The organism is Bifidobacterium sp. AGR2158 (assembly GCF_000424225.1).
Taxonomy (GTDB): Bacteria; Actinomycetota; Actinomycetes; order Actinomycetales; family Bifidobacteriaceae; genus Bifidobacterium; species Bifidobacterium anseris.
On sequence record NZ_AUJM01000012.1, the window covers coordinates 57,672 to 173,014 of the forward strand.

Annotated in this window: 89 protein-coding genes, 2 tRNA genes, 1 other RNA gene and 2 pseudogenes (1 of these 94 only partly in view); 34 read left to right on the plus strand and 60 right to left on the minus strand. The window is 64.4% G+C overall.

Translation table 11 applies throughout. The annotated features are described in order from the left end of the window. Positions 1-57 precede the first annotated feature (57 nt). The 4 genes and pseudogenes from G606_RS0102950 to cysS all read left to right on the plus strand — a co-directional run bounded on the left by G606_RS0102950 (position 58) and on the right by cysS (position 4,798). On the plus strand, positions 58-786 hold the full coding sequence (locus G606_RS0102950) for a type 1 glutamine amidotransferase (protein WP_026644706.1): 729 nt from the start codon (positions 58-60) through the stop codon (positions 784-786). A 93-nt stretch (positions 787-879) separates the two neighbouring features. Continuing rightward, a pseudogene (locus tag G606_RS0102955) lies at positions 880-2,695 on the plus strand (ABC-F family ATP-binding cassette domain-containing protein); the annotation flags it as partial. A gap of 125 nt (positions 2,696-2,820) precedes the next feature. After that, positions 2,821-3,051, plus strand: a pseudogene (locus G606_RS11515) (ABC transporter C-terminal domain-containing protein); the annotation flags it as partial. A 139-nt stretch (positions 3,052-3,190) separates the two neighbouring features. Continuing rightward, complete coding sequence (cysS, locus tag G606_RS0102960; protein WP_423734421.1) at positions 3,191-4,798, plus strand: cysteine--tRNA ligase; 1,608 nt, start codon at positions 3,191-3,193, stop codon at positions 4,796-4,798. A 56-nt stretch (positions 4,799-4,854) separates the two neighbouring features. On the opposite strand, the gene G606_RS0102965 is transcribed toward cysS, so the two are convergent. The 3 genes from G606_RS0102965 to G606_RS0102975 form a co-directional block, all read right to left on the minus strand. After that, the gene (locus G606_RS0102965) at positions 4,855-6,159 is read right to left on the minus strand and encodes an MFS transporter (RefSeq protein WP_026644709.1); all 1,305 of its coding nucleotides are present in this window, start codon (positions 6,157-6,159) and stop codon (positions 4,855-4,857) included. Further along, a complete protein-coding gene (locus tag G606_RS09685; RefSeq protein WP_051198440.1) occupies positions 6,147-6,791 on the minus strand; it encodes an ArsR/SmtB family transcription factor in 645 nt (214 codons plus the stop codon). The genes G606_RS0102965 and G606_RS09685 overlap by 13 nt, the downstream gene beginning before the upstream one ends. 254 nt (positions 6,792-7,045) lie before the next feature. Continuing rightward, complete coding sequence (locus G606_RS0102975; protein ID WP_026644710.1) at positions 7,046-7,951, minus strand: cation transporter; 906 nt, start codon at positions 7,949-7,951, stop codon at positions 7,046-7,048. Between the two features lie 199 nt (positions 7,952-8,150). Here G606_RS0102975 and ffh point away from each other — a divergent pair, with 199 nt between their 5' ends. Both ffh and G606_RS10665 read left to right on the plus strand, forming a co-directional pair. Continuing rightward, positions 8,151-9,785, plus strand: a complete 1,635-nt coding sequence (ffh, locus tag G606_RS0102980) for a signal recognition particle protein (RefSeq protein ID WP_026644711.1) — start codon at positions 8,151-8,153, stop codon at positions 9,783-9,785. A gap of 131 nt (positions 9,786-9,916) precedes the next feature. After that, entirely contained in the window at positions 9,917-11,344 is a 1,428-nt protein-coding gene (locus tag G606_RS10665; protein WP_051198445.1) for an endonuclease/exonuclease/phosphatase family protein, read from the plus strand. A 6-nt stretch (positions 11,345-11,350) separates the two neighbouring features. Here G606_RS10665 and G606_RS0102990 read toward each other — a convergent pair whose 3' ends face one another. Further along, the gene (locus tag G606_RS0102990) at positions 11,351-14,731 is read right to left on the minus strand and encodes a glycoside hydrolase family 2 TIM barrel-domain containing protein (RefSeq protein ID WP_026644712.1); all 3,381 of its coding nucleotides are present in this window, start codon (positions 14,729-14,731) and stop codon (positions 11,351-11,353) included. 298 nt (positions 14,732-15,029) lie between these two features. Here G606_RS0102990 and rpsP point away from each other — a divergent pair, with 298 nt between their 5' ends. The 4 genes from rpsP to trmD all read left to right on the plus strand — a co-directional run bounded on the left by rpsP (position 15,030) and on the right by trmD (position 17,270). Continuing rightward, positions 15,030-15,509 carry a 30S ribosomal protein S16 gene (gene rpsP, locus G606_RS0102995; RefSeq protein ID WP_026644713.1) on the plus strand — a complete coding sequence of 160 codons (480 nt, stop codon included), beginning with the start codon at positions 15,030-15,032 and terminating at the stop codon, positions 15,507-15,509. A 2-nt stretch (positions 15,510-15,511) separates the two neighbouring features. Then, entirely contained in the window at positions 15,512-15,745 is a 234-nt protein-coding gene (locus G606_RS0103000) for an RNA-binding protein (protein ID WP_026644714.1), read from the plus strand. A gap of 17 nt (positions 15,746-15,762) precedes the next feature. Beyond that, positions 15,763-16,290, plus strand: a complete 528-nt coding sequence (gene rimM, locus G606_RS0103005) for a ribosome maturation factor RimM (RefSeq protein ID WP_034523561.1) — start codon at positions 15,763-15,765, stop codon at positions 16,288-16,290. 149 nt (positions 16,291-16,439) lie between these two features. Then, positions 16,440-17,270: a tRNA (guanosine(37)-N1)-methyltransferase TrmD gene (trmD, locus tag G606_RS0103010; protein ID WP_026644716.1), complete on the plus strand. Its 831-nt coding sequence runs from the start codon at positions 16,440-16,442 to the stop codon at positions 17,268-17,270. Positions 17,271-17,276: 6 nt separating this feature from the next. Here trmD and rsmD read toward each other — a convergent pair whose 3' ends face one another. The 5 genes from rsmD to rpmB form a co-directional block, all read right to left on the minus strand. Next, a complete protein-coding gene (gene rsmD / locus G606_RS09695; protein ID WP_051198447.1) occupies positions 17,277-17,888 on the minus strand; it encodes a 16S rRNA (guanine(966)-N(2))-methyltransferase RsmD in 612 nt (203 codons plus the stop codon). Between the two features lie 18 nt (positions 17,889-17,906). Continuing rightward, complete coding sequence (locus tag G606_RS0103020; protein ID WP_026644717.1) at positions 17,907-20,204, minus strand: Spy0128 family protein; 2,298 nt, start codon at positions 20,202-20,204, stop codon at positions 17,907-17,909. An 83-nt stretch (positions 20,205-20,287) separates the two neighbouring features. Beyond that, the gene (locus tag G606_RS0103025) at positions 20,288-21,196 is read right to left on the minus strand and encodes a VWA domain-containing protein (protein WP_165778730.1); all 909 of its coding nucleotides are present in this window, start codon (positions 21,194-21,196) and stop codon (positions 20,288-20,290) included. A 543-nt stretch (positions 21,197-21,739) separates the two neighbouring features. Continuing rightward, entirely contained in the window at positions 21,740-24,166 is a 2,427-nt protein-coding gene (locus G606_RS0103030) for an ATP-dependent DNA helicase RecG (protein ID WP_026644719.1), read from the minus strand. A gap of 395 nt (positions 24,167-24,561) precedes the next feature. Further along, positions 24,562-24,759 (minus strand): 50S ribosomal protein L28, encoded by a 198-nt coding sequence (gene rpmB / locus G606_RS10900; protein WP_081663964.1) that lies wholly within the window; start codon positions 24,757-24,759, stop codon positions 24,562-24,564. A gap of 443 nt (positions 24,760-25,202) precedes the next feature. Between rpmB and G606_RS0103035 the strand changes: the two genes are divergently transcribed. Continuing rightward, a complete protein-coding gene (locus tag G606_RS0103035) occupies positions 25,203-26,243 on the plus strand; it encodes a PfkB family carbohydrate kinase (RefSeq protein WP_034523562.1) in 1,041 nt (346 codons plus the stop codon). Between the two features lie 135 nt (positions 26,244-26,378). On the opposite strand, the gene G606_RS09700 is transcribed toward G606_RS0103035, so the two are convergent. Further along, a complete protein-coding gene (locus G606_RS09700; RefSeq protein ID WP_051198449.1) occupies positions 26,379-29,006 on the minus strand; it encodes a tetratricopeptide repeat protein in 2,628 nt (875 codons plus the stop codon). Between the two features lie 67 nt (positions 29,007-29,073). Continuing rightward, entirely contained in the window at positions 29,074-31,710 is a 2,637-nt protein-coding gene (locus G606_RS0103045; RefSeq protein WP_026644721.1) for a tetratricopeptide repeat protein, read from the minus strand. 226 nt (positions 31,711-31,936) lie between these two features. Between G606_RS0103045 and G606_RS0103050 the strand changes: the two genes are divergently transcribed. The 5 genes from G606_RS0103050 (at position 31,937) to G606_RS0103070 (ending at position 37,258) form a co-directional block, all read left to right on the plus strand. Next, positions 31,937-32,803, plus strand: a complete 867-nt coding sequence (locus tag G606_RS0103050; protein WP_026644722.1) for a putative ABC transporter permease — start codon at positions 31,937-31,939, stop codon at positions 32,801-32,803. A gap of 81 nt (positions 32,804-32,884) precedes the next feature. Further along, positions 32,885-34,075 carry a pyridoxal phosphate-dependent aminotransferase gene (locus G606_RS0103055; RefSeq protein WP_026644723.1) on the plus strand — a complete coding sequence of 397 codons (1,191 nt, stop codon included), beginning with the start codon at positions 32,885-32,887 and terminating at the stop codon, positions 34,073-34,075. 111 nt (positions 34,076-34,186) lie between these two features. Beyond that, on the plus strand, positions 34,187-35,380 hold the full coding sequence (locus G606_RS0103060) for a DUF2974 domain-containing protein (RefSeq protein ID WP_026644724.1): 1,194 nt from the start codon (positions 34,187-34,189) through the stop codon (positions 35,378-35,380). A gap of 303 nt (positions 35,381-35,683) precedes the next feature. Next, positions 35,684-36,364, plus strand: coding sequence for a TetR/AcrR family transcriptional regulator (locus G606_RS09705; protein ID WP_051198453.1), 681 nt, complete (start codon positions 35,684-35,686; stop codon positions 36,362-36,364). A gap of 93 nt (positions 36,365-36,457) precedes the next feature. Next, the gene (locus G606_RS0103070) at positions 36,458-37,258 is read left to right on the plus strand and encodes a mechanosensitive ion channel family protein (RefSeq protein WP_026644725.1); all 801 of its coding nucleotides are present in this window, start codon (positions 36,458-36,460) and stop codon (positions 37,256-37,258) included. Between the two features lie 10 nt (positions 37,259-37,268). Here G606_RS0103070 and G606_RS0103075 read toward each other — a convergent pair whose 3' ends face one another. The 3 genes from G606_RS0103075 to G606_RS0103085 form a co-directional block, all read right to left on the minus strand. Beyond that, positions 37,269-38,327 carry a CPBP family intramembrane glutamic endopeptidase gene (locus G606_RS0103075; RefSeq protein WP_026644726.1) on the minus strand — a complete coding sequence of 353 codons (1,059 nt, stop codon included), beginning with the start codon at positions 38,325-38,327 and terminating at the stop codon, positions 37,269-37,271. An 8-nt stretch (positions 38,328-38,335) separates the two neighbouring features. Then, the gene (locus G606_RS09710; protein WP_051198454.1) at positions 38,336-38,677 is read right to left on the minus strand and encodes a DUF4190 domain-containing protein; all 342 of its coding nucleotides are present in this window, start codon (positions 38,675-38,677) and stop codon (positions 38,336-38,338) included. Between the two features lie 155 nt (positions 38,678-38,832). Next, positions 38,833-40,200: a DUF4854 domain-containing protein gene (locus tag G606_RS0103085; RefSeq protein WP_155802741.1), complete on the minus strand. Its 1,368-nt coding sequence runs from the start codon at positions 40,198-40,200 to the stop codon at positions 38,833-38,835. A gap of 330 nt (positions 40,201-40,530) precedes the next feature. Here G606_RS0103085 and G606_RS0103090 point away from each other — a divergent pair, with 330 nt between their 5' ends. Beyond that, positions 40,531-41,700: a D-alanine--D-alanine ligase family protein gene (locus G606_RS0103090; RefSeq protein WP_051198457.1), complete on the plus strand. Its 1,170-nt coding sequence runs from the start codon at positions 40,531-40,533 to the stop codon at positions 41,698-41,700. A gap of 106 nt (positions 41,701-41,806) precedes the next feature. Here G606_RS0103090 and G606_RS0103095 read toward each other — a convergent pair whose 3' ends face one another. The 3 genes from G606_RS0103095 to murA form a co-directional block, all read right to left on the minus strand. Then, positions 41,807-42,805, minus strand: a complete 999-nt coding sequence (locus G606_RS0103095) for an NAD(P)H-dependent glycerol-3-phosphate dehydrogenase (protein ID WP_026644729.1) — start codon at positions 42,803-42,805, stop codon at positions 41,807-41,809. A gap of 137 nt (positions 42,806-42,942) precedes the next feature. Next, a complete protein-coding gene (locus G606_RS09715) occupies positions 42,943-43,950 on the minus strand; it encodes a lysophospholipid acyltransferase family protein (protein WP_081663967.1) in 1,008 nt (335 codons plus the stop codon). 146 nt (positions 43,951-44,096) lie between these two features. Further along, entirely contained in the window at positions 44,097-45,422 is a 1,326-nt protein-coding gene (gene murA, locus G606_RS0103105; protein WP_026644730.1) for a UDP-N-acetylglucosamine 1-carboxyvinyltransferase, read from the minus strand. A gap of 367 nt (positions 45,423-45,789) precedes the next feature. Here murA and G606_RS0103110 point away from each other — a divergent pair, with 367 nt between their 5' ends. After that, positions 45,790-47,136 (plus strand): NAD(P)/FAD-dependent oxidoreductase, encoded by a 1,347-nt coding sequence (locus G606_RS0103110; protein ID WP_026644731.1) that lies wholly within the window; start codon positions 45,790-45,792, stop codon positions 47,134-47,136. A 9-nt stretch (positions 47,137-47,145) separates the two neighbouring features. Here the strand turns inward: G606_RS0103110 and G606_RS0103115 are convergent, their stop codons facing one another. The 3 genes from G606_RS0103115 to leuC form a co-directional block, all read right to left on the minus strand. After that, positions 47,146-47,424, minus strand: a complete 279-nt coding sequence (locus G606_RS0103115) for an Lrp/AsnC ligand binding domain-containing protein (protein WP_026644732.1) — start codon at positions 47,422-47,424, stop codon at positions 47,146-47,148. Between the two features lie 106 nt (positions 47,425-47,530). Then, on the minus strand, positions 47,531-48,211 hold the full coding sequence (gene leuD, locus G606_RS0103120) for a 3-isopropylmalate dehydratase small subunit (RefSeq protein WP_026644733.1): 681 nt from the start codon (positions 48,209-48,211) through the stop codon (positions 47,531-47,533). Between the two features lie 26 nt (positions 48,212-48,237). Next, the gene (gene leuC / locus G606_RS0103125) at positions 48,238-49,641 is read right to left on the minus strand and encodes a 3-isopropylmalate dehydratase large subunit (protein WP_026644734.1); all 1,404 of its coding nucleotides are present in this window, start codon (positions 49,639-49,641) and stop codon (positions 48,238-48,240) included. A 435-nt stretch (positions 49,642-50,076) separates the two neighbouring features. On the opposite strand from leuC, the gene G606_RS0103130 reads away from it, so the two are divergent. Next, positions 50,077-50,829, plus strand: a complete 753-nt coding sequence (locus G606_RS0103130; protein ID WP_101671593.1) for an IclR family transcriptional regulator — start codon at positions 50,077-50,079, stop codon at positions 50,827-50,829. A 300-nt stretch (positions 50,830-51,129) separates the two neighbouring features. On the opposite strand, the gene G606_RS0103135 is transcribed toward G606_RS0103130, so the two are convergent. The 5 genes from G606_RS0103135 to G606_RS09720 all read right to left on the minus strand — a co-directional run bounded on the left by G606_RS0103135 (position 51,130) and on the right by G606_RS09720 (position 56,173). Beyond that, positions 51,130-52,467 (minus strand): metallophosphoesterase, encoded by a 1,338-nt coding sequence (locus tag G606_RS0103135; protein ID WP_034523564.1) that lies wholly within the window; start codon positions 52,465-52,467, stop codon positions 51,130-51,132. Positions 52,468-52,588: 121 nt separating this feature from the next. Further along, a tRNA-Gln gene (locus tag G606_RS0103140) sits at positions 52,589-52,663 on the minus strand. A gap of 34 nt (positions 52,664-52,697) precedes the next feature. Next, positions 52,698-52,770: transfer RNA gene (locus G606_RS0103145), tRNA-Glu, on the minus strand. Between the two features lie 215 nt (positions 52,771-52,985). Beyond that, positions 52,986-54,521, minus strand: coding sequence for a glutamate--tRNA ligase (gene gltX / locus G606_RS0103150; RefSeq protein ID WP_026644737.1), 1,536 nt, complete (start codon positions 54,519-54,521; stop codon positions 52,986-52,988). 104 nt (positions 54,522-54,625) lie between these two features. After that, complete coding sequence (locus G606_RS09720; RefSeq protein ID WP_051198460.1) at positions 54,626-56,173, minus strand: MFS transporter; 1,548 nt, start codon at positions 56,171-56,173, stop codon at positions 54,626-54,628. A gap of 286 nt (positions 56,174-56,459) precedes the next feature. Between G606_RS09720 and G606_RS0103160 the strand changes: the two genes are divergently transcribed. The 4 genes from G606_RS0103160 to G606_RS0103175 all read left to right on the plus strand — a co-directional run bounded on the left by G606_RS0103160 (position 56,460) and on the right by G606_RS0103175 (position 59,600). Beyond that, the gene (locus tag G606_RS0103160; protein WP_026644738.1) at positions 56,460-57,119 is read left to right on the plus strand and encodes a histidine phosphatase family protein; all 660 of its coding nucleotides are present in this window, start codon (positions 56,460-56,462) and stop codon (positions 57,117-57,119) included. A gap of 27 nt (positions 57,120-57,146) precedes the next feature. Continuing rightward, the gene (locus tag G606_RS0103165) at positions 57,147-58,091 is read left to right on the plus strand and encodes a hypothetical protein (RefSeq protein ID WP_231371395.1); all 945 of its coding nucleotides are present in this window, start codon (positions 57,147-57,149) and stop codon (positions 58,089-58,091) included. A 425-nt stretch (positions 58,092-58,516) separates the two neighbouring features. Then, positions 58,517-59,074, plus strand: a complete 558-nt coding sequence (locus G606_RS0103170) for a GtrA family protein (RefSeq protein ID WP_026644740.1) — start codon at positions 58,517-58,519, stop codon at positions 59,072-59,074. Between the two features lie 178 nt (positions 59,075-59,252). Then, a complete protein-coding gene (locus tag G606_RS0103175) occupies positions 59,253-59,600 on the plus strand; it encodes a phenylpyruvate tautomerase MIF-related protein (protein WP_026644741.1) in 348 nt (115 codons plus the stop codon). Positions 59,601-59,703: 103 nt separating this feature from the next. Here G606_RS0103175 and G606_RS0103180 read toward each other — a convergent pair whose 3' ends face one another. The 10 genes from G606_RS0103180 to G606_RS0103220 form a co-directional block, all read right to left on the minus strand. Further along, positions 59,704-64,263, minus strand: coding sequence for a SpaA isopeptide-forming pilin-related protein (locus G606_RS0103180; protein WP_155802744.1), 4,560 nt, complete (start codon positions 64,261-64,263; stop codon positions 59,704-59,706). 703 nt (positions 64,264-64,966) lie between these two features. After that, positions 64,967-66,484 (minus strand): formate--tetrahydrofolate ligase, encoded by a 1,518-nt coding sequence (locus tag G606_RS0103185; protein ID WP_026644743.1) that lies wholly within the window; start codon positions 66,482-66,484, stop codon positions 64,967-64,969. A 148-nt stretch (positions 66,485-66,632) separates the two neighbouring features. Beyond that, complete coding sequence (locus tag G606_RS0103190; RefSeq protein WP_026644744.1) at positions 66,633-68,258, minus strand: C69 family dipeptidase; 1,626 nt, start codon at positions 68,256-68,258, stop codon at positions 66,633-66,635. A 161-nt stretch (positions 68,259-68,419) separates the two neighbouring features. After that, positions 68,420-68,974, minus strand: a complete 555-nt coding sequence (locus tag G606_RS0103195) for a YbhB/YbcL family Raf kinase inhibitor-like protein (RefSeq protein ID WP_026644745.1) — start codon at positions 68,972-68,974, stop codon at positions 68,420-68,422. A 91-nt stretch (positions 68,975-69,065) separates the two neighbouring features. Further along, on the minus strand, positions 69,066-70,220 hold the full coding sequence (locus G606_RS0103200) for a DNA polymerase III subunit delta' (protein WP_026644746.1): 1,155 nt from the start codon (positions 70,218-70,220) through the stop codon (positions 69,066-69,068). 6 nt (positions 70,221-70,226) lie between these two features. Then, the gene (gene tmk, locus G606_RS0103205; protein WP_034523648.1) at positions 70,227-70,844 is read right to left on the minus strand and encodes a dTMP kinase; all 618 of its coding nucleotides are present in this window, start codon (positions 70,842-70,844) and stop codon (positions 70,227-70,229) included. Positions 70,845-70,846: 2 nt separating this feature from the next. Continuing rightward, positions 70,847-73,741, minus strand: a complete 2,895-nt coding sequence (topA, locus tag G606_RS0103210) for a type I DNA topoisomerase (RefSeq protein WP_026644748.1) — start codon at positions 73,739-73,741, stop codon at positions 70,847-70,849. Positions 73,742-73,848: 107 nt separating this feature from the next. After that, on the minus strand, positions 73,849-74,946 hold the full coding sequence (locus G606_RS0103215; protein ID WP_026644749.1) for a phosphatase PAP2 family protein: 1,098 nt from the start codon (positions 74,944-74,946) through the stop codon (positions 73,849-73,851). A gap of 53 nt (positions 74,947-74,999) precedes the next feature. Then, an RNA gene (gene ffs, locus G606_RS10905) (signal recognition particle sRNA small type) lies at positions 75,000-75,096 on the minus strand. Between the two features lie 151 nt (positions 75,097-75,247). Continuing rightward, complete coding sequence (locus G606_RS0103220) at positions 75,248-76,390, minus strand: inositol-3-phosphate synthase (protein ID WP_024541652.1); 1,143 nt, start codon at positions 76,388-76,390, stop codon at positions 75,248-75,250. A 201-nt stretch (positions 76,391-76,591) separates the two neighbouring features. Between G606_RS0103220 and G606_RS09725 the strand changes: the two genes are divergently transcribed. Beyond that, on the plus strand, positions 76,592-78,904 hold the full coding sequence (locus G606_RS09725; protein ID WP_081663973.1) for a transglycosylase domain-containing protein: 2,313 nt from the start codon (positions 76,592-76,594) through the stop codon (positions 78,902-78,904). Positions 78,905-79,083: 179 nt separating this feature from the next. Here G606_RS09725 and G606_RS0103230 read toward each other — a convergent pair whose 3' ends face one another. Beyond that, on the minus strand, positions 79,084-80,199 hold the full coding sequence (locus G606_RS0103230) for a hypothetical protein (protein ID WP_026644750.1): 1,116 nt from the start codon (positions 80,197-80,199) through the stop codon (positions 79,084-79,086). Positions 80,200-80,257: 58 nt separating this feature from the next. Further along, complete coding sequence (locus G606_RS0103235) at positions 80,258-80,923, minus strand: helix-turn-helix transcriptional regulator (RefSeq protein ID WP_026644751.1); 666 nt, start codon at positions 80,921-80,923, stop codon at positions 80,258-80,260. Positions 80,924-81,185: 262 nt separating this feature from the next. On the opposite strand from G606_RS0103235, the gene G606_RS11130 reads away from it, so the two are divergent. The 6 genes from G606_RS11130 (at position 81,186) to G606_RS0103265 (ending at position 84,554) form a co-directional block, all read left to right on the plus strand. Then, positions 81,186-81,362, plus strand: coding sequence for a hypothetical protein (locus G606_RS11130; protein ID WP_155802747.1), 177 nt, complete (start codon positions 81,186-81,188; stop codon positions 81,360-81,362). Between the two features lie 52 nt (positions 81,363-81,414). After that, entirely contained in the window at positions 81,415-81,600 is a 186-nt protein-coding gene (locus tag G606_RS11135; RefSeq protein WP_026644752.1) for a hypothetical protein, read from the plus strand. A 92-nt stretch (positions 81,601-81,692) separates the two neighbouring features. Continuing rightward, positions 81,693-82,541, plus strand: coding sequence for a hypothetical protein (locus G606_RS09730; protein WP_133120914.1), 849 nt, complete (start codon positions 81,693-81,695; stop codon positions 82,539-82,541). A gap of 431 nt (positions 82,542-82,972) precedes the next feature. Continuing rightward, entirely contained in the window at positions 82,973-83,242 is a 270-nt protein-coding gene (locus tag G606_RS09735; protein WP_026644753.1) for a hypothetical protein, read from the plus strand. Between the two features lies 1 nt (position 83,243). Continuing rightward, complete coding sequence (locus G606_RS0103260; protein WP_051198463.1) at positions 83,244-83,894, plus strand: hypothetical protein; 651 nt, start codon at positions 83,244-83,246, stop codon at positions 83,892-83,894. A 27-nt stretch (positions 83,895-83,921) separates the two neighbouring features. After that, positions 83,922-84,554 (plus strand): ABC transporter ATP-binding protein, encoded by a 633-nt coding sequence (locus G606_RS0103265; protein WP_026644755.1) that lies wholly within the window; start codon positions 83,922-83,924, stop codon positions 84,552-84,554. 78 nt (positions 84,555-84,632) lie between these two features. Here the strand turns inward: G606_RS0103265 and leuA are convergent, their stop codons facing one another. The 14 genes from leuA to G606_RS0103335 all read right to left on the minus strand — a co-directional run bounded on the left by leuA (position 84,633) and on the right by G606_RS0103335 (position 98,536). Then, positions 84,633-86,546 (minus strand): 2-isopropylmalate synthase, encoded by a 1,914-nt coding sequence (gene leuA, locus G606_RS0103270; RefSeq protein ID WP_026644756.1) that lies wholly within the window; start codon positions 86,544-86,546, stop codon positions 84,633-84,635. Positions 86,547-86,787: 241 nt separating this feature from the next. After that, positions 86,788-87,408 carry a DUF5701 family protein gene (locus G606_RS0103275; protein WP_026644757.1) on the minus strand — a complete coding sequence of 207 codons (621 nt, stop codon included), beginning with the start codon at positions 87,406-87,408 and terminating at the stop codon, positions 86,788-86,790. 325 nt (positions 87,409-87,733) lie between these two features. Further along, a complete protein-coding gene (locus tag G606_RS0103280; protein ID WP_026644758.1) occupies positions 87,734-88,804 on the minus strand; it encodes an aspartate-semialdehyde dehydrogenase in 1,071 nt (356 codons plus the stop codon). A 54-nt stretch (positions 88,805-88,858) separates the two neighbouring features. Then, positions 88,859-89,425 (minus strand): ACT domain-containing protein, encoded by a 567-nt coding sequence (locus G606_RS0103285; protein WP_026644759.1) that lies wholly within the window; start codon positions 89,423-89,425, stop codon positions 88,859-88,861. 60 nt (positions 89,426-89,485) lie between these two features. Beyond that, positions 89,486-90,247, minus strand: coding sequence for an aspartate kinase (locus G606_RS0103290; protein WP_026644760.1), 762 nt, complete (start codon positions 90,245-90,247; stop codon positions 89,486-89,488). Positions 90,248-90,431: 184 nt separating this feature from the next. Next, positions 90,432-91,034, minus strand: a complete 603-nt coding sequence (recR, locus tag G606_RS0103295) for a recombination mediator RecR (protein ID WP_026644761.1) — start codon at positions 91,032-91,034, stop codon at positions 90,432-90,434. A gap of 23 nt (positions 91,035-91,057) precedes the next feature. Next, complete coding sequence (gene dnaX, locus G606_RS0103300; protein WP_026644762.1) at positions 91,058-93,634, minus strand: DNA polymerase III subunit gamma/tau; 2,577 nt, start codon at positions 93,632-93,634, stop codon at positions 91,058-91,060. 173 nt (positions 93,635-93,807) lie between these two features. Then, the gene (locus G606_RS0103305; protein WP_196799995.1) at positions 93,808-94,239 is read right to left on the minus strand and encodes an Rv3654c family TadE-like protein; all 432 of its coding nucleotides are present in this window, start codon (positions 94,237-94,239) and stop codon (positions 93,808-93,810) included. A 149-nt stretch (positions 94,240-94,388) separates the two neighbouring features. Continuing rightward, positions 94,389-94,745: a TadE/TadG family type IV pilus assembly protein gene (locus G606_RS0103310; RefSeq protein ID WP_051198465.1), complete on the minus strand. Its 357-nt coding sequence runs from the start codon at positions 94,743-94,745 to the stop codon at positions 94,389-94,391. Between the two features lie 10 nt (positions 94,746-94,755). After that, positions 94,756-94,992, minus strand: a complete 237-nt coding sequence (locus G606_RS0103315; RefSeq protein ID WP_231371414.1) for a DUF4244 domain-containing protein — start codon at positions 94,990-94,992, stop codon at positions 94,756-94,758. A gap of 224 nt (positions 94,993-95,216) precedes the next feature. Further along, the gene (locus tag G606_RS0103320; RefSeq protein WP_026644766.1) at positions 95,217-95,771 is read right to left on the minus strand and encodes a type II secretion system F family protein; all 555 of its coding nucleotides are present in this window, start codon (positions 95,769-95,771) and stop codon (positions 95,217-95,219) included. Positions 95,772-95,783: 12 nt separating this feature from the next. Further along, positions 95,784-96,527 carry a type II secretion system F family protein gene (locus G606_RS10670; RefSeq protein WP_051198466.1) on the minus strand — a complete coding sequence of 248 codons (744 nt, stop codon included), beginning with the start codon at positions 96,525-96,527 and terminating at the stop codon, positions 95,784-95,786. Then, the gene (locus G606_RS09745) at positions 96,463-97,539 is read right to left on the minus strand and encodes a CpaF family protein (protein ID WP_081663977.1); all 1,077 of its coding nucleotides are present in this window, start codon (positions 97,537-97,539) and stop codon (positions 96,463-96,465) included. The genes G606_RS10670 and G606_RS09745 overlap by 65 nt, the downstream gene beginning before the upstream one ends. A gap of 16 nt (positions 97,540-97,555) precedes the next feature. Beyond that, positions 97,556-98,536 (minus strand): septum formation initiator, encoded by a 981-nt coding sequence (locus tag G606_RS0103335; RefSeq protein ID WP_231371396.1) that lies wholly within the window; start codon positions 98,534-98,536, stop codon positions 97,556-97,558. A gap of 826 nt (positions 98,537-99,362) precedes the next feature. On the opposite strand from G606_RS0103335, the gene G606_RS0103340 reads away from it, so the two are divergent. From G606_RS0103340 to G606_RS0103350, 3 genes are all read left to right on the plus strand, one after another. After that, positions 99,363-101,600: an RNA degradosome polyphosphate kinase gene (locus tag G606_RS0103340; RefSeq protein WP_026644768.1), complete on the plus strand. Its 2,238-nt coding sequence runs from the start codon at positions 99,363-99,365 to the stop codon at positions 101,598-101,600. Positions 101,601-101,742: 142 nt separating this feature from the next. Continuing rightward, positions 101,743-102,798, plus strand: coding sequence for an NUDIX hydrolase (locus tag G606_RS0103345; RefSeq protein ID WP_442852238.1), 1,056 nt, complete (start codon positions 101,743-101,745; stop codon positions 102,796-102,798). Continuing rightward, positions 102,788-103,543 (plus strand): hypothetical protein, encoded by a 756-nt coding sequence (locus G606_RS0103350; protein WP_026644770.1) that lies wholly within the window; start codon positions 102,788-102,790, stop codon positions 103,541-103,543. The genes G606_RS0103345 and G606_RS0103350 overlap by 11 nt, the downstream gene beginning before the upstream one ends. Positions 103,544-103,664: 121 nt before the next feature. On the opposite strand, the gene upp is transcribed toward G606_RS0103350, so the two are convergent. Then, positions 103,665-104,306, minus strand: coding sequence for a uracil phosphoribosyltransferase (gene upp, locus G606_RS0103355; protein ID WP_026644771.1), 642 nt, complete (start codon positions 104,304-104,306; stop codon positions 103,665-103,667). Positions 104,307-104,538: 232 nt separating this feature from the next. On the opposite strand from upp, the gene G606_RS09750 reads away from it, so the two are divergent. After that, the gene (locus G606_RS09750) at positions 104,539-105,477 is read left to right on the plus strand and encodes an NAD-dependent epimerase/dehydratase family protein (protein WP_051198467.1); all 939 of its coding nucleotides are present in this window, start codon (positions 104,539-104,541) and stop codon (positions 105,475-105,477) included. A 418-nt stretch (positions 105,478-105,895) separates the two neighbouring features. On the opposite strand, the gene G606_RS0103365 is transcribed toward G606_RS09750, so the two are convergent. The 8 genes from G606_RS0103365 to G606_RS0103400 form a co-directional block, all read right to left on the minus strand. After that, positions 105,896-106,360 (minus strand): hypothetical protein, encoded by a 465-nt coding sequence (locus G606_RS0103365; RefSeq protein WP_155802750.1) that lies wholly within the window; start codon positions 106,358-106,360, stop codon positions 105,896-105,898. A 68-nt stretch (positions 106,361-106,428) separates the two neighbouring features. Then, positions 106,429-107,496, minus strand: coding sequence for a glycerophosphodiester phosphodiesterase family protein (locus G606_RS0103370; protein ID WP_026644773.1), 1,068 nt, complete (start codon positions 107,494-107,496; stop codon positions 106,429-106,431). Positions 107,497-107,632: 136 nt separating this feature from the next. Then, a complete protein-coding gene (locus G606_RS0103375) occupies positions 107,633-109,627 on the minus strand; it encodes an ABC1 kinase family protein (protein WP_034523568.1) in 1,995 nt (664 codons plus the stop codon). Between the two features lie 94 nt (positions 109,628-109,721). Further along, on the minus strand, positions 109,722-110,087 hold the full coding sequence (locus tag G606_RS10675) for a phasin family protein (protein ID WP_051198469.1): 366 nt from the start codon (positions 110,085-110,087) through the stop codon (positions 109,722-109,724). A 72-nt stretch (positions 110,088-110,159) separates the two neighbouring features. After that, positions 110,160-110,909: a type 1 glutamine amidotransferase gene (locus G606_RS0103385; protein WP_026644775.1), complete on the minus strand. Its 750-nt coding sequence runs from the start codon at positions 110,907-110,909 to the stop codon at positions 110,160-110,162. An 11-nt stretch (positions 110,910-110,920) separates the two neighbouring features. Continuing rightward, the gene (locus tag G606_RS0103390) at positions 110,921-112,369 is read right to left on the minus strand and encodes a Mur ligase family protein (protein WP_026644776.1); all 1,449 of its coding nucleotides are present in this window, start codon (positions 112,367-112,369) and stop codon (positions 110,921-110,923) included. 1 nt (position 112,370) lies between these two features. Then, entirely contained in the window at positions 112,371-113,747 is a 1,377-nt protein-coding gene (gene dnaB / locus G606_RS0103395) for a replicative DNA helicase (protein ID WP_026644777.1), read from the minus strand. A 113-nt stretch (positions 113,748-113,860) separates the two neighbouring features. Then, on the minus strand, positions 113,861-115,343 hold the 3' portion of the coding sequence (locus tag G606_RS0103400; protein WP_026644778.1) for a hypothetical protein. The gene runs 74 nt beyond the window's last position; the window shows 1,483 of its 1,557 coding nt (coding positions 75-1,557); the start codon falls outside the window, past its right edge — the gene reads right to left on this strand; the stop codon is at positions 113,861-113,863.

Sequence of the window (115,343 nt, forward strand, 5' to 3'; positions counted from 1 at the left end):
CCGCGCGGATCGCACATCCCCTCCTCGCAAGTCAGGGCGGATGGCACAATGGGAGGCATGACACAACCGGAAGTCCTTATTCTGCAGCACGCCGCTTGGGAGAAGCCAGGACGCATCCAGACCGAACTCGAAGAAATCAATCTGCCGACGCAGACGCTCAACATCGCGAAGAAAAAGAAGCCGGACATGCCCGACTTCGATGAAGTCGCCGGCGTCGTCGTGCTCGGCGGACCGATGAGCGCAACCGACTATGACAACTACCCCGGGCTGAAAGCGGAAGGCAAACTTGTGCGCGCCGCGATCAGCGTCGGCAAGCCGGTGCTCGGCGTCTGCCTCGGCCACCAAATCATCGCAACCGCGCTCGGCGCGAAACTCAAGACGAACGGCGACCCCGAGATCGGCGTGCTGCCGATCAAACGCGTCGAACGCCACGACTATTTCTCGATGTGGAACAAGGAACTCGACGTGCTGCAATGGCACAACGACTGCGTCACGCTGCCCGACGGCGCCACGCTGCTCGCCCGCTCCGGCGGCGCGAAAGTGCAGGCCTTCCGCTTCGGTTCCGCCTTGGGCATGCAGTTCCATCTTGAGGTGACACCGCAACTGCTCGAAGAATGGCTCGAGGAGTCACTGATGGTCAAGCAGCTCAAAGCGTCCGGCGGCTCGAAATCACAGCTGCGCGAACAGTACGCGGCCTGCAATCCGCAGCTGCAGCCGCTCGCCGAGCAGGTCTTTTCCGGTTTCGCCGCGCGCTGCAACACCTACGCGACCACACTGATGCGCTGATCACGAATCACTGACACGCACTGACACGCCGGTGCGCGGCGACGAGCAATCCGCGCACCATCCTTTTACCGCGTCACCATTACAGTGTTCCCTATGCCGACTTTTGATCTGGGACTGGAACACGTCTCCCTTTCCTTCGCAACGAAAACCATCTTCACCGACGTCACGCAGGGAGTCTTCGAAGGCGACCGCATCGGCATCGTCGGGCGCAACGGCGACGGCAAATCGACGCTGCTGCATCTGCTCGACGGCGAACAGACACCCGATTCGGGACGTGTCAGCCGCCGCAACGGACTGACCTTCGGCGTCCTCGGGCAGCGCGACGAACTCGACGACAACGCGACGCTGCGGCAGGCCGCGCTCGAAGGCCGCGAAGACTACGAATGGGCGGCGCAGACGCAGTCGAGGGAAATCGTCGAAGCGCTGCTCGGCGGCCTCAACCTCGACGCGAAAATCGGCACGCTCTCCGGCGGCCAGCGACGCCGCGCCGACCTCGCGCGGCTGCTGCTCAAGGATTGGGACATCCTCGCACTCGACGAGCCGACGAACCACCTCGACGTCGTGACGATCCACTGGCTCGCCGAACATCTCAAGAACCGCTGGCCAAAAGGCACCGGCGCGCTGCTGCTCGTCACACACGACCGTTGGTTCCTCGACGAGGTCTGCGAATCGATGTGGGAAGTGCACGACGGCGAAATCGAACCCTTTGAAGGCGGCTACAGCGCCTACATGCTGCAGCGCGTCGAACGCGACCGCCAAGCCGACGTACACGAAACGAAACGCCGCAACCTCGCGCGCAAAGAGCTCGCATGGCTGTCGCGCGGCGCACGCGCACGCTCGACGAAGCAGAAGTTCCATGTGAAGGCCGCGCGCGAACTCATCGCCGACGTGCCGCCGATGCGCAACACGCTCGAACTCAAACAGATGGCGACGTCGAGGCTTGGCAAGCAGGTCGTCGACCTCATCGACGTCACGCAGATCTTCGACCGCGAACAAGGCGCGTACGCGGACATCGACCCGGACGCGGCTGCGCTCGCGGCGAACGCGAAATCGGCGTCGATGGTGGACGTCGTCGAGCCGATGGTCAGCGAACCGCAAGCCTTCGGCGAGGTGACGATCGCCGTCGATGACGCCGACGATCCGCGTCTGACATCGGCGTTCGGGTCGCGCGCGGCGCAGGTCGCCGCCGAGCATGGGCTCACGCATCGCGAGCCAGGCGGCGAAATCAACGCGCTGCGCGGCACGCGCGACGAGGCGGGATCGGATGTGACCTCGGCGGCCGTCAAGCTGACAATCAGCGGACGTGAAATCCTCGACGACGTGACGTGGCTCATCGGGCCGGGCGACCGCTTCGGCATCGTTGGCGCGAACGGCGCCGGCAAATCGACGCTGCTCAAGATTCTCGACGGCACGCTGACGCCGACGCAGGGGCACGTCAACATCGGCAAGACGGTCAAGTTCGCCGTGCTTTCGCAGCGGCTCGACGAGCTGGAGAAGCTCGGCAAATACAAGGTCAAGGAAGTGCTCAGCCGGTACAAGCCGAGCTACATCGTCGACGGCAAGGAGGTCACGCCGGGACAGCTGATGGAGCGGCTCGGGTTCGAGTCGGCGCAGCTGATGACGCCGATCCGCGACCTGTCCGGCGGGCAGAAGCGCCGCATGCAGCTGCTGCTGATCCTGCTCGACGAGCCGAACGTGCTGATCATGGACGAGCCGGGCAACGATCTGGATACCGACATGCTCGCCGTCATGGAGGATCTGCTCGACACGTGGCCGGGCACGCTGATCGTCGTGAGCCACGACCGGTATCTGCTCGAACGCGTCACCGACGAGCAGTTCGCGCTCATCGGCGGCAAGATTCGGCATCTGCCGGGAGGCGTGCAGGATTATCTGGACATCGTCGATGCGCTGCGACGCGGCGAGGATCCGCTCGGCATGAACAAGGCCGAAGGCGCGGCCGACCCGACCATCGACGCGGATACGGCCAAGGCCGAAGACGCGGGTGCCGGTTCCCCGGCCGAAGCGCCCGCGCCGAAGCTCAGCGGCAAGGCCTATGCGGATGCGTCGCGGCGCGTTTCGGCAATTGAGCGCAAGCTCGAAAAGCTTGCGACGCAGCAGGAGGAGCTCGAGGCGCAAATGGCGGCGCACGATCCGAGCGATTACACCGGCCTCAACGAGCTCAACGCGAAACTGCAGGCGCTGACGACGGAATCGGACGGGCTCGAAGCCGAATGGCTCGACCTCTCCGAGCAAATGGGCCAGTGACGGACGGTCTGCTGAACCCTGACGGCCGTCGCTTGTCTACAAAACGCAATACGCTCGAACCATGACCGAGCATTCCCACGAAGCAAGCAATACCAACACTTCCAATGCTTCCAACGACAAGCAGTTCTCCGAGACGCTAATGGCCGGCGACGGCGGCGTCGCGAACGCGGCCGTCGACCTCAAGCTCTATGACACGGCGACCCATGAGATCAGCCGTTTCGAGCCAATCGTCCCGGGCAACGTGGGCATCTACGTGTGCGGCGCGACGGTGCAGAGCTCGCCGCACATCGGCCATATCCGCGCCGGCGTCGCCTTCGACGTCATCCGCCGCTGGTTCCTCAAGCTCGGCTATCAGGTCACGTTCATCCGCAACGTCACCGACATCGACGACAAGATCCTCGACAAGGCGGCTGCCGCCGGCCAGCGCTGGTGGGCGCGCGCCTACCATTACGAGCGCGAGTTCACCGACGCGTACGCCGCGCTCGGCGTGCTGCCGCCGACCTACGAGCCGCGCGCGACCGGCCACATCATGGACATGATCCATCTGATCGAACGCATCATCGACAACGGCCATGCCTATGTGATCCGCGACGAGAACGGCGAACTGACCGGCGATGTCTACTTCGACGTCGCATCGTGGCCGCACTACGGCGAGCTGACGCATCAGAAGCAGACCTCCGAGGTCGACGAGGCGGCCGCCATCGCCGACCGCATGGGACCGTCGGTCGACATGACCGGCGAGGACAAGTACAACCCGGCCGATCCAGCTGACCTGTCCGAAGACAAGCGCGACCCGCGCGATTTCGCGCTGTGGAAGCGCCCGAAGCCGACCGATCCGGCCGACGCGCGCTGGAAGACGCCGTTCGGCACCGGCCGCCCCGGCTGGCACATCGAATGCTCGGCGATGAGCTACCGCTATCTCGACGGCATGTTCGACATCCACGGCGGCGGACTCGACCTGCGCTTCCCACACCATGAGAATGAGATGGCACAGACGCGCGCGGCCGGCTATCGCACGGCGAACCGCTGGATGCATTCGGCGTGGGTGACGGCGAAGGGAGAGAAGATGAGCAAGTCACTCGGCAACGGCCTTTCGGTGCCGGTCGTGCTCGCCGAGCATTCCGCATGGGTCGTGCGTTATGCGCTCGGCGCAGTGCAATACCGCTCGATGCTCGAATGGTCCGATCAGACGCTCGCCGAGGCGCAGGCCGCCTACGACCGTGTCATGAACTTCATCGGACACGCCGGCGATGCGCTCGGCGAACAGCCGTCGCGCGACGAGATCACCGCCGTGTCCGCCGATGATCTGCCCATTGATTTCGTCGCCGCGATGAACGACGACATCAATGTTTCACGTGCAACCGCCGTCATCTTCACGCAGCTGCGCGCCGGCAACAGCATTATTGCCACAATTGAGACCAACGGTCGCTGCGGCACTGACGACACTCTCACTCCAGAGAACGCTAAGCCGCGCTTGCGCGCAATACTTGTCAACGTCCGCGCGATGCTCGATACGCTCGGCCTCGACCCGCTTGCCGAACCGTGGATCGACGGCGGCGACGACAAGGGCGGCGAGGACAAGGCCCGCGCAACCCTCGGTGCGCTGATCGATGCGCAGCTCGAAGCGCGCGCGGCCGCCCGCAAGGCGAAGGACTTCGCGACGGCCGACGCGATCCGCGACAACCTCGCCAAGCTCGGCGTAACGATCGAAGACGGCCCGACCGGCTCGACCTGGACTCTCAACTGACCGATTCCGAGCCGGACCAGCCTTGCCCGACGACGAACGAAAACGCCTAAAGGCCGCTACAACCGCGCCGCGTCCCACGCGTCGGCACGCGGAATGCGGCGGATGCGCGCACTGCACAGCACAATCGCCGTCGATACCGCGAGCGCCGCGAGGAGCACGGCGACCGTACCGCGGAAGCCGAGCACGGGCAGCAACGTGCCGGCGGCCGCACTGGAGAATGCGCAGAGCGCCTGCGCGGGCACCGAAAGCGTCACGGCGATTCTGCCTTGCATGGCTGTTGGCGCCTTGGCATACACGAATCCGAGCAGCAGCGCGTCGATGATCGGGAACGGCAGTCCCATCACCGAATTCGCAGCGAACACGAGCGTATAGGAGGCGCCGGTGGATATGCCCGGCCCGTACGCGAACAGCATCGGCGTCACGCATGCGCATAGGAACGCGAATCCCACGCAGATGCAACCGCCGGCCGGCACGCGATCACTCAGCCGCGCGGCGAGCATTGCACCGATGAGCATCGTCGCCGCGATGCCGCTGCCGATGGCGCCGATGAGCGTCGCGTTCGTCCCGAGCTGCATCAGATGCAGTTGAATCGCATATTCGACGCCGTTGACGCCGAAGTTCAGTATCGCCGCCGCGACCATGACCGTCACGAGCAGTGGCCGGCGCAGCGACCATGACCATCCGCCGACGAAATCGGCGAGGAAGCTGCCGCGACCTTTACCGTCCGCAGCGGCTTTCGTGTTGCCGTCGTTGTCGACTGACTGCGGCTCGCGGATGCGCCGCGCGGCGACGCCGGATATCGCGTACAGGCATGTCGTCACGAGGAACGGCAGCCATGGCGCGACGCCGTAGAGGAATCCGCCGATCGGATTGCCGGCGATGTTGATTGTCGCATCGCGCCCGCGGTTGAGGCTCAGCGCCTTCGGGTAGTCGCGCATGCAGATGATCGAGCGGAGCATCGCATCGGTCGCACTGCCGAGGAAACCGCTGACGGCGGAAGCAAGCGCGGCGATTGCGAGCAGCACCGGATAGGTGAGCATATGCGTCGCGAGCAACGCACCCACGCTCCCCCACATGCATACGCCGACCGTCGCGTTCACGATGATGAGCATGCGCCGGTCGTGACGATCGACGAAGGTGCCGCCGAATACGGCCGCCGTCTGTTGTGCGACGAGGGCGACCGTGCCGAGCCAGCCGGCGGCGGCCGTCGATCCGGACACCGCGTATCCGGCGAGACTGACGGCGAGCGCACGCAATGAACCGCCCGCCGCCGACGCCGTGTCCGCGGTGAACCACGCGGTGTAGTTCGGGGCGTGCCAGAACGAGCGGCGCACGCCGGGCGTCGCGGTCACGGCACCCATCGGAACACCTGCTGCACGACGGCGACCGGCTGCACGTCCCCGCTGCCGTTGCCATCACCGTCGGCGCATGTCGCAGCGACTGCAGCCGACACGTTCGTCTCGCTGTTGCGCTCTTCGCTGATCTGTCCCCATTTGCGCATGACTTCGTTGAGTTCGGCGACCATCGCGCGCGTTTCGGCTGGCGTGAGCCTCAGGACATGATCGTTGACGCCGCATGTGTCCACCCATTCGGGTGGCAGCGTCGGCAGCACGTCGAGGAAACGTTCATAGGCCATCTGATAGCTAAGCGCCGCAGTCCTGCTGAATGCGTCGATGACGTCCGCATCGGCGCTGTCCGGACGCACATTCGTCTCGTGATGGCATGCATGCCAATGGCTTTTGCGTTTGTCACCATCCGGCGATTGCGCTTTTTCGACCAGGCCGACCTTGGCGAGCTGCGCAAGATGGTAGCTTACGGCGCCCGGCGCTTCGCCGGTGGCCGCACTGAGTTCGCCGACCGTCTGCACACCGCCGACACGCAGTGCGCCGAGCAGTCGCATCCGCGCCGGATGCGCCATGCATTTGAGCGCCGCCCGCGAAGCGGCGTCCTGCGTGTGGACAGTCTCTTCGGCTGCCGATGTTCGCTGCGTCATCATGACTCCTTCCATGTGGCTATCTTCATTATACAAAAAGTTTGTACAAATAGTTTGTAGACTATGCTGATGTCGCCGACCACCGCCGACTACCCACGTCTCGACAGCAGTCCGTGATTGAGACCAACCACCGACCTCCGTCTGAGCCGCAAAAAACGGCAGTCCGCGGTTGAACTCAACCGCGGACTGCCGCCATCAACTAGCCAACTTACCGGCCAGCCACCCAACCGGCCGCTCAGCCGCCCATACCACCATCACTCAAACACAAAATCGACGTTCACAATGTGCAGACGCTCCTCGAGTGCCTTTTCGATCGTCTGCCGGGCAGCGACGAGCTCCTCCATGCGCACGCTGCCTTGCGTGCTGCCGATGAAGATGTCGACGTCGAAGTTCATGCCGGTCTTGAACACGTGGACCTTCTCCATTTCGATCGCCGCCGGCAGATGCGCCTCCACTTCGCGCGTGACGAACGCGGAGATTTCCTCGTCGTCGTGCGTGCCGCCGACGAGTTCGACGAAGGCGTCGCGCAGCACGATGACCGGTTCCTTGATCGTCAGCGCGACGATGATCGTCGTGATGAAGAAATCGCCGGTGTAGTGCAGGAAGTCGAGCGGCGTCCCGTTCGGCAGGAAGTACAGCAGCACGGCGACGACGCCGATGCCGAGCGAGATCATGCCGTCGATCCACGTGCCGTTCGCCTCCGCTTTGAGCATGAGGCTCGCGTCGCCGATCGAACGATTGCGCACACGGTAGTACCACACGAGCACGAGGCATACGCTGACCGCCGCGATCTGGTAGATGACAACCGGCCCGAAGCTGAGCCGTTCGCCTTCGCCGTATGCGAAGTAGTCGATTGCGACGCGCAGCACGTCGAGGAACGAGAACAGCAGCAGGCAGATCGTGAAGATCGATTTGCAGATCGCGTAGATCGGTTCGAGCGCGAACATGCCGTTCGGGAACCGTTCGCTCACTCGCACCGTTTTCTTCGACAGATATGCGGCGACGCCGCCTGAGATCACTGAGATCACCGTGAACGAGGCGTCGAGGAACATCGATTTGAGTCCGGTGAGGAAGAAGACGAAGAATCCCGCGACGACCATGACGATGTTGACTATGATGCCGACCTTCAATGCGCGCTGTTCTATTTCCTTCTGATGCATGCCGCCTCCTCGACTTCCACGTTTCCTGTGGACTTGCTCGTTTCCTACTGACTTCCACGTTTCCCCGCGCCGTCGTCGCGCGCGGGCTTCGCCCATAGTATTGACGACCTCATCCAGTGTAATGAACGCGCGCGTGGCCGTGAAGTTCCGGTGTGCAAGCTGCACGATTTCCCCTCAACACGGTAGAATCGTACGCATTATGGCAGCATTCAGTTCTCTTACAGACAGGCTCTCGAACGCGTTCAAGCATCTCAAGAGCAAAGGCAAGCTTTCCGAGGCAGACATCGACGGCACGATCCGCGAGATCCGCCGTGCGCTGCTCGACGCCGACGTCTCGCTCGACGTCGTCCGTTCGTTCACGGCACGTGTGCGCGAGCGCGCGCTCGGCGCCGAGGTTTCCGAGGCGCTCAACCCAGCGCAGCAGGTCGTCAAGATCGTCAATGACGAGCTCACCGACATCCTCGGTCAGGGCGTCGATCGTCCGCTGAATTTTGCGAAGACGCCGCCGACGATCATCATGCTCGCGGGCCTGCAGGGCGCCGGCAAGACGACGCTCGCCGGCAAGCTCGGCTATTGGCTCAAGGAGTCGGGGCACACGCCGCTGCTCGTCGCAGCCGATCTGCAGCGTCCGAATGCGGTCACGCAGCTTGAGGTCGTCGGCGAACGCGCCGGCGTGCCGGTGTACGCACCCGAGAAGGGCGTGCAGTCCGCGGGCGGCGAAGCGGTTTCCGCCCCCGGCGAGACGCATGGCGATCCGGTGAAGGTCGCGCGTGATTCGATCGAATATGCGCGTCAGAAGCTGTATGACACCGTCATCATCGATACGGCGGGTCGTCTCGGCGTCGACGAGACGCTGATGAAGCAGGCGCGCGACATCCGCGACGCCGTGCAGCCGAACGAGATTCTTTTCGTCATCGATGCGATGATCGGTCAGGACGCCGTGCGTACGGCGCAGGCCTTCGATGAGGGCGTCGATTTCACCGGCGTCGTGCTTTCGAAGCTTGATGGCGACGCGCGCGGCGGCGCCGCGCTGTCGGTCGCGTCGGTGACCGGCAAGCCGATCCTGTTCGCGTCGAACGGCGAGGGACTGAAGGATTTCGAGGTCTTCCATCCTGATCGTATGGCGTCGCGTATCCTCGACATGGGCGATATTCTGACGCTCATCGAGCAGGCGCAGCGTGAGTTCGACGAGGAGCAGACGCGCAAGGCCGCCGAAAAGATGGCCGAGGGTGATTTCGGCCTTGACGATTTCCTCGCGCAGCTGCAGCAGGTGCGCAAGCTCGGCTCGATGAAGTCGCTGCTCGGCATGATTCCGGGCATGGCGCAGCATCGCAAGGAGCTTGAGCAGTTCGATGAGCGCGAGATCGACCGCACCGAGGCGATCATCCGTTCGATGACGCCCGAGGAGCGCCGCAACCCGAAGATCATCGACGGGTCGCGTCGTGCACGCATCGCCTACGGCTCGGGTGTGACGGTTTCCGCCGTCAACGCGCTGCTACAGCGTTTCGAGCAGGCGTCGAAGATGATGAAGCGCATGAGCAACAAAGCCGGTTTCGGCGCGATGGGCGCGATGGGCGGCTCGGCGCGCAAGAACGCGAAGAAGGGCAAGAAAGGCAAGAAGGGCGCGTCGAAGTCAGGTAATCCGATGAAGCGCGAAGCCGAGGAGCAGGCACTGCGCGCAAGGCTGTCGGGCAAGTCGAACACGTCCGGCTCGGCCTTCGTCAAGAAGCCGAAGACGCCGCAGCTGCCCGATGAATTGCAGGGCATGCTCGGCGGCGCCGACGTCCCGCCGAATCTCGGCGGCGGCCTCGGCGGCCTGTTCGGCGGCAACTGAGTCGACTGATTTCGCCGACCCGCTTCGAGGGCGGCTGCCGGAGCGCAGCCGCCCTCTTGTTTGACGCCTTGTTTGCCGCGTTTGCCGCCCGTTGATTCTTATCCCCCAGAAAGACCAAGAAAGGTTCCTTCATGCTCATCGCGATGTGGATTGTGCTGATCGTGCTGATTGCGTGGCTCGCACTCACCGAGCTGCCCGCCGGCTGGGACGGCCACAAGCCGCTGCCCTATCTGATCGCGTTGACGCCTTTCCTGTGGATCCCCTTCACGGCGCTCGCCGTCGGCGCCGCCTGCCTGCATGACTGGGCGCTCACGATCTGCGCCGTCGTCGCGCTCATCGCGTCGCTGATGCGCAAATCCGCCTATTGGCTCAACGACATCAAGGCGCCGAACACGGCCGCCGCGCTCGCACGTCGTCTCGCCGCCCGCAAGGCGCGCGAAGCCGACGACGCAACGAACAATGCCGCCCGCCCGCGCAAATCACATCCCGAACGCGGCCAGTTCCGCGTGCTGACGCTCAACTGCCGCTACGGGCGCGCCGACGCCGAGCAGATCGTCGATCTCGTCAAAAGCGAGGACGTCGCCGTGCTCGCGCTGCAGGAGCTCAGCGAGGATCTCGTCTCCCGACTCGATGCGGCCGGCCTCGGCGCGCTGCTGCCGTACCGTGAACTCGGTGAACCGCTCGCGACCGACAACGGCGGCTTCAACGGCGTCTGGATGCGCGTCGAACCGTCAGCGAGCACACCGACCGGCGTGCCGATTCCGGCCGCCGACGTGCCGACGATGACGATTCCGTTCTCGTCGACTCGCGACATCACCTTTGCATCCGCCCATCCGAAGTCGCCGATGCGCGGCTGCCGCGCGTGGTCGGAGGGCATCATCGGTCTGCGCGCGCTCATCCGCCATCCGAAGGACGAACCGCTCGAGAAGTACCCGACACTCGCCGCGATCGATGCGGCCAACCGCGCGGCGGCCGCGGCGGCGACGAAGTCGGCCGACCATGACGATGCCTTCACGCAGGTCGCCATCTCCGCGCGCTCGGCGACAGCCGACCAAAGCGCCCACCACAGCCAAACCGACCACGCCGACCACACCGACTACACCGACCACGCCAGCAACGCCGACCACACCACCAACACTGCGCCGACCCTCGCGGCCCATCCTGAACCGGAACGTGAGACGATCAGCGTCGTCATGGGCGATTTCAACTCGAGCATCCCGCATCCGAGCTTCCGCAAACTGCTCGCCGCCGGCTTCCACGACGCGGCGCTCACCGACGCGCGCGGACTGCGCCCGACCTATCCACGCTGGCTCAAGTGGCCGCGCATCGTGCTCGACCATGTGCTGTTCACCGACTATCTGACCGCCTGTGACGTGCGCGCGGTCGAAGTGGCCGGCACCGACCATCTCGCGCTCGCCGCGACGCTGACGATCATCGACCATCCGACGCCGCTCAACGCCGGCGCCGGCGAAACGTGGCCGGATTCGCTGCCGCCGCTCGCCCGCGAGCGCGCACGCGACCGTATCCGCGCCGCACGCGACGACGAGGATGCCGACTGACGCCGCTCAGGCCGTCTGCGGCCGCAATGTGACGACGAAGCGGAAGCGCGCGGCGTCGAGCCGATACTGCGGCAGCAGTTCGGGCCCACAGCTGTTCGAGCCGATGCCCGACTGCATGTAGTCGACGCAGACGACGGTCATGCCGGCGCGCTTGAGTTCGAAGTCGTGCCGTGCGCGCGTCATCTCCTCGGCCGTTACGTCGAGCGCCTGAAAGTCGAAGGCGCGCGCCTCCTCGGCGCCGTCGCCGCGCAGCACGACCAATGCGACGCCGTCACCGCCGACGCTCGCCCAGTCGCAGTCGTGGTGGTTGCCGTTCTCCTGCGGCTTGATTTCGTGTTCGAAGAGCGTGCGTGGCGTCCCTTCGAAGATGCCGTGCCAGCATGAGCGATGCTTGTCGATGTAACTTTCGTTCGGCCCGTAGCCGCAGTAGACGACGTTCCTCATCGACTCGGGCAACATCATGCGGATGCCGAAGCGCGGCAGGAACGGGAACGCCGTGTCGCGCGCGACGTCCATCGTCAGCGTGACCGATCCGTCGGCGTGCACGGTCCAGACGGCGTCGACGTGCGCGATCGGCTGCACGCTTGGCGCGACGACGCCCATCGAGACGCGCAGTTCGACGGCGCTCGGCGCGAGACGCGCGTCGTCGGGGTCGACCTCGTTCGCGATCGCGCAGCCTTCCTCGGGTTGCGCGATACCGCTCGACGCGACGGTGCGCACGACCACGTCGTAGGCGCGCGCGCTTGCGTGGTCGTACTGCGAGCGTTCCCATGCGCGCCGGATGTATTGGTCGTTGTCAGTCGGCGCGCGCCAGACGTCGATCTGCATCGGGCGCGCGAGCAGCGCGTGGTTGCGGTAGCTCATCCGTGAGAACAGGCCCGTGCGCATATCGAGTTCGTAGCGCCAGTCGGCTCCTTCGAGCACGATCGACGTGCCGGCGCGCGTCACGTGGATCGTCGCGCCGCGTTCGTCGCCGGCGCGCATCTCCTCATGCTGGCGCGCGACCCACTGGTTGCGCGTGTCCGCGCCGGGCACGGCGACGTCGATCTCGTCGAAGCCGAGTTCGAACAGCGGCGCCATCCCCCACATCGGCTCCTTCGTCAGATACCGCAGCACGATCGTGGCCTTGCCGTCGACGGCGCGCAGATCGGGCATGCCCGGCAGCGTCAGCGTGCCCTCTTCGCCGGGGGCGATCGCGAGCGCGGCGGCGCACGTCTCGTCGTCGCACAATGCATAGGCCTGCATGACGCCGTCCACATACAGTTCCCACATGAGCTGCACACGATCGCCGAGCGTCGTGAAATCGAGATGATTGTGCAGCGTCACATGCACGGCGGTGCCGTCGACTTCGTCAACATCAACATCGACGACGCGCGCGGGGCGGAACACGTTCTTGAATTCGTCGAGGCCGGAGTGCGGCGTGCGGTCGGGCGAGACCATGCCGTCGACGCAGAAGTTGCCGTCGTTGATGCGGTCGCCGAAGTCGCCGCCGTAGAGGTATTCGCGTTTGCCCTGCGGCGTGCGTCCGGCGTCGACGGCATGGTCGCACCATTCCCAGACGTAGCCGCCGGCGAGTCCCGGATGCCGTTCGATCGCCTCGAAGTAGTCCTCGAGATCGCCCGGGCCGTTGCCCATCGCGTGGCAGAACTCGCACATCAGATACGGTTTGACGGTGCCGTCGGCGCGCGTGCCGTCCTCGCCGTTCGCGCCGTCGCCGCGCGGCCTGTCGGCGGCGAAGTAGCGGTCGATCTCGTCAATCGACGGGTACATGCGGCTGTGCACGTCGATGCCGTCGTAGTCGTGCGCGTCGTGGCCGCCGTGTTCGACGTAGCGCGCGCTTTCGTAATGCGTCAGTCGTGACGTGTCGTAGCGGCGGATCCATGCGGCGGCGCGTTCAAAGCCAATGCCGTACGCGGATTCGTTGCCGAGCGACCAGAAGAGCACGCAGCCGTGGTTCTTGTCGCGTTCGACGCAGCGGCGCACGCGGTCGACGATGGCGGGCGCGAAGTCCTCGTCGTCGGCGACGTACGTGTTCCACGCCTCGAGCGCGGCCGTGTCGTCGACGCCGTCGCCGTCGTGCTCGTGCTGCAGCATGTACGCGCCGTGCGCTTCGATGTCGGCTTCGTCGACGACGAGGAAACCGAGTTCGGCGTACAGGTCGTAACAATACGGCGCGCTCGGATAGTGGCTCGTGCGCACACCGTTGACGTTGTGCTGTTTCATCAGCAGCAGATCCTCGCGGAACCGCTCGGGCGTCACCGCGTAGCCGGTGACCGGGTCGGCGTCGTGCCTGTTCATGCCGTGGATCGTGATCGGACGGCGATTGAGTTCGATCCGTTCGTGCACGCCGTCGTCACCGAGCGCGGCGCGCACTTCGCACACGCTCAGCGGCGCCGTGATCGTCTCGTTGTCAGCGGTGATGACGAGTCGATAGCAGTAGGGTTCCTCCGGATTCCACAGCCGCGCGTCGGCGATCGTCAGGCATGCGCGTGCGCAGGCATGGAAGACGTCGTCGTCGGCCGTTTCGATTTCGTTGTTGTCGATTGGCTGCGCGTCAGCGTCGGTGATCGCCTCGCCGTCGGCGTCGAGAATCGCGACGTTCAGGTGTTCGGGAAGGCCGGCGCGGCCGCCGTCGAAGTCGACGGTCACCGTCGTCGCGCAATCGTCGTCGAAATCGATCGCCGTGTGCACGAAATAGTCGCGCACCATGCGTGTGGGCCGCTTGAGCAGGTAGACGTCACGGAAGATGCCGCTCATGCGCAGCTTATCCTGATCCTCGAGGTAGCTGCCGTCGCACCATTTGAGCACGAGGACGGCGAGCGTGTTCTCGCCTTCCTCGATCAGGTCGGTCACGTCGAATTCGCTCGTCGCGTGCGACACCTGCGAATAGCCGACAAAGGAGCCGTTGAGCCACAGGTAGAAGCAGCTGTCGACACCCTCGAAATTCAGATACGCGCGCGGCGCCGCTTCGTCGGGCGTGTAGTCGAAGGTCGTGCGGTAGACGGCGCAGGGGTCATCCTGCGGCACGAACGGCGGATCGAAGGGGAACGGGTAGCGGATGTTCGTGTACTGGTTGTGGTCGAAGCCGTGCATCTGCCACACCGACGGCACCGGAATCTGCGTGTAGTCGTCGCCCGGGTTGAACGCGACGTCGCTGAAGATCGGGTCATAAGCGACGGTCGCGGCTGCGACCTCGGCGTCGAGGTCGTGGATGCTCGCATAGTAGCGGAACTGCCAGTCGCCGTCCAGCAGCTGGAAACGGTCGGAGCGCACACGCCGGTCGAAGCTCGTGTCCATCGCCGCGCTCGCCGGAATGAAATAGGCGCGGTTCGGCTCGCAGCCCACATGCAATGTAGACGGATCCTCGTAGTAGCGCGGGACGAACATCGCAGGCCTCCTTGTGATCGATCCTCATCGACGTGCGGCGTGCGGCACGACGGACGCAGCGACGCCATTCACACTATATAATCCATCATCCGCCGCCGCTGGCGCGCCGCGTCGCGCCGTTACGCCGACGGCGGCCGGGCAGTACAGCAATGACCACGGGTTGATGTATGCTGACTTGGTTATTTGGCGATGCGGGACCCTCTCATCACCCGTAGGCGCCAAGGAACGCGCGTGCCGGTCGAACCGTGCCCCACACGACGAAGCGCGGCGCGCAACCCTAGTTACAAGGAGAGCCGTTTTGGCAACCAAGATTCGTCTCAAGCGCATGGGCAAAAAGTTCTATGCCGTCTACCGCGTCGTCGTCATGGACTCGCGCAACAAGCGTGACGGCCAGGCCATCGAGGAGATCGGTCTGTACAACCCGAACACGCAGCCTTCGACGATCGAGATCGATTCCGATCGCGCGCAGTACTGGCTCGGCGTCGGCGCGCAGCCGACCGATCAGGTGCGCAACCTGCTCAAGATCACCGGTGATTGGCAGAAGTTCAAGGGCCTCAAGGGCACCGAGGGCACGCTGAAGACCGTCGCCGCGAAGCCGGATGCGGCCACGCTCATCGAAGAGGCCGATACGAAGGCGCAGAAGCTCAAGGCCGCGAAGGCCGAGGCCGAGATCAAGGCCAACGAGGCCGCGACCGACCCGGACGCCGCCGCCGAGCAGAAGGCCGACGAGAAGGTCGAGTTCGCCGATCCTGAAGAGTCCGCTCCGGAAGCCGTCTGATCATGCTTGCTCAAGTCGTGGAACATCTGATTAAGAACATCGTCGATTTCCCTGACGACGTTTCGGTCAAGTCCCATGAGAACGCGCGTGGTGAGCTGATTCGCGTACGCGTCAATCCTGAGGACATCGGGCGTGTGATCGGCCGCAACGGCCGCACCGCCAACGCGATTCGCACCGTGGTGCAGGCGATGGCCGACCACAAGGTGCGCGTGGACATCATGGATGTGCGCAAGTGAATCATGAATCTTCACCGATGGACCCTCAACAGCCCGAGCTGCTGAGGGTCTGTCGTATCGGACGCGCGCAGGGACTCAAGGGCGAAGTGAGCGTGCAGCTGTTCACCGACGAGCCCGAGGAGCGTTTCGCCCCCGGTTCGCCGCTGTATACGAAGGACGCCGAGGACGAGTACATCGTCGAAGGCGCCCGCACGTTCAAGCACCGCTGGTATATCAAGTTCGAAGGCGTCGACGACCGCAACGCGGCCGAGGTGCTCAACGGCACGATCCTCTACGGCGAGCCGTGGGAGCTCGAGGAGGACGAGTTCTATCCGAAAGACATCGTCGGCCTCGAGGCACGGCTCGCGTCCGACGGACGGGTCATCGGCAAGGTCGTCGACATGATCGAGGGCGCGCAATGGCTGCTCAAGATACGTCTGGCCGAGCCGGTCGGCGATGAGTCGACAGCGCTTGTGCCTTTCGTCATCGAGCTCGTGCCCGACGTGGATCTCGACGAGGGATATCTGACGATCGATCCCCCCGGAGGCCTGATCCCCGGCATCTGACGATCCGATGATTCCGTTCGTCGATCCGTGTCTTGTGAATGCCTCGGCCGCGCCCATGCGGCCGAGGCATTCGATTCGGGCAGCCGTTCACCCACCACCGTTCACCGTTCCCACTGCACACACTGCTCACTCACACTGCAAGGAGTCCTATGGACATCGATATAGTCTCCGTGTTCCCGGAGTATTTCGACGTGCTCAACCTCAGCCTCTTCGGCAAGGCGATGGAACATGGGCTCGTCACGGTCCGCGCGCACAATCTGCGCGACTGGACGCATGACGTGCACCAGTCGGTCGACGATACGCCGGTCGGCGGCGGCGCCGGCATGGTGATGAAGCCCGAGGTGTGGGCCGAATGCCTCGACGAGCTGCTCGGCATCCCCGCCGACGCGCCCGCGAACACGGACGCCGATACGACCACCGCCCCTGATGCGCCCGTGCTGATCTTCCCGAATCCGTCGGCGCCGCTGTTCACACAGCAGGACGCGACCGAGCTGTCCCATGCCGAACATCTCGTCTTCGGCTGCGGCCGCTACGAGGGCTACGACGCGCGCATTCCGCAGTACTACCGTGCACGCGGCGTCGATGTACGCGAATATTCAATCGGCGATTACGTGCTCAACGGCGGCGAGGTCGCCGTCTCGGTCATGCTTGAGGCGATCACGCGACTGCTGCCCGGCTTCATGGGCAACGCGGCGTCGATTGTCGAGGAATCGTACACCGGCGCGAACGCGCTGCTCGAGCACAGCCAGTACACGAAGCCGGCCACGTGGCGCGGCATGGCGGTGCCGCCGGTGCTCATCTCCGGCGACCACGGCAAGGTCGACCGTTTCCGCCGCGACGAGGCGCTCGAGAAAACATCACGACTCCGCCCCGACCTCATCGCGCGTCTCGATTGCGCGGCACTCGACAAAGCCGACCGCAAGACGCTGATGGCGCTCGGCTGGGAGGTCTCCGGCGCGCATCCGCGCAAGCTTGGCTGAAGCGTTTCAGTCGGCCGTCTGCTCGGCGACGAGTCGCTCATAGGCGGCCGAACGGTAGGTGTAGACGGTCGTCTCGCCGTAGTCGCGCACGTCGTCCTCGACCCATCCGGCAGGGGCCGCGGGCGCCTTCGTGCGTTTCGACCGTTCGAGGACGATTGCGCCGTCATCGGCGACGAGTCCGCGCTCGACGAGGTCATCGAGCAGCCGCGCGCAGTCGGCGGTCGGGAACGCGTACGGCGGGTCGATGAGGACGAGGTCGAAGGGTGCGTCGACCTTCGCCTTCGCCGCATAGCGTTCCGCCTTCGCGCGCACGACATGCGCGTCCATGCCGTCCTCCCAGCCGCTGTGGCGCTTCAGCGTCGTTAACGTCTGCGCGATCAGGCGCGCCGCCTGCGCGTTCGCTTCGACGACGACGAGTTCGCGCGCGCCGCGACTTAACGCCTCGACGCCGAGCGCGCCCGTGCCGCCGAACAGGTCGAGCACGCGCGCGTCGTCAAGCAATCCCCGCGATTCCAAGCGCGAGAACATCGCCTCCTTCGTACGGTCCGTTGTCGGACGCGTCACGGACAGCGGCGTGGTGAGCGCCACGCCTTTGAATCGACCGGTGATGACATGCATGGCTTCGAGCCTAGCGCCTCACCCGCCCATCGTGACGCGGTTCATGCGCAGCACGCAGCCGGCCGCGCCAAGGAGGAACACGATCGCGAGCGCAAGCGCGATCATGCCCTGTTCGCGCCGGCCGCCGGTCGATGGCAGTCCGACGCCGGCCGTGTTGATGAAGGCACCATCGTCGACGCTCGTCGTCGCTGTCAATGTGCCGTTGCCGTCGTCGGTCACCGTGATTGTGACCTTCGCCGTGTGCGTGTCGTAATAGATGCCGCCTTGCGTCGCCGAATCGTCGATTTCGGTGACGTCGTAGGTGTAGACGCCCTCGCGCACGAACGTGAACGTACCGAAGTCGATTTGCGCGATCAGGCCGCTATCCGGTTTGCCGACGCTCACCGTGCATGCGCGCGTCTCGACATCGCAGCTGAGCGGATTTGTCTCAGAATCGATTTCCTCACCGGGCTTCCACTGCGGTAGCGTAGGCTGCGGCTCACCTTCCGCGTACGTCGTCGTGTCCGTCAGCGTGAAGCGGAACCTCCAATCGTCGTCCCAGGACGATACGCCGCGCAGCTCCTTGCTCAGCTCGGCGGGCATCTGCACCTGCACCGGTGCCGGTTCGTACGCGTTGACGAAGGTCATGTCGTCGATGCCGGTGACGGTCGTGCCAACCGTATATGCGCCGGCGCCGTTGTCGGCGACCGAGAAGACCACTGTGGCCGGTGACGCGTAGGTCAGACCGTCTATCGTCTTGCCGGCGTTGGTTTCGGTGATCGTATAGACGTAGGCGCCCGACTTGCCGAACGTGAACGTGCCGAACCCGAAGCCGTTGGCGTTGGTTTCCGTCACCGTCACCGGATTCCCGTTCCCGGGCATAGCCGCTTCAAGTGTTGCGCGGTCCACAGTGGAGTGGGCCTCATCGAGTGCAAGCGTGAAGGTGAAGGATTCATCCTCCTTCCAGTCACGCCCGCTGATCGTCTTGGTGAACTCCGGCGTGTCCTCGGTCGGCTCGGCGGCATAGGTGTTGGAGAACGCCGCCACCGTCGTGGCGTGTCCGTCGACGGTCATCGTCGCCTCGAGCGTACCTTTGCCGGTGTCGCTGACGGCGATGCACGCCGTGTGCACGGCGGTGTCGTAGGTCACGCCTTGGAAGACGGGTCTGCCGTCCTGCCCAGACAGTGCCTGCTTCGGCACGATTTCGGCAATCTCATAGCAGTAGGTCTTGCCGATGTCGTCCTTGGTGAATGTCAGGCCGCCGAGCAACGTGCCGTTGACCGGCCATTCGATGGCCTGTCCGTCCGCAGCCGCGTAGGGGTTGCGCGTCTCGCCGTCACCGTCGGGCAACGGGGCGCCATCGAGCGCCATGATGCGGAACGCGAACTCGCCGGCGCGCATCGCACGTCCGGTGAGCGTCTTGCTGATGCGCAGCGCGCCGACGTCGCCGTAGTCGAGCGGTTCGACGGCATAGGTGTTCGTGAAGGACGCCGTCGATTCATCGGAACTCGACGTCGCCTGCAGCTGCCCGTTATCGTCCGTGACGACGACGGTCACCTTGTGCTCGTGGATGTCGTAGGTCCACCCTTCGGCCGTTGGCTGCAACGTGCCCGGTAGCACCGTGTCCGGCAACTTCTCCTTGATCGTGAACGTGTAGGTGCCCGGCTTCGTGAACGTAACCGTCGGGAACGTCACGTTGCCGGTGGCGCCATCGTTGATCTGCGGCGTCACGGCCGTCTGCGGATCGGTCCATGGGGCACCGTCCACGGTCACATTCGCCGCTTCGCCGTCAAGTGCGGCCTCGAAGGTGAACTTGCCTTGTGGTGCGTCGCCGCCGGAGACCTTCTTGTGCACGTTCAGCGTGACGTCTGCCGGCGTCGCCTCGTAACGGTTGTGCAATTCGACCTGCGTGCCGCCATCGGGGTAGGTGACCGATGTGACGAGGTCGCCTTCCGCATCGCGGCTCACCGTCACGACGACCGTGTAGTCGTTGAGGTCGTAGGTCATGCCGTCCTTCGTCGGATTGGCGGCCGTCACGCCTTCGGGTACGACTTCGCGCACGTGATAGGTGAACCGCTTCGACTCCGTGTCGTAACCGAGTGCGTCGCCGGTGAACTGGAGAACCTGCCGCCAGCTGCCGTCAAGACCGACGTCGATGATCGCGCCGTCTTCGGGCAGCACCGGGCCGCCTTCAGGATTATCCGGATCGGCGGTGACGCGCACCTGGAACTTGCCGACCGTGTCGTTCGGATTCGTGCCGGTGGCGTCCACGTAATGCTTGATGCCGTGGATGTCGGCCGTCGCCTCGTCCTCGCCGAGGAACCGGTTCGTGAACACGGCACCGCCCTCGACGACCGGTTCGCCGTCGATGTGCGCGCCGTCGTCATCGAAGGTGTTCGTCAGCTGCCGGCTGGCGATCGTCAGATTGCCGTTGCCGTCGTCACGGCGGTATTCGCCAAAGTGGCATCGAAACCACTGCCGGACGACGGCTCACCGTCGGTGAAGAAGATGACGATCGAGGTGGCGTCCGCACGCTGGCTCTGTTCCAACAATTCCTTCGCGGCTTCCAATCCGGCCTCCGAGTGGGTGGAGCCGTTTGATCGCAAACCGGATATCGCCGCGGTCATCGTCTGCTCGTCATAGGTGAGGCCACTGCGTTTCGTAGCCGTACTGGCGAACGTGACGACGCCGAGACGGTTCTTCTTGTTCACGTCCTGAATCTTCTCGTTGGCGTCGGCCAGCTGATCGATGAAGCCGCCGGCGGCCGCCTGCATGGCCGCCATGCGCGTGGCCGAGAAATCGTAGGTGTAGAACTGCGTGCCACGGCTCGATGCAGACGTTTTCGGCGTATACACCTCTCCCTTCGAATTCACCCAGTTCCTACCCTTGTAGGTGACCGACCAGTATTCCTTCGGGTTGCTCTTCTGCACGTAGTACGTCTTGGAGGTGTCCAGGTTGTACACCGGGTTGTAGGCGTGCCTGTCGTCATCCATGTCATAGTTCATCGTGGCGGAGGTGTCGAGCACGAGCACGATGTCGAGCGGCTTCGTCACGTTCGCGACGCCGGTGATCCTCTGTGCGCTCGACATCGCCGAAAGTCCGACGAGGAATGCGTCGTCATGCTTCGGCGTCACCTGCACGGTCTTGCCGTCATAGGTTGTGAGCGTCACGGCGCCCGTCGAGACCGACTTGTCGGTCCACACGCGACCAGTCGAGCGCGGGTCGGTCGGATTGCCGATACCCTGCTCCCACTGCGTGAAGGTCGTCGGGTCGGCAACACGTTCGTCGCCGCTTTCTTCTGCTTGGATCGGCCGCGTCACCAATCCCATCGTCATGATCATCGCAAGGCCAAGCACGGCCGCGATTGCTTGCTTCGTATATGTACGCGCCTTTGCCAAGAGGCACTGCACCCTTGCGCGCATCGTATGCTCTTCCATCCCACTGCCTATCTCGTTCGCACATCTCCCCTGTGGACAGAAGTGCGAATGTGCACCCCCCAGGAAAACAGAGATCCAAAGTCCGCGAGTGCAATCCCGACTTCACTCGCGTCGCTTTGGTGTTAGTCGTTAAGCATACACGCTAACAGCTGAATCAATGGGTGTCACGTTGTGGGAGACATTGTCTCAATGGGCGTTGCGCTATGTCCAAATCAGCGAGACCGACAGGGAGACATCGGCACTACAGCGCGGTTTGTCTAAATCGGTGGACATTATGTCCTCCGATTGCTGAGTCGATATGACTCAACAATCGGAGGATGCAAGAGAAAGCCGCCAAATCACTGCCGCCGCAAGGATTCGCTGGTATCAACACGAAAACGGCGGCTCTGCTCAGTATTCGGCGACGCCATGCAGGATCCGGGTGTGTCGCCGCCGTCAGTTGCTCGTCAGGAACTTCTCGTTACCGCGCGTGAAATCGAGGACGGCACCGGCGAGCTGCACATGTCCGCCAAGCGTCGGATCGGCGTCGAGCAACATCTGTGCACGTTCGCGCGCATCGGCGATCATCGGCGCGTCCTTGACGACGCGCAGCAGCCTAAGGCTCGACTTGCCGCCCGACTGCGCGTCGCCGAGCACGTCGCCGGCGCCACGCAATTCGAGATCCTTCGCGGCGATGTCTGCGCCGTCGAGCGAATCGGCGATGACCTGCAGCCGTTCCTCGGCGATCGTGCCCGGCTCGGCACGCGACACGAGGAACGCCCATGCGTCGGTGCCGCCACGGCCGACGCGGCCACGCAGCTGATGCAGCTGCGACAGGCCGTAACGGTCGGCGTCGAAGATGACGATGCAGCTCGCCTGCGGCACATCGACGCCGACCTCGATGACGGTCGTCGCGACCATGACCGGCGTCTCACCGCTCGCGAACTCCTCCATGACGCGCTGCTTCGTCGCGTCGTCGTCACGCCCGGTGAGCGTGCAGATCACAACGCCGCGGAACTGCGGCAACGACTGCAATCGACCGCGGATCTCGGTCACCGAATGCAGCGGCGGACGCGGATGGTCGGGGTCGTCGCCGAGTTCGACGATCTGCATGTCGTCGTCGGCGCCCGTGCCGTCTTCCTCGGGCACGTCGATGCGCGGGCAGACGATATACGCACGTTCGCCAGCGTCGATGCGCGCACGCAGATGCCAGAACATGTCGGACATCAGCTTGCCGTCCTCCTCCGGCACGATGAACGTGCGGATCGGACGGCGGCCGCCGGGCAGTTCGGTCAGCCACGAGATGTCGAGATCGCCGAACCACGTCATCGCAGCCGTGCGCGGAATCGGCGTCGCTGTCATGACGAGCAGATGCGGATCGCGCTCCGACTTGCCGCGCAAAGTCTCACGCTGCTCGACGCCGAAGCGGTGCTGCTCATCGATGACGGCGAGCGCAAGGTTCGGCGCCTGGAAGGACTTCGAGAACGCGGCGTGCGTCGCAACAACGATGCACGGTTCGCCGCTCGCCGCCTTCGCGAGGACACGTCGGCGCGCGGCGAGCTTCATGCCGCCGGTGAGCAGCAGCACCGGCGCATCGTCGCCGAGCGTGCCGACGGATGCGCTGATCGACTGGTAATGCTGCTCGGCGAGCACCTGCGTCGGCGCGACGAGCACGGCCTGATGGCCGGAGCCGACGGCCTGCAGCATCGCGGCGACGGCGACGACGGTCTTGCCGGAGCCGACCTCACCCTGCAGCAACCGCTGCATCGGATGGTCGGCGCGCATGTCGGCGCCGATCGCGTCGATGACCTGACGCTGGCCGTTCGTCAGCGGGAACGGCAGCGTGGCAATGTAGTCGTCACGCAAGGCGACATCATCACATCGGAAGGCTTCGCTCGCGCTCGCCGCGTCACGCGCCATCAGCAATGCGCACTGACAGACGAAGGCCTCCTCGTAGCGCATCGTCTGAATCGCATGGCGGAAGTCGGCGACGGCATCCGGGTCGTGAATCGCGCAGAAGGCCTGCGCACGATGCATCAGATGGAGTTCGGCGCGCACCTGCTCGGGCAGCACGTCCGGAATCGCCACCTCGAGTGCGGCGCGCGTGCGCTCGCCCTCGTCCCACAGCGAATGCGCGGGTTCGTCGGCGGCGGTGTCGGCGGCGGTCGCGGTTGCGATGGTAGCGGTTTGCGGGTCCTCGCCGGCGAGCATACGCAGCAGCGCGAGAATCGTTTCATGGATATGCTCGCTCGAAATACGCGAATTCGCATGGTAGACCGGGCGCGGACGGCAGACACGGGCGAGGCCCTGCGCGACGGAATCGACGTCATACTTGAGTGTGCGGGCGGGCGTGTTGCGCGCGTGGGTGGCTTGGGCGCAGGACGCGTCGTCGAAGGCGAGTTGCGCGGGTGCGGGGGTCGGCGTGTCGGGTGCGACGGTCAGGACCTCCGGATGTGTGAACTGCAGACGGTCGTTGAACACGCTCGGTTCGCCGGCGATGACGATGCGCATGCCGGTGATGAGTCGCGACGCCATCCAGTCGACGTACGATTTGCGGTGCGAGAAGAAGACGAGGTTCGCGACGGCCGGCGCCAAGCCGTGTTCGCGGGCGAAATCGGTGTCGTCGACGAGCACTTCGAGACGGTAGGAGCCGCGCGAGCTCATCGGCGCGACGCGTACGCCGCGGATGACGACCGGGCAGGCCATCTTCTCGCCGAAGCGCACGTCGCTGAGCGCACGCACCGGCACCGGCTCGGTCACGCGGAACGGGTAGTAGCTGAGCGCCTCGCCGACCATCGTGACGCCGAGTGCCTTGAGCGCACTGACGCGCCGCTTGTTCGTCAGCAACGACGCCAGCGGTGTCTCCACGGTCACGGTACTCATAACCCCCCATTCTCTCACGCGCGCGGACAGTACAGCTGCGCCCCACCCGCGGTGTGCCCCGCTCCGTCCCGCTCCGTCGCCCTGCTCGACAACTCGCCCCACAAACCGCCCCCCCCTTCCGTCCCGAACTGTCGCCCCAGTCGACAACCCGACCCGCGAGGAGGTCTGGTTCCGGTCCGAACCGTCGACCCCGCCGGCAACCCAGCCCGCTCCGTCCCGTTCCATCGGCTCAGTCGACCAACCCACCCGCAAAACGGCCCGGTTCCGGTCCGAACCGTCGACGGGGGCGATGGAACGAGCCGGCCAGATGGCCGTCCGGGCATAAGGAAAGCCCCGGCGGATGAGGAACTCATTCGACGGGGCTTGATCATGCGTTTCGCATGGTTCAATGCATATCAGTTGGCGCTCACACGCTGAACCTTGCCTGCCTTGAGGCATTTCGCGCACACGCGCAGGCGGACGTTCTGACCGTCCACGGTGGTGCGAACCGGCTGGAGGTTCGGCAGGAAGCGGCGCTTGTTACGAATATGCGAGTGCGACACGGAATAACCCGTACGCGGGCCCTTGCCACACACTGCACAACGAGCTGCCATAATGGACTCCCTATAAATTACTGTTGACTTGCAAGTCTGCGTGCGGCTGCGCGCATACAAAGACGTACGCCGTCACACACAACTTCCCAATGATACAACCAGACGCCGGACAACGCCACCCTTCTACGCACTTCTTCACAATCGTGCTTCCCCGCACTCCCCCACGCCCCCATTCCCCTATTTCGCCGATCCGTGTCCATCCGCGCGCGCCCGTGTCCCGCCGCCGCGCGCAAGCGTCTACAATCGTAAGCAGAGCGTCCCGTCTGGGGGCCGCAAGGTACTGGCGGACGTGCAAACGAGAGGGAACTGGAAACAGCCATAACAGGCGAAGGACAAGCGAACCACAGACAAGGCAAACCAAAGACCAAGCAACCAAGGTAAGTGGAACCTGCGCGCATCCGCCGACGGGCGCGCGACGGGTTCTCATGGGAAAGGAACTAACCATGCTCAGTGACATCGTCAACAAAATCCGCGCGCAGCGCGACCATGAACCCACCGTGATCTCCCTCGGCCAGACCTGGGTGGACACGCTGATGCATGTGCCGGAAATGCCGCAGGCCGGCCGTTTCATCGAAGCGAGCACGGTGACCCGTTCGATCGGCGGCAGCTTCCAGGTGCTCGACGCGGCTGGTCGCATGGGTGCGCGCACCGAGTTGGCGAGCATGATGGGCACCGGCCCGTGGGCCGATTGCATCGCGTCCGCGCTGCGTCGCGCGCACATCGTCCACACCGGCCGCACGTTGCCCAATCAGGACAACGGCATGCGCATCATCCTCTCCGACGGCGAAGTGAAGTCCTACGTCGCGCATCACGGCGCCGAATCGCATGGCGACGCCGACGCCTACGCGAACGCGCACCCGAAGAAGGGCGACGTCGTGCACATCGGCAGCAACGCGCTGATGAACGACGGCGCCGTCGCCGTCCACAAGTTCCTGTCGCGTCCCGAATGCCAACCGCAGACGAGTGATTTCCGCATCGTGCTCAATTCGACGAGCGCGCTGCGTCTCGTCAACGCGCAGCTGCTCGAAACGTTGATCCTTGCGCGCCCAATCTGGTCGATGAATCGTCAGCAGGCGTATTCGCTCGCCGAACGACTGTCGATCAGCATCGACGAAACGCCGACCTTGCGCGTTTCCGGAGGTTTCGACGAGTCGATGCATGCGCTGTGCACGGCGCTGAGCGACGTGCTGCATGCGCCGATTGTGCTGCGTGCCGGCTCGCGCGGCGCGTGGATCCGTCAGCATGGCGAGGGCGTCATGCATATCGACGGCTTCCCGACGAAGGCGACGCACATCCGCTCGGCCGGCCCGGTGCATACGGGCGCGCTGTGCGCACTGCTCGCCGAGGGCTGGGATCTTGAGGCGAGCGTGCAGATCGCGAACGCGGCGTCCGCGCTGGCGATCGCGCACAACGTCGGCGGCGTGCCCGTCTGCCCGCCCTATGACGAGGCGACCACGTTCATCAAGGACCGTCTCACCGACTGATTTCGATTTCCCTTGATGATTGAGATTTTCCCCTGAAATCCACCCATGCAACGAGAACGGGCCGGAGACCGCAAGGTCCCGGCCCGTTCTCGCGAGCGCGTGCAGCCGCCACCCGCGCAGCCGCGCGCTGCCGCGCTACTCCCCGCGTTCCGCCGCGAGCACGTCGTCGGCGTTGAGCACGCCGTAACGCAGGCACTGCCGCAGCAGTCGCAGCACGTCGCCGTCGGTCGAGTTCGCGATGATGTCGGTGGCCGCGTCGGCGGCGCATGGGAAGCCGGCGTCAACGAGTCCCATCGCCGCTTCGGCGAGCACGTCGAGTGCGCGCGCCTGCGGGGCGACCGGAATGCCGACTTCGCGCAGTCGTGCGACGGCCTGATCATGGTCGGGCAGCTTGTCCCAGCCGAGCTGTGCGAGCAGCTGCACGACCTCACGGCGCGCGGACGGCGCATAGGAGGCGCTGTCGAGCGTGCGCATCGCGTAGCAGGCGGCCGCCGATTCGCGGTCGCCGGTGTTCCACAGCGCGTAGGCGAGGCGGTAGTAGACGAAGTCGACGTCGTCGCGGGCGACGGCGATTGTCAGCGCGAACTTGAGCACGCGCGCCGCGGCCTCGTAGTCGTCGGCGTCGGCGTGCACGACTGCTTCCTCGAAGTAGGCGGACGCGCAGGTCGGCGCGATGTGTTCCATCGCCTTCGCTTGTGCGACGGCGGCCTGATAGTCGCCGTCGTCGCGGTAGATGTGCGTCAGTCCGACGCGCGCGTTGTACAGCGCGTCCGGCGCCTTCCAGTAGCGCGTGGCCGGACCGTCGTCGACAAGGGAGACGAGCAGTCGCTGCGTCGGGTTTTCGCAGTACAGCGGCCGTTGGTTCACCGGCGCCTGTTCGCTCATTTCGATCTGCATGATGACCGATTCGAGTTCAATCGACGTCCCGATCGGCGTATCCTCTTCGTTGTCGCGACGCAGATCCATCACTTCCGATCCCTTGATCGTGGCGTCGTCGTGCAGGATGTCGAGGTCCTGCGCACGGTCGGCGCGCAGCAGCGACGACAGCTGCGGCGGCAACGGCCGCGTATCCGCCCACAGCGGCGTGCGGTTCGCCAGCAACGACTGCGGCACCGGCAGCGGCGTGATGACGTCGAGTCCGCGGCGCGCGTTGAAGGCGAGCGAGAACGCCGCCGGCTGCAGCATCGGCAGGATGCGCGCCGGATCGTCGTCGAGCGCCGCGTCGTCGAAGAAGCCGTCGCGGTAGCGCGGCAGCACGTTCGTCGTGAACGATGCGCGGTCGAAGGCGAGCGAGAGCACCGGATCCTCGGTTTTGTACAGCGATCCGCGGTAGCCGGTGACGGTGACGCGCGTGACGTACGGGCCGGCGGTGAACGCGATCTGCGCGAGCAGACCGGCGAGTTCGAGCGCGTAGGTCGCGGCGTGCGCGGCGCGCATCGCACGCACGTCGACGACGTGGCCATCGCGGAAGTCGCTCGACTGGAATTGCGTTTCGTCGGGGGCGGAGAAGATGACCGCCATCTCGCCGGTGGCCGTGTTGACGTCGGCGCGGTATTCGAAACGATGCGGCAGAATCAGCGATTCGCCGATCGTGATGAAGCGCGTCAGCGTGTCCCACATGCCGCCAGGCGTGGCCGCCGCGTCGTTGATGCGCGCGAAGCGGTTGTTGACGTTCGCGTAGTCGAGCACATGCTCGATGTGCTGTGACCAGATGTGGTCGCGCAGGCGCACCGCGGCATAGCAGGCGGCTTCGTCGAGCGTCGTGACGAAGCCGTTCTCGTTGTCCTTGCCATCCGCCGAGTGGCGCACAGCGGCGACGCGGTTGAGCGCGGATTCGATGGCGAGCACGACGTGCCTGTCATCGGTCGGCATGTCGCCGTTGAACACGGCCCAGAACAGGTTCGTTCCGTCGACGATGATGAAACGCACTGGCTGGCGTGCGCTGACCGGACGCAGCCCGGCGGCGCCCGCTTCGATGAGCTCGCGTGCGGCGAAACGGTCGACCGGTGCCGCCGTGGCCGCGTTCACAGCGCCTCTCCAGACGATCGAGTCGATCGCGTCGGCGACCGGTTCGCGCGTCACCCTCCTGAACTCGTCGAAGATGCGGCCAAGGCCGGCGCCGGGACGACGTCCTTCGAGCGTCGGGAAATGGTAGACGAGCAGCCAGCTTGCCGCGAGCATCGTCCGTACCGCGAATCTGCCGTGCGCGTACGGGCCGAAGTCGAGCGCGGCGGCGAGGATCATCAGTTCGTCATCGAAACGCTGGTATTCGCCGAAGCTGACGCCGTGTTCGGGTTCGAAGATGCTGCGCACGCGCATCGGGCCGGTGTGGTCGGTGCTGTCTTCGTCCCATTCGGCGAGGAGCACGTCGGGATGGTGGTCGCGCAGCGGATCGCCCGCGTCTTCGATGTTCTCGGTGATCGGATGGTCGATGTGGTAGACCTTCAGATCGTCGCGCATCCATGCGAGGATCCGCACGCCGCCGTCAACCAGTTCGACGATGTAGCCGAGGCCGCGCTTCGGCTGCGGTAGCGCATCTGTCACCTCGTAGATGTGGCCGGCCGGCTGTCCCGGCAGCGGCTGCAGGCGCTGCCCGCGTCCGGGATTGGCGATCGTAGGTGCCGTCTGCACAGGAATCGCCACAGTCGCCGGAACCTGCGGCGCCGGCGGCATCTGTGGAACCTGCGGCTTGCCGGAGCCCGGCGCCGGCGGCGTCGGAAGGGGTGGCACGGTGAAACCGTTCGTGCCGTTCATCTGCGTCATCTTTGCGTCCTTTGATCGTTGCTGTTCTGATCGTTGCTGGTCATCTGCGTCGATTGCGTCGCCGACGTCACACTTCCTCGAGTTCGTCCTCGCTCGAGGTGCCGTAGCGCAACGTGCCGCCGAGCCAGTTGAGTGTGTCGTCACGTTCGGCGGCCGCGAGCAGATGCGCGCCGACGCCGGCGGCTTTCGGGAAGCCGGCGTCCACGAGGTCGATCGTGTTGCGCGCGAGCAGATGCATCAGGCCGTGCGACGGCACGACCGGAATGCCGTTCGCACGCAGCAGCTGCTTGGCGTCGTCAAGCTCCGGCGCGCGGGAGAGATCGCCGCCGAGTAACTCGGTGAGCTCCTCGATCGCCGTTCCGCGCAGCCATGGCACCGGCTGCATCAACGTCATTGCGTAGCAGGCGGCGGACAGCTCGGTCTTGCCGAGGTTGCGCATCGCATAGGCGAGTCGGTAGTAGAGCATGGCGACGTCGGAGGCTTCGACGGCGCGCGGCAGCGCCTTCGTCAGCACGTCGGCGTCCTTGGCCCAATCGGGTTCCTCGACCTCCACATACATCGCCGATTCGTGCACGTACGATGGAATCGACAGTTTGCCGATGTGGTGGATGCGCGCAAACAATTCGCGCGCCTTGTCGTACTGCCCGTTGGCGACGCTGATGCGCGCGAGTTCCATCAGCGCGCGGAACAGTGCGTCCGGCACCTTGAAATACCTGATCGTCGACGGGTCGACGCTCGGCTGGCCGTCCACGTGCGTCTGCGGATCGTCGTCGTCGGCGAGCGCGACGAGTTCGCGTTCGCCCTGGTTGTTGCAGTACAGCGGCCGGAACGTCGCCGTCTCCTGCGGCAGCGGCTTCGTCAGTTCCATGACGACCGATTCGAGTTCGATCGCGGCGGACACCGGCGACTCCTCGTTGTCCTTGATGATCTTCTCGACGTCGGCGAGCGAGATCGGCGCGTCGTCGTGCAGCACGTCGAGTTCACATGCGCGATCGGCACGCAGACGGTCGGCGAGGTCGGCGGGCAGTTCGCGCATGTCCTTCCACAGCGGCACGCGGTGCGCGACGATCGCCGGCGGCAGTGGCAGCGGCGTGACGCCCTTAAGGCCAAGGTCGTCGCCAAAGTCGACGACGCATTCGGCCGGCGCGAGCAGCCGCAGCAGCGCGTTCGGGTCGAAGTCGAACACGTCGTCGTCGATGTCGCCGCCGAGGTAGTACGGCAGCACGCCACCGTAGAAGGCCATGCGTTCGAAGCGCATCGACAGCACCGGCGTGCCAGTGAGCGTGCCGGCGCGCGCCGTAATCGTCACCGACGTCGTCGCCGTGCTCGACGAGAAGCCGACGTAGGCGAGCAGGCCGACGAGTCGCAGCGCGTAGACGGAGGCCTGCGCGCCGCGCGTGTCTCGGATGTCCTGCCAGACGCCGTCGTCATCGACGCGTGAGGCCGGGAAGCCCATCGCCGTCGGCGCATTGCACGCAATCGCCATCGTGCCGGACGCGTTGTCGACGTCGACGCCGTATTCGAGGCGCAGCGGCAGCCGCAGCTGTTCGGCGACGTTGCCGAAGCGCGTCAGCGACTCCCATGCGCCGCCGCGCTTGGCGCACGCGTCGTAGAGCTCCATGTAGGGGTTGCGCGCGTCGATTTCGCCGCGCACGAAACGCGCATGCTCGTTCCAGTGGGCGAGGGCGGCGCGGAACACGAAGCCGGCCGTGCGGTCGTCGAGCGTCGAGAGCAACGCGACGTCGTTGTCACGGTGGGCGGCGGCGTTGCGCGCGTCGATGAGACGGTTGAACGAACCTTCGACGGCGATGACGAGGTCGCGCTGCAGGCCTTGCACGGCGTCGGCGTCGAATTTGATCCAGAACTGCCCTGTCGAGTCGATGCGGTGCATGCTGAGGTCGGTGTTCGCGGCGATCGCGCGGATCTGCGGCGCGCCGATTTCGACGAGCTGGCGTGCGAGCGCGCGTTCGATCGGCGTGACGCGCGCGGTGTTCGACGTGCCGCGGTGAATGATCATGTCGATCGCGTCGGGCAGCGGCATCTTCTCGATCTGTTCGAACAGGTCGACGAAACGGCCCGAGCTTGTCGTGAGCCGTTCGCCGAGCAGCTTCGGCAGGCGGCATGCGACATGCCAGCATGCGGCGATCGCCGCGGCGCGCGAATGCGACGCGGACCCGTAGGTGCCGACGTCGAGGGAGCAGTCGGCGATGTATACGCCGCCGTCCCGGTCGACCGTGTATTCGCCGATGCAGATCGGCAGGTCGGGATCGTCGGCCTTGAAACCGTGTTCGACGTCCCAGACGAAGATGCCGCCGATGCGGTCGTTGCCTTCGTTCCACGCGTCCAGTTTGAGTTCGACGTCCGCCGTGCCCGGGTCCTCGGCAAGCACGGTGGAGGTCGGGTGCACGGCGTCGTCGTGGCCGATCCATGCGAGGATGTTCATCTGTCCGGACGGCGTGAGTTCGACGATGTATCCCTGGCCGTCTTCGGGCTGTTCAAGCTCCTGCACGATGCCGATGCGCATCGCCTGCGGCTGTCCGGGAACCGGGTCGATGAGCCGCACAGGGCCGTTCGTGTGGCCGTTCGCCGGCGCGGGCGGCGGTACTGCGGCGCCGATGCCCGGCTGCTGCGCTGATTGTGTAGGCTGCGCCGTGGCTTCGGTGTCGCCTTGTGCCTTGTCCTTCTTCCTGCCGAATCCAAACACGTGTGCTCCTTTCCGGCGGCCGTATCCTACCGTCGTCGTTTTCGCATATTCGCGCCGCCACCGTCCATCGCCGGACGCGGCCTGCTGCAGGACCCCATCGCCCGTATGCGCCTACGCCACCACTGTGGCGCGCCTTTCCATGGTTTTGACAGTGTAGCGCAGTCGCGGCGCGCCTTCACCGCCGTCCCAACACGTGAGAACCCGCCGATGCGGTACCGTGGTGTCCATGAACGTCCTCCTCGCCTTCGACAAGATCTTCCTGTGGTTTCTGCTGTACAGTTTCATCGGCTGGCTGTGGGAGACCTGCCTCAACATCGTCATGAAGCGGCGTTTCGTCGACCGTGGCATCCTCAACGGCCCGCTGTGCCCGATCTATGGCTTCGGCGCGCTGCTCGCCATCTACGCGCTGCCCGGCGAGCACACGTTCCTCGCCGTCTTCCTCAGCAGCGGCGTCCTCGCCTGCACCCTTGAATACCTGACTTCGTGGGGCATCGAGAAGTTGTTCCATATGCGGCTGTGGGACTATTCGAACAAGCCGTTCAACATCAACGGCCGTGTCTACCTCAACGGCTTCATCTTCTTCGGCCTCGGCTGCACCGTCATCAAACTGTGGGCGCAGCCGCACGTCGCCGAATTGTGCGACGCAATCCCGCCGACGACACTGATCGCCGTATCGACGACGCTGCTCGTCATCACGCTCGTCGACGCCGTCATCACCTTCGGCAGCCTGATCAGCATGAACGGCCGCCTCGCGCGCGTCGAATCGGACATCAAGGCCGTCAAGCAGCGCGGAATCACGCATATCGACGCCGGCATCACCGCCGCCGACGACCATATCGAAGCGGCCGGCGCACGCCTCAACGAGGTCACCGACGGCCTCGGCACGCGCGCCGTGACGAAGGTGCGCGACGCCGGCGAACGCGTGCACGACACGAGCGACCAGCTCTCGACGCGCGTGCACGATCTGTTCAGCCTGCAGCAGCGCCGCCTCATCGACGCGTACCCGCAGATGCGGACCGTGCACGACCCGCATCTGCTCAAGGAGGTGCGCGCGCAGTTCGCGAAGTACCGTGCGGATCGCGCGTCGCGCTGAGCGCTGCGCCGGCGCAACGTGCGCGACATGGTTTCGGCGTACGCTGGCCTCATTCCCGTCCACCCGATCCGAAAGGCTGCCATGATCAACGACCGTTACAAGGACATGCTCAACGAGAAATCCGTCATCCGTTCGATCAGTGAACGCGCGAGCGCGCGCAAACGCGAAATCGGCGCGGACCATGTCTTCGATTTCTCGATTGGCAACCCGAACGTACCGTGCCCGTCGCAGTTCACCGACGCGATGCTTGACCTTTACTCGACCGAGCCACCGCATGTGCTGCACGGCTACAGCCCGTCGATGGGCATCCTGTCGGTGCGTCAGGCGATGGCCGATTCGCTCAACCGCCGCTTCGGCATGGACTACGAGGCCGCGCACCTGTTCCCGACGGCCGGCGCGACCGGCGCGCTCGCGCACGCGTTCCGCGCGGTGACGAAGCCGGGCGACGAAATCGTCACCTTCGCGCCGTTCTTCCCCGAATACCTCCCGTACGTCGAGGGCACCGGCGCGAAGCTGACCGTCGTGCCGCCGGACACCGAGCGTTTCCAGATCGATTTCGACGCCTTCGAGCGTGCGCTCAACCCGAAGGTCGCGGCCGTGCTCATCAACACGCCGAACAATCCGTCGGGCACCGTCTATTCGGCCGAGACGCTCGAGACGCTCGCCGACATGCTGCGCGCCAAGCAGCGCGAGTTCGGCCATGACATCTTCCTGATCTCCGACGAGCCGTACCGCGAGATCGTCTTCGACGGCGCCGAGCAGCCGTATCCGGCGCGCTTCTACGACAACACGCTCACCTGCTATTCGTTCTCGAAGTCGCTGTCGCTGCCGGGTGAGCGCATTGGCTACGTCGCCGTCAATCCGCGCGCGACGGACGCCGATCTGCTTGTGCCGATGTTCGCGCAGATCAGCCGCACGATCGGACACAACTGCCCGTCGTCGTCGATTCAGCTCGCCGTCGCGCGCGTGCTCGGCGACACGAGCGACCTGTCGATCTACGAGACGAACATGAACATCATCTATGACGCGCTCGTCGATCTCGGCTTTACGGTGGCGCGCCCCGGCGGCACCTTCTACATCTTCCCGAAGGCGCTTGAGGAGGATGCGAACGAGTTCGCGCGCAAGGCGATGGACTACGACCTGTTCATGGTGCCTTCCGATTCCTTCGGCATGCCCGGCTATCTGCGTATCTCCTACTGTCTGGAGACCGATCAGGTGCGCCGCGGCGTCGCGAGGCTGCGCGAGTTCGTCTCCGAAGTCTACGGCGGCTGAAGTCTGCGGCGTCCGACTTCCGCCCGCCGCAATCGCCCGCCCGCTCGCGGCCGTCCGCCCGTACAATAGGCTGCGGGGACGGCCGCAGCGGCACGTTCCGGGAAGGCCGGCATGGGTAACATTCTCGACTATGCGCATACGGAGACCCGTGATTTCTCCCAGTGGCCGTTTCATATGGCCGATGCGCTCGTGTTCGCGCTGCTGAGCTACGACAAGATCCCCTCCGATGTGCCGACACTTGCGGCGCTCGAGGAGCGTTACGGCAGTTTCGGCAGGCGTGTGTGCTCCTTCGATTGGCGACGGCTCTCCCATTCGCTGCGTGCGCTTGTCCGCGCGCCCTTCGACGGCCCGGCGCTGCGCCGCATCGAGCATGAGCTCGGCGAATATGAGACGACCCATCCGTACATCGCGAGGCATTCCGGCTTCGGCGATCCGCATGAGTCGCATGCGTTCTACCGTTCGATCGCCGCGAATCCGCGGTTTTCGGTCGTGCATGTCTCGGCGGCCGAGGAACGCTTCGACGAGGCCGAGCAGACGCAGTTCGCCGCGCTGACCTTCCGGCTGCCAACCGGCGAGCTCGTCATCGCCTTCCGCGGCACCGACGATTCGCTCGTCGGCTGGAAGGAGGATTTCAACATGGCCTTCCAGTATCCGGTGCCGGCGCAGAAGCAGGCGGCCGACTATCTCGAGAAGGTGGCCGCGCTGTGGGACGGCGACATCATCCTCACCGGGCATTCGAAGGGCGGCAACGTCTCCGTCTACGCGGCGATGAACGCGCATGACGACGTCAAGGACCGCATCCGCCACATCTACTCCTTCGACGGCCCCGGTTTCCCGCCGGACGTCGTACACAGTTACGAATACGGCACCGTCGTCGACCGCATCACGAAGGTCGTGCCCGATTCGTCGATTATCGGCATGCTGCTCAATGAATCGCCGCATGAGAAGCTCGTCGTCGTCAAGTCGGACGCCGACGGCCTCGGTCAGCATTCATGCTACAGCTGGCAGATGCACGGCGACGAGTTCGAGATTGCGCCGGAAGGCCTGTCGGACAGTTCGAAAATCTTCAACGATGCGCTCAACGACTGGCTCGCCGGCATGACGCAGCGGCAGCGCGAGCATGGCGTCGAGGCGCTGTTCCGCGTGCTGACGTCAAGCGGCTACAAGAGCACGACCGAGCTGATGAAGGCCGGCCCGCGCGTCATTCCGAGCATGCTCGGGCAATATGTGGGACTGACGAGCGAGGAACGCAAATACATCAATCAGGCGCTGTGGATGCTCGCGACGGCCACGTTCCACCACTGATTCACCGCTGTCCAATCCTGCCGTCCGGTCGTCGAAACGTCCCATGTCGGCCTGTGGTATGGCCCACAGCGCAAAATGACGGTCCCCCTCACGACGGTCGAACAGCGCGATGCCCAGAGCCCGGACGTTTCGCCAGCAGCCATGCCACAGCCATTGAGCAATCATCTGCCTATAGACTTAGGAGCAGCACAACGGAAACGCGGGGCCGCATCCCACCCCGTCTCGTATACGGCGCATGATCCGAAAGGCATCCGGCACATGGGCCGACGTCAATGATCGAAGCGATCTGAAGGAGCGGAACGCATGTCTAGGCCTCGTCGTGATTCAGAGATTCTCCCTGCCAAGGAGCGGCTCGAGAATGCGTTCTGGACGCTGCTCGAGGAGCATGACTATGACCGCATCACGGTGACCGACGTCGTGCATGCGGCGCAGGTGAACCGCAACTCCTTCTACTACCACTACTCCGGACTGCCTGAGCTCGCCGATTCGGCGATCCTGCATGAGGTCGAGCGCCTGCCGATGCCGTTCTACGCGCATCCGGCCGGCGACCCGAACGTCGAATGGCGTCACTTCTGCGTTCGTCTGCTCAACGATCCCGAACAGTTGCAGCATCTCAACCGTCTCGCGCTGCTCGTCGGCCCGCACACGACGAACGAACTTGTCGAATCGCTGTGCGACTTCCTGCGCATGACGCTACTGACGCTCGTCGGCTCCGACACCGTCTCGATCGAGCCGAAGACGAAGGTGCTCGTCGATTTCTGTGTCGGCGGCATCGTCTCCTCGCTGTACAACTGGCCGCAGATGCGCAACCGCATCACCGTCGACGACCTGCTTGACAGCGACGTCGCAATTCTCGCGATGGGTCTGTTCCTGACGATGGCCGACGAGGATCCGACGTCCTATTGGCGTCGCATGGCGCTCGGCTACAACCGCGTCCACAACCATGTGCCGAGCTTCATCACGCCCGGCGACCGCTACCGCTGACCTGATTGCCGCAATGCCATGATTCCCACATGGCCGCTATGATGGCGATGGCCGCCGACCGGCGGCCATCGAACCGATTCTTCCGGGAGCGTCATGGACATCGTGTGGGACTGGCTGCGCGTGAACAGCGGCAAAATCATCCTCGTCGTCATCGTGACCGTCGCCGCGATGATTGCGGCGCGCATCACATCGCGCGTGCTCGACAAGGTATTGCGGCGTTCGCAGATCCCGAATGCGTCAATCTTCATCAACCTCTCGCGCATCCTCATCTGGACGCTCGCCGTCACGATCGTGCTCAAGCCGGTCTTCGGCGTCAACCCGGTCACGTTGTTCACAGCGCTCGGCATCGGCGGCTTCGCGATCTCGCTCGGCCTCAAGGATTCGATCGCGAACACGATCGGCGGTTTCCAACTGATGTTCTCGCATGTGCTGCAGCCGGGCGACGTCGTCTCGATCTCCGGCGTGACCGGCACCGTCACCGACGTCACGTGGAGGCAGACCGTCGTACGCGAGCGCAACGGCAACACGTTGATGATTCCGAATTCGGTGCTCAACACGACGGCGTTGGAGAAATATCTGCCGGCGAACGAGTCGCAGGTGGCGATTCCGTTCACGGCGAAACCGGGCGTCGACATGGACGCGCTGACGGACGAGCTGCTCGGCAAAATCGACGAATCGGCGCACGACCTGATCTGCGAGACTCCCCAGCCGCTCATCCGTTTCACCGGCTTCTCGCCGGCGGGCACAACCGGCAACATCATTGCCTATGCGCGGCCGGGCGTCGCATTGTCGGCGGTGACCGACGCGATCACGCGCGCCGTGAGCGCGTCGTCGATGTTCACCGATTTCGCCGCCTCCGGCTCGGTCGCCGCGAAGGACGCCGCCTCCCACTGATCGTGCGCGGCTACAGCAGCGTCATCGCGAACGTGCCGATGACGCCGAGGACGAGGAAGACGATGACACCGGCGTTGCCGAAGAAGGTCGGCATCGCGGCGCCGCGCGGCAGTTCGTCAGGCGCCTCGTACCAGCGCAAGCGCCGCCTTCTGCGGATGAGCAGCACGAAGCCGGCGATGATGCCGGCGAGCATCAGCACGAGGTAGAACGCCATCGCGACGATAAACAGCACGTCGCCGGTCTGCGGATGGCTCAGCAGGTCGGGTTTCGCGATGATCTGCTCGTAGCGGCCGAGCATCGTCGTGCCGATGAGCGCGCTGTTCGCGTTGATGACCATGTGCAGCGCGACGCTGTAGCGCAGCCGACTCGTGCGCGTGTAGACGTAGCCGAACAGCAGTCCCAGGCCAAAAGCGTAGAAGAACTGGTAGAGGTTGAGGTGGAACAGGCCGAAGAACAGCGCGGACAATACGATCGCCGGCTTTTCGCCGTAGCGGCGCAGGCGTCCGATGATCTGCTTGCGGAACAGCCATTCCTCGACGAGCGGCGCGACGACGACGGTCGCGATGGCCATAACGAACCAGTTCGATCCGGTCATCATCTCCGTGACGCGGTTGTCGGCCCGTCCCGACGACAGCAGTGCGGACAGGCCCGAGCCGAGCAGGTTGCCGACCCAGATGATCGGCAGGCACATCAGCAGATAGACGAACCACTGCGATGGGCGCAGAACGAAACGGCGCGTTGGCAGCAGCGGCACGCCGCGCAGCAGCTGGTAGCCGATCGGGATCGCGCACACGCACAGCGCGAAATCGGAGATCGTGATCGCCATCCATCCGGCCATGCTGCTGCGCAGCCACATGAAGGCCGACTGCAGCAGCAATGTGATCGCGCACCAGATGACGATGATGAACGTGAAGCCGGCACCGACACAGGATGCGCCACGGCGCGCCTTCGCGATGCGCTCGTCCATCTGCGGCTGCGGCATCTGCGGCCCGAGCGCATAGTACATCGGCGGCTGCGGCGGCAGTTGCTGTGATGGCTGCGGTTGCGGCGGAGTCGTCGGAACGCTCATCGGCTGCCTCACTGCAGGACGGCAGCCGTGAAGACGGTGCCGAAGAGCACGAAGACGAGGATGCACGCCAGGACGCTCAGCGCGATCGAGACGGCCGAGATAATGATGCCAGCGATTGCGAAGTCGCCGCCGCGTTCGCCGGTCTTCTTCGTCTGCGAATAGCCGATGATGCTCAGCACGAGGCCGATGAGTGAGAAAAAGAATGAGCAGACGAAGCCGGCGATCGACATGGCGTTCCATTTCGACGACGGCGCCGGATAATACTGCGGCTGCTGGTAGGGCGTGTACTGCGGCGTCGGCGCACCGCCGCCCATGTACGGATTGTTCATCATCGGATCGTTCTGGCTCATCGTTCCCTCGTTTCCCGCGCAGGTGCGCGTCTCCTCGGCGCCCGGCGGCGCCACGCATCGTTTCTACCTTAGACGAGAACGCCGCGTGGTGCACGCGGCGTTCTCACTGATCAATGACTGATCGGCGGCTGATCGACAGCGTGTATCAGACGCCGTCAGTCGTTGTTGAGCAGCGAATCGTAGTCGTCGCTCGTCACATCGCATTCGGACTGCGCATCGTAGGTCTCGTCGAGGATCGTCTTGCCCTTCGAGTCCTGCAGGATGAACTGAACCTTCGCGTCCTTGAGGTTGTAGTCGTCCTCCATCTGCTTCGCGAATTCACTCATCGGCGAGCACATGATGCCGTCGAGCATCGACGAGTAGATGCTGCTGTAGCCGTCGTAGGTCGAATCAGTGAAGCGGATCGCGTAGATGAGCGTGTTGCCCTTCGCGGACACGTCCATCTCCATGCCTTCGGTATCGCCGGAGGATTCCTCGATCGCCTGCTCGAGCTGCTTCTTGACCTCCGGGTTGCTGAAGGCCTGCTCAAGCGTCTTGCCGTCGCGCAGCGCCTGCTCGAGCGCGTCGCTGCCAAGGCTGCCGCCGCCGAGCGGCTCGTCGCTCGGGTCCTCGCTCGGCTCATCGAAGGGATCATCACTCGGATCGTCGAAGGGGTCGTCGCTCGACTTCGGCGACGACGTCTGGCTGTGCGACGAGGACGGGCTCTCGTTCGGCTTGTTGTCGTCGTGCTTGTTGAGCGCGATGACGGCGAAGACGACGCAGACGATGAGCAGCACGGCGGCGACGACGCTCGCGATGATGATCGGCGTCTTGCTGTTCTTCGGCGGCTGCTGGCCGTTGAATGGCGCGTTGCCGTCCGGCGGGATCTGCGGCGGCACCTGACCGGGGCCGCCATAGGAGGCGGCCGGCTGCTGCTCGTAGCCGTAGCCGGACTGCGGCACATAGCCGTTGCCGGATTGATAGTTGTTACCAGGCTGATAGTTGTTACCCTCAGCGTAGTTGCTGCCCTGCGGGGCCGGGGTACCATACGGCGGCTGCGGCTGCTGACTCACCGGAGGCTGGTTCATCGGCGGCATCGGCGCATAGTTGAAGGCCTGCGTCGGCTGCGACTGCGCGGCGCCGTCGAATTCAGTCGACCGCGGCTGCTGGCTTTCATACGGCGAGGCGAAGGGCTCCTGATAGTTCTGCATCGGCTGCGTCTGATTCAGCTGCGACGTCTGGCTCAGCTGCGGCGCTGGATTCATCGACTGTGACTGATCCATTTGCGGCGACTGGTTCGGCTGCGCGGACGGCGTGTAGGCCTGCGTCTCGTCGTAGCTGCCGTAGTTCATCGGCTCGGTCGCCGGCGCGCCGTAGGCCTGCGTCGGCTCACTGTAGGCCTGTGTCGGCGCGCCGTAGGCCTGCGTCGGCTCCTGGCCGGCCGTGCGCGTGTCCTCGTAATTCGGGTAGCTGGGGGTCTGCGGATAGCCCTGACCGCCCTGCGGCTGCGAGGTCGGATCGTACGGCGCATTGGGGTTGCTCATCGTGGTGTCTCCCTTGCTGTGGTCGGACGGACGGCCGACGCACATGGCATGGCATGACCGTCCCGTCGCGATGCCCGAGGCATCGTCGACGTCGTGGTTCGGCGGCGTCCGGCAATGGCCGCAACGAGCATGTCCCGCTAACGCGCGCGAATAGCAACAGTGTATCGAAGCTCCGTCCGACGCAGGCGCGCGTTCTGACCTATGAGATACCGACGTGAGATGTCAGCGTCCCGACATCGCCGTGCGCCAAGCGGGCGCCGGCCGTCAGTTACCGCCTTGCGAGTAGGCTGAAGACGTCGTAGAACCAGACGTTCCAGCACAGAGGTGACCATGTCCGAACCGACCTCCCAGCAAGCAACCACCGACCGCATCCATGTCGCCGTCATATACGGCGGCAAGGCGGACGAGCATTCGATCTCCTGCATCACGGCCGCCACGTTCCTGCGCGCGCTCGACCCGGCGAAGTTCGAGCCCGTCCTCATCGGCATCACGAAGGACGGCGCGTGGATCACCGACGGTGCCGATCCGCTCGACTGGGATCTCGCTCACGGCCTGCCGCAGGTCGAACGCGTCGACGGCTCGCGCGACGTCGTCCTCGACATCGGCCGCGGCTCCGACGGCTTCCTGGCGCGCAACGCCGACGGCACGCTCTCCTCGCTCGGCCACATCGACGTCGTCATCCCGGCGCTGCACGGACCGTACGGCGAGGACGGCACAATCCAGGGCCTTTTTGAGATGATGGGCGTGCCCTATGTCGGCTGCGGCGTGCTCGCGTCGGCGGCGTGCATGGACAAGCATTACACGAAGGTGCTGCTGGGCGCCGCCGGCATTCCGGTCGCCCCCGGCATCACGATCGACACGCGGCGTTTCGACGCCTCCCACCATTTCGCCGCCGACGGCGAGGCCTTCCTCGGACTCGTCGACGAGGCCGGACTCGCCTGGCCGCTGTTCGTCAAGCCGTCGCGCGCCGGCTCGAGCTTCGGCGTCACGAAGGTCGAACGCGTCAACGATCCGGAGGCGCTCGCCGCCGCCGTCTACGAGGCGAGTCTGCATGACTGGCGTGTGCTCATCGAACAAGGCATCGACGCGCGCGAAATCGAATGCGGCGTCATCCGTCCAAAGCCGACCGATTCGGCGCGCGCGAGCCTGCCCGGCGAGGTCGTGCTCGACAAGCGCGAGGACGGCGACGATCAGTTCTATGATTTCGATAGCAAATACATGGACGCGCAGGCGAGCCACACCGAGATCCCGCCGCAGCTGTCCGATGAACTGATCGAACGTGTCCGCGCGACCGCCGTGCGCGCGTTCAACGCCGTCGACGGCACCGGCCTGAGCCGTGTTGACACCTTCGTGACGGCCGAAGGCGACGTCCTCGTCAACGAAATCAACACCTTCCCCGGCTGCACGTCGATTTCGCTGTTCCCGAAGGCGTGGGAGGCCACCGGCATCCCGTTCCCGGACATGGTCACATTGCTCATCGAAGGCGCGCTGAGCCGCTGACGGCGGCGACAACAGATCGCGAACAAAACAGTAAGGGGTCGTGCACAGCAGCTGTACACGACCCCTTACGTTTGCAGTCGATTGATTATTGATTATCGACGATCGATCATTCGACGGTGATGTCCTTCGGGAACATCTCGGCGATCATCTGGTCGAAGGAGATGCCATCGTCGAGCACGCGCGTCACGGCCTTCGCGAGCGGCGTGTCCACATGGTACTTCTCGCCGAGCGCGACGACGGCGGACGCGGTCGCAACGCCTTCAGCGACGCCGTTGCTCGCCTTCGTCGCCTCCTCGACGCTCATGCCCTTGCCGAGGTTGTAGCCGAAGGTGTAGTTGCGCGACAGCGGCGAGCCGCACGTCGCGATGAGGTCGCCGACGCCGGCGAGGCCGTAGAAGGTCTCCGGCAGCGCGCCCGCCTCGGTGCCAACTTCCTTGATTTCCGTCAGGCCGCGCGTCTCGATCATCGCGGCCGTGTTCTCGCCGTAGCCGGCGCCGTGCGACATGCCGACGGCGAGCGCGACGACGTTCTTGAGCGATCCGCACAGTTCGAGGCCGATGACGTCCGAGGTGATGAAGGCCTTGAAGTAGTCGGTCGTGCACATCTTCGCGAAGGCGCGCGCGTTGTCGATGTCGGTGCAGCCGACGACAGTTGCGGCCGGTTCGCGCGCGGCGACCTGCTTGCTCAGGTTCGGTCCGGAGACGGCGAGGAATCGGTTCGTCTGCAGGTCGAGTGCCTCTTCAACGACCTGGTCCATGCGCTTGCCGGTGTCCTTTTCGATGCCCTTCATCAGCGAGACGACGAGCGCCTCGTCCGGCAGCAGGCCGTTGAACTCCTCAAGCGCCTTGCGTGCGACCTGCGCGGCGATCGCGACGACGACGACGTCAGCGTGCGCGACTGCTTCGGCACGGTCGCCGGTCGCCGTCATGTTGTCCGGCAGCTTCTCGACGCTCGGCAGCCGCACCGGATTGCGGTGCTCGGTCTGGATCGCCTTGACGATCTCCGGCTCGATCGCCCACATCGTCACGTTGTTGCCCGCGTCCGCGAGGACCTGTCCGAAGGCCGTTCCCCAAGCGCCTGCTCCCAGAACCGTGATGTTCGCCATATCGTGCTCCTTCCGCCGCGCATGCGCGCCGGCATCTGTCTGATGGCGGGGCCGGACCTCGACCCGTCCCCGCGGATTCGTCTGCTCTCTATTGTCGCCGTTGTTGCGCCGCGATGTTCGATTTCGCTCTTGGCGCGTTATTCTGCCTTCGCCGCCGCGTCCGTGGTCTTGTCGGCTGCGGTCATCTCTGCGACGGTCGTGGACTCAGCTGCCGTCTTGCCTAGCGCCTGCGCGTCGACGACATGCGGATCGCTGAACGGGGCAACCTCGGGCACTTCCTTCATGATGCGGTAATCATAAAAGCCGTCCGGCGCCTTGACGCCGCGGATATTCGCCATGACCTCCTTCATGCGCACGCGCACACGGCGCGCGAGTTCGTCGGCGAGTTCGATCGGCGGCTCATCGCCCCATTGGTCGGCGTTGGCGAGCAGATCGGCGTAGTCGAGCCGCGTGTCATAGCACATGACGACGTTCTTGCGCGGCCACGGCCACCAATGGTTGATGCTCGCGGCGCCCCACGTCACCGCGCAGTACAGCGGGATCTGATGGCCGACGCGGCGCGAGGCTTCGAGCGCGATGAAGCCGATGCCGTTCTTCATGCTCATCGGCCATTTCTTCGGGTCGCGCGTGACAGTGCCCTCCGGCCAGATCGTCAGCGCATGGTCGGAGGTGAGGATCTTGACCGACTCCTCCTCGATCTGCCTCGCCTTGCCGCTGCGGCGCGGCACCGGCTGCATGCCGACGGCGCGGAACCATTTGCCGATGATCGGCCACTTGCCCATCTCGGCCTTCGCCATGTAGCGGGGACGACGCCCCATCTGGAACATCGCGACCATCGGCACGAAGACGTCGAACTGCGTCACATGCGTGGCGGCCGTGATGTAGGCGCCTTCGACCGGCACGTTGTCAAGCCCCCACGCGCGCAGCTTGCAGCTTGCGCGCAGCACCTTCGCCGCGCCTTCGAGCAGGCGGTGCGTGATCTTCGGATTGAGTTCGTCGATTTCCTTCTGGTTCGGCCGGATGCGTCCGGTCGGGAACGGCCGGGTCGGGTCGACGAGATCGTATTCGGCCGCAAGCTTGGCGACCTGCTTGTTGCTCAGCGGCTCGACCGCCGAGCGCGGGGAGGGTTTGCCTTTGGATGCCATGCCCCCATTGTGCCCCGAGAACCGTACTTCGTTCCCGCCGCACGTCGATACGAAGAAGTCGATATGAAGAACCGGCCGGCTGGAGAGAAGGGCCAGCCGGCCGGCATAGGGAAAGAAAGTGTACGTAAGCGCTTCAGCTCAATCGATTAGTCGATCTGTGCGCCGAGCGCGTTGAGCTTGCCGCGGAAGTCAGCATAGCCGCGGTCGATGAGGCTGATGCCGCGCACGTCGGAGGGGCCCTTCGCCGTGAGTGCCGCGATCAGATGGCTGAATCCGCCGCGCAGATCCGGCACGTCGATATCGCGTCCCTCGAGCGGCGTCGGTCCGAAGATGACGGCCGAATGCTTGTAGTTGCGCTGCTGGAAACGGCACGGCAGCGAGCCGAGGCATTCGCGGTACAGCTGAATCGTCGCACCCATCTGCACGAGCGGCTTCGTGAAGCCGAAACGGTTCTCGTAGACAGTCTCATGCACGATGCTCAGGCCGTTGGCCTGCGTGAGCGCGACGACGAGCGGCTGCTGCCAATCGGTCATGAAACCGGGATGCACGTCAGTCTCGATCGCGACCGGCTTGAGGTCGCCGCCCGGATGCCAGAAACGGATGCCGCGGTCGGTGATGTCGAACTCGCCGCCGATCTTGCGGAAGACGTTGAGGAAGGTCATCATCTCCGGCTGCGTGGCGCCCTTGACGAAGATGTCGCCGTGCGTCGCGAGCGCCGCCGACGCCCACGAGGCGGCCTCGATGCGGTCGGTCAGGGCCGTGTGCGTGTAGCCCTTGAGCTCCTTGACGCCTTCGATGCGGAACGTGCGGTCGACGTCCACCGAGATGATCGCGCCCATCTTCTGCAGCACAGCGACGAGATCCATGATCTCCGGTTCGGTCGCGGCGCCGGACAGTTCGGTCTTGCCGTCCGCGAGCACGGCGGCGAGCAGTGTCTGCTCGGTCGCGCCGACCGACGGGTACGGCAGGTGGATCTTCGCGCCGTGCAGGCCGTTCGGCGCCGTGATGTGGATGCCGTCCTTGTGTTCCTTGTCCACGTCGGCGCCGAGCTTGCGCAGCGTCTCGAGATGGAAGTCGATCGGGCGTCCGCCAATGTTGCAGCCGCCGAGCGCCGGGATGAAGGCTTCGCCGAGGCGGTGCAGCAGCGGGCCGGAGAACAGGATCGGGATGCGGCTCGATCCGGAGAGCGTGTCGACATCGGCGACATCGGCGAGCTGCACGTTCGTCGCGTCGATCGTCACGACGCCTTCGGAACCGTCGACGTCGACGTTCACGCCGTGCAGGCGCAGCAGGTCGGAGACGACGTGCACGTCGCGGATCTCCGGCACGTTCTTGAGCACGCTCGTGCCCGGTGCGAGCAGCGCGGCGACCATCGCCTTGCTGACGAAGTTCTTGGCTCCGCGGACCTTGATCGTTCCGTTGAGTGGTTTGCCGCCAACGACGTGCAGCACGTCATCCGTATGTTCGGCCACGTCTACCTCTTTCATGTCTTGTCGCTGCCACGGGAGGCGCAATGCGGCGCTTCCCGAGTACGTCCGTTCCGTCTGTGTATTTGCAGTATCTCTGTATCTCTACCGGCACGCCGTCGTTTTTATTTCCACGGCCGGCTGCGCCGTCACCCATCGACCTTTCATTGTGCCATAAGGCATGTAAGTCGCCACAGCCGTGTCCACGTCTGCACAGGTGTCCGCGCACGCGAAATCACCGCATATGCCGCGCGCTTGGCGTTGCGCGCAAAATCGACCCCTCCCCGCCGCCGCGCGCATATCATCGGAACCACCAAACGGCCGGGCGTCGATGCGTCGCCTGCCGCCGTCACGATCATCGAAGGAGATTCCTATGACCACTGTCGCCATCATCGGCTGCACGCACGCGGGCACCTTCGCCGCGTCATCGATTCTGCAGAAGCATCCGGATTGGGATGTGCACGTCTTCGAACGCAACGCCACCGTGTCGTTCCTCTCGTGCGGCATCGCGCTGTGGGTCGGCGACCACGTGTCCGACCCGAAGAAGATGTTCTACTCGTCGCCCGCGCGACTGGAGGAAGCCGGAGCGACGATGCATATGCGCACCGACGTCACCGACGTGCATGTCGCCGCGAAGACGCTCGAATACCGCGATCTGGAGACCGGCGACACGCGTGCGATGGCCTTCGACAAGCTCGTCGTGACGACCGGCTCGCGCCCCGTCGTCCCGTCGATTCCGGGCGTCGATTCCAAGCGCGTACAGCTGTGCAAGAACTGGGACAATGCGATCGAACTCAAGGAACGTTCGACCAACGCGAAGTCCGTCATCGTCGTCGGTGCCGGCTACATCGGCGCGGAACTCGCCGAACAGTTCAGCGACATCGGCGTCGAGACGACGCTCGTCGACGCCGCCGACCGTGTGCTCGCCAACAACTTCGACAAGACGATCACCGATCAGGTCGAGGAACGCTACCGTGAGCACGGCGTGACGCTCGCGCTCGGCGAGAAGGTCGTCGCCTTCCGCGACAACGATGACGACACGGTCACCGTCGTCACTGATCAGGGCGAGCACACGGCACAGTTCGCCGTGCTCGCGATCGGATTCGTGCCGAATACCGATCTCGTGCGCGGGCAGGTCGACACGATGGACAACGGCGCGATCGTCACGAACGAATACATGCAAGCCTCGGTGCCGTACGTGTATGCGGCCGGAGACAGCGCGACCGTGCTGTTCAACCCGACCGACGCGCACGACTACATCCCGCTCGCGACGAACGCCGTGCGCCAGGGCATGCTCGTCGGCGAGAACATCGAAAAGCCGACGCGCAAATACATGGGCACGCAGGCGACAAGCGCCGTGCAGCTCTACGACCTGTCGCTCGCCGCATCTGGCCTGACGCAGGGCGGCGCGAACCGCCGCGGCATGGACATCCGTTCGACCGAACTCGTCGAGGACTACCGTCCCGCCTTCATGACGACGACGGCGCCCGTCACGTCAATCCTGACGTGGGATCCGAACACGCGCCTCGTCAAGGGCGCGCAGTTCTGCTCGTCGGTCGACGTCTCCGGCGCCGCGAACGTCGTGTCGGTGGCGATTCAGGCAACGTTCACGATCGATATGCTCGCGAACGTCGATTTCCTGTTCCAGCCGAACTTCGACCAGCCGGTCTACTATGTCGGCGCCGTGGCGGCGAAGGCCGTCGCCGAGCAGGACGCCTGAGCGGCGCGATCAGTCGCCGCCGAGGTCGAAGGCGGCCGCCTCGTCCTCCTTCGAATACGTGCGGAAGGCCATCAGCGTCTGCGTGGCGGCGACGCCGTCCACTTTCGCGATGCCCTGCGGAATGATCTGCGCGAGGTCCTCAAAACGGTCCGCGGAGACGACGGCCACAAGGTCGACGTCTCCGGCGACCGAGTAGACGTCGCGCACGCCGTCGATTTCGACGATGCGTTCCGCGGCATCGCCGACCATATCGCTGTCCGTCGTGATCAACACAATCGCATCCGCCATGGCTGCTCCTTCACCTTGTGACGACTTCGTTCGCGAGCACGGGAATCACCGCACCCGCCGCTGCCCATTATACGGTGATACGTACGGGCGGCGGGGCCGCGGTTGCTCAGCGCGCGCCGATCGGGCCGGCCCAATCGTCGTCCTGCGGCTCGCGCGCCGATTCGATCGCCTGATCCGGCTCGCGCAGCGCCGGAATCGTCTTCGGCTTGAACGGGAAACGCTCGGCGCGCATCGCCTCATAGGCGGCGATGTCGTCCTCGTGCTGCAACGTCAGGTCGATGTCGTCGTAGCCGTTCATCAGACGCCAGCGCACATAGTCGTTGACTTCGAAGGGCAGCACGACGTCGCCGCAGCTCACGGTGCGGTTCTCGAGGTCAACGGTCATCTGGCGGCCCGGCTCCTCCTCGAGCAGCTTCCACAACAGTTCGACGCTCTCCTGCGGCATGATCGCCGCGAGGACGCCGTTCTTCGCCGTGTTGCCGTAGAAGATGTCGGCGAAACGCGAGGCGATGACGACGCGGAACCCGTAGTCATGCAGCGCCCAGACGGCATGCTCGCGCGACGAGCCGATACCGAAGTCGGGACCGGCCACGAGGATGCGGCCGTCGGCGTACTCCGGCTTATTGAGCACGAACTCGGGGTCGCGGCGCCACGCGTAGAACAGCGCGTCGTCGAAGCCGGTGCGCGTCACGCGCTTGAGGAAGACGGCTGGGATGATTTGGTCCGTGTCGACATTTGAACGGCGCAGCGGGACGCCGGTTCCGGTCAGGGTCGTGAGTTTTTCCATCGAATCGTCCTTTGCTTGGGAATGCTTTACAGGTCGGCGGGCGTCGAGATTGTGCCGCGGATCGCCGTCGCGGCGGCCACGGCCGGCGACGCAAGATGCGTGCGCGAACCCTTACCCTGACGGCCCTCGAAGTTGCGGTTGGACGTGGAGATCGAACGTTCACCGACGACGAGCTTGTCCGGGTTCATGCCGAGGCACATCGAGCAGCCGGCGTTGCGCCATTCCGCGCCGAAGTCCTTGAAGATCTGGTCGAGGCCCTCCTCCTCCGCCTGCAGGCGGATGCGCGAGGACGCCGGCACGACGAGCACGCGATGGATCGAATCGGCCTTCTTGTGGCCTTTCATGATCTCGGCGGCGATGCGCAGATCCTCGATACGGCCGTTCGTGCATGAGCCGATGAACACCGTGTCCACCGGGATGTCGCGGATCGGCGTGCCCGCCTCGAGTCCCATGTACTCGAGCGCGCGCTCGGCGGCGGCGCGTTCGGTCGCGTCGGCGAAGTCCTCGGGGGACGGGACGGCGGCCGAGATCGGCACGCCCTGACCAGGGTTCGTGCCCCACGTGATGAAGGGTTCGAGATCCTCGGCGCGCAACGTGACCTCGGCGTCGAACTGCGCGTCATCATCGGTCCTGAGCGTCTTCCAATACTCGACGGCCTGATCCCACAGTTCGCCCTTCGGCGCATGCGGACGATCCTTGAGATACGCGAAGGTCGTCTCATCGGGGGCGATCATGCCGGCGCGCGCGCCCGCTTCGATGCTCATGTTGCAGATCGTCATGCGCGCGTCCATCGACAGATTTTCGATGGCCTTGCCGCGGTATTCGAGCACGTAGCCCTGGCCGCCGCCGGTACCGATCTTCGCGATGATCGCGAGGATGATGTCCTTCGCGCTGACGTCGGACGGCAGATCGCCCTCGATGTTGATCGCCATCGTCTTGAACGGCTTGAGGCTGAGCGTCTGCGTCGCCATGACATGTTCGACCTCGGAGGTGCCGATGCCGAAGGCGAGCGCGCCGAATGCGCCATGCGTCGAGGTGTGCGAGTCGCCGCAGACGATCGTCATGCCCGGCTGCGTCAGGCCGAGCATCGGCGCGAAGGCATGGACGATGCCCTGGTCGGCGTCGCCAAGCGGGTGCAGGCGCACACCGAACTCGCGGCAGTTCTTCTCGAGCGTCGTCAGCTGCGTCGCGCTCGTCTCATCCGGGTTCGGACGGTCGATGTCCACGGTCGGCGTGTTGTGGTCCTCGGTCGCAATGAGCTGGTCGACGTGACGGGGGGTGCGGCCGGCGAGGCGCAGCCCTTCGAACGCCTGCGGGCTCGTCACCTCGTGCATGAGCATCAGGTCGATGTACAGCAGGTCGGGAGCGCCGTCGTCGCCCTTGCGTACCAAATGATCAGCCCAGACCTTTTCGGCCAGTGTCATTCCCATGCTCGGTCTTCCTCCTACAAAAACTGGTCACGCTTGTCAAGAGCGTGGTTCACATGTCCGTTCAGCTTATGAGTTCATCTTTCAAGACACTGCATGCACGTCACTATATGAGATATGGAGGTTTGGTGAATGGGTTGAGGCAGCGAGGAACATTGGAATCACTGTGTTTTGTCGACTCAACGTCTCCCCGTACCCATGATGTGCGACAATCTTGCACACTCCGATTTGGTGTTTCATTATGTGAGATGGCATAATGTCGTCATGACTTCAAATACGCTATCCGCAAAAACCGAGCATCAGCTCGATGAGGCCGTGACAGAATCCGTCACCGCCGTGCCCACCGCCGAAACCGAGGTGACGCCCGACGACATGGCGTCGGCCGAGTCCACGGTCGACGCCGCAGTCGAAGAGGCGCATTCCAATCTTCAGGCGTCGATGACGAACGATTCGGCCGCCAATGACCATGAGATCCATTCCGGCGTTGGCGTGCTCGACAAGACCGTCAAGATCCTCGACGCGCTCGAGTCCGGCCCGGCCACGCTCGGTCAGCTCGTAAGCCAGACGAAGCTCGCGCGTCCGACGGCCCATCGTCTCGCGATCGCGCTCGAACGCCACCGCTTCGTGCTGCGCGACCAGCATGGCCGGTTCGTCCTCGGTTCGCGTTTCGCCGAACTCGCGGCAGCCGCCGGCGAGGATCGTCTGCTCGCGGCCGCCGGCCCGATCCTGCAGACACTGCTCGACCGCACCGGCGAATCGGCGCAGATCTACCGCCGTCAGGGCGAACAGCGCGTCTGCATCGCCGCCGTCGAACGTGCGAGCGGCCTGCGGGATTCGATTCCGGTCGGCGCGATGCTGTCGATGGAAGCCGGTTCCGCCGCGCAGATCCTGCTTGCGTGGGAGGATTCCGACCGTCTGCACCAGGGCCTGCGCCACGCCCGCTTCTCAGCCGCGAAGCTCGCCGCTGTGCGCAAGCGCGGCTGGGCCGAGTCGATCAACGAACGCGACGAGGGCGTGTGCTCGATCTCGGCACCGATCCGCAACGCCTCCGGCCAGGTCATCGCCGCGATCTCGATCTCCGGCCCGAGCGGCCGCATGGGTTCGAATCCGGGCCACCGCTTCGCCCCGCTCGTCATGGGTGCCGGCAAGTACCTGACCGATGCCCTGATCAAAGCCAGCATCAGTCGCTGACCCAGTCTCTTACGCTGTAGCCCATACCAGCCGCAGCCGCATACCCCAGAAGGGAGCCGCCAGGTTCCCTCCTTTCTTTTTTATGCTCCCCTAGCGTCCCGTTCCATCGGCCCACTCGACACTTCGACCCGCAAACCCGCCTCCTAGCGTCCCGTTCCATCAACGCCGGCGATCAACCGACCCGCAGCGCCCCGTTCCGTCGTCCCACTCGACCAGCCGACCCGCAAACCACCCTTCCAGCGTCCCGTTCCACCGACACCGTCGACGAAGCAACCCGCAACGGGCCCGGCACACGCCCCGCTACCGGCCGAACAGGTTCTTGGCGATCGAATGGAACACGCGGCTGACCGTCGTCGGCTTGTGCAGCAGGTTGACGCCTTCGCTCTTCGGCTTCGATTCGGCCGTCATCCCGTAGACGTAGGCCTTCTTCGAACTGGGCTTGCCGACAAGGTCGCCGAACGCAAGCAGCTGCGTGCGCGGTTCGTACGGATGCCGGATATCGAACTCGAACAGCCGCGCCGCACGCCGTTGTGGCACCGGCCCATAGGAACCGAACCCGCAGGTCGGCGACGCGATCATGCGCATGCCGTCGGCGATTCCGTCGAAGGCGTTGCGGTGGTCATGCCCAGTCGAAATCGCGAAGTACGCATGCGTGTCCCGCAGGATCGCGAATTCGCCGCTGTCATCATCAGGGCAGCTGATGCCTTCGCCGAGATAGCCGCCGGGTGCCGTCTTCGCATCGTCAAGCGTGTAGTACTGCCCCGAGAACATCCGGTACCCCTCGACGGCGCGCGCGGCCGTCGACGCGACCGGCTTGAGCAGCTGATAGTACTGCGGCAGCGCCGTATGCTGAAAGACGATCGATTTCGCCTGCGGCCCCAACGCGGCCGGCAATGCGCGCAGGAACGCCAACGCGCGCGCGTCCGGCGTGCCATAGCCGCCCGTCGGTGCGTAATCGCCGGAATCGACGAGGACAACGCCGAGAATCGTCTCGCCATGCTCGTTCGCGACCGGCAGCGCAAAGGTGCCCGGCTCGCACGCGTAGGCGACCTCGTCGGCGAGTGTCGGCGCCGTCGTACGCACGCACACATCGGCCGCGTCGAGCGGCGCGGACGGGTCGTCGACGTGCATCGTCTGCTTCATATGCGCGGTGATGACGGGGTTGAGGCAGCCTTTGAACTCGTGGTAGATTGCGTCGAGTTGCGCATTGCTCAGGCCGCACTGAAAATCATGGTTGCCGTAGGTGACCGCCCACGGGACGCCCGCGTCGATCATCGGCGTGACGAACTGGCGTATCGAGGCGCGCACCTTGTCGCGCGTCTGTTCGAGCTCCGCCTCGCGACGCGCGGTCGGCGCCGGCGTCTTCCAATGGCGTTTGCAGAAGGTGGCAGCGTAGGCGGGGTCATATCCGGCGATCTGGTTGCCGGATAAGACGACGAGGTCGGGACGCACGCTTGCGAGCGCCACTTCGATGAGTTTGATCGTGTCCGTCGAGACCTTCGGGCCGTCCTGGATGTCGGCGAGCTGCAGGATGCGGAATTTCCCCGAACGGTGGAACTGCAGCCGGCCGAGCCGTTGCGATACCGACAGCGGCTCGGCCGTGGCCAAAGCCTGCTTGTTCGTTACTCGTTCGCTCATACTTCCAACAGTAATGCACTTCGTGCGCGACATGGCGCGCGTGATGCGGATTCCCCCCATTTTCTGCGCAAGCACACTGCGCGGAAAACGACGAAACCCTCGCCGAAGCGAGGGTTTCAATTGGCTGGGATGCCTGGACTCGAACCAAGAATGGCTGAACCAGAATCAGCTGTGTTGCCAATTACACCACATCCCAATTGGCATGTTCATCACCGTGGTGGTGAACTTCGTACCCCCAACCGGATTTGAACCGGTGTTGGCGCCGTGAGAGGGCGTAGTCCTAGACCGCTAGACGATGGGGGCATCATCTCGTTGCTCCGTGAAGCAACAGAAAGAAAATATACTAGCGATTCTCCACTTGCGCAAATCACGGCGTGTCGCGCATGATTCCAAGGATTCTGCACATTGGCTACATCACCTCCGCGCATACCCGCAGCAACAAAAGCGGGGAACATCAGCACGATGTTCCCCGCTTCATCAACGCATTGCGTCGCACACCGCACAGTGCGCGCCGGCGTTCAGCCCTGGATCTCGTTGAGATGCGTGCGCAGGCCTTCAAGACGCTGCATCGTCAGCGGCTTGCCGATGATCTCCATCGACTCGAACAGCGGCGGCGAGACGCGGCGGCCGCTCAGCGCGACGCGCACCGGCCCGAAGGCGACGCGCGGCTTGTAGCCACCCTCCTCAATGAGCGCCTTGTTGAGCGTCTCATGGAGATGATCGGTCTTCCACTCGTCCTCAGGCACCGCGTTGAGCGCGGCGATCGCCGCGTCGAGCACTTCGCCGGCCGTCGCCTTGAGCTGCTTCTTCGCGTCGTCCTCCGGCGGGATATACGCGTCGTCGGACAGCAGCGATCCGACCATGCCGGCGACCTCGCCGAGCAGGCGCACGCGCGTCTGCACGAGCGGCGCGGCGGCGGTGAGCACCTCGCGCTCATGGTCGCTCAGCGCGTCCCACGAATCGGCGGAGACGACGCCGTCGCGGAATAGGTACGGCACCGAACGGTCGAGGAAGTCCTGCGGCTCGAGCATGCGGATGTGCTCGGCGTTGATCGCCGTCGCCTTGTCGAGGTCGAAACGCGCCGGATTCGCCTTGACATCGCGCACATCGAAGGCCTTGATCATCTCGTCCATCGTGAAGATGTCGCGGTCGGGGCCGATCGACCAGCCGAGCAGCGCGAGATAGTTGAGCAGGCCCTCCTTGATGAAGCCGTGCTCGCGATGCAGGAACAGGTTCGATTCCGGGTCGCGCTTGGAGAGCTTCTTGTTGCCCTGCCCCATGACGTACGGCATGTGGCCGAACAGCGGCATCTCCTTGGCGATGCCCATCTCGATCAGATAGCGGTACAGCACGATCTGCCGCGGAGTCGAGCTGAGCAGATCCTCGCCGCGCAGCACGACGTTGATGCGCATGAGCGCGTCGTCGACCGGGTTCGTCAGCGTATACAGCGGATCGCCGTTCGGACGCACAATCACGTAGTCCGGCACCGAGCCGGCCTTGAACGTGATCTCGCCGCGGATCAGGTCGTTGAACGTGATGTCCTCGTCGGGCATGCGGATGCGCAGCGCCGGCTGGCGGCCTTCTGCGCGGAACGCGGCCTTCTGCTCCTCGGTCAGGTTGCGGTCGTAGCCGTCGTAGCCGAACTCCTTGGGGCGTCCGGCGGCCACGTTGCGCGCCTCGATCTCCTCGGGCGTCGAGAACGATTCATAAGCGTAGCCGGCGTCGAGCAGCTTCTTCGCCACGTCATGGTAGATCGGTCCGCGTTCGCTCTGGCGGTACGGACCGTCCGGGCCGCCGACGCGAATGCCTTCGTCCCAGTCGATGCCGAGCCAGTCGAGCGCTTCGATGATCTGGTTGAAGCTCTCCTCGGAATCGCGCTGGGCGTCGGTATCCTCGATGCGGAACACGAAGGTGCCGCCCGTGTGGCGTGCCTCCGCCCAGTTGAACAGGGCGGTGCGCACCATGCCCACGTGCGGAATGCCGGTGGGCGACGGGCAGAAGCGCACGCGCACGTCAGCCGGCAGTTCCGGCTTGGCGTGCTCGCGCTCCTTCATGTCTTCGACGGAGTCTTCTGGTTGTACGATTGCAGCATCAGTCATGCCGTCTATTGTGGCGCGCGCGGCCGACGTGGCGGCGGCGTGTTGCAGCCGCCACGCGCTCAGCGATCCGCCCGCTCCTGCGCCTTATCCGCGGGGGCGTCCTCGGCCGCGATCGCGGCGACGTCTTCCAACTGCGCGGCCGTCTCGTCGCCGTCGCCGACTGCGGCGTCGGTCGAGTCGACCTCGGTGAGCACCGGCGTCTGCGTGCTTTCCTTGATTTGCTTGAGGCCGCACAGCGCGATCGCGAGCGAGACGAGCGCGAGCGCCGTGACGACGGCGAAGCCGCCGCGCGAGCCGGCATGGTCGATCGCGACGCCGGCGATCGCCGACCCGGCCGACCCTCCGATCGCGTTCATCGCACCCATCCACGCCATGCCTTCGGTGAAGCGCGTCTGCGGCACGAGATGCAGCATCAGCTGGTTGCCGTTGATCCATGTCGGCGACTGGCACACGCCGATGAACAGGTAGATGACGGCGATGACCCACAGCTGCTTGGCGAACAGGAACGAGCCGATGCCGAGGTTGACCACGGCGAGGCACACGTAGAAGCGCTTCCACAGCGGAATCGTCCAGTTCCTCGCGCCGTAGACGAGCGCGCCGAGCAGCGAGCTGATCGAAAAGCATGCGAACACGAATCCGGTGTACTGCTTCATGTTCGATTCGGTGGCGAACGAGACGATCGAGATGCCGGCGGCCGACTGGAACGCGCCGAGCCCGAACCAGGTGACGCATACGGCGACGAGGCCCGGACCCCAAATCGAATCCTTCTTGCCGCTCAGCGACTTCTCGTAGGCCGCCTTGCCTGCCGCGTCCACTTCGGCCGCCGTCAGCCCTTCCGATTTCGCGTGCGCGCGGGCGTCACGTTCCGCCGTCTGTGCACGCAGCAGCCGTGCCTTCTCGTCCTCGCGGGCACGGAACTCGCGACGTGTGAGGCCTTCGGCGCGGGCGAGCTGCGTCTGGCTTGCTGGCTCAGTCGTCAGTTCGGTCAGGAACATCAGTGCACCGATGAGCACGCATGCGCCGGTGAAGCTGAACGTGAGCACGCCGGAGATGACGGCCAACGTCGAAGCGAGCGGATTGCCGATGACCCACATCGCCTCATCGAAGACACCGCACAGTGACAATGCGCGGTTGACGCCGACGCGATCGTGTTTGAGCAGATTCGTCCACCGGGCGCGGCTCATCGCGCCCCACGGCGGCACGGCGGCGAGGAACGGCACGATGCAGAACAGAATCCACGGCTGCACATGTGCGAGCACGCAGGAGACGAAGGCGGTGGCGGCGACCATCCACACGGCGATGATCGGCACCGAGACCTGCCGCTGCCCGTAGCGGTCGACGAGCGTGCCGAACAGAGGCCCTACGGCGGCGCCGGCGATCGCCTGCACGGCGGTGAGCGCTCCCGCGAGCGAATAGTTGCCGTAGTACTGCTGCGTCATGATCGTCATCGTCATGCCGACCATCGGGAACGGCATGCACGCGATGACCGAGCCGACGGTGAACCGGGCCGTGTGCGGGATCTTCAGCAGCTGCGCGTAGCCGCCGAACAACCGTCTGTTGACGTCCCTGATCCCTTTCGTCACTACATGCTCCCTGCGTTGTGCCATGTGCCGCTCCTTTCTGCTCGCGGATGTGTTCCGCATGCGGCCGTCGCGCCGTTTGGCGTCACGGCTTGATTGTCGCCGTATGCGGTTGGTTGGTGGTTGGGGTGGTCGGCGATTCGGCGACGGCGTCGTCGAGCGACCAATCGAATCGTCCGCGTACCGCACGCACCTCGCGTATGCGTTCGCGAACACGACCACATTAGTCGCACCCGCCGGCGCGACACGCGGTACATTATTGAGGTGGAAGCGATTATCGTGAAATGTTCACATCGATTCGAAAGGGAGCGTCATGACGGCCACCACCATCAATTTCGTGCGGCACGGCAAAGTCCACAACCCGAACCATGTGCTCTATGAACGTCTTCCCGATTTCCACCTGTCCGAAGCCGGGCGCCGCATGGCGCAGGCGACCGGCCGCTATCTCGCCGCGAACCCGCAGACGAACACGGCCGTCGCCGTCTACTCGTCGCCGCTCGACCGCACGCGCGAAACAGCCGGCGCGATCCTGCTCGAACTCAACGCGCTGCGCGCCGAACGCGGTCAGGAACAGCTTGAACTGCTCACCGACCCACGTCTCATCGAGGCGCGCAACGAGTTCCGCGGCAAGCGCATCGGCCACGGCGACGGCGCGCTGTGGCGTCCCGAGAACCTTAAGCTTGTGCGCAACCTGTGGCGTCCGAGCTGGGGCGAAAGCTACCGTTCGATTGCGAACCGTGTGCAGAATTTCGCTCTCGAAAAAGTCGACGAACATCCCGGCGAGCAGATCATCGTCGTCACGCACGAGTCGCCGATCTGGTCGTACCGCCACATGCTCGAAACAGGCCACCCCGAACACAACATGCTGCTGCGCAAGACGGCGCTCGCGTCGGTGACGTCGATCACCTACGACAACGCGACGCACGACGTCCTGTCGATCACCTACGCCGATCCCGCGAAAGGCATCGCGTAGCCGTCACCCACGAACCGTGAAGGAGTCATGATGAACGCTGAACCCGACCAAACTGTCGAACGCATCGCCGCGCTGCCCGCGGTCCGTCAGGCCGCGCAGACGGGCACCGACCTGACCGAACTGTGGCCACTGACCTCGGCCCTGCACATGGACAACGACGCGCGCTACGGCGAGAATCTGCAGGTGCGCCTGAGCCGGCTGGCCGCCGAGGTCATGACCGGCGAGACGATTCCGATGGCCGACGCCGAATTCGTCTACGAAGGTGCCGATTCGATCCCCGGCCGCCCACAGCAGACAGTGGACGCGTTGAACGCCGCGAACGACGCCATCGAAACACTCGCCGGCTTCGCGTCGTCGCACGACGTGCACGAGCTACTCGACGCCGCCGACACGCTCGACGCCGCATGGTCCGGCGCAACGCGCACCGCCGCCGCCGCCGCCATTGCATCGATTGAGGATTTCGTCGCCTCGCACACCGAAACGAAGGTCGAGTCGCTCGCCTGGAAGTACGCCGTCACCGTCGTGCTACTCAACGAACTGATGCGCGTCGCGACGACGCAGCTCGCCGCGACGCTCGGCGCCGCCGAGCCGACGTCCGGCGGCGCGCCCGAGCAGCGTGTGCGCGGTCTTGAACGGCTCACGCTGCCATTCATCCTGTTCATCAACGATTTCGCCGCGACGCTGCAGCTGCCGCAGATCTGCCTGACGGCCGAGCAGTTCCACGGCGTCGTCGCCTCCTACGCGACGCCGAACGGCGACGACGACGCCACGGATGCCGCCACCGTGCTCGCGCAGGCGCTCGCGCCGATCGCCGGCGCCGAATGGCGCAAGCATCGCGAGGAGATTCTGTGGGATCCCAAGGAGGCGAAGGAACGCGCCCGTCAGGACGACGAACGCAAGAACAAAGAGGCGCTCGCCGCCAAGTTCGCCCACGTCAAAGACGACCCCACCAAACCCGAAGTCGAACTGTAGGACGTCCCATTCCCCATCTCGCGGATGCACAGGCGCATAGCGCCGCGTTCGACCGTTCAGCCCTGCCCTCTCCGCGCGGCTGCGTGTGCCTGCGTGTGCATAGCTCGATATTTCGCGCAAACCATCGAGCTATGCACGCACACCGCCGGCGGGCGCAGACGCCCCGGCAGACCGGGCCATCAAAGGCGCACAATATCAACCATGCTGATCCCTCGACCACACATCCATCAACCCAAGCGCACATAATCGCACACCCCAGCCCTCCACCCGGACGGCACGCAGCGCATATCCCCAGATCTCCCCTGAACTATCGAGCTATGCGCGGCTTGATGCAGCCGCCGTTCGCATCATGGGCGAATACCCACCGAGACAGGCGACATCTACGCTGCCAGCGGCTTCGGACGGACCCCTTGTACACTGTTCGTGTGCGCAAACTCATTGAGCAGATTCTGAAATTCGGCGTCGTCGGCATCATCGCGTTCCTCATCGACTGGGGCATCCTCAACCTCCTCGTCGGCGTGTTCCACATGCACAACGTCATCGCCGCGACGATCTCGTTCCTCATCTCGCTCATCTTCAACTATTTCGCGAGCATGAAATACGTCTTCAAGCACCGTCCGGACATGGCACGGTGGATGGAGATGGCGATCTTCCTGTTCTCGGCAGTCGTCGGCCTGTTCATCAACATGGTCATCATCTGGCTGTCCACCTACGGCATGAACAAGGACGCCTACATCAGCCAGCATGCGATGTATCTGCTGCGCACGAACATCGGCAAGCTCATCTCGACGGTCGTCGTCGCAATCTGGAACTTCATCATCCGCAAATGGCTGCTCGACGACACGCACACGAACGCAATGAACCGTCTGCGCCGCGGCGACCACATCCTCTCCGAAGAGGAGCTCGAAGCCAAGTGGGAGCGGAGCTTCTCGCACCGTCTGGGCATGTGGTCGATCGAGCACACCCCCAAAGGCTGGAGGTAACGCGCCGCCCGTGGCAGTCTCCGTGGCAGTTGGTGGTTGACCTCAACCACCAACCTCCACTCAGCCGTCGGGCACAACCTCAGTCGGGCGCACTGCGGCTGACCTAGACTGAATACTGTTGATCATCGGACGCCGATGCGACGGCCGATGTTCCGCCCAGTGTTTCCAAGGAGGATCGATGCCAGTCATTCACACCCATGTTTCCGTGCCGACCACGAAAGAGCAGCGCGATACGCTCAAGAACCTCTTCGGCCAGGCGATTCCCGCCGTCCCCGGCAAGTCCGAGGGCTGGCTCATGTGCATGTTCGAGGACAACGTACCGATGTATTTCGGCGGCGACGATTCCGCGCCGGTCGCCTACGTCGAGGTGAACGTCTTCGGCTCGAACGTGCCGACGAGCGCCTGGAAGAAGCTCACGCCGCAGATCATGGACGCGCTGCAGGACACGCTCGAGATCCCTGCCGACCGCACTTACATCCGCTACACCGCGACGCCCGACTGGGGCTGGAACGGCTCCAACTTCTGACCTGAACTTCTCCGTCGACCACCGTGCGACGAACGCTCAGCGCATACGAGAGCCGCCGCCGAATCCCATCCGATTCGGCGGCGGCTCTCTTCATTCATCCGGCTCAGCGGCTGCGCGTCGCAGCGTGGGCGCCAGGTTTGCGGTTCTTCTGCGCGACCACCGCCAGACACATGGCCGCCGCGATGAACGCGAATCCGAAGGCCGCGAAATGCGTCCCGAAGCCGCCCGCCGAAGGCAGCTCGACGCCGGACTCCTCCTCCTTTGCGTTGCCGATGACCCATTCACCGGTCGGCATGCCTTTCCCGTCGGTGACGGCATGCGGCGTAGCATCGCCGGACCATGTGACCTTGCCATCCGCGTCGATGGTGAGCGCGTACCGCTTCTGCGCTTCGGCAACATATCCCGTCGGCGCCTTCGTCTCGACGAGCGTATACTCACCCGTCGGGACGCCATGCACCTCGATGCGACCATCGCGCGTATCGTGATCCTTCAGCTGCTTGATGACGCCGCTCTCGGAACGTTCATCGCCGCCGTCGACGATGGCCATCTCGGCAGAGCCGTCCTTCTTCGCAAGCGTCCATTCCGAGGCCGCCAGATACGATTCATCCGTCGTGACATAGGTCGGCAGTTCTTCCGCGGTGGGGTCATTAGGGTCCTTATAGGTGCCTTGCGTCACCTTATCAGCACCCACCTTGCCGAACATGAAGCTCGTCAGCCCGTCGGCGACTTGGAATCCCGAATCCCACACATACAGATTATGCTGGTCCGCATAGGCGGCCATCGCACGCGTCTTCGTGTCGAAGTCGGAGGCGCGCCCGTTCTTCACGTAGAAGAACTGCGGCGTTGTGTTCACTGCATATCCCGACGGCGCCTGCGTCTCCCAAGCCACATATAGCTGGTTTTCGTTGAACTGATAGAGCTCCGATTCCACGTCAGTGCCGTCGCCGTGATGGAACACAAGGCGACCGAGACTGTCGGTGACGCCAGTACGAGGATCTTCACTGCATTCGGTCCGACGATCCGCAGTCCATTCCTTGGAGGGCGCCGCGTTCAGATTGACCGGGCAGACCTTGAATGTGGCGCCTGACAACTTCTGGCTGCTATCGCCGTCGACCACCTTTTTCAACGTGACCGAGCCGGATGCACCGGCGTCGGTATCCGTCTTCGTGATCTGGACCGTACGGTTCGTCGACGCCGAGCCGTCCAGTTGTCCTCTGAACGAAACCGTGTTACGCAGATCGATGTCTTGTCCGGGAATGCCGCGCAGCTGCACCGTGTAGTTCAGGCGCAGCGGCTTCTGCTTATACAACGGCTGCCCGGAATTCTGGTCCATGCTGTTCGACCGCATGCCATCGATCGGCAGCTTGATCGTCGCCGTCGGCAAATTGCTCCCCGCCGCATGTCCGAAGGACACTTCAAAATGATCCTTGCCTTCCGGATAGGTGACCTCATCCCATGAACCGGAATTCGTCGAAAGCCTGAACGACGACTGCACATATGCCGCGTTCGACGAGTGCAACGTGTCAGTGAGCGTAAGCACGGTCCCCTCCGGCAGCTGACTCTGCTGGGTGAGATTGATTTCGACGACGTATTTGACCTGATTGTTGCCAGTGCCGTCAACCCACTTGTTCAGATTCGGCGCCTCACCCTGCTGCACGAACACATCACCGGTGACGTCGGAGCTGTGTTCGCCAATCTGCACGTTCGCGTTGTTGGTGTAAGTGAAGCGCGAGCCGTCGATCATGCCCTGCTTGCGCAGTTCCACCTTGCTGATTTTCGTATCGAACTCATAGACGATAATCGAATGGCCCTGCTTGGCGATTGGTGGGCCCAGCGGGGTGGAAGGCCTGTCATATCGGTTGGGACCGCCATCGGTCGTGGAGTCAGGTGATGCATCTCCCACACGCTCAGTCTTCCACGCCGTCAACGAGCCATCGTTCGGCACCGTGAACACGACCTTGCCGGCCTGCACCGTGTAGGTTGCGCACGCAACGTCCGAATCGCAGCTCTTGCCATCGCCGCTGAAGTCGAAGGTCGCCGTCTGCTGTGGCAGCGCTCCCCGCTTGTCGCCTTCGGCGATCGGCAGCCAGCCCTTGAGGTCCAAATCCAGTCCTGCAGCCTCCAGCTCATCCTCGGTCGCGTAGTCGCCCATCGACACGAAACGTCCGAAGATCGGCTTATCCGTATCGAGCTCCCAGCCTTCCGGCAGCGTATCCGTCATCGTGATCGATTCCGGCAGCTCATAGACGCCGCTGATGCCCGGCAACTCCTCATAGAACTTGACGTTGCCGTCGTCATCATAGAGATAGCGCACCGACCACCACGACTTCTTGCCGTTGCCCCAAACACGCCAGTGCACATGGCAGTACCCATCATCGCCTTCGTCGCAGTTCGCCTGATTGTTCCACCAGGTTTCGCCGTCGTTCTCGGCGTCGACGGTCTTGCCACCGATGACGTCACCGACGAACGGGATCGTCGCCGATTCCACTTCATCGGCGATCTTGTCGTTTACCCTGTAATGGAACTTGGCATAGTTGATGTACACATCCGGAGTACCGTCGCATAACGTGTTGTAGGTGATGCGCATCTTGTGCGAGAACGGGTTTGGCGAGTCCAGATTCAGGATTTCGTTGCCCTCGGCGTCCTTGATCTGCTTATGCAGATACGAGAACGTGAACGCCGGCGCACCATCATGAAGGGCATAGGTGTCATCGGCGTTGCGGTCCGCCTCGCCACGGAAATAGCCTTCCGGGAAGTCAGTGCCACCAGGCAGTTCACGTCCCTGTCCACGATGATATTCATCGTCGTAATACGATTCGCGAACGTCGTAATACTCGTTAGGATATCCCTTGCCCGACTGGCCCTTCTTCTTATCGGCGGCCGATACGAACAACTCATCCGTCGGAATCTCCGTCCAGCAATTCGGATTGCCTTCCAAGCAGTTCGCATCGTTTTTGATGTTGTAAACACTGACTTTGAGGTCCAGATAGTCCTTCGAGTACCACATATGCTGCGTGTTGCCGTCGGAGACGCCGTTGACCCAGTCCTCGTAGAGATGCAGCTCGGTCACGTTGCCTTCGGCCGGCGGCGTGTACTCGATGGTCCACGGCACGCTATAGACGTTCGTATTGCGGATCTTCGTGGCGGACCCCACGCTCTTCTCAATCAGATCGAGATTGAGCGGCGGTTCCGGATCCGGTTCCGGACCGGGATCAGGGCCCGGATCGGGATTCGGTTTGCTCGGGCGATCCACATCCTTCGTCGCGGTCTTGCATTCAGTCAGCCCACAGACCTCCGCCTTATTCGAATACTTGGAGACTGGATGCTCATCAGAGTCGGTGGGCACCGTCTTGTATGCGATCTGATATTTGTTGTAATTCGGATCTCCCGAGGAGAAATCAATCGAGAAGCCCTTGCGATCGTCATTGACGACGATCTGCACACCTGCCGGATCGATCTCCTGGTTGTTCTCATCCCACGCACGGATCGTCACGGTATCAGGATCGATTTCATGACCGTCTTGCACGGTATCAGTCAGCTGACGCCCGTTGATATCAGCACGATCACCGCCGTTGTTGACATCGACGGTCCATTTGATCTCACGCTTCTGCTCACTGCCTTCGGCATACCATTTCGACGAGTCTTCCACCCAGCCGTTCTTGGACACCCAGTTGTAGTTCCAGTTGCGCTTGGACGGCACATAGCTGCTCTCGCCTTCACCGTCCTGCCACTTCCAATGGGCGGTATTCTTCGCGCTCTGGTACTTGTCGCCATCATTGGCATCAGCCTGCGCGCCATTCGTGATAGATGCCTTGTAGGTAATTTCATAGGCGCCCTTCGGCAGCGTCATGCCTGCGGATTCGCCCGTATCCGAATCCGGGATCGGATTGATCTTGCCCTGCAGCTGCAAAGCGGCTTCCTTGGCCGCATCTTCATTCTTCGCGTTGTACAGATATTTCACCTGCACGGAGTCGCGATCCATGTTCAGATCCGAACCCGCCACATCCCAGAAGCGGAAGTTGTCGACATCACCCTCCGCCTCAAGCTTGACGGTGCAGGTGAGGTCGGTCTCCGAACGACCGACCCATGCACAGTTCTTATCACCGGTCACCTTCCATGGCGTATGGTCGACCTTGATTGTCACGCCGGTGCCGGGGAACTCCCATCCCCGATCGTCGCCCTCTTCGAGCGCCTCGTCGCGATAGTTCACACGCAGGTTGTAGCTGAAGAAGTAATCGTGATCCTTGTCCTGCGCATACTCCTCGTTGTACTCCACCCGCAACGCACAGGTACCGTCGTCCTTCTTCACCAATGTGATCGTCGCGACTTCCTGGCCGCCTTCGGTCACGATCTGCGGCTCGTCGAATTGATTCGCCACCACCGACGGCGGCACCGGCACAGCATATTCCCAACTCAGATGCTTGCTGTCGGAGGCGACCACCGCATTGTCCTTGAGATGCACATCCAGGAAGAATTCGAGATCGGTGTTCGGCACCACATTCGGCACGGTGTTCTTGAGTTCATCGTTCTTGAATGTCTTCTTCGTCTGTGATCCATTGGGCTCAAGCACCGTGGCCGTCAATTCCACCGTGGCCGCCCGAATCGTGTCCGCATCCGCCTGCTCATACCCATCCGCAAACGCCGCACGTGGCAGCACAGACATGATGCACACCTATGTCAATGCCACAATGGCAGCACCGCACGCCTGCAGGCGCATCAGCGCGCCTGCAGGCCGCCGACGCGCGCGCATATGCCTTCCGTACTTCATCTTCCCTGCTCCCTTGGCCGCTTCCCGATATCCGACTCTCCGACTCTGCCGCCTTCGACCTGCGCGGAACTTCGTCATCCCTGCGCCCACAGCCGATTAAGCGCTTAATGAACATTATAGGGGTTTTACCCAACTTTCGTACTTTAGCATTATGGGCAATCCCTTGCTGCATACGTTCTCAGAGTCAAGCAATCAGCACGAAACAGCACCTATGCCGGCACATGCTCTCAACGCCGACACCATGCATTTGCAGTATTACGAGACTTAATCGCTTAAGTTCCCTAGACCGGCAAGCCCATGGCCATCAACGTTTCCCCTTCGGGCAACACGCCGTCCATATTCAGCGAATGAGCAACGTTCGCATTCACGCAACCCCCGAAGCAGCGCCCACATATCCGCATGCGCACAGCACCATCGCCATCGGCGCAGTCCAGACATCCACCGGTGCCCCCATCCGGTTTGCGGCGCCGGCCCCTCCCGGCGCACCATCCGCGGCACGTCCGCCTCTGCAGCCTACGACGACCCGCGGCTCATAACATATGAGCCGCCACGCGCGATCAGGCGCATGGCGGCCCGGAAACGGACAGCCGTGTGGATCTCAGACGATCTTCGGCATCGGCGTCGTCAGCGACGTCGTCAGGTTGACGTGGACGAGACCGGCGCCGGAATGGACGTCGACCTTCTTGAGCGTCACCGTGCGTTCGTCGGCCGGGGCGGCGTCGTTATCGGTCATCGTCGCAGGCGATTTCACGGCGACGAGCGCGAGGTCGTCGAAAGCGACGCCGGCGTCCTCGGCGAGCGCCCGCGCGGTCTCGAGCGACTCCTCGAAGCCGGGCTTCATGACGACGCGGTCGGCTGGGACGCCGTAGGCGTGTTCGCACACCCACTTGACGTTCTCGACGAGCGGCATGCCCTTGTGGCTCGCCGGCGTCTCCGGCGCATCCTCGGCGCTCACGGCCTCGGCGAAGTCGTCGAGCTGCGGGGCGAGCGCATCGCCGCCGTCGCGGTACAGGTTGCCGATGATCGGCGCGCGGAAACCGAGCTCGGCGGCCGTCTCGCGCAGCGCCGGCACCTGATCGTCCTCGCCGTCCCACAGGTTGATGAGCGGGAAGGTCGGAATGCCGAGGCCTTCGAGACGCTCGACATGGAAGGGGTAGCGCCACTGCAGCGCCGGATCGTCACGCCACGTGGAGGCGCGCGTCACGACGACGGCCGCGCTCGGCCACTGCGCGCCGTACTCGCGGCAGGCGATGTCGAGCCACTTCTGCGCGCCGGCGTCGGCGCCGTAGCCGGCCTCGACGATGACGACGTCATGCTCGGCACATGCCATCTCCACCGCGACGAGCGACGGGATGCCAATCGAGACGTTCGCGAAGGGGCCGCCGTGCACGTACACCGGCGAGCCGTTCTTCGTCTCGGTCTTCGCCGGCTTGACGGCGTCGGCGAGGATGTTCGTGATGCGCCACAGGTCGATGAACTCGCCGAAGGTCACGGCCTTGCCGTCCTTCGTGCCGGCGATCATCTTCGCGACGCGGTCGGCGATCTCGTCCATCGAACGCGACAGCACGACGATCTGCATCAGCTCGCAGGTCGGCGTGAGCACGGTCTTCTCATGCACGTCGTTCTTGCCGGCGTCGACGACGACGCTGCGCAGCGAACGCGACGGCACTTCGGAGACGCGCGGGACAAGCACTTCGTCGAGCAGCCCGTCGTCGACGGCCTTTTCGGCGAAGGAGGCGAGCAGGTTCTGCGCGGCCTCGATTGCGCCCATTTCGCCGCACAGACCCCAGTCGATGAGTTCTGGATGCGTCAGCGACGCCTTGCCGCCGCCGGATGCGCCACCCTTTGAACCGGCCGCCGTGATGCCCATGCTCGGCTGGCGCAGCACTGCCGCCGCGTCGATGCCGCGCGCGTTGAGCGCGTCGATGAGCGCGATCGTCGTCGTCGTCTTGCCTTCGCCGCGCGACGCCTTGAGCGGCGTGTCCGCGGTGACAAGGACGACCTTGCCGTGCTTACACGGGGCGTCGGGATCGTTGTTGAGGGAGTCGAGATAGCCGAATGCGTCGATCTTGTCGACCAGTCCGTAAGGCTTGGTGAAATTCTCGATGAGCGACACTACACGTTCCTTTCCGGTGTTTGAGCTGCCTTTCCCAACATATCAGCACGCTGCGGCCACGAGACATCCCACGTCACGATGCGAACGGCGAAGCCGGCGCAGCGGGCGAGGCTCGCTGCGCCGGCTTCGGCGGTTGAAGGGTTGCGAATCAGTTGTCGGACATCGCGAAATGGTTCTTCATCGCGAGGCTCGACATGTACAGCGCTGTATCGAGCAGCTTCTCGGTCTCCCTCTTGAGCTGACGCGCGAGGTCCTCATTCGCCGTCGCGAGGATGCCGCGCACCTCCGGATTGCGCACGGCCGCGATGATCTCGTCCGGCTCCATCGGCTGCACGTCTTCGACGAGCTCGTCCTCGACGAATTCGTCGTCGTAGTCCTGTTCACGGGCGGCGGCTCCAAGTACGGCGTCGCCACCGAGACGGTTCACCTGCTCGTCGGCCGCGCGCAGCATCGCATGGCCGAGGCCGCCAACCTTCAGCTGGTAGTTCTCGACGGCAGACATCGTCTGCGCGTGCTGCGCGTCGCACAGCACGCCGATGATGCGGTTCGCCCAGTAGAAGTTCTCCGACGTCACGCGCGCCGTCGTGTCACGCAGATACGCGGGCGTGTCGTCGACGTTCGGGAAGAACGGGACCATCGCGTTGAAGGGGTTCGAACCGTAGGCGATCCACTGCACGGCGCGGTTCACCTGCGGACGGTACGGGCGAATCTGCATCGCGGCGAGATGGTTCGTGCGATTGATGCCGATTGGGCGGAAGCGCGTGCGCGACGCCTCGTCGCCGCGCGTGCCATAGGGGTCGTACGGCGTCTCCTGATAATGGGAGCTCAGGATGTACTTGACGTCCTCCATCGTGATCTTGCGATCCGGCTGACGGCACCACGGGATGTCATCGGCGTCCGGCTTGTGGTCAGCGTCCGGGCCGTCCCACACTTCGTCGAGCGGATTGAAATACCGCTGCATGTACCACGCGCGCGGCGTGTTGTAGACATGGTCGGAATCGGAATGCGAACCGAAGGCGTCACGCGGCGAGAACGGTGACGCGCCCTCGACGGCGAGGCTCAGATGGTTGCGTTCGATGAACTCCTCAAGATCGGCGGAGCACATGTAGTCGCGCTGCTCGCCGAACGCATCGTCGAGATCGAACTCGTCGATGCCCAGTTGATTCGGCATCGTCACATAGCAGTCGTCGGGCACGCGGCGCGCGATCCAATGATGGCCGCCGACCGTTTCGAGCCACCAGATCTCGTTGACGTCGCTGAACGCAACGCCGTTCATCTCATAGGTGCCATACTGTTCGAGCAGCGCGCCGAGACGAGCGACGCCCTCGCGCGCCGTCTTGATGTACGGCAGCACGATTGTGACGAAATCCTCCTCGCCGATGCCGCCGGCGACCTCGGGTTCATAGTCGTCGTCGCCCGGCTTGCCGATCGCCGGCGCGAATTCGACAAGCGGATCGGCGCCGAGCACGCGTTCGTTCGTCGTCAGCGTCTCGGTGGCGCTCATCGCGACGTTCGCCTCGTTGACGCCGGCTTCGCCCCAGATACCGCTCTTGCGGATCGCGTTCGGCACGCTCGAATACTGCAGCGGATCGTCGGGCAGCGCGATCTCAACGTGCGACAGCACCGACTTGTATGCGCGTGGCTGATCCTCGGGCTTGACGATGACGAACTGCTTCGGGTCGAATTCGCCGTTGCAGCTGTCCTCGTTGCGCGCGATGATCGTCGATCCGTCGTAGCTTGCGTCCTTGCCGACGAGCAGGGTTGTACAGCTCATATTGTTCCCATGTCTCCTGTTGGTTGTGTTCTTTTCGTGCACACGCACCGCCGACGGCGGCCATGCGTTGATGCGGTCATTGTAGAAGGCCGAGGCATCGCCTCGCCCCGGCCCAGCCATGATATGGATACCGCGGCGTGCGGCATCCTATGCGCTCGTCGTCAGCAGCTGCCGACGAGCGTGATGCCGCCGCCGTCGACGACCTGCGCATGTTCGAGGCCGTGCAGCATCGCATTGAGCCAGAAGCCCTGCTCGAGATCAGCGATCGGCTCGGTCGTGCCCCAGATCTGCAGCACATAGCGGTGGTCCTGATCCGGCGGCTGCGGACCGGTGTAGTGCGCGACGAGCTGCAGGTTCTGCTGGTCCTGGCCGTAGAGCGGCGACGCCTGCGAATTGCGTCCCTGCGCGGCCTCCGGAATCATCGCGTTGACCTTGCGCGAGAAATCGGCGGGAATCTGCAGCGCATGCGCGTCGGAAGGATCGAACATGATCGCGTCGACCGGCAGGTTCGCCATCGTCCAATGAATCCATTCGAATCCGCACACCGGAATCGAATCGGGATCACTGAACTCCCAATGCAGGTATTTGACGGCCGGATTGAGATGATCGATGTAGAAGGGGAAGGAGATGCACGGCACACCGTCCACGCGGGCGTCAGCGGGCGCCTTCTTGGCGTAGAGGTCCGGCACGGTGGTGAAATCAGCGGAAACTAGCATGTCTCCAGTATCGCGCATCGGCGACGTGCGCAGCGGCCGATGCTCGGATATATCGCGCGTCGCGAATCGCGCGCGCGTCTCACATGACGTCTCACATTTCGGCGAGCGCGCAGAACAGCGCCTCGAAGACGAGCAGCGCGTTGCCGTTGCCGAGCAGGCGGCGGCGTGCGACGTTGATCTCGTCGAGGCAACGGATCGTCTGCTCCCTGCGCAGCCGCGCGCTCAGATCGGCGATCGCACGGCGATTCTCCATATTGACCAACCCGACCGATTCCTCGGCGTCGTTCTGCAATACGGCGACGTCGCGGTAGACGCTCGCAACCGAGTTGAGCGCGCGGTCGAGCACGTCGCGCGTGCGGCGTGTCGTCTGTCGTTTGACGTCGTCGGCCTTCGTCAGCGCGTTGTAGGCGGGGCGCAGCGCCGGCGGCACGGGGTCGCCCTCCTGCAGCCCGTTGAGCCGCAGGAACTCGGCGCGCGCCCGCTCGCCGCGTTTCGCCACGTCGGCGGCGGCCTGCGCCTTCGCGCTGTCGAGCAGCCCTCCGGCGAGTAGAATCGCCTGCGACGTCCTGCGCAATCCGAGGACGCCGACGACGAGCTCGTCGCGGTCGGCGAGCACCTGCGAATCGGTCGCGTACAGCGTCGCGACGCCGATGTGTCCTTCGGCGAGCCGCGCGGCGCGCACGGCGAGACTGTGTTCGACGTCGTGGCGATCCTCAAGATAGCGCGCGACCTGCGCGTCCGAGGGTACGCCAAGGTTGACGATACGCGTGCGCGAACGGATCGTCGGCAGCACGTCCTGCGCGCTCGGCGCACACAGCAGCCATATCGTGTGCGGACTCGGCTCCTCGATTTCCTTGAGTAGCACGTTCGTCGTGCGTTCGAGCATGCGGTCGACGTCCTCGATGATGATGATGCGCCATGGGCCGCTGCGTGGCATCTGCTCGGCCGTCGTGACAAGGTCGCGCACCTCGTCGATGCCGATCGTCACCTTGTCGGTTGTGAGCGTCGTCACATCCGGATGCGTGCCGGCGAACACTTCGCGCACCGCTTTCGTCGGTTCGTCACCAAGGCCGTGGTCGGGACTCTCGAGCGCGGCCGCGAACGCGCGCGCCATGTTGGAGCGGCCCGAGCCGGGAGGCCCGCAGATCAGCCATGACTGCGCCAGCATCCGCGGATCGCCGCAGCTGACCGCGCGCAGCTGTTCGACGACGCGATCCTGCCCCACGAGGGTGTCCCATACGCTCATGACGTCTCACCCAACCAGATTCACGCTGTCTTGGCAAATCACGCGCGCGACGTCGTCGGCCGGCGCGGACGCGTCGACAACGAGGAATCGTTCGGGTTCGCGCTCGGCAAGGTCGAGGAACGCGCGCCGCGTGCGCCTGCGGAAGGCGTCGCCGGCCGATTCGATGCGATCGTCGGCATGCGTGAGCCGCGCATGTGCGAGTTCAGAGTCGATGTCGAGCAGATAGGTGCGCCGCGGCAGCAGGCCGCCGGTCGCCCACATGCTCAGTTCGCGGATTTCGTCGGCCGTCAGTTCGCGGCCGCCCGCCTGATAGGCGAGCGACGAATCGAGGTAGCGGTCGGTGATGACGATCGCGCCGCGATCGAGCGCCGGACGGATCGTCTCGGCGACGTGCTGCGCGCGATCGGCGGCGAACAGCAGCGCCTCGGCGCGCGCCGCAATCGGCTCGTCGCCGTGCAGCAGCAGCCGTCGGATCTCAACGCCGAGCTGCGTGCCGCCCGGCTCGCGCGTGACGACGACCTCTCTGCCTTGCGCGCGCCAATAGTCGGCGAGACGATCGACCTGCGTCGTCTTGCCGGCGCCGTCGACGCCTTCGAAGGAAACGAACAATCCCTGTGCCACCATCGTCATGCCGCCGTGGAGCGCTTCGACTTGACAGGCGGACGCACGTAGCCGTCATGTTCGCTCAGATATTCGATATCCGATTTGACGGTGGCGGGCGTCGAGCCGATCTCACGTGCGATGCGCGACGTCGGCCAGCCCTCGTCGGCGAGTTCGCGCACCTTCTTGCGACGTTCCTCGCGGGCGGCCTGCGCGGCGCTCACCGACTTCGCCTTCGCCGGTTTCGCCGATGTCTTGCGTCCGCGGCGCTTGGTCGGGCCGGCCGCGCGCTTCTCGGCGAGCAGACGGAACGCGTCCTCGGCCGAGATCGTCTTCGGATCGTACTGCTTGGGCAGCGAACGGTTCGTCTCGCCGTCGGTGATGTAGGCGCCGTAGAAGCCTTCCTTGATCGTCACCGGCTTGTTCGTCGTCGGATCGTTGCCGAGTTCGCGCAGCGGCGGCTTCGCGGCGCGCCGGCCGCGGCCGTACTTCGGCTGTGCGAACAGGTCGCGCGCCTGCTGTTCGGTCACCGTGAAGATCGCGTCCTCATTCTCGAGCGAACGCGTCTCGCTTGTGCCGTCGGCGCGTTCGCGCGTCAGATACGGGCCGTAGCGGCCGTTGTTCGCGAGGATCCGCGTCGTGCCGACCTCCCCGCTCTTCTCGTCGGTTTCGTCATAGGACGCGACGAGTCGCGGCAGGCTCAGCAGCCGCAGCGCGTCGTCGAGCGTGATTGTCTCCGGCGTCATCGTCTTGAACAGCGACGCCATCTTCGGACGCGCGTCGGAACCTTCCTCGACGAGCGCGATGTACGGGCCGAAACGGCCGTTGCGCACTTCGACGGTGCCGCCGGTCGCCGGGTCGATGCCGAGCACGCGCGGGCCGCCGGCGTTCTCGTCAATGAGCTTATGCGCCTCGGCTACGGTGAGCTCGTCCGGTGCAAGCGTCTGCGGAATCGACGCGTGCTTCGGGTTGCCTTTGTCGTCGAGGTGCTTCGTGTCCTCGAGATACGGGCCGTAGCGGCCGACGCGCACGTTGATGCCGTCGCCGATCTCGATCGTGTTGATCGCGCGCGCATCGATCTCACCGAGCTGCGCGACCTGCTGCTGCAGTCCCTCATGCACTTCGTCGGCGTTCTTCGCCGCGTCCTTGCCGGTGCCGAAATAGAAGGCGGTGAGCCAGTCGCGGCCGGTGTCCCTGCCGTGCGCGATCTCGTCGAGGCCGTTCTCCATGTCCGCCGTGAATTGATAGTCGACGTACTTGGGGAACTTCGTCTCGAGCAGTTTCGTCACGGCGAACGCGAGCCATGACGGGATGAGCGCGCGGCCGCGCTCGTACACGTATTTCCTGTCGATGATCGTCGAGATGATGCTCGCGTAGGTGGACGGACGGCCAATCTCCTTCGCCTCGAGCGTCTTGACGAGCGAGGCTTCGGTGTAGCGCGCCGGCGGCTGCGTCTCATGGCCGTCAGCCTTCACGTCGCGCGCATGCAGCATGTCGCCCGGGTTCATCGGCGGCAGCGACGCATCGTCGTCCTTCGCGCTCTTGCGCTGATCGCCGAGCACGCGCAGGAAGCCGGGGAATTCGATGACGGTGCCCGAGGCCTGGAACGTCGTCTCGCCGCGGTCGCCGGCATCTGCGGTGAAGCGCGCCGTGGCCGTCGAACCGGTCGCGTCGGCCATCTGCGAGGCGAGCGTGCGCTGCCAGATGAGCGTGTACAGCTTGAGCTGGTCCGGCGGCAGCGTGCCGGCGAGCTCCGACGGATCGCGGAAGCGCGAGCCGGCCGGACGGATGCATTCGTGCGCCTCCTGCGCGCCCGCCGTCTTCGTCGCGTACTGCTTGGGGCTTTCGGACAGATACTGTTCGCCGAACTCGCGTGCGACCGATTCGCGCGCGGCGCGGATCGCCTCCTGGCTGAGCGTGACTGAATCGGTACGCATATAGGTGATGTAGCCGTTCTCGTACAGCGTCTGCGCGGCGCGCATCGTCTGCCTCGACGACATGCCGAGACGATTGCCTGCTGCCTGCTGCATCGTCGACGTCGTGAACGGCGGCTGCGGACGACGACGGTACGGCTTCTTCTCGACGTCGGAGACGAGGAACGGCACGAACGCGAGCGCGGCGGCGATTGCATCGGCGTCGGCCTGCGCGAGCGGGCGCACGCCGTCCTTGCGCGCGGCCTCAGTGAGTTCGCCGCGCGACGTGAAGTCCTTCGATCCGGCGACGCGATGGCCGTCGACGGCGGTCAGGCGCGCGTCGAAGGCGACGTCGGCGCCGAGCGCGTCGGGCGCCTGCAGCTGCGCGATGACGTCCCAGTACGGCGCGCGCACGAAGGCCATGCGTTCGCGCTCGCGTTCGACGATGAGACGCGTGGCGACCGACTGCACGCGTCCCGCGGACAGTCCGGGGCCGACCTTGCGCCACAGCACCGGCGAGAGTTCGTAACCGTAGAGACGGTCGAGCACGCGGCGCGTCTCCTGCGCGTCGACCATATGGCCGTCGACTTCGCGCGTGTGTTCGAGCGATGCGCGGATTGCCTCGGGCGTGATCTCGTGGAACACCATGCGCTTGACCGGCACCTTCGGCTTGAGCGTCTGCACGAGGTGCCATGCGATCGCCTCGCCTTCGCGATCCTCATCGGTCGCGAGGAAGAGCTCGTCGGCGTCCTTGAGCGCGGCGCGCAGCTCGGCGACGGTCTTCTTCTTTTCGGGGCCGACGATGTAGTACGGCTTGAAGCCGTCGTCGACGTCGACGCCGAACTTGCCGAAGCGCGCCTTCTGGTCGGCGGGAACCTGACTCGGCTGGGCGAGGTCACGGATGTGCCCCACCGAAGCGAGCACGGTGTAGCCGTCCCCGAGGTAGCCTCCGATTTTTTTGGCCTTCGCCGGAGATTCGACGATCACGAGCTTGCTGCCTGCAGTCATGATTTCTCCTTACATACGGTCATTCGCACGCCATCTTACTCACGGGATGTTCAATCATCTCCGCGGCGACCGCGTCGCATGGCGTCATGCCGCCGTTGCGGCGACGCTTATTTCGCTTTGGGCGGGGCGGGCGGCGCGCCGATGAGTCCAAGCTTCGTCAGCGGCGCCGCCGTCAGCTGACGCATCATCAGCACCATGCCGTTGACGAGTGCGGCGCATCCGCAGATGAGCGCCGTCGTTGCCGCGCACGATCCGGAGGCCGCCCATCCGGCCGATGAGACGAGTCCCGGCTGCACCTGCCAGATGACATAGACGCCGTAGGCGATCGCGCACAGGCCGAGCGTGATCAGCGCGGTCGCGACGAGCTGGATCGACGGCGACGAGACGCGGTCGCCTGGACGGTCCATGCCGGAGGCGCGCGTGCATGCCAACGTGAGCATCATCAGACCGCCGGCGACGAAGATCGCCATCAGCACGTCGCTCGGCCGGTGCCACTGATCGAAGACGACCGATACGCCGACGGCGATCGTGCATAGCGTCGACAGCACGGCACATATGGCGCGCCACGCGTGCGGCGCCGCGCACAGCAGCACGAATCCGGCGGCCGCGGCGAGCATCGTGTGCCCTGACGGCGCTGAATTGTTGACCGACGATTCCACATAGATGAGGAACGGCCTTGGCAGATACGGCTTGAGCAGTTTCGCGGCGACGAAGCAGACGGCGCTGTAGACGGCGAGTTGCCCGACGAGCCACCAGCGGCGGCGCAGTGCGGCGACGACGAAGGCCGCGATGCCGAAGACGAGCGCGACACCGATGATGATCGGCGACTGCAGATGGCCGAAGCTGAGCCATGACGGCATCGTCGACGCATAGTTGACGATCGCGAGGTCCTCGAAGGTCTGCCCGGCGACGGTGCGTACGCCGAGCCAGTAGACGGCGCCCGCGATCGCGAGGAACACGACGCCGAAGACGACGGCGAGGACGACGCTCGACGTGCGCGGGCGCAACGTGAGCGGATCGAGCTTGGCAAGCTTGGCCTTCATGTCCTGCGCGAGGACGTCCTCCTCATGGGGCCGCGTATCATCGTCGCGCCTGAGCGGCTGCGGCACGGGGCGTTCCGGCTTCTCCAGCGCCGACCATTGCGTCGCGTTGTCCGAAGCGTCCTGCGGGAGCGCGGGCGAAGTGTCATGTGTGTGCTCGGTCATGCTACCGACTGTAGCGCACGTGGGGAAAAACGCGGGGAGAAAGCCGCCTGGGTATAGAAAAACCTCCACGCACCCACCAGAGGCCACTTACCCTTGCTGCATTCCTGCCCTGGGGGGATTGGGTGACGTAGTGCCACGCGGAGGCATTCATCAGTGTACACCATGGCCGGACACCTGCAACACGCGCCCATCGTATGACGCTGTTGCATGTCGCCGTCGCCACCGTTGCATGACGAAGGCCACCCGCACGATGCTGATGCGGGCGGCCTTCAGCCGAAAATCCGGGCGGACAGGGAGGGGATCAGGCCTTCCAGACGTCCTTGCCGTCGGCCTTCGCCTTGGCGACGTCGGCGTCGAGCTCGGCCTCGTTCGCCTCGACCTTGCCGGCGATGAACTCCTCAACGAGGCGACGCGCCTCGTTGTCCTCATGCTGCACGGCCGGAGACTTCATGAAGTAGGAGGACGGCGCGAGCACCGGGCCGGCGAGGCCACGGTCGAGCGCGATCTTCGCGGCGCGCACGGCGTCGATGACGATGCCGGCCGAGTTCGGCGAATCCCACACCTCGAGCTTGTATTCGAGGTTCAGCGGGACGTCGCCGAAGGTCGTGCCTTCGAGGCGGACGAACGCGAACTTGCGATCGTCGAGCCATGCGACGTAATCGGACGGACCGATGTGGACGTTGTACGGATCCATCTCGTGGGGGACGATCGACGTGACGGCGCGCGTCTTCGAAATCTTCTTCGATTCGAGGCGCGAACGCTGCAGCATGTTCATGAAGTCCATGTTGCCGCCGACGTTGAGCTGATAGGTGCGGTCGAGATGCACGCCGCGGTCCTCGAACAGACGCGCGAGCACACGGTGCGTGATCGTCGCGCCGACCTGGCTCTTGATGTCGTCGCCGATGATCGGGACGCCCGCATCACGGAACTTCTGCGCCCACTCTGGGTCGGAGGCGATAAACACCGGCAGGCAGTTGACGAACGCGCAGCCGGCATCCATCGCGGCCTGCGCATACGCCTTGTCGGCCTCTTCGGAGCCGACCGGCAGATAGGAAACGAGGACGTCGACCTTGTTGTCGCGCAGCACCTGAGCCACATCGACCGGTTCCTTATCCGACTCCTCGATCATCTCGCGGTAGTACTCGCCGAGACCGTCAAGAGTCGGTCCGCGCAGCACCTCGACGCCCAGATTCGGGACATCAGAGAACTTGATCGTGTTGTTCTGCGACGAGAAGATCGCCTCGGACAGGTCCTTGCCGACCTTGTCGGCGTCGACGTCGAACGCGGTGACGAACTCGATGTCGCGCACACGGTAGCCGCCGAAGTTGTTGTGCATCAGTCCCGGGATCTTGTCCTCATCCTTGGTGTCCTTGTAATACTCGACACCCTGCACCAGTGACGAGGCGCAATTGCCCACACCGGCGATAGCCACGCGAATGCTCATGAAAAATGACTCCTCTAGTTGCGTGCGTTGTTCGCCTTTCAGCATACCGCGCATTGCCCGCGGCGGCCTGCCAAAGGAACTTCAAGACACTAACGTTACCGTGTGTGCAGGAAAACCTACGCCGGCGTAGTCGGCCGTCGCCGATGCGCCCCTCGGCGAAGCGTCGGCCGTTTTTCAGGTACGCCGATTACCGTGGACTGCATGGCTTCACAGACACGTACCGTACGTTCGGGCGCGTCGGGCGACGCACACAGGACGTCGCACGGCTCCGCGAACGCAAGAAAGACATCGACGGGCCCCGCCGGCGCGCGCAGGAACCATCGCGCGCCGAAGAACAAGAAGGACCCGAAGCGCAAGCACAAAGGACTGTGGTGGAAGATCCTGCTCGGCGTCATCGGCGGCATCATCGTCCTCGGCATCGCACTGTTCGCCTATCTGTACGCGACGACGGACATCCCGCAGCCGGAGAAGATCGCACTCGCCGAGAAGACGACCGTCTACTACAACGACGGCACGACGCCGATCGGCTCGTTCTCCGAACAGAACCGTGAGATCGTCAACTGCGCAACGCTCCCCGACTACGTCGGCAACGCGATCGTCGCATCCGAGGACCGTTCGTTCTGGACAAACAAGGGCATCGACATCACCGGCATGGCGCGCGCGCTGTACAACAACCTGACGAAAGGCACCCGTCAGGGCGGCTCGACGATCACGCAGCAGTACGCGGAACGCTATTATCTGGGTGAAACGACGTCCTACTCAGGCAAGATCCGCGAGGCGATCCTCGCGATGAAGATCGCGAACTCGCAGGACAAGTCCGAAGTGCTGTGCAACTACATGAACACGATCTATCTGGGTCGCGGCGCCTACGGCATCCAGGCCGCCGCCCAAGCGTACTTCGGCAAGGACGCGAAGGATCTGACGCCTTCCGAGGCCGCGATGATCGCCGGCATCATCCCGGCGCCGAGCACATGGGATCCGGCCGTCAACCCGAAGCAGGCGGAAAAGCGCTTCGACCGCGTCGTCGGCATCATGAAGGACGACGGCTACCTAACCGCGCAGCAGGCGGCGGACGCAAAGTTCCCCGAAGTCAAGGAATACGTACCCAGCAACGACTACGCGGGCCCGACCGGCTACATCCTGTCGACGGTCGAGACCGAGCTGACGAACAACAAGGCCTTCACGAAAGACGAGCTGGAGACCGGTGGATACAAGGTCATCACGACGCTCGACAAGACAATGCAGGATCGCATCCAGCAGGTCGGCGACGAGCGGCCCGAAGGCATGCCCGAGACGTTGCAGATCGGCGGCATCGCCGTCGACCAGAGCAGCGGATCGGTGCGCGCGATGTACGCGGGACAGGACTATCTCAAGCAGCAGCTCAACAACGCGACGCAGTCGACGTTCCAGCCGGGATCGACGATGAAGCCCTTCGGCCTCATCGGCGCCGCGCAGGACGACGTGAGCTTCTCGACGCTGTTCAACGGCAACTCGCCGGAACGCTTCGAGACGACGCCGGGCACCTTCGCCGAAGTGCCGAACGCGCTCGGCATCAGCTGGGGCACGATCAACCTCAATCAGGCGACGGCGAACTCGGTGAACACCGTGTTCATGAACGTCAACGAGCATCTGACGCCGAAACGCTACGCGCAGATCGCGCATGACGCCGGCATCACCGGCGACATCCAGGAGGACACGCTCTACAACATCCTCGGCATCAACTCGCTCACCGTCTGGGATCTCGCACAGGGACACTCGACGATTGCGAACAACGGCACGAAGAATACGCTGCATCTCGTCGACCGCGTCACGAAGGCCGACAAGGACATGTACAAGGCGAATCCGGAGCCGAAGAAGGTCTTCGATGAGAACGTCTGCGCGCTCACGCAGCACGCGATGCTCGGCACGACGACCTACGGCACCGCCGCTGGCGTCTCCTCGCAGCTTGGCCGTCCGGTCGCCGGCAAATCTGGCACCGCAAACGACGAGACAGCGGCGAGCTTCGTCGGTTATACGCCGCAGCTGATGAACGTGTGGGCGATCTGGAATCCGGGCGAGAACGGCGAGAACCTCGTCGTACCGGCCTTCGCCGGCTACGGCGTCTCGTCGACCGGCTATCCGGCGCATCTGTTCTCCGAGTTCATGTCGACGGCCGTCGCCGACATGCCGGTCGAGCAGTTCCCGACCGCCGTCGACAACGGCAAGATCGGCGGCCCGGACGGCGACTGGGGTCTGGGCGGATCTCGCGCGCCGTCGACGAATCAGGGACAGAACACGGTCACGCCGAGCGAATCGCCCAGCGAGTCGGCGTCGCAGAGCGCGTCGCCGACGCAGAACGCATCGCCGTCACAGACAGCGAACGACAAGCCGACGAGCGAGCCGCAGCAGCCGGCACAGCCGACGCCTGAGCCAACGCAACCGGCACAGCCGACCACCGAACCGACGCCGCCGGCACAGCCGACGCAACCGGACACGCAGCCGACCACTGAGCCGCAGCAGCAATCCGGGCAATAGCGGAAAGTCGGGCCGCGTCCGGCGCAGTTGACATGACTGTGCCGGACGGCAGGCAGGCAGGCCGAGCGGGCGTCCTTTCGCATGTGCTTCGAAAGGGCGCCCGCTCGTTGTATGTATATGGAATCGATGACGGGACAGCGATTCGACTCAATCAGACATCGGCTCAATCAGACATCGGCTCAATCAGACATCGTCGGGGCGTCGTGCAGCGGCATCGACGCCTCGACGCACCACAACGCGCCGTCGCCCGCCCCAGCCGCGAGCGCGCCACCGCATTGTTCGAACAGTCGCCGGCAACCGGCGATGCCCGAGCCTGAGGACGCCGTCACGTTCGGCTGTGCGGCGCGCGTATTGCACCATGACAGATACAGCGTGTCCCCCTGCACATCAACGGAACAGACGAACGGATGTGCGGCGTCGGCGTATTTGACCAGATTGCCGAACAATTCATGAATCAGTCCGTCGAGCGCGGCGATGCGGTCAGTGCCGGACGTGACGAAACGGGCACCGTCGCCGACCGACGTCAATCCGTCAAAACCGAGCTCGCGCACACGGCTATGCTGCCGCTCGATCGCCGTATGCACCGGCAGCGTACGACGACGCTCCGCGCGGAGCTCATCGCCGTCGCCGGACGCATGCAGCAAAAGGATGCCCGAGCGCACCGAGGCGAGCGCGTCTTCAACAGCGGCAGACACCTGCGCGAGGCGTTCGTATTCCTCATCATCGTTCGCGTTCGCCGTTTCGACTTGTGAATGGCGCAGCGTCAGCAACGCATAGACGAGATCGTTGCACGCCTCGTCGTGCAGCCTCGCCGCGACAGCCATATGCTGCTGTTGCATGCGCCAACGGTCGCGTTCGCGCATGTTCCTGCGCACGATGCGCACGATGCAGCCGATGACGCCGGCGAGCAGCATGTTGGCGCACAACGTCAGCATCGGCATGATCGCCAACGGCGGGACGAAATCGGCCATCAGCAGATGCGACACGTAATCCGCCGCCACGAACACAAACGTGAAGACGACGGCAAGCGGCATGCCAAGGTATCCCAGCACCCCTACGGCCGTCAATCCCACATAGCCGAAGGCGGGCGGCACCGGAATCGGGCTGACGAGGAACACGCACCACAGGATGGCGACCGGCGCGACGCCTGCGAGCGGACGGTTCGCCAGCAGCCACAGGCAGGCGATTTCGACGCCGGCGAGACAGCAGGAGATCCATCGACCCTCCCCGACGAACCGGCATGCGTCCAATACGAGCATCACCGTCCACAGGATTGCGACGCCGCGCAGCAGCATGGAGGGCATATGGTGGGCGCGCTCGCGCACGGCACTGACGAAACTGGAAGGACGAAGGTCACAGCAGGCCATACCATCGGGCTTTCTCGATGGCTTCGGCACGATTGCGCACGCCCAGCTTCCCGGAGGCACGGTCGATGAAGGTGTAGACGGTGTTACGGGAGACGGCCATGACACCGGCCACTTCGTCCGTCGTCTTGCCTTGCGCATACAACGCGAGCACCTCCCGCTCACGTGTGCTGAGTTCGTTGTCTCTGATGTCTTTGGCCGCCGGCGTCTGCGGGGATGCGCACAGGATTCGATGGGCCGTGCGCGCATCATGGAAGCTCTCAGGCTGGATGCTGCCGCCTTCGGCGAGGGTTGCAAGCCACGACGTCAGACCGGGGATGATGGACTGCTTGTCCATGATGCCTTGCGCACCTGCCGCGGCCAGATCGTCACGGAACAGTTCCGGATCAAAAGCGGTCATGCCAAGCACCGCCGGACGAGGCGAGTGCATACGGATCGTCTTGCACAGGTTCGGACCGCTCATCGCGCCAAGCGCCATATCTACGAGCAGCACATCCACATCCGGTTTCGCGTACAGGCAGCCGTGCACCGCCTGCGCACAGGATGTGGTGGCCCACGCCAATGTACATTGCCGCGGCTGCGCCTTCAGCCACTGCGTGATGGTTTGTAATGCCCATGCATCGTTGTCGATGACGGCAAGCACCGGTATCGCCATATGTCCCTCCCCATCTGAGACGTCGCTCCTTCTCTCCGGCTCTCCGGCAATCATTGCCGAGCCAACGCGGCGCATCCATCCACGCGTACCGCGTACGGGCATTGTAGCTCACGATCCTTCATCGTCGCCGCAGAATGCCCACAACGCAGCCATGTAGTGTTTTCTTTACATGGCTTTGGCGCCACGCTCCCACCCCAATACGCTGGAGTATGTCCATTCATCGATTATTCGACGAAGAAGAAAACGATGTAAAGGAGTTGCCATGACAAGCAAACACCTAAGTCGCAAAGCGATCGCGTTGCTGGCCATCGCCGCATCCGCTTTCTGTTTTGCCTCCCCCGCCCTTGCGGGCAATACCACCAAGACCGGTTGGAGCGCCTACCTCACCAACTGGAACACCTCAGATACCTCCAAATCGTCAGAAGCAGAACACTTCTGACGGATACATCTCGGCAGCAAGCGTTTCCGGCAACCGAACCATCCGCGCATGGATGCTCGGCTATTCCAATGAGGACGTGCGCTCCGGTACCGTAACGCTGACCTCGGGATCTGTCGGATACGTCACCAATCAGACCTATCAGATTTTCGGCCGCAAGCAAGTGCATATGCGTCTGCAGAACACGCAGAACGTCGCCGGTACGGAAGCCGCAGGACTCTGGGCCCCTGACAGCAACTGATAATCCCACTCGCAATGGTGCGTGGTGGTGAAGGACTGCGCGTCCTTCACCACCACGCATCACCACGCATGATAGCCAACTCCGGAGGCCCCATGAACGGATCCATCATTCGCCGCCAACTGCGCAGTAATCTATTGAGCGGGCGCATGGCAATCATTATCGTGCTGTCAGCCGGCATGATCGCCGTGCAATGGTGGACGACTCACCGAGCCAGTTTTGTGCTGTATGATCACGAACCCACCTTCCTCGCGGACGTCATGCTGTTCAGCCAGTTCGGCAGCGGCGCCGGCCTCTACCTATTCCTGATGCCGTTTTTGGCGGCCTTGCTCGGCGGCAGCCTCGTCGCCGAAGAACGATACTGGAAACGCGCACCTTTCGTCATCAGCCGATGCGACCGCCCAATATTCTTACGTTCGTCCCTCTGCGCAGGTTTTCTGCTCGGCGGCATCGGCGGTCTGATGCCGTTGGCACTCAACATGCTCATCATGGGCATCATCAATCCTCATATGAACTTCATTGAAGGCACCGAATGGGATGAAACAGGTTTGTATCTCAACCGCTATGTACTCGTTTCATCGAAGTCATGGGCGTATCCGCTGTACGAGCGTAGCCAATGGCTATGTGTCGCCGTCATCTGCCTGCTTGTCTTCGTGATTTCCGGACTGTTCGCCACGTTGGCCATCTCCAGCTCGTTGTTCATCCGGCGTCGTCATATGGAATTGCTTGTGCCATTTACGCTGAGTCTGCTGTGGTGGCTGTTCACGACCAGCGGGAAAGGCGGCCGCGATCAATGGACGCATATCATATTCCTGAATTTCTCCCCAGCCACGGTGGACGAACTGCGTGCGCAAAATTACGTGGGAATCGCCCTATCCATCATCCTGCTGCTACTGGCGACTTCCATACCGCTTCTCATCAAAGGACGGCAAGATGTCTCCTGATCGACTTCGTCGCCAATTACGCATGCGTCGTCCTCCCGTATCCCCCGTTGCGCTCATCATCAGCATCGTGATTTGCTGTGGCTGCGTCATAGGAAGCCTCATGAATTACCTGACATGCACGCTATACGGCTTTGGGCGCGACACGATCGGATTTCTTCGCGTAGGCGCAGCGCAATTCGTACTGCCCGCATCGCTCACATTGGCATGCCTGTTCCGAGTGGAGTATAGCGCCTTCGTGCTTGTCCGCCATGATCCCCGCACACAACTGACCGCGAATCTGTGCCGTATCATACTCATCTCTCTGGCAGCCGCCGTCGGCGGCGTAGTGTTATTCGCCATCGTTGTATCTGCTCGAGTAGGGCCACCACGGGCAGATGACATCACATTGCTGCTCACCGCCATTGTTCTCACATCCATGATGGAACATATCATTGGCGCTGCTGAATATGCTGCTCGCCGTCTGCAGCCTCCCTTGGGCCTATGGGACCGCCATGCTCATTGCGTTCTTCGCGCTGGCCGAATGGATGTTGCTGCCGCTCGGCGGCGACGTCCAAAGGTACGTATGCTTCTTCTGGTATCCGCTCAGTTTCGATTGGAACGTCATCCTCGTTCAGCAACTGCTGCCGTTCATCGGCTACTGCATCGTCATGATCCTGACGATTGTCACGGTCTTCGAGCATCGCGATCGATTGGAGACATGACATGCACGTTGCATTCGGCCAATTGCGCACAGCGTCCCGCGCACGCCTTGGCATGCGCTTGCTGTTACTGACGCTGCTCGCCATCGTGACCTACGCGTATTACATATCGCCGCATGATCACGCCATGTTCATTGGCATGGTACGCCCATCCGACGATCCGAGTGCGCCTGCGCTGCTGACGAATCTACTGCCCATCGCGTTCATGGCGACAGCCGTCGCACTACCATTGAGCGGCCCTCTGGATTTCCTTGCGTCACCGGATTATCTGGTATATGTGCGCCGCCCACGCACCGTTGGTCATTTCGTCGCCTATCTGGCCATGCTCGTCTTTTATTGCGCGATGCTGTGCGGCATAGAACTCGCTGTGGCGATCGCCATACAGCCGACAGAGACAGCCACGCTGGTTCCTGGTGCCATATGCGCGATGCTGACATCGCTGACGCTGATCCTCATCATCGACGCCGGCCGTCTCGCCGAAGCCGCCGCCTACGGATATCTGGCAGCCATCACACTGTATGCGGTTGTCGCCGCCGTCTCCCCCGTACTTGCATGGTTCGCACAACCCACCCACGGGTTGCCACTATCCGCATTGCTGGCCACGGTCTTCGCAGGCACCGTCCTGCTGCTGTTCAGCAGATTGGAAATACGCTGATATATCCGTCTCGAAAGGAGCATCCTCATGCATGTCGCAATCAATCATCTCTCCAAAACCATCAAGCACAAGCCGATTCTGCGCGACGTCAGCGCGCAGTTCGAGCATGGCGCCGTCTACGGCATCGTCGGGCCCAACGGGTCGGGCAAGACGATGCTGCTGCGCGCAATCTGCGGTTTCATCCACCCCACCGCCGGGCAGGTGCTCATCAACGGACAGCCGGTGGAGTTCAACCGCAGACTGCCCGAGCCAGTCGGCATCATCATCGAGGAACCGGGATTCCTCCCCTATGAGACGGCGATGGACAATCTGCAGTATCTCGCCGGCATCAATCACGATTTCGACACCACGGAGACGGACAGGCTGCTCACACTATTCGGTCTCAAGGGTCACGAGCGGGAGAAGGTGAAGTCGTATTCCTTGGGCATGCGCCAGAAATTGGCCATCGTGCAGGCGTTGATGGAACATCAGCGCCTCATCCTGCTCGACGAACCCACCAACGGCCTGGATGAACATTCAGTCCAGATGTTCCTCGAGGAGATGACACGGCAGCGGGATAAGGGCAACACCGTCGTCATCGCAAGCCATCACGGCGACGAACTGCAGCAGATCGCCGACCACTTCTACCATATGGCCGACGGCATGCTCACCGAAGGATGACGTCCATTGCACGAATAGTGCACGAAAGGCGGCCGCCGAGCGCAAAGCCCAGCGGCCGCCTTTTGCATATCACAGCGTTCAGCGCGCCGAACGGTTGACGGCGGAGATGATTGCCTTGAGCGAGCTCGTCACGATCGACGAATCGATGCCGACGCCCCAGACGACGTTCGTCTCACCATCCTCAAGCGCAATCTCGCACTCGACGTAGGAGGCGGCGCGCGCGTCGGTACCGACCGACAGCGTATGCTCGGCGTAGTCGAGCACGGTCGCGTCGACGCCGAGCACCTTGACGGCGTCGAGGAACGCATCGATCGGGCCGTTGCCGGTGCCGGAGATCTCGCGGACCTCCTCCGGGTCGACGCCGACGTTGAGGCCGCGGTCGAGCACGGTCGCGTTGAGCGCCGTATCCGAGCCATCCTCGCCCGAGGACAGGCTCACCTTGAGCAGCTTGAGACGGCCCCACTGTTCGAGCGACGCGTCCTGCTGATCGCCGACGACGGCGCCGGCCTCAGTTGTCCCGGCCTCCTCGACGGGAAGATACTCGTCTTTGAACAGATGCCAGATATCCTCGTCCTTGACTTCCTTCTTCGTCGCATCCGCATGCTGCTGCACGACGCGCTCGAACTCGACCTGCAGTTTCTTCGGCAGATCGAGGTTGTGGTTCGCCTTGAGCAGGTACGCCATGCCGCCCTTGCCGGACTGCGAGTTGACGCGGATGATCGCCTCATAGGAGCGGCCGATATCCTTCGGATCGATCGGCAGATACGGCACGAGCCACACGAAGTTGTCGAGCTCGGCGCCCACCATGTTGGCAGCCACTTCGCGCGCTTCGAGACCCTTCTTGATCGCGTCCTGATGCGAACCCGAGAACGCCGTGAACACGAAGTTGCCGGCGTAGGGGTGACGTTCCGAGATCTTGATCTGGTTGCAGTATTCGACGGTGCGGCGAATCTGCGGGATGTCGGACAGGTCGATCTGCGGGTCAATGCCCTGCGTGAGCAGGTTGAGGCCGAGCGTGACGAGATCAACGTTGCCGGTGCGTTCGCCGTTGCCGAGCAGACAGCCTTCGATGCGGTCCGCGCCGGCGAGGATGCCAAGCTCGGCCGCCGCAACGCCCATGCCTTCGTCGTTGTGCGGGTGCAGCGACAGCACGATCGCGTCGCGGTCCTGCAGATGGTTGGAGACGTACTCGACCTCGTCGGCGAAGACGTTCGGCGTCGTCATCTCGACGGTCGCCGGCAGGTTGATGATCATCGGATGCTCGGGAGTCGGCTTGATGACGTCGATGACGGCGTTGCACACTTCGACGGCGTATTCGGGCTCGGTGCCGGTGAAGGACTCCGGCGAATACTCGTAATAGAGATCGACGCCTTCGGCATCCGCCTCGAGTTCCTTGCACAGCTCGGCCGCGTCGGTCGCGAGCTTCTTGATCGCGTCCTTCTCCTTGCGGAAGACGACTTCGCGCTGCAGCACCGAAAGGGAGTTGTAGAAGTGCACGATCGCACGCTTGACGCCCTTGAGGCATTCGTAGGTCTTGCGGATGAGGTGTTCGCGCGCCTGGGTGAGCACGACGATCGTCACGTCGTCGGGAATGAGTTCGCGCTCGATGAGCATGCGGATGAAGTCGTAATCGGTTTCCGAAGCGCTCGGGAAGCCAACTTCGATCTCCTTGTAGCCCATCTCGACGAGCATGTTCCAGAACCGCAGCTTGCGGTCGGCGTCCATCGGGTTGACGAGCGCCTGGTTACCGTCACGCAGATCGACCGAGCACCAGCGCGGTGCACGGGTAAGTCGCTTGCCCGGCCACGTGCGCTCCGGGTAGTCAAACGGCACCTGCTTGTCGTATGCGACGTACTTCGTGTACGGCATCGAGCTGGGCTTCTGCGGAGCGCCGATAAAACGTGCCGGAGGCAGCAGCGGGTCGTTGTTCCCTCCGTTGGAAGCCGCGGCCACTGCGGCGAGATCAAACACGGACGAATGATCCTGACCCATCTCTCCTCCTTCTGTGAGTGTTTTGAAACTGTGAGTGCAGTCGTTTCCACGATATGTCCACGGATGTGTTCACATCGTGGCTATGCACGGTCGTGCATATCGTCCTACCCTATAAAGCCTACCGAGGCAATCGTGGAGAAACGTCCACAATCCGGCCATTTTCCCCAGCTTGTTTACATTCTTCAGGTATAGGCGGCGCGGTGAAGGAGGGTGATCGGCGGATTCGCCGATCCGGCCCGGATCAATTGATGAGGTTGACGCCGCGGCGCGCCATGCAGTAGGCGTTGCCGAGCCAGGTGTGCCGTGAGTTCGGCCAGACGGCGCCCAGACGCGGCGCGTTCTGGCTCATCCAGATGCTCGGGACGCGGCCGTCCGCGCTGCGGGAGCCGAGCAGGTTGAAGCCGTTCTTCTCGAGCAGCCATTCCGGATGTTGCGTCGCAATCGCGAGCCCTTCCTCGAGCGTCAACGGGATACGCTCGTCCGATTCGATGAGCTTGCGCGCCACGTCGGGCTCGCGGTTGACGTAGCAGGTGCCGGTATGCGGCTCGATGACGAGGTAGAACGGCCCCTCGGGAGGTTCAAAACCATCGGTCGGCAGGAAACTCGCGATATCGCGCGGCGGCATCGTCGTGAATCCGGCCATGCGGTTGATGCTCGTGCGCGCGATCAGCGATTCCGGGGAGACGAGCTCGCGCGTCGGCACGAGCAGGATGTCCTCGCCTAGATTACTGTCCTCGAGCGCGGCGATGAGCGGTTGCGCGAGCGCGCGGAACGATGCGTCGCTCATGTCGGCGACGTCCGGATATCCCAGCGCGACGATGCGGTCCAACTGTTGCTGCGCGGTGATCGATGCCTTTGACATGCTTCCCAGCATAGCCCGCCGCCTGTTCGCGCATGGCGCGAGGTCGCGCCGGCGGCCGCGGCGCCGACTGCAGCGAACGGTTCCGCTGCGCTCTGCACCCGAACCAATCGCAAACGGCCCTCTTAGCGAACGGTGCCGCCGCACTCTGCACCCGAACCAATCGCTGGCACCCTCCTTAGTGAACGGTCCCGCCGCGAAGTGCACCCGAACCAGTCGCAGCTGTCTGCGAACATCGGCCGACCATCCCCGCTCACACAAAACGCGAAAGAGGCGCACGCCATACGACGTGCGCCTCTGCTGTGGCCTATCCGTCCGTCAGCTGCTCTCAGAGCTGATCGGCGAAATGCTTGTTCGCGACGATTTCGGCGAGTTCGACGGCGTTGAGGGCCGCGCCCTTGCGCAGATTGTCGTTCGTCACGAAGAATGCGAGTCCCTTGTTGCCGTCGACGGCCTGGTCCTGCCGGATGCGGCCGACGAAGCTCGGCGTCTTGCCTGCCGCGAGCTGCGCGGTCGGGATGTCGACGAGTTCAACGGCGTCCGCCTGCTCGAGCACCTCGCGCGCCTGATCCGGCGTGACATCCTGCTCGAATTCAGCGTTGACGCTCATGCCGTGCGACGTGAAGACGCCGACGCGCACGCAGGTGCACGACGCCTTAAGGTCGGGCAGGTGCAGGATCTTGCGGCTTTCGTTGCGCAGCTTCTGCTCCTCGTCGGTCTCCTCCGAGCCGTCATCGACGATGTCGCCGATGAACGGAACCTCGTTGAACGCGATCGTGCGCGCGACCTTCGTCGGCTCCGGGAAATCGATCGCGTCGCCGCCGAAGACGAGCTTGTCAGCGCCCTGCTCGACAGCGGCCTTCGCCTCGTTCATCAGCTGTTCGACGCCGGCGCGGCCCGCACCGGAGACGGCCTGATAGGAGCTGACGATGAGTCGCTTGAGGCCAAAGGCGTCGGACAGCGGCTTGAGCACCGGCATGATCGCCATCGTCGTGCAGTTCGGGTTGGCGACGATGCCGGAGGGGATTTCGTCAAGATCATCCGGGTTGACTTCGGCAACGACGAGCGGGACATCGTCATGCATACGCCACTGCGATGAGTTGTCGATGACGTAGGCGCCGGCTTCGGCGAACTTCGGTGCCCACACCTTCGACGTGCCGCCACCCGCGGAGAAGATCGCGATGTCGATGCCGCTCAGATCGGCGGTCGCCACATCCTCCACCGTGATGTCGTGGCCGCGCCAGTTGAGCACCTGTCCCGCCGAATGCGCGGATGCGAGGAAACGCAGGTCCTTGACCGGGAAGTCACGTTCGTCGAGCACACGGCGCATGACCATGCCGACCTGTCCGGTCGCGCCCAGAACGGCCACGTTGACGCCACGTTCGTTGATTTGTACCATTTGCCGGCTCCTTAGTTGTGCAGTTCTGCCGTTGGGTTTGTATTTGTCTCGCCATCAGCGTCCGGTGCCGCCGTAGACGACGGCTTCCACCTTCTGCGCGTCCAGCCCGTACGCCGTGTGCAGCGCCTTGACGGCCTCGTTGAGCTGGTCGAGCGGAACGAGCGCGGCGATGCGGATCTCGGAGGTCGAGATCATCAGCACGTTGATGCCCTTTTCGCTGAGCGCCTTGAAGAAGCGCGCGGCGAGGCCGGAGTGCGTCTTCATGCCGACGCCGACGACGGCCACCTTGCCCACGTTCGGGTTGAGGTCGAAGGAGTTGTAGCCGAGGTTGTCCTGCTCCTGGATCAGCACCTCGCGCACGCGCTGCGCATCCTTGCCTGGCACGGTGAACGAGATGTCGGCGGTGCCGGTCGAAGCGCCGGCCTGCACGATCATGTCAACGTTCACGCCGATTTCGGCGAGACGTTCGAACACGCGGGCGGCCATGCCCGGTTCGTCGGTGACGCCGCGGACGGTCGCCAGCGATTCGCTGCTGTCATGCGCGACGCCGGAGATGATCGGCGTCTCCTGGCCGAGGTCGGGAAACAGATCGCCCATCGACTTGTCTTCGTGCTCATTCATGGTTCTTTTGCTCTCCGTGGGTGTTGCGTGGTTGGGTTGGTCGGAAGTCGGTCGCCGAAATCAGACGTTCGGCAGCGTGCTCGGATCGACGCCGTCGGGAACGACGAGCGTTCCGGAACGGTGGGAGAACGAGCTGCGCACATGCAGCGGCATCTTGAAACGCTGCGCGTATTCGACGCAGCGCAGCGCGAGCACCTTCGAGCCGCATGAGGACATCTCGAGGATCTCGTCGTAGCCGATCGACGGAATGCGGCGCGCGGTCGGCACGATGCGCGGGTCGGCGGTGAAGATGCCGTCCACGTCGGTGTAGATCTCGCAGATGTCGGCGTCGAGTGCCACCGCGAGCGCGACGGCGGACGTGTCGGAGCCGCCGCGGCCGAGCGTCGTCGCATCGCCGCGTTCGTTGCGTCCTTGGAAGCCGGCGACGATCGCGACGCTGCCGAGGTCGAGCGCGCGGCGCACACGGTCCGGCTTGACTGCGCGGATATGCGCGGCGCCGAACTGCGCGTCGGTCATGAATCCGGCCTGCGAGCCGGTGAACGAGTAGGCGTGGGAGCCGGCGGCGTGAATCGCCATCGCGAGCAGGCTCATCGAGATGCGCTCGCCGGCGGTCATCAGCATGTCCATTTCGCGGGCCGGCGGATCGGAGTCGATGCTCAACGCCTGGTCGATGAGGTCATCGGTCGTGTCGCCCATGGCGGAGACGACGACCGCCACATCGTTGCCGGCGTTCTTCGTTTCGATGATGCGTCGTGCCACACGCTTGATCGAGTCGGCGTCGGCGACGGACGAACCACCGTATTTCTGCACGATAAGAGCCACAACTATCCAATCTTCTCTGTGTTGTCTGTCTTGTTGTACGCATTGGGACCCGCGACTGTGCCCAGTGTACGCAGGAAGCTCGATTATTATATGAACGCGCCCGCACGACGCCGAGGCGCCTTCCCAGAATACGAAACGCCCTGGTTGGCGCTTGCGGGAGGCCATGTGCGTGGCGTGGGGGCGTTCAGACCTCGCGGCGTCCTTCGAGGGCGCGCGACAGCGTGATTTCGTCGGCGTATTCGAGGTCGCCGCCAACGGGCAGTCCGCTCGCCAGACGCGTCACCTTCACGTCGAGCGGCATGAGCAGACGGCTCAGGTACGTCGTCGTCGCCTCGCCTTCGATGTTCGGGTTGAGCGCGACGATGATCTCCTTGACTTCGTCGGTCTGTAGCCGGTTGAGCAGCTGCGCGATGTTGAGGTCGTTCGGGCCGACGTTGGCCATCGGATTGATCGCGCCGCCGAGCACATGGTAGAGCCCGCGGTATTCCCGCGTGCGTTCGATGCTCATGACGTCCTTCGGCTCCTCGACGACGCAGATCGTGCTGCGGTCGCGGCGCGGGTCGGCGCAGATCGCGCACGGGCTCGTCTCGCAGACGTTGCCGCACACGTCGCAGAACCGCACCTTCTGCTTGACTTCGGTGATTGATTCGACGAGCCGCTGCGCTTCGTCGTCCGGCGCGCCGAGCACGTAGAACGCGATGCGCTGCGCGCCTTTCGGCCCGATGCCGGGCAGACTCGCAAACGCGTCGATGAGGCGCTGGATCGCGCCGTCGTATGCCAATGCCATGCTTTCCTTCCTCGGCGTGCCGTTCAGCGCTCCTGCTGATTGCGCGGGTTCCTCGGGTCATCCGCCGCGAATTCTTCAACAGACTTCACATCGAATAATTCCTTGACTTCGTCGAGGCTCATCGTCTGGGATGAGGCGAGCGATTCGTCGTCGATTGAGTATTCATCCTCCTCCGGGTCGACCTGCGGCTGCGCGGACTGCGTGCTCTGCGCGTCCGTGGCTGCGGCGGCCGGTGCGGCGTCGTCGAGCTGTCCCCACGGATCGGCCGGCGCAGTCGTCTGCTCGTGGTGTGCCTGCGCCGCCTGCTGTTCGATCGACGATACGCGGCTGAAATCGATATGCGCCGGCTCGTCGTCACGATAGGCCCACGGGTCGATGCCCGCCTCGGTCATCGACGCGGCCGCCCCGTTCGGCGACGGAGTCGTCAACGGCGCATGCGCGCCGGCGTCCTGCGGCTGCGGCGGCTCTTGCGTCCCAGCCGACATCGTCGGCTGAGCGGTGGCGGGCGGGACGGACGGAGTCGGTGCTGAATTCGCCGCCGCGAACGGCGCATCGGCTGGCGCGGGGCTCGCCCAAGGATCGTAATCGGCCGGATGCGCTGCGGGCACGCCTCGATGAACGGCGTCGTCGGCAGCCTGCACGTCGTCGCTGGAGGACGGCTGCGCGGCATCCTGCGCGCCCGGCGTGCGACCGAGCTGCGCCTTGAGCGTCGCCTGCAGGTTCTCCTTCGCCAGTTGCGCCTTGATGCGCTGCTGCTGGTCGGCGGGCAGATGCTTGAACGGCGGAGCCGTCTGGCCGTCCTCCATCGTCGGCGTCGGCGCGAGTCGCACGTCGGGGCCGAAGACGCGGTGCACTTCGGCGCGCAGGATGTCGGTGACCTCGGTCCTGCCGTCGACGCTTTCCCTGCTCACGGCGAGCGCGAACGCGTACTTGTCCATCGGCGTGCCGAACTTGATCATCAGTTTGCGGCCGCCGGTGCGCCTGTCGGGAGCGAATTTGATGCGCGGCACCTTTGTGCGGTCCACATAGGCGCGCACATCGGCCGGCAGCGACGCCACGAGGCCGTCCCACAGCTCGTCCGGCGTGCCGTTCAGCGGCGCCGGCTGCGATCCGGCCTCGGCGAGCCGCTGCGCCTGGGAGGCCGCATGCATCGCCGCCGTCGCCGCATCCATCGCATGCTGTTCCTTCGACTGATGCGCCTGTTCGCGCGCATTCGGCGCAGGCTGCGCGGGCTGCGCACCGTGCATCGGCTGTGCTGCCTGTGTCGATTGGGTACCCTGCGTCGATTGCGCACTCTGCATCGATGGCGCAGACTGCATCGCCTGCGCGCCCGGCTGCCCGACCGTCGCCGCGTGCTGCGGCGTCGACTGTGCATGCGCGGACTGCGCGCTGCTACCGCTGTCGGAGCCGATGAATCCGCCGCCGGTCGCCGGCTTCGTCGGATCGGCCGCGGCGGCCACAGGCGCCTCATTGCCGCCGAGCGCGGCGTATCCGGTCTCGCGGCCTGCGAGCAGGCGCGCGGCGAGCAGCTCGAGACGCATGCGCGGCGACGTCGCCCCCGCCATATGCGTCAACGCCTCGTCGGTCTCCTCGGCCATCGCCGTCAGCGTCGCCAAACCGAGCGCCGTCGCCTGCCGATGCAGATCGTCGAGATCCTCGGCGGCCGCGTCGTCGCTGAGCACACGTTCGGCACGTTCGCCGCCGAGCGTGAGCACGAGCAGATCGCGGATGCGCGCAAGCAGATCCTCGACGAATCGGCGTGCGTCGTAGCCGCCGACAATGACCTTCTGGATGACGTCGTACAGTTTCGCGCCATCGTGATCGATGACGGCGTCGATCGCGGCGCCGATGAGCACATCCGGTGTGAAACCGAGCAGCGCGACGGCGGAATCATAAGTGATGTCGCCGTCGACGGCGCCGACCATCAGCTGATCAAGCACGGACAGCGTGTCGCGCACCGAACCGCCGCCAGCGCGCATCGCGAGCCTCAGCACGCCAGGTTCGGTCTCGATGTGCTCCTCTTCGCAGATCTTCTCGAGGTACGGCCCCATCGTCTCCGGCGGCACGAGGCGGAACGGATAATGGTGGGTGCGCGAGCGGATCGTGCCAATGACCTTCTCCGGCTCGGTCGTCGCGAAGATGAACATGACATGCTCCGGCGGTTCCTCGACGATCTTGAGCAGCGCATTGAATCCCTGCGGCGTCACCATGTGCGCCTCGTCGAGAATGAAGATCTTGTAGCGGTCGCGCGCGGGCGCGAAGCCGGCGCGCTCGCGCAGTTCGCGCGCGTCGTCGACGCCGTTGTGGCTCGCCGCGTCAATCTCCACGACGTCGATCGACCCCGGGCCGCCGGTCGCGAGATCACGGCAGCTGTCGCATACCCCGCAGGGATGGGAGGTCGGCCCCTCGACGCAGTTCACGCAGCGGGCGAGGATGCGCGCCGAGCTTGTCTTGCCGCATCCGCGCGGCCCCGAGAACAGGTACGCGTGCGTGAGCTTGTGTTCGTCGAGCGCGCGCATGAGCGGCAGCGTCACCTGATCCTGCCCGATGACGCCTTCGAACGTGTCCGGCCTATACCGGCGATAAAGCGCTAATGCCATGTTGCTTCCCGTTTCTCGATCGCGATTGCCTCGCTGTTCACTGCTCTTCTAAGGTACAGCCTGCTCACCCGAGCCGGCCGCCTGCGACCCCGCCGCGACGCATGCCTGCGCCGGACTCGCCGGACTTTCCCGACTCTCCGGTTCCACCCGACCTGCGGGACCCATCTGGGCCATCAGTTGCGACACGGACGAGGCCCGGCACGGGCATCCGCCGTCACATGGTCGACGAAGGGCACGTCGGTCGGCACATGCACGCTGACGCTGACATCGTCGCCAACCACCTCACAGCGCTGCAGATTCCCGGCGTTCGCGTCGCTCAGCCACGCCGCCACCGCGCACGGCGTGCCATCGCCTCGCCACAGCGCGGCGGCGGCGCCAAGCGCTGCCGTATCCGCCGCCGTGCGCGCCTGCGACTGCCGCAGCACGATGTCGCCGGCGCAGGCCAACGCGCTGACGAGCACGGCGGCCGCCACGACGAGCGCGACGCCGACGACCGTCGCCGAACCCTCATCCTCACGCCGCACATTCTCACGCCGCAACCGCGCAATACCGCGCTTCATCCGCGCGACGAACCCCGCGCTGCACGCCAGAGCGCGTGTACCCATCCTCGTCATCGTTCCCATCCCATCGTTGTCATCGTTGACCGTCATCGTTGCCATCACCGATCACTGTCGTCATCGGCGACCGTCGTTCTTCCACCGCACGCCGCAGTCGCGCGTTGCGCGCACTCGCGGATCCCGTTTCACACCGTTGTTCACGACATATCCTGCTTGACAACGACGGCGCGGCCGTGCACGGTCGCCGGCAATACGCCGAGCGGATCGGCGAGCACACGGCAGGTCGTCGTGACGGTGATGCGGTCGCCGCCGTCGGCGACCGCCACCTGCACGCCGGCCGGCGCGGCCACACCGTCGTCGCTGACGAGCGTGGCGCGCGCGACGTCGGCCGCCGCATCCTGACACGAGATCTGCGTGACGCTCGCACGCGCGAGATACAGCAGCAGTGCGGCCGTGACAACGACGACAGGCAGCACAACGGCGAACTCCGCCGTCGCCGCGCCGTCGTCATCGCCACACATCCACGCGCGCAGTCGTTTCCACAGACGTCGCATGCCGCACCTCTCAGACGCTCAGCGCCTTCTTGACGATGTTCGTCAGCAGCGTCTTGATCACGTCCGACTTGAGCAGCGCAACGAGCACCGCCGCGAAGCCGGTGGCCGCGACGAGCACGACCGCGTATTCGGCGGTCGCGGCGCCCTCCTCCGGCTGCGCGGTCAGCGTGCGCATCCTCGAGTCGAGCATGACGGCGGCGCGCGTCATGCGCTGGCCGATATCGTGCAACGGCCGGCCGGTGTCCATCGTGTCGATGCCGATGCCGTCATCGAGTGAGATCATGTTCTGCATTGCCAACTCCTTTGTTCGCTTGTGTTTGATTGTTGTAGGTTGTGGTTGTCGTGTTTGTTGATTTTGGTTGTTCGTTGATCGCCGCGTCGATGGGCGGTCGCGTGTTTCACGTGACTGATGTGTTTCACATGAAACGCGTCGATCAACTCATCGCGCAATCGATTCATCGCGCAATCAACTCATTGCGCGAAGGAGATGATCGTCGGGATGACGGCGATGCACAGGAACGCGGGCAGGAAGCACAGCCCCATCGGCAGCAATAGCCGCACCGAAAGCCGTGAGGCGGCCCGTTCGATCTCCATACGCTCCGTCGTCTCGAGCTGCTCCATCGTCGCGTCAATCCGATCGCCGGCGGCGACGCCTTCGTTCCACGACTCGCGCAGCGTCGCGCACACCGTCGCGGCGACGTCGGCGATCTGCGGATCGTCGGCGGCACAGGTCCATGCGTCGTCCCAGGACGCGCCGGCCGACAGTTCGTCACAGACGGCGGCGAACGCTTCGGCGCATGAGCCAGCACAACATGTGCCGACCGCACGCAGCGCATGCGGAATCGACGCGCCGCTTTCCAACGCGGCGCCCAACAGCTGCAGCACGAGCGGCGCACTCGGCACCCAGTCCTCGCACACACGGCCGGGCAGTGCGCGCAGCCGGACACCAACACATGGTTCGGCGAGCGCCGCGAACACCGCGAATCCCGCGCAGACGGCCGCGCACCAGGCCCATCCGTCACCCATATCCTGCTCCCGTCAGTCATCATCCACCCCCGTCCGTCGCATGAGTCGATGCATCCACACGGCGCCGAGCGCATAGCAGACGACACCGAGTCCCAGACAGCACATGCCCTGCCAGGAGCCGAAGAGGACACCGATCGGGTTGGCACCGAGCACCTCGCCGAGGACAACGGTGACGGCCGGCAGCCCGAGCAGCATCTTCACCGTCGACTGCGGCACGGCGAAGGCGTTGCGCCTGAGCTCCTCGCGCATATGGATGCGCACATGCGCGGCACGCACCGCCTCGACGCAGCGCGCCGTCGGGCAACCCAGACGCAGGCCGAGACGGCAGGCGGCGCGCAGGCCATGCGAGGCATGCCGGATCTCCGCCGCCGTCTCCCCCGGCAGCGCGCTCGCGCGCAGCGCGCCGGCGAGCAGTCCGACGTCGATGTCGCCGTTGCAATCGGTCATCGTCATGGCTCGCGCGGATTGCGGATCGTCGGCATGCGCCTGCGCAGCAAAGCATCGGCCGAAGGCCGCGTGCACGTCACGCCCCGCACGCAGCATTGCGGCGAGCCCCGCCAGTTGCGCGCCGATGCCGACACGACGTCCAGAATCACGTCCCTCGCCACGCACAGCGGCGCCAAGCACGCCGCCGCGCCCACTGTCATCCGTCGCACGATGCGCATGCGGCGCGAGAGAGCCGAGACGCGCGTCAACACCCTCGTGAAGCAACACGGCGAGGAACACGCCCACCGCCGCCAGCATCGCCCACGGCATCGCACCACCTCCTTAGAAAATCGGACCAAGCCGGACCGGTCACCGTCGCGCCCGATCCGTCACGCGCGACGATGCGCCGACCGCACAATCTGCCGTCGCGGCAGTCGAGCATGCCGATCTGCGCGATGCGGCGCCTGCCGCCGACGCGTTCCAGATGGATGAGCACATCGAAGGCGCCGTCGGCGAGCCGTTCAAGCGCGTCCGGTGCCACGCCGGCGAGCATGCCAAGCGCGATGAGCCGCGACGGCACATGTTCGACGCCATCGGCGTGGATCGTGCTCAGCGAGCCGCGATGCCCCGAATTGAGCGCCCTGAGCAGGTCGACCACCTCCTCGCCGCGCACTTCGCCGACGACGATCCGGTCGGGACGCATGCGCAGCGTCGCCTTGACGAGATCAGGCAATCCGACTTGTCCGGCGCCTTCGACGTTCGCGTCGCGCGCGATGAGCGACACGACGTGCGGATGTGGCACCGCGGCGAGTTCACGCACCTCCTCCACCGTCACGATCCGCTCGTTCGGCTCGCAGCTGGCGAGCAGCGCCTTGAGCAACGTCGTCTTGCCGGTGCCGGTCGCGCCCGAGACGAGCATGTTCGCCTTGGCGCGCACGAGCATGCGCAGCATCGGCGTCCATTGGGCTGGGAACATGCCGGCCGCGGCGAGCGATTCCAGATCGGGACGCGCGCGGTCGGGGAAACGGATGGAGATCGACGCGCCCTGCGGCACGATCGGCGCGATGACGGCATGCACACGCGTGCCGTCGTCGGCGGCCGCGTCAGCGATTGGCTGCGTCTCGTCGAGCCGTACGCCCAGCTGCGCGCACAATCGCACGGCCAGGTCGCGCAGCACCGCCGGATCGTCGAGCGGAATCGCCGTGTGCGCCAGCTGCATGCCGCGGCCGGCGTCGAACCAGACGGCGCCGTCGCAGGTCACGACGATGTCGGTGATGCGTCTGTCGCCGCCGAGCGCGGCAAGCGGGCCGAGTTCGAGCGTCGTGCACGCAGCGATGTTCATCACATCCTCCTCACCCTCACCGCAGCGTCCCACTGAGGTCGCAGACGCGCTCCACCTGTTGGGCGAGCCTGTCGATCACGAGCGCGTTGCGTTTCGGCACGGCGCGGATGCCGAGGCCTTCGAGGATGTCCCCGCATAGCTTGGCGTCGTTGCGGATCGTGCCGATGATGTCCTTGCCGAGGTAGGATTTCGCGTCCGACACGTCGACGACGCCGCGCAGCCGCGCCGGCCCATGCGGTTCGACGCCGATGACGGCGACGACGTCACCCGGATGTTCGGCGACCGGCCGCGAAGGTTGCCCCGGCCCAGGCGGCATCGTCCGACGGTCAACGCTTTCCTGACCTTGCCGTTCCAGCCAATCGAGATGCGCACGGCCGCGCGCGAGCCCGAGCACCGACAGTTCGACAACAACGACATGCGCCGCTTCGATGAGCGTCGGCGATTCGGCAATTGTCGTGCCCGGCCCGGCGTCCACGACGACGATCTCGTCGCAGGCGGCGAGCGCGTGAACGGCGGCGTCGAGCTCCCACGGCTTCGGCGCGTCGCCGTTCCACGCGTTGTAGGCGAGCACCTTCACGCTGCCCCACTTCGGCAACTGCCGATACAACGCCGAGCCGCTCAGCTGTCCGAGCGGCGCATGCACGTCGTACCAACGCGAACCCTGTTCATGTTCGATGCCGAGCAGCACGTCGAGACCGCCACCGCCCATGCGCACGTCCGCATCGACGAGCGCCGCCGGCGCATGATGGACGGCGAGCGACCGCGCCAGCAGCGCGGCGATCGTCGACGTGCCGGCGCCACCGCTCGCCGACGACACCGTGATGACGTTGCCGCCGGACAGTTCGATCGCCTCGCGACACGCGTCGGCGCGGCGCATCGTCTCCTGCGGGCGCGGCCGATACGGCTGCGCGCCGGAATCTCCCCGCGGCGGCATGTAGTACCGTTGCGGCTCGTTCGTGCTGCGGGACGCGCTGAACACGGCCATCGGCCGGCTCATCGCCCCTTGTCCATCTGCATACGCAGGCATCATCGCCAATGTGTTCATGGCTCGATTGAACGACGTACACTCCGCCGTGCACAATCCGGACGGGGGTATGTGTACGGACGGTCCGGTTATCCACATTTCTCCGAGTGCGAACGACGCAATCATCTCATTGTGAACATCGGCCCGGCAGTAGGGATGACAACATCTGCAGCGACCGCCCGCGCAACCCGAAATCGCCGACTTTTCGCCGCCGCCGGCGTCCCCTCGGCGTGTCTGCGCGCCGCGCGGCACGCCCGTCAACCCGCACAACCATGCACCGAACATGGAGCGAACATCCATCGAACATGAAAAAGGGACCCACCGAAGTGGGTCCCTCACAAGTCCAACTGCGCAGAATCTCTGCACAACCTCATCGTTGCAACGGTAAGTCTTTCCAATACCCGCCCAACGTAATAATCTTGCTGATCATATACTTTTTGTGGGTCTGCTATTCAGTTGTTCTTGTACTTGCTAATTATGCTCGATTCATCCGGCTTCGCAAGTCGGAACAGCCTTCTTCGGCGCGATGTTCGCATTTTTTCCGTTTTGTGCAACGCGACGCTGAACGCAACACGAAAACGAGCCATATTGTCCATTCCACAGGTCCGCATGTTCATTCGAACACCGCTCTCGGCGTGTCGCAATTCCGTCCGAACGACCTCCAACCGACCTCCGAGCCCGACGCCAGCCGTCGCCACGCCCCTCCCACGCGCCGACGTAGGTAAAGTTTGTGCAACGAAAGCAGATTTTTTCGACATTCCCAGTGATTTCTCGGCCACCACCCCCTAGAGTAGTGTGCATGGCACAGATTTTTGACGCACCTTCGAAGGCGATTCTGCGCAGCCAGATCGCCGAACATATCGCAGAGACGGACAAGACCGACAAACGCGAGACGCTCAGCGGCGAACAGCCGTTGCCGCCGGACCGCTTCTTCGACCGCGAGCTCAGCTGGCTCAAGTTCAACAAGCGCGTGCTCGAACTCGCCCAGGACGAGGACATCCCGATCATCGAACGCGCGAACTTCGCGGCGATCTTCGCGAACAACCTCGACGAGTTCTTCATGGTCCGCGTCGCCGGCCTCAAGCGTCGCATCGACACCGGCATCGCCGTGACGAGCCCGTCCGGCCTGAGCCCGCGCCAGCAGATGCGTGCGATCTCCGAACAGGCGCACAAGCTGCAGGACGAGCATGCCCACTACGTTGTCGACCACATCCTTCCGGACCTCGCGAAGGAGAACATCAAGCTGCTGAGCTGGGACAAGCTCACGATCAGCGAGCAGGAGCGCCTGTCGCGCTACTTCCGCCAGCAGATCTTCCCGGTGCTCACGCCGCTCGCCGTCGACCCGGCGCACCCCTTCCCCTACATCTCCGGCAACTCGCTCAACCTGGCGATCATCGTCGAGAACCCGGCCTCCGGCAAGTCGCACTTCGCGCGAGTCAAGATCCCGGACAACATCAACCGCCTCGTGCCGGTCGACGATATGACCGAGGACGATTCCGACGAAGTGCGCTACGGCTTCATCACGATGGAGAACCTGATCATCGCGCATCTCGAGACGCTGTTCCCCGGCATGATCATCAAGGAGGCGCGTTCGTTCCGCGTGACGCGCAACGAGGACATCGAGGTCGAGGAGGACGACGCCGAGAACCTGCTCAACGCGATCGAGAAGGAGCTGCTGCGCCGCCGCTTCGGCCCTCCGATCCGCCTCGAGATCTCCGATGAGACGTCGCCATTCCTCTCCCAGCTGCTCGCCGACCAGATGGGCGTCACGCCGGAGGAGGTGTATCGTCTGCCCGCGCCGCTCGACGCGACGGTGCTCTTCGAGCTCGGCAGCATCGACCGTCCGGACCTCAAGTTCCGTCCCTTCGTACCGACGACGAACCGCCAGATCGCGCAGGTCGAATCGAGCCGTGCGCAGGACATCTTCGCGGCGATCCGCGAAGGCGACATCCTGCTGCACCACCCCTACGACTCGTTCTCGACGTCGGTGCAGGCGTTCCTCGCGCAGGCAGCCGCCGACCCGAAGGTCCTCGCAATCAAGCAGACGCTGTACCGCACGTCGAGCAATTCGCCGATCATCGACGCGCTCATCGACGCCGCACACGCCGGCAAGCAGGTGCTCGCGCTCGTCGAGCTCAAGGCGCGCTTCGACGAGGACGCGAACATCGCGTGGGCGCGCAAGCTCGAACGCGCCGGTGTGCACGTCGTCTACGGCATCGTCGGACTCAAGACGCACTGCAAGCTCTCGCTCGTCGTACGCCAGGAGGCGGATGGCCTCAAGCGCTACTGCCATGTGGGTACCGGCAACTACAACCCGAAGACAGCGCGCCTGTACACCGACCTCGGCCTGCTCACGTGCGATCCCGTCGTCGGTCAGGACATGACGCGCCTGTTCAACCAGCTGAGCGGCTACGCGCCGAAGTCGAGCTTCCATCGTCTGCTTGTCGCGCCGCGCACCGTGCGCTCCGGCCTCATCCAGCGCATCCGCCGCGAGGAGGACGCCGCGCGCGCCGGCAAGGAAGCGTGGATCAAGATCAAGGTGAACTCTATCGTCGACGAAAAGACGATCGACGCCCTCTACCGCGCAAGCCAGGCAGGCGTGAAGATCGACATCGTAGAGCGCGGCATCTGCTCGCTCAAGCCGGGCGTGCCCGGACTGAGCGAGAACATCCGCGTGCGTTCGATCCTCGGCCGTTTCCTCGAGCACAGCCGCATCTACGCGTTCGCGAACTCCGACGGCCCGCAGATCGGCGAAGGCCCGATCTCCGGGCCGGAGGTGTGGATCGGTTCCGCCGACCTGATGCACCGCAACCTCGACCGCCGCGTCGAGGCGCTCGTGCGCATCACCGTGCCCGAGCAGATCGACGAACTCATCAAGTACATCGATCTACAGATGGCCGATTCGACGTCGAGCTGGCATATGCAGTCCGATGGCACCTACGTGCGCCATTCGAAGGATGCCGACGGTCGCCCGCTCGTCGACAGCCAGGAATACCTGATCCGCAAGCATCAGCGTCGCCCCAGCGCGCATAACTGATCACACAGCTGATTGGCGACAGTCGTCACGATTACGCGGGGTCGGTGCATGTCAACGTGCACCGGCCCCGCCGTATGCACGCGCACATCACACATCTGTCACGCCCGTCACGCAGACCGTGAAAACGGACGCCCCTCCTACAATGGGAACTATGAGTGGCAAATGCAAGCATGTGGTCGAGGCGGCCGGCGGCATCCTCTATCGTCGCCGCGGCGGCGCGCCGGACGGCCCGATCGAAGTGTGCCTCGTGCACCGTCCGAAATACGACGACTGGAGCTGGCCGAAAGGCAAACTCGAGAACAACGAATCGCATCGGCATGCGGCGGTGCGCGAAATCGGCGAGGAGACCGGACAGGTCGTCGCGCTCGGGCCGTATCTGGGCGAAGTCGACTATCCACTGTCGGCGGAGGGTCGCAAATCACGCAACAAGCACGACGGCCCGGACAGCGGGCAGCGCAAGCATGTGCTCTACTGGATGGCCACCGTCATCGACCGTCCGCTCGCGCATCAGCTCGCGCCCGCCTTCGGCCCCGTGCATCGCGCGGACGTCGGCGAAATCAACGACGTCGTCTGGCTGACGGTTCCCGAGGCGCGCAAAACGCTGACGCACTCCACCGACAAGGACATCCTCGCGCTGTTCGTCGATCGCCTCGAAGAGCACGCCGACGCCGCGAGCGCCGTGCTGCTCGTGCGGCACGCGAAAGCCGAGGCGCGCAAACAGTGGAAGGGCACCGACGCGGCGCGCCCAATCACGCCGCGCGGCGCGGCGGCCGCCTACGCGCTCGACCGCGAACTCGCCTGCTACGCGCCGGCGCGGCTCACATCGTCGCCGTGGATGCGCTGCCAGCAGACGATGCAGATGCTGTCATGGCAGACGGGCATGCCGGTCGAGTTCATCCCCGAGCTCACCGAAGACGCGTACGCGCGCGACGCGAACGGCACATGGAAGGCATTCCTCGCGCAGCTCGAGCGGACCGTCCACGGCGACCATCCGATGGCGATCTGCATGCATCGACCGGTCATCGGCGGCATGTTCGACCATCTGCGGCCGATGTGCGCGAGCAAATCATTGACGAAACGACTCATCGCGAAGACCCCATACATGCCTACCGGCAGCGCGCTCGCCATGTTCCTCGTGCCGACCGACGACGGGCTGCGCATCATCGACATCCAGAAAGTGGCTCCGATTGTCTACTAACGCGCAACGCAGCGGCTCCGGCTCGATCATCGCGAGCCGTTCCGCCTTCACGCACACCGGCTCCCCGCGCCCCGCACGCCCCGGGCAGCTCGATCAGGCGCTCGCCGAGAACATCGCCGGCGGCGTCGACCCCGAACAACTCAGCGCAGTCAGTCACGCGACGGCGTGGGCGCTGCTCAGCCATGTCCACACGACCGAGGATCCGCAGGTCGTCGAACGCGTGCTCACGCTCGTCGACCATGAGGGCGTCGACGTCATCGCCGAACTATGGAGCCACGCGGAGCCGGATTCGCTGCCCGGCGTGCTGTGGCGGCTGTATCTGCTGCGCACATGGATGCGGCGGCGCCGCGATTCGATCGCGCGACTGTGGAGGCTGGGCGAGCCGATCGTCACGTCCGCGTCGGCGATCGCCGGCATCGACGCGGCACCGACCGAGGAGGACATCGCCCGCACCGCCGATTCGATTCTCGCAGGCGCGTTCCGCGGCGACTTCGCCGTCGCGCTCGAACGAGCCGCGACTTTCGTCGACGTCGTCGTCGCCGGTCTGCGTATACAGGCGCAGCGGCTCAACGCGCATGCGAAAGCGATGGCCGATCCGGACAAGTCGGCCGTCGGCACGACCGAGGACATCCGCGCCGCGCACACGAAGGCTGCCCAGCTGCTGCACACGGCCGCGAATCTGCATACGACGGCCGCCGACCTGCGCGCCGGCGCCCACCTGTGGCGCCGCAGCCGCCTCGAGTAGCCCATTTACGGGTCGAGTCCTCGACGCTATCGGCCAACCGACCCGCTTCAGGCCCTACATACGCAAACGGGCGGGCGCCCCGCTAATCAGGGACACCCGCCCGCGCAGGTCAGAGACCGAATCAGTCGACGACGCCGTAGAGGCGATCGCCGGCGTCACCGAGACCCGGCACGATGTAGCTGCGATCGTTGAGGCCTTCATCCACGCCGCAGACGACGACGCGGAAGTCGATGCTCGGATCGATGTTGTCCTCGACGAACTTGATGCCTTCCGGCGCCGCGATGATGCAGATCGCCGTCACGTCCTTCGCGCCTTTCTCCGCCAGATAGTGTGTCGCGGCGACGAGCGTACCGCCGGTCGCGAGCATCGGATCGATGAGGAAGCACTGGCGTCCCGACAGATCGTCGGGCAGTCGGTTCGCATAGGTGATCTGCTGCGTCGGATGCTCTTCGTCGCGCTTCATGCCGAGGAAGCCGACTTCGGCGCTCGGCATCATGCGCGTCATGCCGTCGAGCATGCCGAGTCCCGCACGCAGCACCGGCACGATGATCGGCCGCGGCTTGGCGATCTGTTTGCCGACCATCGGCGCGACCGGCGTCTCGATTGGCTTGTCCACAACGGCAAGGTTGCGCGTGGCTTCGTACGCCTCGAGCGAGACGAGTTCGGAGACGAGTTCGCGGAACGTCGAAGAGGGGGTGTTCTTGTCTCGCAGCACGGTGAGCTTGTGCTCGACGAGCGGATGATTCAAAACATGCAATTCCATACCTCCCAGCATAGCCCCCGACCCCTGCCGAACGGCCATGCCACGCCGCCCATCCGCGCTTCTCCCCCGTATTATGCTCACAGAGTACGCACGCCCCCACACCACATCCATCTCAACAGACGGATAGGGCGACGCCGCGTCCGTTCGGGGCCGCTACACTGTCGAACGATGTGGCCCGCGAGGGTGGACGCGGCGCATACCAATCGACTACAACACGGAGAGGGGTCGAGGCATGACACGCAGCATCCTCGTCACGGGCGGAACGATTTTTGTGAGCCGTTTCATCGCGAAGTATTTTGTGGAGATAGGCGACGACGTCACCGTGCTCAACCGCGGCTCGCACCCGCCTGTCGCCGGCGTGCGCACAATCGTCGCGGACCGCCACGATCTGGGCCATCAGCTCGACGGGGAACGTTTCGACGCCGTCATCGACGTAACCGCCTACAACGCGCGCGACGTGCTCGACCTCGCGCATGCCCTCGAACATGCGCGCGTCCACTCGACGATCATGATCAGCTCGAGCGCCGTCTACCCCGAGACGAATCTGCAGCCTTTCGCCGAAGACGTGCGCCTCGGCCGCAACATGTTCTGGGGCGACTACGGCACCGGCAAGATCGAAGCCGAACGCGCACTGCTCCAATGCGTCGACGGCGCCTACATCGTGCGCCCGCCGTATCTGTACGGGCCGATGAACAACCTGTACCGCGAGGCCTTCGTCTTCGACTGCGCCCGCGAGGACCGTCGCTTCTATCTGCCGAACAACGGCGATATGCGGCTGCAGTTCTTCCACATCCGCGACCTGTGCCGCTTCCTCGAACTGATCATCGACGAGCAGCCCGCGCAACATGTGTTCAACGTCGGCAATCCGGACAGCGTCACCGTGCGCGAATGGGTCGACCTGTGCTACGCCGCAGTCGGCAAGACGCCGACCTATGCGAGCGTCGACGGTGTGGAGCCGCGCAACTTCTTCCCGTTCCACGAGTACGAATACAGCCTCGACGTGCATGCACAGCAGAAGATCATGCCCGACGTCACGCCGCTGGACAAGGGCCTGTGCGAGTCCTACGACTGGTACCGCTGCCACACCGATCAGGTGAACACGCATCCGTACACGCAGTACATCGACCTGCACCTCGCCCCCGCCGCCAAGGATCTGCAGCCGGTGCACTGACCGGCGCCAATCGCGGGGCCTCGAACACCGTATCTGCGCTGAGGGAGTGCCTCTTCGGCGGATATGCCGAGTATGCACTGCGAAAACCGCACCGTTGCGCGCCTCGCCAAGCCCCATACTTGGCCTTTTCGAAGAAGTTGCTCTCCCTCAGCGCAGATAGCGTCAGCGACGCGCGTCCGAACGACGCACTGGAGCCAGCGGCAGCAAAAGCTAGCGTGAGGAAACAGAGGAAACAGGTGACAAGGAGATGCGCCGGACCGCGAAAGCGCCATGTCGGCGCAAAGGCCGCTCGCAGCGGCAAAAAATGGAGCCCGGGGCTATGCACGGCCCGACGCGGATACCATTGTACATGGTTTCGCCGGATCCGCATCCGGCGCGTCGCCCTATCCCTACAAGCGCAAGCTGCTTCGGCTGTGCCTCACTGCTGCGGCAGCCCGTCCACCGCCGCCGCACCCGACGTCGGCACCGACACGCCCTGCATCACAATCCTGCGGACGATACGAGGCTGATCGACTTCAATCACCGCTGTACTATCGTGGGCTTCACCATAGATATAGCCCGGGCATGATATTTCAATATCATAAGTCCCATAGGACATATCATATTTCACGGCACCTTGCGCATTAGTGGTTACAGCAATGGGGGCGACAGGACCGTCATATCCTCGGCGGGCGGTAGACATGAAACAGTCCGGCAAAGGCCGCCCATTCTGATTCACGACATAGAGCCGCACCTCGGAGCTCGGTCGTTCTCGGTGCAGAACCCAATAGGTCACAGCCAATGCGCATACTGCCACAACAAGCACCATCAGCCCCGCGAGAACCCTCTTGCGCTTCATCGGCACCTCCTCAGCCGCACCGCCCCGCCATCCAGCAACCATCATACGCGAAGTGTGCACGCGACATACATCGCGCGCACACCAAACGCCGCACATCAGGCAGGCACCGCAGCTTACAGCTGCAGCGCGCTCGCCGGGGTCTCTCCCGGCACGAAGGCCTCGAAGATGAAACGGTCGAAGTACGGCAGGCAGGCGTTGAGCTCCTGCTCGCTGCGCACCGTCCACGCGACCGTCTGCGCGCCCATGCGCCGCGCGAAGGCGAGAGCCTTGCTGTTGCCGTTGCGGTAATCGTAGGCGATGAAGTCGGGCCGGCTCATCCAGTTGAACGCGAGCTTGCCGGCCGCCCACACGACCGGGTCGGCGCCCCCGAAGGGCGCGTCCTCGGCGAGCTGTCCGCGCGACGCGTTCGGATGGTTCTCCTTGTACCAGTGCATCGCCGCCGGGTTGAACGACTCCACCGCATAGACGCCCTTGTACGCGTCAAGCAGATCGGCGGCCTTCTGCATCAGCGTGTCGTCGCGGCTGCCCCAGTCACGCATGTTCTCGAATTTGAATTCGACGATGATTGGCACACGCCCGTCCACGACGCGCAGCACGTCGGCGAGCAGCGGCACATGCTGGTAGTACCCCTTCGGCGCTTCCTCCGGCGTCTTGACGATCGCCGGATCCTCGGCGGTCGCGCCCGGCAGCAGCGGCGACGTCTCGGCACCCGGCGCGGCCGTCGGGAACAGCGCGATCCTCATCAGCTCGTCGTAGGTGAGGTCGGCGATCTTGCGCGGGTCTCCGGCGACGCGCAGCAGATCGGGGTCGTGCGCGACGACGACCTTGTTGTCGAGCGTCAGCTGCACGTCGAGTTCGATGCCGTAGCCGGCCTCGGCGGCCGCCGCGAACGCCGCGAGCGAGTTCTCCGGCGCGATCGGACCGACTTCGCTCGGCGTGCCGTAGCCCGCCTGCATCGCCATGCGCCGCGCGAGCGCCACGTATTCGCCGCTTTCGCCCGCGTACTGCTGGCTGAGTCCCGAGCCGGCGTCGTGCAGTCCGCGATGCGCGTACATGACCTCCGGCAGCGACGATACGTAGTTCTTCCTGCGGTTGCTGAAGCTGCGCGGCGCCGTCGCCCACACTGCGGCGCCGGCGGCGGCCGCTGCGCCGATGACGATGTTCCTCAACGTCTTTGCCATGATTGCTCCTTGTTTGTTTTTCGTCGATTCCTCATCGATTCCGTATTTATTTCTTGCGCCGAGCCTAGTGATTCCGAGCCTAGTGCACGGCCGCGGCGCCGACACGCGCCGTCAGCGAACGGCCGGCGCGCGCGTCCTATTTGTGTTTTCGGTGCCGCCGTTCGCGCCCTTTGAGATAGATGTCGATGACGATCCAGCATGACAGCACAAATGCGACGACATATCCGAGGAAGCCGACGAGCGGTATACCGAAGATGATCGGTTTCATGCCGGCGTAGTAGACGATCGACGATCCGATGAACAGACCGACGACGATGAGCGCCATCGTGAGCCTGTTGACCATGTCCGACAACTGCTGCAGCGGTTCCTCAGAGCCGACGAGTTCGAAGTTCGTCCGCAGTTCGCCGCGCGTGAGCATATGGAGTGCGACGTTCGCCTCGCTCATCGATTTGAGCGCACCGTGCAACGCCGCGTGGCTTTCGATGGCGAGCTGTTCGGCTTCGTCTTTGATCGTCTGCGTCTTCGTCTTCGAATGCTCGATGTGTTCGGAGATGATTTCGATCATGTTGACGTCGGGGATGAACTTGTCGAGCAGTCCTTCGAGCGTCACGAGCGCGCGACCGACCGTCGTGATCGAACTGGGGATTTCGATGCCGTGCCGGCGTGCCATCTGCGTGAGCGACGTGAGGAACTGCGCGAGGTCGAGGTCCTCGAGATTCACGGTGCCGAATTCCTCGATGATGCCATCGAGGTCGGCGAGCAGCGACGGATAGTCGGTATGGTCGGCTTCGGTGCCGGCGAAGCGCAGCAGCGCGTCGGCGAGCTGTGCCGAATCCTGTTTGGCGACGGCGAAGAGCATCTGCTTGAGCGCGGCGCGCGTCGACGCGTTGAGTCGTCCGGTCATGCCGAGGTCGAGCAGCACGATCTGCCCGCCGCGAATTTCGATGTTGCCCGGGTGGGGGTCGGCGTGGAAGAAGCCGGCGTCGAGGATCTGGCTTGCGTAGTTGTCGACGAGTTTCGTGCCGATTTCCTTGAGTGAATAGCCGTCGTCGATCAGTTCGCGCGTATGCGAGATCGGGATGCCGTCGATGTATTCCATGACGAGCACGTGTTCGGTGCACAGATCGATGTACGGCGTCGGGCAGTCCATGTACGCGAAGCCGTCGCAGAAGCGTTTGAAGGCGCTCAGGTTGCGCGCTTCGTTGAGGAAGTTCGTCTCCTCGTCGAAGGTGTCCCACAGTTCTTCGACGACGCCCTGAAAGTCTACGACCTGCGCGTTGTGCATGATTTTCGTCGCGCCGCGCGCGAGCGAGCGCATGATCGAGACGTCCTCCGCCATCGTCACGCGCACGCCGGGACGCTGCACTTTGACGGCGACGTCTTCGCCGTTGAGCAGCGTCGCGCGATGCACCTGCGCGAGCGAGGCCGAGCCGAGCGGGGTCGGGTCGATTGTGCGGAACACTTCGCCGAGCGGCCGGCGGTATTCGGATTCGAGCGTTTCGAGCACGATTGAATACGGCATCGGGTCGGCGTCGGCGCGCAGTTTGGACAGTTCGTCGCAGAACGATTGCGGCAGGATTTCGGAACGCATCGACAGGATCTGCCCGACTTTGACGAAAGTCGGTCCGAGCGCTTCGAACATCAGGCGCATCTTGACCGGTGTCAGTCCTTTGAGCGCGTCGAACTGCATCGCGATCTTGCCGATCTGGTGCAGCCGCTTGAGTTTGCTGCGGCGCGTCAGATGGTATTGGTCGGCGAAGGAGCGGCGATGCGCGCCGAACAGCCCGATCGTCTCGGGGTCCTTCGACGCCTTCGGCAGTTGGTCGCGCAGTTCGATGATGTGCGCGGCCTCCTGCGTCTCCTCCGCTTCGAGGAGACGTGCGCGCTGCGGCTCGTCGGCGTCGCCGCCGTCGGCGTGCGCCTCCTGATCCTGTAGTTTCGCGTCGAGGTCGACGATTTTCGATGTGTCGACGCGCGCTTCGTGCTGCCGTTCGCGTGCGGCGCGCGCCTGCTCATGCTCCTCGTGGCGTTCGGCGCGCGCCTCGTCGCGCAGGTCGCGGTGTTCCTCCCGCGCGAAGCGGCGCAGCTCATCCGGCGTCACGTTGCCGTGCTGGTCTGAATGCTGATTCATAGGCATGACGATGCACCGCCTTCGGTTCGGCGCCTCAGGCGGCGCATTGCATCATCGCGCGCGGCGGCGCGATCAACGTTGATGGGGTGGACGCTCACTTATCGGCGTCGGCAGCGTCGGCCTTCGCGCCGGCGTCGGCGGCAGCATCGTCGGCCGGCTTCGTGTTGAGGTCGTCGACTGCCTGCGCGGCCTGGTTGCGCAGACCTGCAGCGGCGTCCTGCACCGTCTGCGACGCCTGCGCGGCCTTCTCCTTGAGTGATTCCTTCTTGTCGCCGGCCTTGTGCGCGAGTTCGCTGTTGAGCTGCTTGCCCTGCTCGACGGTCAGTTCTCCGCGTTCGACGAGACGGTTGACGAGCTCCTGGCCCTTTTCGGCGGTCGTGGCGATTGCGCCGACGCCCGCGAGGAAGATCTTGCGCAGGCCTTCGCCGAAGTCCGGGATGTTGTTATTCGAATCGGTCATGATGCCTCCCAGCTCATACCTGTGTTGGCGTATTGCTCAGTGCCAACTCTACACGTTCCGCCGCGTCGGCGTTCAGCGTGGGCGTAGCTGCGCGACCTCGCGCGCACGCTGCGCGATGCGGTCGATGCGCGCGAGCTCCTCCCGTGCCGCCGGCGTCGATTCCGCGCGGAATTCGCCGTAGCGGCGTTCGGCGGCCGCGCGGATCAGGAAATCGCTGATGGCTGGGTTCTTCGGCAGCAGCGAACCGTGCATGTAGGTGCCGATGACGTTGTGCACGCGTGCGCCTTCGGTGTGGTCCTCGCCGTTGTTGCCCATGCCGTCGTGGTCGACGGTGCCGAACGGGCGCACGCCGTCGTCGAGGAAGGTCTGCCCTGAATGATTCTCATAGCCGATGATGTCGCCGAAATCGTCGCTGTGTTCGACGAGATTGCCGATCATGCGCACGTCGCGGCCGACGGTGTGCGCGCCGATGATCGAGATGCCGTCGAGCCTGGCGCCGTCGACCGTTTCGAAATAGTCGCCGAACAACTGGTACAGGCCGCAGATCATCAGCATCGGCACGCCGTCGTCGGCGAGCGCGCGCAATGTGTCGGCGCGCGCGTAGAGGTCGTCGATGATCTTCTTCTGGCCGGTGTCCTGACCGCCGCCGCCGAGGATGACGTCGGTGTGTTCGGGCCACGGATCGTGCTGATTGACGGCGTGGATGCGCGGCTCGTAGCCGTAGAGTGCGAGCCGGCGTTCGATCGTCAGGACGTTGCCGGAATCGCCGTAGATGTTCATGTCCTTCGGATACAGCGAGACGATGTCGATCGGTCTGGCCATGCGTCGCTCCTTCACTTGCCCACGCCGGCGTCGGCGACGTCGGCGATCTTCGCCAGATACGCGCGCACGGCGAGCATCGCCGTGTACGTGCAGTAGATGTGCTTGCGGCGGCCGGGATTGCGCGCCACGAAGGCGTCGACGGCGCGCTCGAGGTCGGTGTCGACATCGCCGACCGCGACGTCGTCGTAGGCGAGGCGCAGTGCCATGTCCCACGCGCGCACGCCGGAAACGGTGTCGACGCCGCCGGCCTTGAGGCTCGTGAAGTCGACGTCCCACAGCCAGCTCATGTCGCGGCCGTCCGCGTATTCGTCGTTGATGCAGATCATCGTGTCGGCGTCGTCGGGCGGGAACGACGCGAGCGCGAGCCGGAATCCCATCGGATTCTTGACGAGCAGTAGTTCCGTCGGCGAGCCGTGCACGTCGATGACTTCGCCGCGTCCGAATGCGGGCGTCACCTGCGCGAGCGCGTCAAGCAGGTGCGCCGTGTCTGCGCCGGCGAAATGCTGTGCGCGCATGACGAATCCGTCGCGGCGCGCCTGCGGCAACGTCGCCGCGGCGTTGCCGATCGTGTCGGGGACACGCAGGTCCTGCTGCACGGCGCGCACAACGGCGAGCGCGGCCGCCGCGTTATAGAGGTTGTAGACGCCTTCGAGTTTGACTTCCGATTCGTATTCCTGCCCGTCGATGACCATCTGCGCGCGATGGTCGCCGACCGCCGTGAGCATGACGTCAGCCGGCGTGACGGGCGCGGCGGCCGTGAGCGGTTCGCTTGGCACGGCGGCACCGGCGAGCGCGACCGTCGTCGCCATGTCGTCGTCGGTCGGGAAGTAGCGGCGCAGCGCGCGCGACAGGCCGAAGTATGCGGCGCGCGTGTCGACCGGCGTGAGCGCGGCGAGTGCGGCGATGCGCGGATCTTCGCGGTTAAGGACGACGGCACGCGTCGTCGTTGCGGCCACGCGTCCGAGCAGCCGTGCCGTGTTGTCGATTTCGCCGAAGCGGTCGAGCTGGTCGCGCATGACGTTGAGCAGCAGCGCGTACTGCGGCTTGACTTGGGCGACGAACTGCACGGCGTAGGCCTCGTCGAGTTCGAGGACGGCGATGTCGGCGTCGATGTGGCCGCTCATCGTGACTTCGTTGAGCAGTGCGGAGACGACACCGCGCGTGAAGTTGGAGCCTGTCGGGTTCGTGAAGACGCGCAGTCCCAACGATTCGAGCATCATCGCGACCATGCGCGTTGTCGTCGTCTTGCCGTTCGTGCCAGAGACGAGGATGACGCCGAGCGGCAGCTGCGCGAGTGTGCGGCGCAGGAACGTCGGGTCGACGCGTTCGACGACCTTGCCGGGGAACGCGCTGCCGCCGTGGTGGGTGACGCGCGACGCCCAGCGCACCGATTTGCCCAGCAGCGGCGTCGCGAACGCGTACCATGGCCGGCGGGTTGTGTCTGTTGCCGTGTTCGTCATGTCAGACTCCCTGCTGATAGTCCTGGGGCATGTCTTGGAATTTCGAATACTGTCCGCGGAATGCGAGGTTGAAGGTCGCCGTCGGACCGTTGCGGTGCTTCGCCATGATGATGTCGGCCTCGCCTGGACGATCCTCCTTGTCGTAGGCGTCGGGACGGTGCACGAGGAAGACGACGTCGGCGTCCTGCTCAATCGAGCCGGATTCGCGAAGATCGGACAGCTGCGGTTTCTTGTCGTTGCGCATTTCGGGGCCGCGGTTGAGCTGCGAGAGCGCGACGACCGGCACTTCGAGCTCCTTCGCGAGCAGTTTGAGCGCGCGGGAGAATTCGGAGACTTCCTGCTGGCGGCTTTCGACCTGCTTGCCTGAGCTCATCAGCTGCAGATAGTCGATGACGACGAGTTTGAGGTCGTCGCTCTGCTTGAGTTGACGGCATTTCGCGCGGATCTCCATCAGGCTCATGTTCGGCGAATCGTCGATGAACAGCGGCGCGTCCCTGAGTTTGATGAAGAAGTTGTTGAGCACGTTCCAGCGGCCGGGGTCGATGTCTTCGGCGTTGCGCATCGCCGACAATGGGATATTCGTCTCGGCGGAGATGATGCGCTGCGACAGTTCGATCTGGCTCATCTCGAGGCTGAAGATGACGGTCGTCAGATGCTGGTGAAGCGCGGCGGCGCGCGCAAAGTCGACGCCGAGCGTCGACTTGCCCATCGCCGGGCGGCCTGCGACGACGACCATCTGGCCGGGCTGCAGACCCTTCGTCACCGAGTCGATGTCGCGGAAGCCGGTGAGGATACCGGATTCGATCTCGCCCTTCTGGATGCGGTCGATCTGCTTGAGCGTCGCCTCGACGGCGTTCGCGATCGGCGTGTAGTCCTGATGCACCTTGCCCATGCTCATCTCGTAGATCTCGGCCTGCGCGAGGTTGACGACCTCCTGCGCCTGCGAGCCTTCGGCGTTGTAGCCTAGCTGCGTGATCTTCGTGCCCGCGGCGATGACGTTGCGCAGGATCGCGCGCTGATGCACGATCGTCGCGTAGTACACGGCGTTCGCGGCCGTCGGCACCGAGCCGATGAGGTCGTGCAGATAGTCGACGCCGCCCACTTTCTCGAGGTCGCCGGCGTCGTCGAGACGGTTCGCGACGGTCACGACGTCGGCCGGATCGCCCGCCGAGAACAGGTCGATGATCGCCTTGTAGATCGTCTGGTGCTTCGGCTGGTAGAAGTCAGCCTCCTCGAGCGTCTGCGTCACTTCGCCGATGGCGTCCTTCGCCATCAGCATGCCGCCGAGCGTCGCCATCTCCGCGTCGTCGTCGTGCGGCGGCACACGGTCGAACAACGCCATGTCGTTCTTGTCGTTCCTGTCGAATCCTTCAGCCATAACAGTCGATTATAAGAAAAGCGAATGTAACACAGAAGGGCACGGACGCGACACTCCGCACGAAGGCCGCGCATGCGCGCGTGTCGGGCCTTCGCACGGAGTGTCGCGGGCTCTCAGCAGGCCTCGCCGATCGTTCCGGGCAGTGCGAGCTCCTGTTCGAGCCGCGGCAGCACGGCACGCGAGAAGGCGAGCGTCGACGGGCCGAACAGTTCGAGCGTGGCCTCGCGCAGCATCGGATCCTCCTTCCACGGCATGCGCGCGAGCCAGATGGCGACGGCCGCGTCGCGGATCGAGCAGTAGTGGCGCAGCATCTGCGTCTGCTCCTGGCGTGACGATTCGTGCAGGCGGTCGTAGTCGATCTCATGTTCGTCGATGAGCAGCATCGGCATTGCGAGCGTGCCGATGTCGCGCATCATCGCGCAGATCGAGTCGAGGCTCTTGAACGACGTGCGCAGCAGCTCCTCGTCGTGCGTCGCGAGCGCGCCCATCAGCTGGTTGCGCATCATCGCGCCGAGGAGCGAGCCGGCGACGTCGCTGATGTAGATCAGGTTGCGCCACAACGGTTTGTCCATCTCCTCGCGTCGTGCCTGCGGCGATTCGAAGAGCGTTTCGACGAACACCGGCTTGTCGTTCCACAGTTCCTCGACGGCGCGCCGCAGCTGCTGCACGTCGTAGAGGAAACGCTTGTCGATGCGCTGTTCGAGGGCACAGACGCGGGGCTTGGCCTGCACGTAGCGCGCGATGTCCTCGTCCTCCCACGCCTCGCCGGCACGGGCGTGCGCGAGCGCCTGCCCGATGCCGACATGGTAGGCGAAGTACTGATAGGAGGTGCACATGAGATCCTCGTCGTCGCTCGTGCGCTCGGGCATCGTCACATGCACGTCGCCGCGCGCGAGCGCCTGCTCGTATTCGGCGTCGGCTTGCAGCCGCAGCCCTTCGATTGTGTGGAGGATGTCGAGCGCGTCCTCGTGCGCGCGCCGCTGCGCCTCGTTGTGGAATTTGATGTTCGGCGTCGAGCTGTGCAGGAGCAGTTCGCCACCGATGGTGCCGTCGGTGAGCAATGTGTAGGCGATGCGCGCGGCGAGCATGCCCGGCTCTGCCCAGCGGATGACGGCGCGCGCCGCCATCGAACGCATCATGCGGTAGTACTCGAAACTGTCGCCGTAGCGTTGCCGCTTCGTGCCGAAACGGCGCTTGTCGCGGCCGCCGAAGCGTTTGGCGAGGCCTTTGTTGTCGACGGCGCGGATGTGCAGCGGCAGTTCGTCGACCGGCCGGTCCGTGGCGAAGGCCGTGCGCGCCTGGTCCATGCGTTCGTACAGCCAGCGGCCGAGTCCGTGACGTCGCACGACGTATTCGCAATGCGTCAGGAAGGCGCGGCAGTGGTCGATGAAGGCGGTGTCGCCTGTTTCGGCGGCCGAGCACAGTTCGACGGGCCAGCAGGATGCGCCGAAGAGGTCTTCGCCGAGGTCGAGCAGCCGTTCCGGAGCGGGCGGCATGATCGTGCTCAGCATATGCCCCTGCGGCGTGTCCTTCTCGTCGACGACGATGCGTTCGGCGTTGACGATGTGGTCGTCGAACAATGTGCGCAGTTCGACG

Coding starts and splice junctions, on each gene's coding strand:
- G606_RS0102950 (WP_026644706.1), top strand. CDS start 58: ATGACACAACCGGAAGTCCTTATTCTGCAGCACGCCGCTTGGGAGAAG.
- cysS (WP_423734421.1), top strand. CDS start 3,191: ATGGCCGGCGACGGCGGCGTCGCGAACGCGGCCGTCGACCTCAAGCTC.
- G606_RS0102965 (WP_026644709.1), bottom strand. CDS start 6,159: ATGGGTGCCGTGACCGCGACGCCCGGCGTGCGCCGCTCGTTCTGGCAC.
- G606_RS09685 (WP_051198440.1), bottom strand. CDS start 6,791: ATGACGCAGCGAACATCGGCAGCCGAAGAGACTGTCCACACGCAGGAC.
- G606_RS0102975 (WP_026644710.1), bottom strand. CDS start 7,951: ATGCATCAGAAGGAAATAGAACAGCGCGCATTGAAGGTCGGCATCATA.
- ffh (WP_026644711.1), top strand. CDS start 8,151: ATGGCAGCATTCAGTTCTCTTACAGACAGGCTCTCGAACGCGTTCAAG.
- G606_RS10665 (WP_051198445.1), top strand. CDS start 9,917: ATGCTCATCGCGATGTGGATTGTGCTGATCGTGCTGATTGCGTGGCTC.
- G606_RS0102990 (WP_026644712.1), bottom strand. CDS start 14,731: ATGTTCGTCCCGCGCTACTACGAGGATCCGTCTACATTGCATGTGGGC.
- G606_RS0103000 (WP_026644714.1), top strand. CDS start 15,512: ATGCTTGCTCAAGTCGTGGAACATCTGATTAAGAACATCGTCGATTTC.
- rimM (WP_034523561.1), top strand. CDS start 15,763: ATGGACCCTCAACAGCCCGAGCTGCTGAGGGTCTGTCGTATCGGACGC.
- trmD (WP_026644716.1), top strand. CDS start 16,440: ATGGACATCGATATAGTCTCCGTGTTCCCGGAGTATTTCGACGTGCTC.
- rsmD (WP_051198447.1), bottom strand. CDS start 17,888: ATGCATGTCATCACCGGTCGATTCAAAGGCGTGGCGCTCACCACGCCG.
- G606_RS0103025 (WP_165778730.1), bottom strand. CDS start 21,196: ATGGGATTGGTGACGCGGCCGATCCAAGCAGAAGAAAGCGGCGACGAA.
- G606_RS0103030 (WP_026644719.1), bottom strand. CDS start 24,166: ATGAGTACCGTGACCGTGGAGACACCGCTGGCGTCGTTGCTGACGAAC.
- rpmB (WP_081663964.1), bottom strand. CDS start 24,759: ATGGCAGCTCGTTGTGCAGTGTGTGGCAAGGGCCCGCGTACGGGTTAT.
- G606_RS0103035 (WP_034523562.1), top strand. CDS start 25,203: ATGCTCAGTGACATCGTCAACAAAATCCGCGCGCAGCGCGACCATGAA.
- G606_RS09700 (WP_051198449.1), bottom strand. CDS start 29,006: ATGACGCAGATGAACGGCACGAACGGTTTCACCGTGCCACCCCTTCCG.
- G606_RS0103050 (WP_026644722.1), top strand. CDS start 31,937: ATGAACGTCCTCCTCGCCTTCGACAAGATCTTCCTGTGGTTTCTGCTG.
- G606_RS0103055 (WP_026644723.1), top strand. CDS start 32,885: ATGATCAACGACCGTTACAAGGACATGCTCAACGAGAAATCCGTCATC.
- G606_RS0103060 (WP_026644724.1), top strand. CDS start 34,187: ATGGGTAACATTCTCGACTATGCGCATACGGAGACCCGTGATTTCTCC.
- G606_RS09705 (WP_051198453.1), top strand. CDS start 35,684: ATGTCTAGGCCTCGTCGTGATTCAGAGATTCTCCCTGCCAAGGAGCGG.
- G606_RS0103070 (WP_026644725.1), top strand. CDS start 36,458: ATGGACATCGTGTGGGACTGGCTGCGCGTGAACAGCGGCAAAATCATC.
- G606_RS0103075 (WP_026644726.1), bottom strand. CDS start 38,327: ATGAGCGTTCCGACGACTCCGCCGCAACCGCAGCCATCACAGCAACTG.
- G606_RS09710 (WP_051198454.1), bottom strand. CDS start 38,677: ATGAGCCAGAACGATCCGATGATGAACAATCCGTACATGGGCGGCGGT.
- G606_RS0103085 (WP_155802741.1), bottom strand. CDS start 40,200: ATGAGCAACCCCAATGCGCCGTACGATCCGACCTCGCAGCCGCAGGGC.
- G606_RS0103090 (WP_051198457.1), top strand. CDS start 40,531: ATGTCCGAACCGACCTCCCAGCAAGCAACCACCGACCGCATCCATGTC.
- G606_RS0103095 (WP_026644729.1), bottom strand. CDS start 42,805: ATGGCGAACATCACGGTTCTGGGAGCAGGCGCTTGGGGAACGGCCTTC.
- G606_RS09715 (WP_081663967.1), bottom strand. CDS start 43,950: ATGGCATCCAAAGGCAAACCCTCCCCGCGCTCGGCGGTCGAGCCGCTG.
- G606_RS0103110 (WP_026644731.1), top strand. CDS start 45,790: ATGACCACTGTCGCCATCATCGGCTGCACGCACGCGGGCACCTTCGCC.
- G606_RS0103115 (WP_026644732.1), bottom strand. CDS start 47,424: ATGGCGGATGCGATTGTGTTGATCACGACGGACAGCGATATGGTCGGC.
- leuD (WP_026644733.1), bottom strand. CDS start 48,211: ATGGAAAAACTCACGACCCTGACCGGAACCGGCGTCCCGCTGCGCCGT.
- leuC (WP_026644734.1), bottom strand. CDS start 49,641: ATGGGAATGACACTGGCCGAAAAGGTCTGGGCTGATCATTTGGTACGC.
- G606_RS0103130 (WP_101671593.1), top strand. CDS start 50,077: ATGACGAACGATTCGGCCGCCAATGACCATGAGATCCATTCCGGCGTT.
- G606_RS0103135 (WP_034523564.1), bottom strand. CDS start 52,467: ATGAGCGAACGAGTAACGAACAAGCAGGCTTTGGCCACGGCCGAGCCG.
- gltX (WP_026644737.1), bottom strand. CDS start 54,521: ATGAAGGAGCGCGAGCACGCCAAGCCGGAACTGCCGGCTGACGTGCGC.
- G606_RS09720 (WP_051198460.1), bottom strand. CDS start 56,173: ATGGCACAACGCAGGGAGCATGTAGTGACGAAAGGGATCAGGGACGTC.
- G606_RS0103160 (WP_026644738.1), top strand. CDS start 56,460: ATGACGGCCACCACCATCAATTTCGTGCGGCACGGCAAAGTCCACAAC.
- G606_RS0103165 (WP_231371395.1), top strand. CDS start 57,147: ATGATGAACGCTGAACCCGACCAAACTGTCGAACGCATCGCCGCGCTG.
- G606_RS0103175 (WP_026644741.1), top strand. CDS start 59,253: ATGCCAGTCATTCACACCCATGTTTCCGTGCCGACCACGAAAGAGCAG.
- G606_RS0103180 (WP_155802744.1), bottom strand. CDS start 64,263: ATGTCTGTGCTGCCACGTGCGGCGTTTGCGGATGGGTATGAGCAGGCG.
- G606_RS0103190 (WP_026644744.1), bottom strand. CDS start 68,258: ATGAGCTGTACAACCCTGCTCGTCGGCAAGGACGCAAGCTACGACGGA.
- G606_RS0103195 (WP_026644745.1), bottom strand. CDS start 68,974: ATGCTAGTTTCCGCTGATTTCACCACCGTGCCGGACCTCTACGCCAAG.
- G606_RS0103200 (WP_026644746.1), bottom strand. CDS start 70,220: ATGAGCGTATGGGACACCCTCGTGGGGCAGGATCGCGTCGTCGAACAG.
- tmk (WP_034523648.1), bottom strand. CDS start 70,844: ATGGTGGCACAGGGATTGTTCGTTTCCTTCGAAGGCGTCGACGGCGCC.
- topA (WP_026644748.1), bottom strand. CDS start 73,741: ATGACTGCAGGCAGCAAGCTCGTGATCGTCGAATCTCCGGCGAAGGCC.
- G606_RS0103215 (WP_026644749.1), bottom strand. CDS start 74,946: ATGACCGAGCACACACATGACACTTCGCCCGCGCTCCCGCAGGACGCT.
- G606_RS0103220 (WP_024541652.1), bottom strand. CDS start 76,390: ATGAGCATTCGCGTGGCTATCGCCGGTGTGGGCAATTGCGCCTCGTCA.
- G606_RS09725 (WP_081663973.1), top strand. CDS start 76,592: ATGGCTTCACAGACACGTACCGTACGTTCGGGCGCGTCGGGCGACGCA.
- G606_RS0103230 (WP_026644750.1), bottom strand. CDS start 80,199: ATGCTGCTGCGCGGCGTCGCAATCCTGTGGACGGTGATGCTCGTATTG.
- G606_RS0103235 (WP_026644751.1), bottom strand. CDS start 80,923: ATGGCGATACCGGTGCTTGCCGTCATCGACAACGATGCATGGGCATTA.
- G606_RS11130 (WP_155802747.1), top strand. CDS start 81,186: ATGACAAGCAAACACCTAAGTCGCAAAGCGATCGCGTTGCTGGCCATC.
- G606_RS11135 (WP_026644752.1), top strand. CDS start 81,415: ATGCTCGGCTATTCCAATGAGGACGTGCGCTCCGGTACCGTAACGCTG.
- G606_RS09730 (WP_133120914.1), top strand. CDS start 81,693: ATGAACGGATCCATCATTCGCCGCCAACTGCGCAGTAATCTATTGAGC.
- G606_RS0103260 (WP_051198463.1), top strand. CDS start 83,244: ATGCACGTTGCATTCGGCCAATTGCGCACAGCGTCCCGCGCACGCCTT.
- G606_RS0103265 (WP_026644755.1), top strand. CDS start 83,922: ATGCATGTCGCAATCAATCATCTCTCCAAAACCATCAAGCACAAGCCG.
- leuA (WP_026644756.1), bottom strand. CDS start 86,546: ATGGGTCAGGATCATTCGTCCGTGTTTGATCTCGCCGCAGTGGCCGCG.
- G606_RS0103275 (WP_026644757.1), bottom strand. CDS start 87,408: ATGTCAAAGGCATCGATCACCGCGCAGCAACAGTTGGACCGCATCGTC.
- G606_RS0103280 (WP_026644758.1), bottom strand. CDS start 88,804: ATGGTACAAATCAACGAACGTGGCGTCAACGTGGCCGTTCTGGGCGCG.
- G606_RS0103285 (WP_026644759.1), bottom strand. CDS start 89,425: ATGAATGAGCACGAAGACAAGTCGATGGGCGATCTGTTTCCCGACCTC.
- recR (WP_026644761.1), bottom strand. CDS start 91,034: ATGGCATTGGCATACGACGGCGCGATCCAGCGCCTCATCGACGCGTTT.
- dnaX (WP_026644762.1), bottom strand. CDS start 93,634: ATGGCATTAGCGCTTTATCGCCGGTATAGGCCGGACACGTTCGAAGGC.
- G606_RS0103305 (WP_196799995.1), bottom strand. CDS start 94,239: ATGGGTACACGCGCTCTGGCGTGCAGCGCGGGGTTCGTCGCGCGGATG.
- G606_RS0103310 (WP_051198465.1), bottom strand. CDS start 94,745: ATGCGACGTCTGTGGAAACGACTGCGCGCGTGGATGTGTGGCGATGAC.
- G606_RS0103315 (WP_231371414.1), bottom strand. CDS start 94,992: ATGGACACCGGCCGGCCGTTGCACGATATCGGCCAGCGCATGACGCGC.
- G606_RS0103320 (WP_026644766.1), bottom strand. CDS start 95,771: ATGGGTGACGGATGGGCCTGGTGCGCGGCCGTCTGCGCGGGATTCGCG.
- G606_RS10670 (WP_051198466.1), bottom strand. CDS start 96,527: ATGCCGTGGGCGATGCTGGCGGCGGTGGGCGTGTTCCTCGCCGTGTTG.
- G606_RS09745 (WP_081663977.1), bottom strand. CDS start 97,539: ATGAACATCGCTGCGTGCACGACGCTCGAACTCGGCCCGCTTGCCGCG.
- G606_RS0103335 (WP_231371396.1), bottom strand. CDS start 98,536: ATGAGCCGGCCGATGGCCGTGTTCAGCGCGTCCCGCAGCACGAACGAG.
- G606_RS0103340 (WP_026644768.1), top strand. CDS start 99,363: ATGGCACAGATTTTTGACGCACCTTCGAAGGCGATTCTGCGCAGCCAG.
- G606_RS0103345 (WP_442852238.1), top strand. CDS start 101,743: ATGGGAACTATGAGTGGCAAATGCAAGCATGTGGTCGAGGCGGCCGGC.
- upp (WP_026644771.1), bottom strand. CDS start 104,306: ATGGAATTGCATGTTTTGAATCATCCGCTCGTCGAGCACAAGCTCACC.
- G606_RS09750 (WP_051198467.1), top strand. CDS start 104,539: ATGACACGCAGCATCCTCGTCACGGGCGGAACGATTTTTGTGAGCCGT.
- G606_RS0103365 (WP_155802750.1), bottom strand. CDS start 106,360: ATGATGGTTGCTGGATGGCGGGGCGGTGCGGCTGAGGAGGTGCCGATG.
- G606_RS0103370 (WP_026644773.1), bottom strand. CDS start 107,496: ATGGCAAAGACGTTGAGGAACATCGTCATCGGCGCAGCGGCCGCCGCC.
- G606_RS0103375 (WP_034523568.1), bottom strand. CDS start 109,627: ATGAATCAGCATTCAGACCAGCACGGCAACGTGACGCCGGATGAGCTG.
- G606_RS10675 (WP_051198469.1), bottom strand. CDS start 110,087: ATGACCGATTCGAATAACAACATCCCGGACTTCGGCGAAGGCCTGCGC.
- G606_RS0103385 (WP_026644775.1), bottom strand. CDS start 110,909: ATGGCCAGACCGATCGACATCGTCTCGCTGTATCCGAAGGACATGAAC.
- G606_RS0103390 (WP_026644776.1), bottom strand. CDS start 112,369: ATGACGAACACGGCAACAGACACAACCCGCCGGCCATGGTACGCGTTC.
- dnaB (WP_026644777.1), bottom strand. CDS start 113,747: ATGGCTGAAGGATTCGACAGGAACGACAAGAACGACATGGCGTTGTTC.